Origin of the sequence: Affinirhizobium helianthi (assembly GCF_042680945.1) — a bacterium.
Taxonomy (GTDB): Bacteria; Pseudomonadota; Alphaproteobacteria; order Rhizobiales; family Rhizobiaceae; genus Neorhizobium; species Neorhizobium helianthi.
In genome coordinates, this window is record NZ_JBHUEQ010000039.1 from 1 (window position 1) to 115,343 (window position 115,343).

94 protein-coding genes, 1 tRNA gene, 1 pseudogene and 1 other annotated feature (1 of these 97 running past the window's edge) are annotated in these 115,343 nt (G+C 57.6%); of the genes and pseudogenes, 45 read left to right on the forward strand and 51 right to left on the reverse strand.

Going from position 1 to position 115,343, the window contains the following annotated elements; translation table 11 throughout:
- Positions 1-29: 29 nt before the first annotated feature.
- The 3 genes from ACFSE1_RS18195 to ACFSE1_RS18205 form a co-directional block, all read right to left on the reverse strand.
- Positions 30-500, reverse strand: coding sequence for a recombinase family protein (locus ACFSE1_RS18195; RefSeq protein ID WP_377404648.1), 471 nt, complete (start codon positions 498-500; stop codon positions 30-32).
- A 79-nt stretch (positions 501-579) separates the two neighbouring features.
- On the reverse strand, positions 580-795 hold the full coding sequence (locus ACFSE1_RS18200; RefSeq protein WP_377404651.1) for a recombinase family protein: 216 nt from the start codon (positions 793-795) through the stop codon (positions 580-582).
- 253 nt (positions 796-1,048) lie between these two features.
- Positions 1,049-1,243 carry a hypothetical protein gene (locus ACFSE1_RS18205; RefSeq protein WP_377404654.1) on the reverse strand — a complete coding sequence of 65 codons (195 nt, stop codon included), beginning with the start codon at positions 1,241-1,243 and terminating at the stop codon, positions 1,049-1,051.
- 368 nt (positions 1,244-1,611) lie between these two features.
- Between ACFSE1_RS18205 and ACFSE1_RS18210 the strand changes: the two genes are divergently transcribed.
- Positions 1,612-1,830: a hypothetical protein gene (locus ACFSE1_RS18210; RefSeq protein WP_377404657.1), complete on the forward strand. Its 219-nt coding sequence runs from the start codon at positions 1,612-1,614 to the stop codon at positions 1,828-1,830.
- Between the two features lie 608 nt (positions 1,831-2,438).
- Here ACFSE1_RS18210 and ACFSE1_RS18215 read toward each other — a convergent pair.
- Genes ACFSE1_RS18215 through ACFSE1_RS18230 form a run of 4 tightly spaced genes read right to left on the reverse strand, consistent with a single transcriptional unit; the run spans position 2,439 to position 6,584 of the window.
- Complete coding sequence (locus tag ACFSE1_RS18215) at positions 2,439-3,944, reverse strand: tripartite tricarboxylate transporter permease (RefSeq protein WP_377404660.1); 1,506 nt, start codon at positions 3,942-3,944, stop codon at positions 2,439-2,441.
- Between the two features lies 1 nt (position 3,945).
- On the reverse strand, positions 3,946-4,467 hold the full coding sequence (locus ACFSE1_RS18220; RefSeq protein WP_377404663.1) for a tripartite tricarboxylate transporter TctB family protein: 522 nt from the start codon (positions 4,465-4,467) through the stop codon (positions 3,946-3,948).
- A 1-nt stretch (position 4,468) separates the two neighbouring features.
- Positions 4,469-5,449 carry a Bug family tripartite tricarboxylate transporter substrate binding protein gene (locus ACFSE1_RS18225; RefSeq protein ID WP_377404666.1) on the reverse strand — a complete coding sequence of 327 codons (981 nt, stop codon included), beginning with the start codon at positions 5,447-5,449 and terminating at the stop codon, positions 4,469-4,471.
- A 31-nt stretch (positions 5,450-5,480) separates the two neighbouring features.
- Positions 5,481-6,584 carry a 4-oxalomesaconate tautomerase gene (locus ACFSE1_RS18230; RefSeq protein WP_377404669.1) on the reverse strand — a complete coding sequence of 368 codons (1,104 nt, stop codon included), beginning with the start codon at positions 6,582-6,584 and terminating at the stop codon, positions 5,481-5,483.
- 100 nt (positions 6,585-6,684) lie between these two features.
- Between ACFSE1_RS18230 and ACFSE1_RS18235 the strand changes: the two genes are divergently transcribed.
- Complete coding sequence (locus ACFSE1_RS18235) at positions 6,685-7,584, forward strand: LysR family transcriptional regulator (RefSeq protein WP_377404672.1); 900 nt, start codon at positions 6,685-6,687, stop codon at positions 7,582-7,584.
- A gap of 821 nt (positions 7,585-8,405) precedes the next feature.
- On the opposite strand, the gene ACFSE1_RS18240 is transcribed toward ACFSE1_RS18235, so the two are convergent.
- Both ACFSE1_RS18240 and ACFSE1_RS18245 read right to left on the reverse strand, forming a co-directional pair.
- Positions 8,406-9,368, reverse strand: coding sequence for a dihydrodipicolinate synthase family protein (locus ACFSE1_RS18240; RefSeq protein ID WP_377404675.1), 963 nt, complete (start codon positions 9,366-9,368; stop codon positions 8,406-8,408).
- A 93-nt stretch (positions 9,369-9,461) separates the two neighbouring features.
- Positions 9,462-10,166 (reverse strand): GntR family transcriptional regulator, encoded by a 705-nt coding sequence (locus ACFSE1_RS18245; protein ID WP_377404678.1) that lies wholly within the window; start codon positions 10,164-10,166, stop codon positions 9,462-9,464.
- A gap of 541 nt (positions 10,167-10,707) precedes the next feature.
- On the opposite strand from ACFSE1_RS18245, the gene ACFSE1_RS18250 reads away from it, so the two are divergent.
- The 4 genes from ACFSE1_RS18250 to ACFSE1_RS18265 are packed head-to-tail and all read left to right on the forward strand — an operon-like array spanning position 10,708 to position 16,267.
- The gene (locus ACFSE1_RS18250; protein ID WP_377404681.1) at positions 10,708-12,147 is read left to right on the forward strand and encodes a TolC family outer membrane protein; all 1,440 of its coding nucleotides are present in this window, start codon (positions 10,708-10,710) and stop codon (positions 12,145-12,147) included.
- A 19-nt stretch (positions 12,148-12,166) separates the two neighbouring features.
- Positions 12,167-14,323, forward strand: a complete 2,157-nt coding sequence (locus ACFSE1_RS18255) for a type I secretion system permease/ATPase (RefSeq protein ID WP_377404684.1) — start codon at positions 12,167-12,169, stop codon at positions 14,321-14,323.
- Positions 14,320-15,612 carry an HlyD family type I secretion periplasmic adaptor subunit gene (locus ACFSE1_RS18260; RefSeq protein WP_377404687.1) on the forward strand — a complete coding sequence of 431 codons (1,293 nt, stop codon included), beginning with the start codon at positions 14,320-14,322 and terminating at the stop codon, positions 15,610-15,612. Before ACFSE1_RS18255 ends, ACFSE1_RS18260 begins: the two co-directional genes overlap by 4 nt.
- A 1-nt stretch (position 15,613) precedes the next feature.
- A complete protein-coding gene (locus ACFSE1_RS18265) occupies positions 15,614-16,267 on the forward strand; it encodes a ribbon-helix-helix domain-containing protein (RefSeq protein WP_377404690.1) in 654 nt (217 codons plus the stop codon).
- A 29-nt stretch (positions 16,268-16,296) separates the two neighbouring features.
- On the opposite strand, the gene ACFSE1_RS18270 is transcribed toward ACFSE1_RS18265, so the two are convergent.
- Positions 16,297-17,238 carry a transglutaminase-like cysteine peptidase gene (locus tag ACFSE1_RS18270; protein WP_377404693.1) on the reverse strand — a complete coding sequence of 314 codons (942 nt, stop codon included), beginning with the start codon at positions 17,236-17,238 and terminating at the stop codon, positions 16,297-16,299.
- Between the two features lie 250 nt (positions 17,239-17,488).
- Here ACFSE1_RS18270 and ACFSE1_RS18275 point away from each other — a divergent pair, with 250 nt between their 5' ends.
- From ACFSE1_RS18275 to ACFSE1_RS18285, 3 genes are all read left to right on the forward strand, one after another.
- Entirely contained in the window at positions 17,489-20,443 is a 2,955-nt protein-coding gene (locus ACFSE1_RS18275; protein WP_377404697.1) for a PAS domain-containing protein, read from the forward strand.
- A 172-nt stretch (positions 20,444-20,615) separates the two neighbouring features.
- Complete coding sequence (locus ACFSE1_RS18280) at positions 20,616-23,147, forward strand: sensor histidine kinase (protein WP_377404700.1); 2,532 nt, start codon at positions 20,616-20,618, stop codon at positions 23,145-23,147.
- Positions 23,144-23,833, forward strand: a complete 690-nt coding sequence (locus ACFSE1_RS18285; RefSeq protein WP_377404702.1) for a response regulator transcription factor — start codon at positions 23,144-23,146, stop codon at positions 23,831-23,833. The genes ACFSE1_RS18280 and ACFSE1_RS18285 overlap by 4 nt, the downstream gene beginning before the upstream one ends.
- On the opposite strand, the gene ACFSE1_RS18290 is transcribed toward ACFSE1_RS18285, so the two are convergent.
- The gene (locus tag ACFSE1_RS18290; protein ID WP_377405088.1) at positions 23,794-24,093 is read right to left on the reverse strand and encodes a helix-turn-helix transcriptional regulator; all 300 of its coding nucleotides are present in this window, start codon (positions 24,091-24,093) and stop codon (positions 23,794-23,796) included. The two genes, ACFSE1_RS18285 and ACFSE1_RS18290, sit on opposite strands and share 40 nt — an antisense overlap.
- Before the next feature lie 145 nt (positions 24,094-24,238).
- Here ACFSE1_RS18290 and ACFSE1_RS18295 point away from each other — a divergent pair, with 145 nt between their 5' ends.
- The 8 genes from ACFSE1_RS18295 (at position 24,239) to ACFSE1_RS18330 (ending at position 32,507) form a co-directional block, all read left to right on the forward strand.
- Positions 24,239-27,142, forward strand: a complete 2,904-nt coding sequence (locus tag ACFSE1_RS18295) for a monovalent cation/H+ antiporter subunit A (RefSeq protein WP_377405091.1) — start codon at positions 24,239-24,241, stop codon at positions 27,140-27,142.
- Complete coding sequence (locus ACFSE1_RS18300) at positions 27,142-27,480, forward strand: Na+/H+ antiporter subunit C (protein WP_377404705.1); 339 nt, start codon at positions 27,142-27,144, stop codon at positions 27,478-27,480. The genes ACFSE1_RS18295 and ACFSE1_RS18300 overlap by 1 nt, the downstream gene beginning before the upstream one ends.
- A complete protein-coding gene (locus ACFSE1_RS18305) occupies positions 27,477-29,102 on the forward strand; it encodes a monovalent cation/H+ antiporter subunit D (protein WP_377404708.1) in 1,626 nt (541 codons plus the stop codon). The genes ACFSE1_RS18300 and ACFSE1_RS18305 overlap by 4 nt, the downstream gene beginning before the upstream one ends.
- Positions 29,102-29,578, forward strand: a complete 477-nt coding sequence (locus ACFSE1_RS18310; protein ID WP_377404710.1) for a Na+/H+ antiporter subunit E — start codon at positions 29,102-29,104, stop codon at positions 29,576-29,578. Before ACFSE1_RS18305 ends, ACFSE1_RS18310 begins: the two co-directional genes overlap by 1 nt.
- Positions 29,575-29,856, forward strand: a complete 282-nt coding sequence (locus tag ACFSE1_RS18315; RefSeq protein WP_377404713.1) for a K+/H+ antiporter subunit F — start codon at positions 29,575-29,577, stop codon at positions 29,854-29,856. Before ACFSE1_RS18310 ends, ACFSE1_RS18315 begins: the two co-directional genes overlap by 4 nt.
- Complete coding sequence (mnhG, locus tag ACFSE1_RS18320) at positions 29,853-30,242, forward strand: monovalent cation/H(+) antiporter subunit G (RefSeq protein WP_377404715.1); 390 nt, start codon at positions 29,853-29,855, stop codon at positions 30,240-30,242. The genes ACFSE1_RS18315 and mnhG overlap by 4 nt, the downstream gene beginning before the upstream one ends.
- Before the next feature lie 201 nt (positions 30,243-30,443).
- Positions 30,444-30,533, forward strand: a tRNA-Ser gene (locus tag ACFSE1_RS18325).
- Between the two features lie 384 nt (positions 30,534-30,917).
- Entirely contained in the window at positions 30,918-32,507 is a 1,590-nt protein-coding gene (locus tag ACFSE1_RS18330; RefSeq protein WP_377404718.1) for a hypothetical protein, read from the forward strand.
- A gap of 209 nt (positions 32,508-32,716) precedes the next feature.
- Here the strand turns inward: ACFSE1_RS18330 and ACFSE1_RS18335 are convergent, their stop codons facing one another.
- The 7 genes from ACFSE1_RS18335 to ACFSE1_RS18365 all read right to left on the reverse strand — a co-directional run bounded on the left by ACFSE1_RS18335 (position 32,717) and on the right by ACFSE1_RS18365 (position 40,079).
- The gene (locus ACFSE1_RS18335; protein WP_112754908.1) at positions 32,717-33,028 is read right to left on the reverse strand and encodes a hypothetical protein; all 312 of its coding nucleotides are present in this window, start codon (positions 33,026-33,028) and stop codon (positions 32,717-32,719) included.
- A gap of 400 nt (positions 33,029-33,428) precedes the next feature.
- Complete coding sequence (locus ACFSE1_RS18340) at positions 33,429-34,355, reverse strand: DUF429 domain-containing protein (protein WP_377404721.1); 927 nt, start codon at positions 34,353-34,355, stop codon at positions 33,429-33,431.
- Between the two features lie 26 nt (positions 34,356-34,381).
- Positions 34,382-35,197 carry an ATP-dependent metallopeptidase FtsH/Yme1/Tma family protein gene (locus tag ACFSE1_RS18345; RefSeq protein ID WP_377404723.1) on the reverse strand — a complete coding sequence of 272 codons (816 nt, stop codon included), beginning with the start codon at positions 35,195-35,197 and terminating at the stop codon, positions 34,382-34,384.
- Positions 35,194-37,062, reverse strand: coding sequence for an AAA family ATPase (locus ACFSE1_RS18350; RefSeq protein WP_377404725.1), 1,869 nt, complete (start codon positions 37,060-37,062; stop codon positions 35,194-35,196). The genes ACFSE1_RS18345 and ACFSE1_RS18350 overlap by 4 nt, the downstream gene beginning before the upstream one ends.
- Positions 37,062-37,418 (reverse strand): hypothetical protein, encoded by a 357-nt coding sequence (locus ACFSE1_RS18355; RefSeq protein WP_377404727.1) that lies wholly within the window; start codon positions 37,416-37,418, stop codon positions 37,062-37,064. Before ACFSE1_RS18355 ends, ACFSE1_RS18350 begins: the two co-directional genes overlap by 1 nt.
- 123 nt (positions 37,419-37,541) lie before the next feature.
- Positions 37,542-38,699: a hypothetical protein gene (locus ACFSE1_RS18360; protein WP_377404730.1), complete on the reverse strand. Its 1,158-nt coding sequence runs from the start codon at positions 38,697-38,699 to the stop codon at positions 37,542-37,544.
- 246 nt (positions 38,700-38,945) lie between these two features.
- Positions 38,946-40,079, reverse strand: coding sequence for a hypothetical protein (locus tag ACFSE1_RS18365; protein ID WP_377404733.1), 1,134 nt, complete (start codon positions 40,077-40,079; stop codon positions 38,946-38,948).
- 388 nt (positions 40,080-40,467) lie between these two features.
- On the opposite strand from ACFSE1_RS18365, the gene ACFSE1_RS18370 reads away from it, so the two are divergent.
- Positions 40,468-40,674, forward strand: coding sequence for an HNH endonuclease (locus ACFSE1_RS18370; protein WP_377404736.1), 207 nt, complete (start codon positions 40,468-40,470; stop codon positions 40,672-40,674).
- 36 nt (positions 40,675-40,710) lie between these two features.
- Here the strand turns inward: ACFSE1_RS18370 and ACFSE1_RS18375 are convergent, their stop codons facing one another.
- The 8 genes from ACFSE1_RS18375 to ACFSE1_RS18410 form a co-directional block, all read right to left on the reverse strand.
- Positions 40,711-41,637, reverse strand: coding sequence for a restriction endonuclease (locus tag ACFSE1_RS18375; RefSeq protein ID WP_377404739.1), 927 nt, complete (start codon positions 41,635-41,637; stop codon positions 40,711-40,713).
- Positions 41,634-42,122, reverse strand: coding sequence for a hypothetical protein (locus ACFSE1_RS18380; RefSeq protein WP_377404742.1), 489 nt, complete (start codon positions 42,120-42,122; stop codon positions 41,634-41,636). The genes ACFSE1_RS18375 and ACFSE1_RS18380 overlap by 4 nt, the downstream gene beginning before the upstream one ends.
- On the reverse strand, positions 42,119-42,478 hold the full coding sequence (locus ACFSE1_RS18385) for a hypothetical protein (RefSeq protein ID WP_377404745.1): 360 nt from the start codon (positions 42,476-42,478) through the stop codon (positions 42,119-42,121). The genes ACFSE1_RS18380 and ACFSE1_RS18385 overlap by 4 nt, the downstream gene beginning before the upstream one ends.
- Complete coding sequence (locus ACFSE1_RS18390; RefSeq protein ID WP_377404748.1) at positions 42,475-43,881, reverse strand: restriction endonuclease subunit S; 1,407 nt, start codon at positions 43,879-43,881, stop codon at positions 42,475-42,477. The genes ACFSE1_RS18385 and ACFSE1_RS18390 overlap by 4 nt, the downstream gene beginning before the upstream one ends.
- Positions 43,878-45,413 carry a class I SAM-dependent DNA methyltransferase gene (locus ACFSE1_RS18395; RefSeq protein ID WP_377404751.1) on the reverse strand — a complete coding sequence of 512 codons (1,536 nt, stop codon included), beginning with the start codon at positions 45,411-45,413 and terminating at the stop codon, positions 43,878-43,880. Before ACFSE1_RS18395 ends, ACFSE1_RS18390 begins: the two co-directional genes overlap by 4 nt.
- A gap of 77 nt (positions 45,414-45,490) precedes the next feature.
- Positions 45,491-48,898, reverse strand: coding sequence for a type I restriction-modification system endonuclease (hsdR, locus tag ACFSE1_RS18400; RefSeq protein WP_377404754.1), 3,408 nt, complete (start codon positions 48,896-48,898; stop codon positions 45,491-45,493).
- Between the two features lie 467 nt (positions 48,899-49,365).
- Positions 49,366-50,712: a hypothetical protein gene (locus ACFSE1_RS18405; protein ID WP_377404757.1), complete on the reverse strand. Its 1,347-nt coding sequence runs from the start codon at positions 50,710-50,712 to the stop codon at positions 49,366-49,368.
- On the reverse strand, positions 50,709-52,238 hold the full coding sequence (locus ACFSE1_RS18410; protein WP_377404760.1) for a DEAD/DEAH box helicase: 1,530 nt from the start codon (positions 52,236-52,238) through the stop codon (positions 50,709-50,711). Before ACFSE1_RS18410 ends, ACFSE1_RS18405 begins: the two co-directional genes overlap by 4 nt.
- A 161-nt stretch (positions 52,239-52,399) precedes the next feature.
- Between ACFSE1_RS18410 and ACFSE1_RS18415 the strand changes: the two genes are divergently transcribed.
- Complete coding sequence (locus ACFSE1_RS18415; RefSeq protein WP_377404763.1) at positions 52,400-53,038, forward strand: hypothetical protein; 639 nt, start codon at positions 52,400-52,402, stop codon at positions 53,036-53,038.
- A 398-nt stretch (positions 53,039-53,436) separates the two neighbouring features.
- Here ACFSE1_RS18415 and ACFSE1_RS18420 read toward each other — a convergent pair whose 3' ends face one another.
- The 3 genes from ACFSE1_RS18420 to ACFSE1_RS18430 all read right to left on the reverse strand — a co-directional run bounded on the left by ACFSE1_RS18420 (position 53,437) and on the right by ACFSE1_RS18430 (position 55,603).
- Entirely contained in the window at positions 53,437-54,675 is a 1,239-nt protein-coding gene (locus ACFSE1_RS18420; RefSeq protein WP_377404766.1) for a type II toxin-antitoxin system HipA family toxin, read from the reverse strand.
- Positions 54,672-54,944, reverse strand: coding sequence for a helix-turn-helix transcriptional regulator (locus ACFSE1_RS18425; RefSeq protein WP_377404769.1), 273 nt, complete (start codon positions 54,942-54,944; stop codon positions 54,672-54,674). Before ACFSE1_RS18425 ends, ACFSE1_RS18420 begins: the two co-directional genes overlap by 4 nt.
- 470 nt (positions 54,945-55,414) lie before the next feature.
- Positions 55,415-55,603, reverse strand: coding sequence for a hypothetical protein (locus ACFSE1_RS18430; protein WP_377404772.1), 189 nt, complete (start codon positions 55,601-55,603; stop codon positions 55,415-55,417).
- Here ACFSE1_RS18430 and ACFSE1_RS19445 point away from each other — a divergent pair.
- A pseudogene (locus tag ACFSE1_RS19445) lies at positions 55,563-56,247 on the forward strand (transposase). The gene ACFSE1_RS18430 and the pseudogene ACFSE1_RS19445 sit on opposite strands and share 41 nt — an antisense overlap.
- On the opposite strand, the gene ACFSE1_RS18440 reads toward ACFSE1_RS19445, so the two are convergent.
- From ACFSE1_RS18440 to ACFSE1_RS18455, 4 genes are read right to left on the reverse strand one after another with little or no spacing between them, the layout of a single operon-like run.
- A complete protein-coding gene (locus tag ACFSE1_RS18440; RefSeq protein WP_377404777.1) occupies positions 56,242-57,036 on the reverse strand; it encodes an inositol monophosphatase family protein in 795 nt (264 codons plus the stop codon). The pseudogene ACFSE1_RS19445 and the gene ACFSE1_RS18440 overlap by 6 nt on opposite strands.
- Positions 57,037-57,039: 3 nt before the next feature.
- Positions 57,040-58,101, reverse strand: a complete 1,062-nt coding sequence (locus tag ACFSE1_RS18445) for an ABC transporter ATP-binding protein (RefSeq protein ID WP_377404780.1) — start codon at positions 58,099-58,101, stop codon at positions 57,040-57,042.
- Positions 58,094-60,100, reverse strand: coding sequence for an ABC transporter permease (locus tag ACFSE1_RS18450; RefSeq protein WP_377404784.1), 2,007 nt, complete (start codon positions 60,098-60,100; stop codon positions 58,094-58,096). Before ACFSE1_RS18450 ends, ACFSE1_RS18445 begins: the two co-directional genes overlap by 8 nt.
- Positions 60,097-61,056, reverse strand: coding sequence for an extracellular solute-binding protein (locus tag ACFSE1_RS18455; protein ID WP_377404787.1), 960 nt, complete (start codon positions 61,054-61,056; stop codon positions 60,097-60,099). Before ACFSE1_RS18455 ends, ACFSE1_RS18450 begins: the two co-directional genes overlap by 4 nt.
- Positions 61,057-61,273: 217 nt before the next feature.
- Here ACFSE1_RS18455 and ACFSE1_RS18460 point away from each other — a divergent pair, with 217 nt between their 5' ends.
- From ACFSE1_RS18460 to hisN, 4 genes are all read left to right on the forward strand, one after another.
- Positions 61,274-62,524 carry an ROK family protein gene (locus ACFSE1_RS18460; protein ID WP_377404790.1) on the forward strand — a complete coding sequence of 417 codons (1,251 nt, stop codon included), beginning with the start codon at positions 61,274-61,276 and terminating at the stop codon, positions 62,522-62,524.
- Between the two features lie 31 nt (positions 62,525-62,555).
- Positions 62,556-63,716 (forward strand): Gfo/Idh/MocA family protein, encoded by a 1,161-nt coding sequence (locus tag ACFSE1_RS18465; protein WP_377404793.1) that lies wholly within the window; start codon positions 62,556-62,558, stop codon positions 63,714-63,716.
- Positions 63,717-63,726: 10 nt separating this feature from the next.
- Complete coding sequence (locus ACFSE1_RS18470; protein ID WP_377404795.1) at positions 63,727-64,350, forward strand: GNAT family N-acetyltransferase; 624 nt, start codon at positions 63,727-63,729, stop codon at positions 64,348-64,350.
- 312 nt (positions 64,351-64,662) lie between these two features.
- Complete coding sequence (gene hisN, locus ACFSE1_RS18475; protein WP_377404798.1) at positions 64,663-65,439, forward strand: histidinol-phosphatase; 777 nt, start codon at positions 64,663-64,665, stop codon at positions 65,437-65,439.
- A gap of 194 nt (positions 65,440-65,633) precedes the next feature.
- Here hisN and ACFSE1_RS18480 read toward each other — a convergent pair whose 3' ends face one another.
- Positions 65,634-66,644, reverse strand: a complete 1,011-nt coding sequence (locus ACFSE1_RS18480; RefSeq protein WP_377405094.1) for an alpha/beta fold hydrolase — start codon at positions 66,642-66,644, stop codon at positions 65,634-65,636.
- Between the two features lie 382 nt (positions 66,645-67,026).
- Here ACFSE1_RS18480 and ACFSE1_RS18485 point away from each other — a divergent pair, with 382 nt between their 5' ends.
- Positions 67,027-67,509, forward strand: coding sequence for an Hsp20 family protein (locus ACFSE1_RS18485; protein WP_377404801.1), 483 nt, complete (start codon positions 67,027-67,029; stop codon positions 67,507-67,509).
- Between the two features lie 73 nt (positions 67,510-67,582).
- On the opposite strand, the gene ACFSE1_RS18490 is transcribed toward ACFSE1_RS18485, so the two are convergent.
- Positions 67,583-68,578 carry a bile acid:sodium symporter family protein gene (locus ACFSE1_RS18490; RefSeq protein ID WP_377404803.1) on the reverse strand — a complete coding sequence of 332 codons (996 nt, stop codon included), beginning with the start codon at positions 68,576-68,578 and terminating at the stop codon, positions 67,583-67,585.
- A 96-nt stretch (positions 68,579-68,674) separates the two neighbouring features.
- Between ACFSE1_RS18490 and ACFSE1_RS18495 the strand changes: the two genes are divergently transcribed.
- Positions 68,675-69,535, forward strand: coding sequence for a LysR family transcriptional regulator (locus tag ACFSE1_RS18495; protein WP_377405097.1), 861 nt, complete (start codon positions 68,675-68,677; stop codon positions 69,533-69,535).
- A gap of 108 nt (positions 69,536-69,643) precedes the next feature.
- Here the strand turns inward: ACFSE1_RS18495 and ACFSE1_RS18500 are convergent, their stop codons facing one another.
- The 6 genes from ACFSE1_RS18500 to kdpF are packed head-to-tail and all read right to left on the reverse strand — an operon-like array spanning position 69,644 to position 77,526.
- A complete protein-coding gene (locus ACFSE1_RS18500) occupies positions 69,644-70,333 on the reverse strand; it encodes a response regulator (protein ID WP_377404806.1) in 690 nt (229 codons plus the stop codon).
- Positions 70,330-73,023 (reverse strand): ATP-binding protein, encoded by a 2,694-nt coding sequence (locus ACFSE1_RS18505; protein WP_377404809.1) that lies wholly within the window; start codon positions 73,021-73,023, stop codon positions 70,330-70,332. The genes ACFSE1_RS18500 and ACFSE1_RS18505 overlap by 4 nt, the downstream gene beginning before the upstream one ends.
- An 8-nt stretch (positions 73,024-73,031) precedes the next feature.
- On the reverse strand, positions 73,032-73,601 hold the full coding sequence (kdpC, locus tag ACFSE1_RS18510) for a potassium-transporting ATPase subunit KdpC (RefSeq protein ID WP_377404812.1): 570 nt from the start codon (positions 73,599-73,601) through the stop codon (positions 73,032-73,034).
- A 3-nt stretch (positions 73,602-73,604) separates the two neighbouring features.
- On the reverse strand, positions 73,605-75,638 hold the full coding sequence (kdpB, locus tag ACFSE1_RS18515; protein WP_377404815.1) for a potassium-transporting ATPase subunit KdpB: 2,034 nt from the start codon (positions 75,636-75,638) through the stop codon (positions 73,605-73,607).
- A 10-nt stretch (positions 75,639-75,648) separates the two neighbouring features.
- Complete coding sequence (kdpA, locus tag ACFSE1_RS18520; RefSeq protein WP_377404818.1) at positions 75,649-77,358, reverse strand: potassium-transporting ATPase subunit KdpA; 1,710 nt, start codon at positions 77,356-77,358, stop codon at positions 75,649-75,651.
- A 15-nt stretch (positions 77,359-77,373) separates the two neighbouring features.
- Positions 77,374-77,526: a K(+)-transporting ATPase subunit F gene (gene kdpF, locus ACFSE1_RS18525; protein ID WP_377404821.1), complete on the reverse strand. Its 153-nt coding sequence runs from the start codon at positions 77,524-77,526 to the stop codon at positions 77,374-77,376.
- Positions 77,527-77,802: 276 nt separating this feature from the next.
- On the opposite strand from kdpF, the gene ACFSE1_RS18530 reads away from it, so the two are divergent.
- On the forward strand, positions 77,803-79,425 hold the full coding sequence (locus ACFSE1_RS18530) for an FAD-dependent oxidoreductase (RefSeq protein ID WP_377404825.1): 1,623 nt from the start codon (positions 77,803-77,805) through the stop codon (positions 79,423-79,425).
- On the opposite strand, the gene ACFSE1_RS18535 is transcribed toward ACFSE1_RS18530, so the two are convergent.
- Positions 79,404-80,288 (reverse strand): DMT family transporter, encoded by an 885-nt coding sequence (locus ACFSE1_RS18535; RefSeq protein ID WP_377404828.1) that lies wholly within the window; start codon positions 80,286-80,288, stop codon positions 79,404-79,406. The two genes, ACFSE1_RS18530 and ACFSE1_RS18535, sit on opposite strands and share 22 nt — an antisense overlap.
- A gap of 427 nt (positions 80,289-80,715) precedes the next feature.
- Between ACFSE1_RS18535 and ACFSE1_RS18540 the strand changes: the two genes are divergently transcribed.
- The 8 genes from ACFSE1_RS18540 to ACFSE1_RS18575 all read left to right on the forward strand — a co-directional run bounded on the left by ACFSE1_RS18540 (position 80,716) and on the right by ACFSE1_RS18575 (position 93,300).
- Entirely contained in the window at positions 80,716-81,792 is a 1,077-nt protein-coding gene (locus ACFSE1_RS18540; protein WP_377404831.1) for an HD-GYP domain-containing protein, read from the forward strand.
- Positions 81,793-82,122: 330 nt separating this feature from the next.
- On the forward strand, positions 82,123-82,881 hold the full coding sequence (locus tag ACFSE1_RS18545; RefSeq protein ID WP_377404835.1) for a lipopolysaccharide kinase InaA family protein: 759 nt from the start codon (positions 82,123-82,125) through the stop codon (positions 82,879-82,881).
- 191 nt (positions 82,882-83,072) lie between these two features.
- Positions 83,073-84,230, forward strand: coding sequence for an HPP family protein (locus ACFSE1_RS18550; RefSeq protein WP_465269785.1), 1,158 nt, complete (start codon positions 83,073-83,075; stop codon positions 84,228-84,230).
- Between the two features lie 212 nt (positions 84,231-84,442).
- Positions 84,443-85,459 (forward strand): cellulose biosynthesis protein BcsN, encoded by a 1,017-nt coding sequence (bcsN, locus tag ACFSE1_RS18555; protein WP_377404840.1) that lies wholly within the window; start codon positions 84,443-84,445, stop codon positions 85,457-85,459.
- A 29-nt stretch (positions 85,460-85,488) separates the two neighbouring features.
- Positions 85,489-87,651: a UDP-forming cellulose synthase catalytic subunit gene (gene bcsA, locus ACFSE1_RS18560; RefSeq protein ID WP_377404843.1), complete on the forward strand. Its 2,163-nt coding sequence runs from the start codon at positions 85,489-85,491 to the stop codon at positions 87,649-87,651.
- Positions 87,648-90,020 carry a cellulose biosynthesis cyclic di-GMP-binding regulatory protein BcsB gene (locus ACFSE1_RS18565; RefSeq protein ID WP_377404846.1) on the forward strand — a complete coding sequence of 791 codons (2,373 nt, stop codon included), beginning with the start codon at positions 87,648-87,650 and terminating at the stop codon, positions 90,018-90,020. Before bcsA ends, ACFSE1_RS18565 begins: the two co-directional genes overlap by 4 nt.
- Positions 90,020-91,060 (forward strand): family 8 glycosyl hydrolase, encoded by a 1,041-nt coding sequence (locus ACFSE1_RS18570; protein ID WP_377405099.1) that lies wholly within the window; start codon positions 90,020-90,022, stop codon positions 91,058-91,060. The genes ACFSE1_RS18565 and ACFSE1_RS18570 overlap by 1 nt, the downstream gene beginning before the upstream one ends.
- Positions 91,051-93,300 (forward strand): tetratricopeptide repeat protein, encoded by a 2,250-nt coding sequence (locus ACFSE1_RS18575; RefSeq protein ID WP_377404849.1) that lies wholly within the window; start codon positions 91,051-91,053, stop codon positions 93,298-93,300. Before ACFSE1_RS18570 ends, ACFSE1_RS18575 begins: the two co-directional genes overlap by 10 nt.
- A gap of 57 nt (positions 93,301-93,357) precedes the next feature.
- Here the strand turns inward: ACFSE1_RS18575 and ACFSE1_RS18580 are convergent, their stop codons facing one another.
- Positions 93,358-94,329, reverse strand: coding sequence for an AraC family transcriptional regulator (locus ACFSE1_RS18580; RefSeq protein WP_377404852.1), 972 nt, complete (start codon positions 94,327-94,329; stop codon positions 93,358-93,360).
- A 127-nt stretch (positions 94,330-94,456) separates the two neighbouring features.
- On the opposite strand from ACFSE1_RS18580, the gene ACFSE1_RS18585 reads away from it, so the two are divergent.
- From ACFSE1_RS18585 to ACFSE1_RS18595, 3 genes are read left to right on the forward strand one after another with little or no spacing between them, the layout of a single operon-like run.
- Entirely contained in the window at positions 94,457-96,139 is a 1,683-nt protein-coding gene (locus tag ACFSE1_RS18585) for an AMP-binding protein (RefSeq protein ID WP_377404855.1), read from the forward strand.
- Positions 96,136-96,903 (forward strand): 3-hydroxyacyl-CoA dehydrogenase, encoded by a 768-nt coding sequence (locus tag ACFSE1_RS18590; protein WP_377404858.1) that lies wholly within the window; start codon positions 96,136-96,138, stop codon positions 96,901-96,903. Before ACFSE1_RS18585 ends, ACFSE1_RS18590 begins: the two co-directional genes overlap by 4 nt.
- Before the next feature lie 21 nt (positions 96,904-96,924).
- Positions 96,925-98,115 carry an acetyl-CoA C-acyltransferase gene (locus ACFSE1_RS18595; protein WP_377404861.1) on the forward strand — a complete coding sequence of 397 codons (1,191 nt, stop codon included), beginning with the start codon at positions 96,925-96,927 and terminating at the stop codon, positions 98,113-98,115.
- Between the two features lie 2 nt (positions 98,116-98,117).
- Here the strand turns inward: ACFSE1_RS18595 and ACFSE1_RS18600 are convergent, their stop codons facing one another.
- Entirely contained in the window at positions 98,118-98,684 is a 567-nt protein-coding gene (locus ACFSE1_RS18600; protein ID WP_377404864.1) for a helix-turn-helix domain-containing protein, read from the reverse strand.
- 153 nt (positions 98,685-98,837) lie between these two features.
- Here ACFSE1_RS18600 and ACFSE1_RS18605 point away from each other — a divergent pair, with 153 nt between their 5' ends.
- Both ACFSE1_RS18605 and tdh read left to right on the forward strand, forming a co-directional pair.
- A complete protein-coding gene (locus ACFSE1_RS18605; RefSeq protein ID WP_377404867.1) occupies positions 98,838-100,040 on the forward strand; it encodes a glycine C-acetyltransferase in 1,203 nt (400 codons plus the stop codon).
- Between the two features lie 22 nt (positions 100,041-100,062).
- Positions 100,063-101,091: an L-threonine 3-dehydrogenase gene (tdh, locus tag ACFSE1_RS18610; protein WP_377404870.1), complete on the forward strand. Its 1,029-nt coding sequence runs from the start codon at positions 100,063-100,065 to the stop codon at positions 101,089-101,091.
- 79 nt (positions 101,092-101,170) lie between these two features.
- On the opposite strand, the gene ACFSE1_RS18615 is transcribed toward tdh, so the two are convergent.
- A complete protein-coding gene (locus ACFSE1_RS18615) occupies positions 101,171-102,661 on the reverse strand; it encodes a SulP family inorganic anion transporter (RefSeq protein ID WP_377404873.1) in 1,491 nt (496 codons plus the stop codon).
- A gap of 216 nt (positions 102,662-102,877) precedes the next feature.
- Positions 102,878-102,930 (reverse strand) — a sequence feature (sul1 is cis-regulatory element that is thought to sense ions involved in sulfur or methionine metabolism; They are found in Alphaproteobacteria).
- A gap of 717 nt (positions 102,931-103,647) precedes the next feature.
- On the opposite strand from ACFSE1_RS18615, the gene secD reads away from it, so the two are divergent.
- Together secD and ACFSE1_RS18625 are read left to right on the forward strand one after the other, a co-directional pair.
- Complete coding sequence (gene secD / locus ACFSE1_RS18620; protein ID WP_377404876.1) at positions 103,648-106,158, forward strand: protein translocase subunit SecD; 2,511 nt, start codon at positions 103,648-103,650, stop codon at positions 106,156-106,158.
- Positions 106,159-106,410: 252 nt separating this feature from the next.
- On the forward strand, positions 106,411-106,944 hold the full coding sequence (locus ACFSE1_RS18625; RefSeq protein ID WP_377404879.1) for a BA14K family protein: 534 nt from the start codon (positions 106,411-106,413) through the stop codon (positions 106,942-106,944).
- A 7-nt stretch (positions 106,945-106,951) separates the two neighbouring features.
- Here the strand turns inward: ACFSE1_RS18625 and ACFSE1_RS18630 are convergent, their stop codons facing one another.
- The 6 genes from ACFSE1_RS18630 to ACFSE1_RS18655 all read right to left on the reverse strand — a co-directional run bounded on the left by ACFSE1_RS18630 (position 106,952) and on the right by ACFSE1_RS18655 (position 111,661).
- A complete protein-coding gene (locus ACFSE1_RS18630; protein WP_377404882.1) occupies positions 106,952-107,188 on the reverse strand; it encodes a hypothetical protein in 237 nt (78 codons plus the stop codon).
- Between the two features lie 92 nt (positions 107,189-107,280).
- Complete coding sequence (locus ACFSE1_RS18635) at positions 107,281-108,006, reverse strand: TfuA-like protein (RefSeq protein ID WP_377404885.1); 726 nt, start codon at positions 108,004-108,006, stop codon at positions 107,281-107,283.
- Positions 108,003-109,172: a YcaO-like family protein gene (locus ACFSE1_RS18640; RefSeq protein WP_377404888.1), complete on the reverse strand. Its 1,170-nt coding sequence runs from the start codon at positions 109,170-109,172 to the stop codon at positions 108,003-108,005. The genes ACFSE1_RS18635 and ACFSE1_RS18640 overlap by 4 nt, the downstream gene beginning before the upstream one ends.
- A gap of 10 nt (positions 109,173-109,182) precedes the next feature.
- A complete protein-coding gene (locus ACFSE1_RS18645; protein ID WP_377404891.1) occupies positions 109,183-109,401 on the reverse strand; it encodes a hypothetical protein in 219 nt (72 codons plus the stop codon).
- A gap of 13 nt (positions 109,402-109,414) precedes the next feature.
- A complete protein-coding gene (locus tag ACFSE1_RS18650; protein WP_377404894.1) occupies positions 109,415-111,229 on the reverse strand; it encodes a hypothetical protein in 1,815 nt (604 codons plus the stop codon).
- Between the two features lie 9 nt (positions 111,230-111,238).
- Positions 111,239-111,661 carry a helix-turn-helix domain-containing protein gene (locus ACFSE1_RS18655; protein WP_377405102.1) on the reverse strand — a complete coding sequence of 141 codons (423 nt, stop codon included), beginning with the start codon at positions 111,659-111,661 and terminating at the stop codon, positions 111,239-111,241.
- A 547-nt stretch (positions 111,662-112,208) separates the two neighbouring features.
- On the opposite strand from ACFSE1_RS18655, the gene ACFSE1_RS18660 reads away from it, so the two are divergent.
- From ACFSE1_RS18660 to ACFSE1_RS18670, 3 genes are all read left to right on the forward strand, one after another.
- Complete coding sequence (locus ACFSE1_RS18660; protein WP_377404897.1) at positions 112,209-112,940, forward strand: LuxR C-terminal-related transcriptional regulator; 732 nt, start codon at positions 112,209-112,211, stop codon at positions 112,938-112,940.
- Between the two features lie 160 nt (positions 112,941-113,100).
- Positions 113,101-115,299 (forward strand): ATP-binding protein, encoded by a 2,199-nt coding sequence (locus ACFSE1_RS18665; RefSeq protein ID WP_377404900.1) that lies wholly within the window; start codon positions 113,101-113,103, stop codon positions 115,297-115,299.
- Positions 115,292-115,343, forward strand: partial view of a response regulator gene (locus ACFSE1_RS18670; protein ID WP_377404903.1) — the 5' portion only. 407 nt of this gene lie beyond the right edge of the window; the window shows 52 of its 459 coding nt (coding positions 1-52); the start codon lies at positions 115,292-115,294; its stop codon lies beyond the right edge, outside the window. Before ACFSE1_RS18665 ends, ACFSE1_RS18670 begins: the two co-directional genes overlap by 8 nt.

The window sequence follows — 115,343 nt, forward strand, 5'->3', positions numbered from 1 at the left end:
AAACTTCGCGGCAACCTGCTACATCGCAGCTATCGTGACATGGTGGAGCAATTGAGTCTGGAGCCTAAGGCGGGAGATCCTGCGTTCCGTGTCCGGATTTTTGTAATACTCGCGGCGGTTCCAGACAGCCCGCCCAGGTAAAGCTTGTTATTGAGGATGCCAGTGCCGCGGTCGACATGACCACGGATTGCGGTGTCACGCCACGCAGCCGAGCGCGGGCCCCGGATGCCTTTACGGTTCAGTTCGACTGCGATGGCGCTAGGCGACATTCCGTCGGCATACGTCCGGAAATTCTCTTGCACGATCTCGGCTTGTAGACGGTCGACTTCGCGGAGGCCCGGGATAAGCTCTCCATCCGCATCGTATTCGAGCTTGATCCGGTACCCACAGGCAAGACATGTCGTGGCCTTGCCTCGGCGGAGGGCGGTCTTCATCCCCTTGCGCGTCCGGTAGCGGAGTTGCTCGACGAGCACCTGACTGAGTGTCACGCGAAGGCTCATCTTGATATCGGTTACCGATGTGCCGCGGTGCACCGTCCATAGTTCCGTAAAGTTGTAGCGGAGGCGCTTGAGGAAGCCATTACCGTGCTCCAGCGTCGCGTGAAACTCGGTCGACTGTCACGCACAGAACGACATCCACTTTGCTGGTCATGATGCGGTTCAGAACGCGCTGAGTGCCTGGTCTGGTCAGATAGTTGGAGCCGCTTATCGCTCTGTCAGAATAGGTATCGAGCAGCTGCCAGCCACGGTCTGTGATGAAGTTTTGACACAGTTCGACTTGGGTCTCGATGGACACATCTGTCTGTCGATCCGCAGAGTAGCGTGCGTAGATAATGGCGGTTTTGGCGTTTTTTTGCGGTCATGGCGGCCCCTGATGATCCTCGGCAGTTAGTGGATGGTACCTACTGCCACAAAGGGGTCCGCGTCGCACGATTCTTCGCGAACGGCATTTTAAGAAGTAATGAGGGGAAAGGAGCCAAAAAACCTGAGACGGCGTTCGCGATGCGCCAGCTGCCTGCCGCATCGCCTGTGACCGCCAAGCGCACCGATTATCTGTCCGTTTCGATCTTGGTCCTGAGATGTACCTTGCGCCTGAAATCCCATTTGCCGTCGACGTATATGTCGATGAGATCGCCAAGCGCTGCATCCGAGGCAGCTCTGTCAAAGCCCTGCACGACCAAGGCTTCGAGTAGGTCCCCTTCGACCTTATTCGTGCGGGCCGGATTGCCTTCTCGCTGGGCCAAAAAGGCATCATCGAGCGCAATGACAAATGGGAAGCGGTCTTCAAACCGATATTCGGCCGGAAAGAAGACATTTGGGAATCCCTTCAGCGACTGTTCCCGGTCCGCATTGCCACTATGAGCGCGAGATTCATCACGCTGGAGGATGACTTATATCTCAGGGCGGAGACGACCCGTATTCTCATGCGTCAGCGCCGTCACATGAGCTGAGCTATGCACAAGCCCAGTTTTCTCTATCCTCTGGGTTCCCGATTGCCCGGGCTGGAACAGAATATCCTGAAGCTGCGCTCGGCCCAGATGATGCTGGTGTTATTCTATGCCGAGCAACTCTAGACGAGGGTGCTGTCGCTGATACGGGTACCGATGGCTTCATGACGCACACAGGCCGTGCAGAACACGTGCCGCAGGGGACGAAGAATCCGGCTGTCAAATGCCTCGATGCACTTGAAGCCGACGGCGCGTTGTCGGCCGATGAAAAGGCGGTAATCCGTCGTCTCATCGACTACCGCAATAGCGCCGGGCGCGAAATCCATGAGCTTGTCGCCGACATCACTTCAGAACGTTCCGTAGCGCCGAACGGGTCTTTCTAAACGAGATCAAGCTACTGCGCCGGAAGATCGCGAAGCAGTGGAAGGCGAGACAGCAGCAGATCGATGACCTAAACAAGCAGATGCAGTCTGCGATTATCGGGAGTGAGGAGACGACTCGCGTCATCCTTGGAACCAATATGATGATGGCCGGCTGACCCGGGGCGAAGAGATTTGCTGCCGCCTGTTCGACCAGGGGCTTTCTCCCACGACGGTCGCCCATCTCATGGGACTGCAATTGACTTCGGTGCGGAACTGGCAACGAAGTTGGGTGAAGTTGGGCGGCAAACAGCGCCCGGCTGTGGATTTTGAAACGCTGCTCGAGCGGAAATATTACCGGCGCTACGACAACTAGCTAAGTGACTGTTTGTAAACGCTTTGACTTCTGCATGAACTACAAGCCAAAGGTTCGAATCCTTTCAAGAGCGAAGACTCCCAAATGGTATTTTCTTGAGCCATATGCGGCTCGTGCGTCACGACCGCTTCGCGCCTTCATTTCGGTCGTCTGCACTGCAAGCATCATCGACCAACAGCGGCCTTCCAAGGCGTACACACAATCAGCATCTCCGCGATGACCGCAGCGGACCATCTGGCACGCTGCGGTCGTTTGCTTATGCGTCTTTGAATACGTCCTCTCTGCCCCGCCGCATCGAGGGCGAGATGGCGACGATGAGGGCCATCATGCCGACTGCTAGGAGGGTGGCAGAAAGCGGCGACTGGACGAAGGTCAGCGGATTTCCGTCCGAGATGATCAGCGACTGACGCAGCTTCTCCTCCAATAACCGACCGAGCACGAAGCCAAGGGCGAGGGGCGCTGGTTCGAAGTCCAGCTTGTAAAGCGCATAGCCGATGAAGCCAAAGAAGGCGGCCATCATGACCTGGGCGGCATCGTTGGCGATCGAATAGAGGCCGATGCAGCAAAAGCAGACGATGGCGGGAAATAGCAGGCGATAGGGAACGCGCAGCAGCTTCACCCAGAGCCCGATCAGCGGCAGATTGATGATGACCAGCATCAGGTTGCCGATCCACATCGAGGCGACCAGTCCCCAGAAGAGTTCCGGATTGCGCTCGATGACCTGAGGGCCTGGCACGATCCCCTGGATCATCATCGCACCGACCATCAGCGCCATGACGGCATTCGGCGGTAACCCAAGGGTCAGGAGCGGAATGAACGAGGTCTGCGCGCCTGCATTATTGGCACTTTCCGGACCAGCGACGGCCGCAGGTGCCCCCTGGCCGAAGTCTTGAGGTCGCTTGGAAAGGCGCTTCTCGACGGCATAGCTTGCAAAGGGTCCAAGGATGGCGCCATTGCCTGGCAATACCCCAAGGATCGAGCCAAGGAACGTACCACGCAGGATCGGCGAGAGGTTCTCGCGAAGTTCGCGCAGCGTCGGCCAGAGGCGACCGATCTGGTTGCGCACGACATCGCGTGTCTCGGGATCGGCGAGGTTCTTGAAGATCTCACCGAAACCGAAAATGCCCATTGCAAGCACCACGAACTCGATGCCGTCATGCAGCATTTCCAGATCAAAGGTCATGCGCTCGCGGCCGGTTTCCATGTCGGCGCCCACACATGACAGAAGGATGCCGACAAGGATCATTGCGATTGCCTTGATCAGTGAGCCACGGGCAAGCACGACTGCGAACACCAGGCCCATGATCATCAGCGAGAAGTATTCGGCCGGGCCGAAAAGCAGACCCATGCGGGTCATCGGCACGCCGAGCGCTGCAATGACGATGGTGGCGACCGTACCGGCAATGAACGAGCCGATCGCGGCAAGACCGAGAGCGAGACCGGCCTGGCCCTTTTGCGCCATCTTGTGGCCGTCGATCGCGGTGACCACTGCGGTTGCCTCGCCGGGAATGTTGACGAGGATCGCGGTGGTTGATCCGCCATATTGAGCGCCGTAATAGATGCCGGCGAGCATAATCAGCGATCCGGTCGGATCGAGTGACAGCGTCACCGGCAAGAGGATCGCGATCGTTGCGACGGGGCCGACCCCGGGCAAGACGCCGACCAAGGTGCCGATTAGGCAGCCGATAAAGCAAAGCGCCACATTGTTGAGTGTAAGTGCCACAGACAGGCCGAGGCCCAGATTGGTGAAGACTTCAAACATCTCAGTATCCTAGCAGCCAGGGCGCAACGGGCACCGAAAGGCCGAGCGCGTAGCGGAATAACCCGATACAGAAGGTCGTCAGTACAACCGCAAAGACGAGCAGTTCCGGAAGGCGGGAATCGCGCGCGGCGAGGCCGGATGCGATAATCGCCAGCGGGCAGGCCACCGCCATCCCGAGGCTCGGAACGGCGATCGGCCCCAAGGGGTAACCGCGGATCGTAACGGCGAACAGGATGACACCGAGAACCACCGGGATCGTCTCGCGGATCGCCCAGTGACCCGTCGAAGGACCTGGATCCTTGAGGCTGAGCACAATCTGGAGACCACCGAGGCCCAGGATCATCAGGGAGAGGATACGGGGCATCAGCCCCGAACCCACGCCATCGCTCGTCATGAAGGGGAGGTCTGCACCGCCCCAGAGGCCCAGTCCGCCAAGGGCTAACAGGACGAGGCCGGCAATCCTCTCCCGCCCCTGCCAGCCGTTTGCGACTGGTGGTTCGTTGTTCGTCGTCAAGTCCTGCATGTTATTCGACCTTGATGTTGGCGGCCTTGACCACCTCACCCCAACGGGCGCGCTCCCTTGTCATGAAGTCGGCAAAGGCCTGAGCACCCATACTGGACGCAACAGCGCCATCGTTCTTCAGCTTGTCGAGAACTTCAGTATCCCCGAGCGTCTCCGCGGTTGCCGTTTCGAGCTTCGCCTTGACCTCTGCCGGCATGCCCTTGGGGCCGACAAGACCATACCAGGCGGATGCTGTGTAGCCGGCCAAACCGGCTTCGATGGCCGTCGGAACGTCGGGGAGTGTTTCGAAGCGCTTGTCGCCGGTAACGGCAAGGGCCTTCAGTGTGCCGCTTTCGATCAGGCCGATGACGGACGGAATGGTGGTCACCATGAAATCGATGTGACCGCCGACGAGGTCGTTAACCGCCGGGCCAGCACCCTTGTAGGGAACATGCTTGACCTTGATCCCGGCCGTCTGACCAAGAAGCAGGGCGCCGAGATGGCTTGCCGAAGCATTTCCCGCCGACCCGTAGACAAGTTCTTTGGACTTTGAAGCCTCTATCAGTTTGCCGAGCGAGTTGACCGGAAGACGCGGACCAACCACCACGACCAGCGAGGCATCGGCGATCATTGCGATCGGATCGAGCGCTTCGGCCGGGTCGGATTTCAGTTTGAAGATGTGCGGATTGACCACCATAGGACCCTGGTTGCCGATCAGCAGCGTGTAGCCATCGGGATCTGCGGAGGCCGCTACCTCCGTCCCAATATTGGCAGCCGCGCCCGGGCGGTTTTCGACGATCACCCGGCCATCAAGCGCCTTTTCGAGGCGTGCGGCAAAGACACGAGCAATTGCGTCGGTACCGCCACCGGCGGCGTAGGATACGATCAAGGTAATCGGCTTGGATGGATAGGCGTCCTGCGCAAGGCCAGAGCCTGCGATGGAAAAGGCAATTGCCGTGCTGCACAGCGACAGCACAAGGCGGCGGGTCATTGTCATGGGCATTTCTGATCTCCTCCCCAGTCAAGTATGGCATTCACTTCGAGGCGACGCGATAGTCAGCAACCATCGGATCGCGTTTGCGGACAAGTGCCGCGCCTTCAAACAGCCGTCGGCTGGTTCTCATCACTGAGACCGTCGGGCTGTTATCTCCCTGAGCCTTCTCGATGCGTACGCGTAGAAGGCCGGTCGGATGTTCCCAAGCCAGCGAAACCGGCAAGGTCATGTTTGGAAAGTGCTCCCCCACGAGGCTCGTTGGGATCGTGGCGGCAAGCCCGAGGCTGACGGCGCCGGTGGTGGCAAGCGCCGTGTGGCAGCTCGCGGGCGTGAAGTACCGGACGGCCAGATCGCCGTGACCCTGGGATGCACCGATCAACAGCGGTTTCGGCAAGACGGACTGGCTGACGTCGCCCAGCCCCATCATGCGACCTGCCTCGCGTCTCACGCTTTCAAGCCGTGTCATGAAAGCGCTGTCGCTATCCAATGAAGCGGCCGGTTCAGACCCGGTAAAGCCGAAGTCGGAAGCGCGAAGGACCACCAGTGGCGTTGCCCCGTCAACAAGCGTTGCATCGACGTCGAGCACCCGGTCGACTGCGTTCCCAGTCGGCAGCAACTTACCCGTCTTGGCGCCGATGGCATTTCGGAAGGCCAAATAGACAGGCGCTGCGGTCCCGGGAACGCCGTCGATCTGCGCTTCGCCCTGATAGACCAACTGGCCCTCGGGAGTGCGCACCCGTGCCTCGATAATCTTGCCGGTATTGACGTTGTGGACCCGGATGAGCGTTTCGCCGACTTCAGCCGCAATCAGCCCGGCCTCGATGGCAAAGGGGCCGACGGCTGAAAGCATGTTGCCGCAATTGGGGGCAGTATCGACGGACTTCTCCAGAACTTTCACCTGAGCGAAGAGATAGTCGACGTCTGCTTCCGGGTGAGACGACGGTCCGACGATCGCCACCTTGCTGCTCAGCGGATTGCCACCGCCGATACCATCGATCTGCAACGGGTGACCCGATCCCATGATCTCCAAGAGCAGGTGATCGCGCTCTACCGGATCCACCGGAAGGTCGCGGGACAGGAAAAACGGTCCTTTCGACGTTCCACCGCGCATCATGACGCAGGGTATCCTGATCAGGTCATCCATTCGGCATTATCCTCCAAGCTGGTCGCTGCCGGCTGCGAGAGGAGAATTCTCACGTCAGAAATCAGTTGTGAAATGCAAAGAATTGCGCGATTGTTGCGAAATGCGGAATAATTTTGAATTTCTCGACCTGAAGGCATTTCTTGCCGTTCTCGATCTGGGCTCGTTCAATGAGGCGGCCAAGCAACTAAATCTGTCACAACCTGCGCTTTCAAGGCGCATCAAAGGATTGGAAGAGGCGGTCGGCACGCAGCTCATCGAAAGAACCACACGACATGTCGCACCAACCCAGGTAGGACGTGAGCTTTTGCCGCTCGTTCGGCGCCTTGTGGATGAATTCGAAGATTCGATCCTGTCGATCAGCGATCTCGGCGGACGACATCGGGCGCAGGTGACGATCGCTTCGGTTCCGACGGCTGCCTTCTATTTTCTTCCCAGGGTTGTGCGTTCCTTTAACGAGAAATTTCCGGGCATTCGATTTAGGATTCTCGATTTGTCGGCAAACGAAGGTCTGGACGCTGTGGCGAACGGTGAGGTGGAGTTCGGCATCAACATCACCGGTGCTGCGCGCGCGGATTTGAATTTTACCCCCTTGATCGAGGATCCCTTCGTGCTTGCTTGCCGCCGTGACCATCCGCTCGCCACGGCCGCTTCGCTCACTTGGGCAGATCTCGCCGGGCATCCGCTGATTGGAGTGAGCAAGACAAGCGGTAACCGCGCCGTGCTCGACCGTGCACTGACAACCGCCCAGGTGCAGCTCAACTGGTTCTACGAGGTCAACCATTTGTCGACCTCACTCGGATTGGTGGAAGCGGGGCTAGGGATTTCCGTGATGCCTAAACTTGCGACGCCCCAGTTGGAGCATCCCGTGATTGCCACGGTGCCGCTGACCGGGCCTCTGGTGAGCCGAACGATCGGCCTCGTCGAGCGGCGCGGCGGGCGATTGTCTCCTGCGGCGATCCGCTTCCGGGAGATGCTAATCCAGGAATGGACGGACTGCTGAATCGCGGTTAAGTGGACAGCGATTAACTGACTTAAGGGCAGTTTCCATCGGATCCTAGGACTCAGTTCGTCAGACCAAAGACCATCGCCTTGAAAGCGAGCTCGTCGACATCGTCTTGTCTATGGCGACGCCATTCTTCCAGATTGGCGTTTTTGACAGTTCACTTTGATCCACAGTGGTTTTGACGGTCTGCTAAAAAAGTTAAGCGGTAGAAGCGTAGGGCCGCTCTTCGATACTCGATTGAGTTCAATTTGACACGTCAAGTTTGAGGCACTGTATCGATTTACTGCATGCATTGAATGGCGCGGACTTGCCAAATTTACCGCCAGACAGGGTATCGTGTGGCGGGCCATCGACTGCCGTTCAGGTCACAGTTCAGGAAGCGGTAGAGCACTGCGCCATTTGCCTTGGTGTCAGTCCAAGAATGGGTGCATTTTGAAAATCCGATAGCTTCTCTAACAATCGCAATGGACGCTAGTTTTGGGGGGTGCCGCGTAATAAATATGCGAAGATTAGACTGTGATAAACCAACGGAGTTTACAACTGCAACCGATGGGGTGCCTTCAGGGACGAGGGCCGATCTATGGGAAAGTGGGTTGAAGTGAGAATACCATGGTGATTCCTAAGACTGCAATTGCCCGCAATATGTCTGCATTGGTGGCAATAGGACTGGCCACGACGGGGTAACCGCAAGCATATTAAACATTCCGCCTGCCGAAGCCGAAGAACGATATTACGGCATGCTGGGCGCGCCAGCCATGACCGGATGACTAAACCAAACTGTCTGCCGCAAACAAGGAGGGGTTCAATGTGCTGTTTACTCAGACTTTGCAAGCCTGAACCACGCCAGGCATTTGGCTCCATTGGGCGTACCAGGCAGTAAAGAGGTTGAATTGGGCTGTTACATAGCCACGCTGGCTCTCGGTCAGCTCGTCGGTTTTGTTAAAATGGAGTGCATATTCCTGCTCTCCCTTCAGCAACATCATGAATTTGAAGTAAAGAACCAGATCAGGGCCTTCGTCGAAAGAAGACAGTACCGAGAGGGCGCTCTCGAGTTCCTGGGCTCTTTGGCGCGCCTCTACATTTCCAGTGGCTGCTTCTTTCGCAAGACGGCACAGATGAAGAACTTCCTTTGGAAGCACATTACCAATGCCAGTGATTGCGCCCGTCGCGCCGCAGTTGACATAGCCATGAACAACGGCGGTATCGACACCGACCATAAGGGTTACATCGTCATCGCGGCTGGTGATGTTCTCTGCCGCATAACGAAGATCGTCGGGACCGCCAAATTCCTTGAAGCCGACGAGGTTTGGGTGCTCGTTGCGCAAAGCAAAGAAAAGGTCCGCTCTCGTTGCGAAACCGTAGTAGGGGCTATTGTATATAACCGCTGGCAGTTCAGGTGCGGCAGACAATATAGCTTTGAAATGTGCCCTCTGGGCCGAAAGGACCGAGCCGCGTGAAAGGACGCGGGGAATGACCATCAGTCCTTGTGCGCCAACGTCCTGTGCGTGTTTTGCGTGTGTGACCGCGCTTGCAGTATTCACCGCGCCGGTGCCAACAATAACAGGTACACCTGCGCCAGTGAGTCTCGCTACCCCTTCCATACGCTGCGCATCGGTGAGAAGAGGCCAATCGCCCATGGAGCCGCAATAGACCACGGCAGACATTCCGGCAGCAATCAGCTCCTTGGCCTTGCGGACGAGCGCATCGTAGTCGGGCTGGCGATCAGCGGCACATGGCGTCATCAAAGCTGGAACGACGCCGGAAAAAATCTCAGCTTTCATGGTCTTGTATCCCTCGGGTCTGGCGGTTGCTGCGGCGCTGCTGCGACCTAGAATACAGCAAGGATCCGTGTTGTCGACAAAAAAAATACAAGCTTACAACGTGATTCGATCGCGGTCGTAATTGCTCAGCCACCGGCCAATCTGCGTGACAATCTGTTCGGCATGCGCCTGTCCGAGGCGATCGCACTCTTCGGTGTCTTTTCGTTCAAGCGCGCAGATGATCTCCTCGTGTTCATCCACGAAACGCTGCGGCAACTGATCCCGAAAGGATTGATAATAAAGGCGAAGCAGACGGCGCCCTTCGTTGAGCAGGCGCTGGAAGAAGGTCAGGTAATAGGCATTGCCCGCGGCCGATGCGATGGACGCATGAAAGTCTGCATTGGTTTCAATCATCGCCAACGCATCTTGCCTTGCCACTGCATCGGCAAAAGCGGCCTGATGGACCCGAATGGTCGCCATGTCCTCAGGACCTGCATTCCTGGCTGCCAGCCGCAAGGTTACGCGATACATGAGTACCAGTGCTTCGAAATAGGCATGCATGTTGAGGAAGTCGATATTGGAGACGATTGTCGATCGGTTGGGCAGCGTCTCTATGAGGCCTTCCCCTTCCAGCCGAACAAGTGCTTCCCGAATTGGGGTGCGGGACATGTTGAACCTGCTCGCCAGCTGCACTTCGTCTATGGGGCTGCCCGGCGTGAGCTTCAGATCAAGAATTTCATTGCGCAGCGCCTCATAGACAATCCGGACTCCTGATCCACGTTTTCGTTCGGCAAGGATAGGGATTTCATCTTCAGACATAGAACAACTCCAAGGCGCACCGCCCTCGATCTGTGGCAGAAGAGAGACTATTGCTTCCAAACCCGCGGCAACTCATCCAAAAGCATGCGCTGTTCAGCGTCAATTGCGTTCGAGGAATATTCGGTGAACTCCGCCAAGTCAGATAATCGAAGCCTATGGATGTGTGTGCTGAGCGGCTAAGCCACTACTCAATATTAGTGTGTGAAAGTGACGTTGGAGAAAATTCTGGCGTGAATTCTCAATCTCGGTTGATTGGTGGCCAAACCACTTTCAGCTATTCGTAGGCCGTCAGTTGCAGAACACGGTTTGGTATCGCGAGTCGATAAGGTCGTCTAACTTCTATTTTTGATGTCGCTAAAATAGGTAAGTGACTGAGAACGAAATTTGTGCTGACAGAAAAATGACGGTTGTTGCTAAATATAAGTACCTATCCGATTTTGCTCTATTCTTGGGCTGAACTTCAATCAGTTCAAAATCTGCTTGTGCGATTGGGAAGTGTGCGTATATTCAGCGCAACCTATTGGGGTTGAGAGGGGTAGAAATGTTCTTTAGGCGCAGCGGGCTCGTGGCTCTTCTGGCGGCATCGGTTGCAATGAACGCAATGATCCAAACGTCAGCATCCGCCATGTCTTTGCAGGAGGCGGTCGCTAAGACGCTTCAAACCAATCCGCAGATTCTTGAGGCTTCCAAGAACCGGGAGGCCGTTGAGTTTGAATTGCGGCAAGCGCGCGGGCTTTATCTCCCCTCCGTTGATCTTGAGGCTGGTTATGGTAAGCGGCGCTTGTCTAATGCTTCCACGGGCACGCTGACGACCAATCATGAAAACTACGTTCCGGCCGACGTCGGTCTCACCATTACCCAGAGGCTCTACGATGGTGGTGCGATCCGTTCGCAGGTGGAGCAGCAGTCCGCCCGTGTGGACAGCGCATCCTTCCGTGTGCTGGAGCGATCTGAAACGCTCGCACTTCAGGCAACGCAGGATTACCTTGAATATATCCTGCAGGCCAAGATTGTTGGCATTGCCAAGCAAAACGTTGATTTCCACAATCGCATCATCGGAGATATCAACGAGGGCATCAAGGGCGGCGCACTCACCGATGTAGACCGTGTGCAGGGCCGGGAGCGACTTGAGGCAGCAAAGGCGCGACTGCGCGAAGCGCAGCAGGAACTGGAAGCCACCAAGATCCGATTCCTCAAGACTGTGGGTGAGCCAATCCGGGATGCAAGTCTCCCGCCGTCCCTGGCAAAGCATGTTCCGCGCACGCTGGACGAGACGATCTCGATTGCCAAGGTTAGCAATCCGGGAATGCACGCCGCTCTTGCGGATATCGATGCTGCCGATGCCGCTGCTCGCGGCGCGCGCGCCAGCTATGCGCCCAAGGTTGACTTAGAGGGCAATGCACGGGTTGGCAGAGACATTAGCGGTAGCCAAGGCAACACCAACGATGTGCAGGTGCGTGTCGTGGCCCGTTGGAACCTCTATAGAGGCGGTATCGATCAGGCGCGTGAGCAGGAGCAGATTCGCCGGGCGAGCGAGCAGCGTTACTCATCGCATCAGACCATGCGGGAGATAGAAGAATCGGTGCGCAGCGCCTGGAACGAACGCTCCAGCCGTAGCGAAATCGCCAAGATCATTGCGGCTCAGTCTGCCCAGAATGCCACGCTTGTGTCTTCCTATGGCGAACAGTTCAAGGTTGGGCAGCGTTCATTGCTGGATGTGCTGGACGCGCAAAACACACGCTTTAACACCAGTATTCTGGCGGAAACTGCGAAGTTCGCGGCACTTTTTGCAGAATACAAAATTCTTGCTGCTTCAGGTTCACTCCTCAAGTCGATGAATCTAAAGCCGGTGCGACAGGTGGAGGCCTACGCCCGCAACGAGTTTTCCGTCAAATCCACAAGCGGCGATCCAGGCTATCGCGAACGGAATTCTCGCCAGAGCGCTGGTCTTCCCATGGATCTCACAGCACCGCTGGAATAGCGGGTAAGCGCAAGGAAAAATGCTTAACATAAAAGTGGAATCGGCAGACCTAGCGGTTTGCCGGACCTTTAAGGCTGCCTTCTCGTCAGTGGCTGCTTTCTATGGTCGCACAACGGCAGAGACGGTTCTGTTCTCCGGGCTCCCCGATGAAATCGTGGAGTCGCTGGAGATCGACGACGTGGAGATGATCTGCGAGCGGATCGGTCTTCAGACGCTTCAGCTGGACGATCGGGCCTGCCGCGAGGGCGATTTCGATTGCCCGGCAATCTTGCGCCTGCCAGATGATAGCTATTTGGTTCTGTTGGAAAGCGATGATGCGGGAATGTTTACCGTCGGTCTCTATCCGACCAACAGTCAAACCTACCAGTTGACTCGCGCCGACCTGTTCCGACTACGTCCCGTTCTCGGTTACGCATTCACCCAGCATTACATCAATGCTTCCGAGGAAGCACTGGTGGGCCATGCAGCTGAAATTGAGCGCCGCCATTGGCTGACGCGTGCTCTTGCGCCTTACTGGCGCAGCTATGTACGTGTGGTCATAGCGGCGTTGTTCATCAATCTGATCGCGCTCGCCTCGCCACTCTTTACCATGAATGTGTATGATCGCGTTCTTCCGAACAAGGCAGTCGAGACCTTGTGGGTGCTGGCTCTGGGTATTACCCTGGCATACCTATTCGATTATCTTCTTAAGGCAGCCCGCTCAGCCCTGATCGATCATGCTGGCCGCAAGGCGGATCTGCGCCTTTCGCAGATGATATTCGACAAAGTCTTGAATGCAACGTTGTCTTCGCGGCCCCTATCCACCGGCGAATATGCCAATCGCGTCATGCAGTATGAGTTCGTTCGAGAGTTTTTCACCTCGAATACGATTGGTTTGATGATCGACACGCTCTTTGTGTTCGTGTTTCTGGTTGTCATCTACCTTTTGGCTGGCTGGTTGGTGGTGATCCCCGCAGTCGCTTTTCTTCTTTCTATCGCAATCGGTTTCTACGCACAGGCCCGCATTGGCCAGCGCATGGCCGCCGCGGCCAATGAAGCATCCCTGCGGCAATCCTTGTTGATCGAGACCATATCCACCATCGAAACCGTCAAGAGCCTTCGCGCCGAAGCGCCCATGCTGCGCCGTTGGCAGGAATTGATGAAGGGTTCCAGCCGCACGAGTGAGGAGATCAAACATATTTCCTCCAATGCGATCTATATGACTGGCTTCGTCCAGCAGATGGTAAGCGTGCTCATCGTGATTGCCGGTACCTATGAATTTGCTGAGGGAAGGCTGGCGATGGGCGCCATCGTTGCTACTGTCATGCTTGCAGGGCGTGCAGGGGCCCCTCTGGGGCAATTGGCCATGACGCTGGCGAGATTCCGCCAAGCCACCATGTCCTTGCGCATATTGAATGCGGTCATGGAACAACCGGAAGACAGGCCGAACACTGTCGGTTTTGTGAATCGGCAGATACGGCAGGGACGTTTTTCGTTTCAGAATGTTTCTTTCGCCTATCCCGGCGCAGATGTCCCGGTCATCAAGGAATTCAATCTCACCGTTGCGCCAGGTGAAAGAGTTGGCATCATCGGACGCATCGGCTCCGGCAAAACCACAGTGGGGCGTCTGCTGGACGGGCTGTTTATGCCCACGTCCGGACGCATTCTGATCGACGGCGTCGATATGCGTCAATACCACATGGCCGAGGTCCGCTCGGCTGTTGCGGTGGCCGGACAGTCGTCAGATCTTTTTTCCGGCACGGTGAAGGAGAATCTGCTTTTCGGCAGGCCGGATGCAACGGATGAAGAGCTTTTGGCCGTCGCACGCATGGCAGGCGTTGAGGATTTCGTTTCCAGCCATCCACGTGGCTTCGATATGCCGGTTGGCGAACGCGGCAATAATCTTTCGAGTGGACAGAAGCAGGCACTCACCATTGCGCGTCTTCTTCTCACCAGGCCCAAGATCGTGTTTCTTGACGAGCCGTCTGGAGCGATGGATCTTGCGAGTGAGAGGCATCTCATCCAACGCCTTTCCTCCGCATTCGACGGGAACACGACCCTTCTGATCGCGACACACCGCTTCAGCATGCTGGATCTGGTTGATCGGATCGTGGTGATCGATAAGGGCAAGGTTGTCGCCGACGGCCCGAAGGCGGCTGTAATGGATGCGATGCAACGCAAGGGGCAGCAGCCATGAAGAGCCGGTCCCACGATGCGCCTCCCTTCATGGCGCGAATGATTGTCGCAGTGCTTGGCGCTTGCATCGTCGCTTTTGTCGCCTGGGCAGCCATTGCCGAGATCGATGAGATTGCGCGCGGGGAAGGAAAGGTTATTCCCGTCTCCAAAACTCAGATTGTTCAGTCTTCCGAAGCCGGCGTCGTTCAGCAGATTGCCGTGCAGGTGGGGCAGATTGTTCGCAAGGGCGATCTGATCGTCCAGCTGAATAACACCACAACCGAATCCTCGCTGGGAGAAGCTGTTGCCAAGGCGCGTGCTCTTGGAGCCAAGGTTGCGAGGTTGGAACTGGAGGAGAATGGCCGATACGACGCGGCCTTTATCTGCCCGGAGAACGTCGCGAAGGTTGCAGAATCGGTTTGCGAGAACGAGGAGCGGCTGTTTGCAGCCAACCGGGCAAGCTACCAGAACAAGCTGGATGTGTTGCAGGAGCGTTTGCGCCAGCGCCAGAACGAAATGGCAGAGGCGGAAGCCAATATCAAGCGACTGGAGCAGAACATTACCGGTGCAACACGCCAGTTCGATCTGCTCAGCCCCTTGGCAAAGAAGGGTCTCGTTGCGCAAACGGACGTCATCAAGACGGAGCGCGAACTGACGGATCAAAAGGGACAGCTTGCGGTTTATCAGGAAAGTCTTGGTCGTTTGCGTGGGGCGATAGAAGAATCCAAGCTGCAAATGAATTCTCTGGCGCTTGAACTCAGACAGCAGGCGCTGACTGAAAAGGCGCAGACACTGGCCGAGCTTTCCGTCATGGAAGAAACCATTCGCGGGGCATCGGACCGGGTGAAGCGGACGGATATTCGCTCGCCTGTCGATGGCATCGTGAACACGCTGGAAGTCAACACACTTGGTGCCTATGTGGATCCAGGAAAGGTTGTGGCTGGTATTGTTCCAACTGCTGATACCTTGCTGATCGAAGCCAAAATTTCTCCGCGGGATGTGGCTTTTGTCCGTCGGGGACAGCCGGCAGTCGTCAAGATCACCGCCTATGATTTCTCGATTTTCGGCGGCTTGATGGGCGAAGTGACCAATGTTTCCGCCGACAGTATTGTTGAGAAGGAAAAGGGCGAAACCTTCTACCTGGTGCAGTTGAAAACGGACAAATCGGCTCTGGAGCGCGATGGTCGTTCCTACCCGATCATCCCTGGCATGATCGCTTCGGCGGAAATCATGACGGGCCGCAAATCGGTTCTCAGTTATCTGATGAAGCCGATCAACAAGGCCCGGTCGGTCGCGTTGACGGAGCGCTGACATGGTAGTGGTGGTGCGGCAGGGCGATCAGCAGACGGATGGTGCGGCGGAAGCCTTTCCCGCCGTTGCATCTATTGATGCGGAGCCGCGTTTCCGCGCAGTTACCTCGAAAAGCGGAGAGAGGCGGGGGATCCGACTGGAGGGCATCTATTGGGATGCGCTTGCGCGTGTCTCGGCCGAAACCGGGCTTTCACTCGCCGAGTTGATCGATCACGCCGTCAACCAGCTGCCGGACAACGGTAATCTTGCCTCGTGGCTGCGCGTCCTTGCGGTGAAATGGTCCATTTCCCGTCTTGCGCATGCGGAGAATGTGGCATCCTCCGATAGGCTCAACGCGCTTGTGCAGGCTTCGCCCATACCCACCGTTGCTCTCACGCGCGACAAGCGGCTGCGTTTCTTCAACGAGGCTTTCCTGACCATGCTGCGTCAGCGCCTGTCCTTGCCGAATGTTACGCAGCTAACCCGAGGTTTGCGTTTTTCTGTCGAAACGCAGATTGCCGATGCAATTGCCGTTCTGGAGGCAAATCCCGGAAGACCTCTGGCCACGGGTTTCAGCGTCAGTTGCGGCGGCGCGACGCTACGTGGACAGATCAATATTGCTCTGGCGCCAGATTGCGAGCAACAAATGGTACTCGGTTACGTTTCTCGTTATTGAGAGCAGTGCATGCTGTCCGGCTGGTCGCCTCAAAGATCAGCACCTTCACCGGGGGCAACGCCATCAAAGCCTTTTATCGAGGCCAAAGCCTGATTCTTGATCTTCGACCCATGAAGATAGCCGCGACCTTCCGAGATGGAGAAAAGGGGCTGGTAATCGGGTAGATCCTTATCCATCAGCACCTGTTCGCGCCTGTTGTCGAGGATGAAATGGCGGTCCTGCACCGTCACGGATAGGACCGCGTGGTAAAAGTGCCGCTTCGTGTCGTAGAGGACAACGATCGACATGTCTTTCAGGGGAACTCCATCAGCAGCCAAAGCTGCCATTTTCAGAAGGGCGTAATCTTCGCAGTCGCCTTTCCTCCGGGCGAGAGTCTCCGATGGCGAAGACCATACATCCTGCTTGCCGTACTGGTCGCTATCGGTGGTGTAACGAATTGCGCCATTAACGGCAAAATTGACAGCGTTCAGCTTGTCTCGGATGGAAGCCGTTTTCACCTTGGCTAGCGTGTTGGTCAATGCCGTTGTTTCCGATTTGCATTCCAACTCACCGCACTGAAGAGCGCTTCCCTCGGCAATGGCATCGAAGGTTGGCTTGGCCTTGGCCAGAGCACTTAGCTTCTTGAACGGAATTGCGACGGAACCAAAAACATCTTCTCGGCCAGTCGGAGCTCCCGCAGGGGCAATGGAGGCGGTTGTCAGCTGTTGATCCGTGGCGGGTACAGAAGATCCTGACATGCGATGTGTGAGTTGCGTGGATAGGAGTGTCCAGCCGGTTTGCAGCTGCAGTGGCAGAGGTTCAGCAACGAAACGGGGTAGGCTCGCAACCCATTCTCCACAGGTTTGGGCACATCTCGCTTGTGTCAGATTGGCAAGATCGACAGTGCGTACGTTCTGCGCGTGAACTGGCACGCTGATCAGCGTCGTGGCAAGTGTAAGACCTGCTAAGGTCAGGAGCGAGCGGTTCTGCACAGGCGATCCTCTTTCTTTCAAGAAAAAGATCGCAAAAACCTTTGAATATGCAGTTCAAAATACTGGATAATCTTAAGTATAAATCAGTATAGATATTTGAATAAAATTTTATCGACTTTGCCGCCATATCCTGTGAGTATCGCCTATGGTGCGGGCTTGCGTATTTTGCGGTTGGGGGGTGTAGAAACCCTTGGACAAATGCAAGTGCGCTCCATATTACGCCGCAAGCTTTTCTTATTTGGTGATGCTAATGAATCTGCAGGTCGTGTCAGCGCACTGGCCCGTTGGCGGTGGCGAAACGGGTGATCTGATCCGTCAGTTTGACTGGTCGCTGACCTCCCTCGGCCCTGTTTCCCAGTGGCCGCATCACTTGCGCATCAAAGTCAATTCCATCGTCAATTCGCCTATTCCGCAGGTGCTCATGTGGGGCCCTGACCACGTCATGCTCTATAATGACGGCTATATGGAGATTGCCGGAAGTTATCATCCCCGTGCTCTTGGCGCACGTGTTCCCGATATCTGGCCGGAGATCTGGGATTGGAACCGAAAGATCCTCGAGGCGGGCTTTCGTGGGGAGGTCCAATCCTTCCGCGACAAGGTGCTGACCCTTTACCGGCATGGCATGGCAGAAGATGTCGTCTTCGATCTGTTCTATACGCCGATTTACAGCGAGGAGGGGCGTGTAGACGGGGTCTTATGTACCGTTCTTGAAAACACGGAGAAGGTCCTGGCCGTCCGTGCGCTCGCTGACAGCCGTGAGGAATTGCGGCAGCTGACTGACGCGATGCCGATTCTCGTCGGCTATCTCGGTCATGATCATGTCTATCGCTTTGCCAATCAGGGCTATGTGGATTGGTTTGGACTTGCCCCTGGTGATGTGATCGGTCGCCATGCGCGCTCCGTTATCGGAGAGGACTATTACGAGAGGCGAAGGGCGATGCTTGATCGCGCTCTCGCCGGTGAACTGATCATCACGGACAGCATTATCGAGCGTCCGGATGGTGAGAGACGCACGGCTGAAGTGCGTTATATCCCGCGCAAAACTGCCGACGGCGCCGTGGATGGCATCTACATCCTGATCATTGACATCAATGATCGCAAACTCGGCGAACTTGCTCTTAGACGCAGTAACGACCGGTTCAGAGCGGCCATGAATGCCGTACATGGCGTGTTATGGACCAATAGTCCCGATGGACGGATGATTGGAGAGCAGCCGGGTTGGGCCTCGTTGACGGGCCAGGCGCAGGAAGAATATCGGGATTATGGCTGGGCGGATGCTGTCCACCCGGAGGATCGTGTCGCCTCTATCGCCAGCTGGCGCGAGGCGGTGGCCACGAAGTCCACCTATATCTGGGAGCACCGGGTGCGCCGACATGATGGCCGCTATCGCACCTGCATGATACGCGCGATCCCCGTTCTGAATGCTAATGGCGAGATTGATGAATGGGTTGGCGTTCATACCGATATCACCGAGCAGCGGCAGGCGGAGGCAAGCCTTCAGGAACACGCGGCAAGCCTTGAGCGGCAGGTGCGCCATCGGCAGCGTGCCGAGGAACAGCTGCGTCAATTGAATGAAACGCTCGAAGCGCGTGTCGAGACCGAGATGGCTGAACGCCGTCAGGCCGAGCGCGCGCTCCAGCAGGCGCAGAAAATGGAAGCGATCGGCCAGCTAACAGGCGGGGTCGCGCACGACTTCAACAATTTGCTGCAGGTTATCCAGGGCAATCTGCAGCTTCTGGTGAAGGATGTGGCAGGAAATGCGCGGGCGGAACGGCGTGTCACCAATGCGCTGGCGGGTGTGAGCCGAGGCGCAAAACTGGCCAGTCAACTTCTGGCATTCGGTCGCCGCCAGGCATTGGAGCCACGCGTCATCAATATCGCCCGCTTCATCCATGGCATGGACGATCTTTTGAGACGCTCTCTTGGAGAGGCGATCGAAATTGAAGTCATCAGCAGCGGCGGTTTGTGGAATACCTATGCGGATCCGACACAGGTTGAGAACGCACTGCTCAATCTTGCCATCAATGCCCGCGATGCGATGGAAGGTTCCGGTAAGCTCACTGTCGAAGTCGGCAATGCAAGCCTCGATCAGGATTATGCCCGCTCTCATCCGGAAGTGAGTACAGGGCAATATGTCATGCTGGCTGTCACGGATACGGGTTCGGGCATGCCCCCGGAGGTTCTGGAAAGGGTTTTCGAGCCTTTCTTCTCAACCAAGCCGGAGGGCAAGGGCACAGGCCTTGGCCTGTCGATGGTTTATGGCTTCGTCAAACAGTCCGGTGGACATGTGAAGATTTACAGCGAAGTCGGGCAGGGGACGACTGTCAAAATCTATCTGCCGAGATCGGTGGCTGACGAGGATCGTGAGGTTGTCGTTCAGAATGGCCCGGTTGTTGGTGGCTCGGAAACGATCCTTGTTGTTGAGGATGACGAGGAGGTCCGCAATACCGTGGTGGAAACTCTGGCAGACCTCGGCTACCGCGTGCTGACGGCGAGGGATGCGCAGGCTGGTTTGAACGTGGTCGAGAGCGGCCTGCCAATCGATGTCATCTTCACGGATGTGGTGATGCCGGGGCCGATGAAGAGCCGCGAAATGGCGCGCCGGGCGAAGGAGCGCCTCCCCAATCTCGCGATCCTTTTTACCTCCGGCTACACGGAGAACTCCATTGTGCATGGCGGCATTCTGGATGCAGGTGTCGAGCTTTTGTCTAAACCTTATACAAGAGAGGCCTTGGCGCGCCGCCTGCGCCACGTCATCGCCAACCAGAAGCAGATCGGGATCGCAGGGTCGTTTGAAGCCCCGCAAGTTGCGGAAAGCCAGGAGCAGGCCGGGGACAAGATCATCCTCCTGGTGGAAGACGATGGGTTGATCCGTTCGAACACTGCCGAAATGCTGGAGGCGCTTGGCTATCAGGTCATTGAGGCCGCCAATGGCAGGGAAGCGCTTACGGCGCTTTCGCGTGAACCTGTTGATGTCCTTCTCACGGACATAGGCTTGCCTGATCTCGATGGAGGTGCGCTTGCAAAGCGGGCGGTGGCGCATAACCCCGCGCTCGCCGTCGTCTTCGCAACAGGCGAGCATCACCTGCCTGCGGGGGTGAGCGAAGAGGCTGCTCTTCTTCAGAAGCCCTATGATCAATCGGCATTGAAGGATGTTTTGAGAAGGGTATTCCAGCGGCAGAAAGGCGTAAGCATTCTCGGTTAAACCGGAAGCACGTGAAACCCCCTTTTTCCTTGGCATGCCAGCAGCCCGGACGTGAAGCCGCCAACGCACTTGTGCTGGACCTGCGCTCGCCCTGAACCGTGTGTTGCCTATGGCGAAAATTGGTGATCGCGCTTAAGGAGATGCGGACATCTTTGTAGAAAAGCGCGGTACCATGGTGCTAAACTCGCAGGCAGGTTCACCTTCCCGTCTCGCCATATCATTCGGTGGCGAGTTTCGCGATTCTGCACTTGAGGCGGCCTATTGCGATGCCTCAATCGAAAAAAGCCGCGCGAGTGCAAAGCTTTCCGTAACCGCGATCACGGTTGCCAGCCTTTCGTTCTTGCCGATGGACCTGCTGCTGCTTCCCGCACCGGCTCTTTATCTCTTCGTTGGTGTGCGGCTGGCTATCGGCATCATTGGCATAGTGACCTTGATGCGCCTGAAGCATGCGTCCACTGCGCAGCAGATCGTGTGGATCAGTTATGCGCAGGCCATCATCTTCTTTTTCCTGAATGCGCTTATCTTCAATCATCCATCACTGGTTCGTCATGGCGGCGTCTTGATACCCATGATTGCGATTGCGCTGCCGATGTATTTGCCAGGCAAAAGCCTGCATGCGGCGCTCATCAGTGCTTACGGCGCTTTGATCAGTCTTCTTTTCTGGGGTGTCTTGCGACCTGACCCCGAGCCGCCGATGGATCTGGCCATCATTCTGATGATGGCCACAATCGCATTCACGGTCGGTAACGCGTTTCGCATCCAGCTAAGCCGTATTCGGCGCGAGGAATTCCTCCAGATTGAGCGGATAAACCAGATCAACCGGGAGCTGACGGCCGCGAAGGAGCAGGCCGAAGCTGGAGAACGGATCAAAGGCGAATTCCTGGCGGTCATGAGCCATGAGATACGCACGCCGATGAATGGCATTCTCGGTATGATCCATCTGCTTTTGCGCGAACATATGCGTCCGTCACTGCGTGAACGCCTTGAGGTGGTTCGCCGGTCTGCGGAGGCCTTGCGCACCATTCTCGACGATGTGCTGGACCTGTCGAGCCTCGACAAGGAATCCCGTTCGCTGAACCTCGGGCCTGTCGATATGCCGAAGCTGGTGGCGGATGTTGTGGATCTGATGGCCCCCCGAGCCAGGGAGAAGCATCTCGATCTGACATTCGTTCATGAAGGGCACCGTGTCGGTTGGGTCTTGGGCGATGCCGCGCGCATTCGTCAGATCCTGCTCAACCTTATCGGAAATGCCGTCAAGTTCACGGACAAGGGTAGTATTTCGGTTGTCATGGCTGGCATCGTGCAGTCCGGCGTGGCCGGGCAGGAGCGGGATGCTGTCCTGTTGACCATTTCAGATACCGGAATTGGCATTAGCCCGGAAGAAATAGGAACCGTCTTCGAGCCGTTCGCACAGGCCGATGCTTCTATTCGCAGACGATTCGGTGGTCTGGGTCTGGGGCTGGCCATTGCCAAGCGCCTCACACAGGTGATGGGCGGGGACATCTCCGTGTCCAGCGAGCCTGGCAAGGGCAGCACGTTCACCATTATCCTGCCGCTTCCAGCACACGAAGCTCCGATCGATCTGTCGGCCCCGCAAATCTCATCGGGGGCCAAGCTCGCCCCCTCCCACAAGCTGCGCCTACTGGTCGTCGAGGACAATCCGATCAATCAAAAAGTAGCTCGAGGACTGCTGGAGATTGAAGGGCATGCATGCGAGATTGCGGAGAACGGTAGAGAGGCAATCGATGCTGTCCAGAGAAGCGAGTTCGACGCTGTTCTAATGGACCTGCAAATGCCGGAAATGGATGGTTTTGAAGCGACCCGGCGTATTCGCAAGCTCGGGGGGCGCTTTGTGACACTGCCCATTGTCGCACTGACTGCCAATGCCATGAGGGAAGATGTGGAACGCTCACGTGAAGCGGGTATGAATGCCCATCTTGCCAAGCCCATCAGCATTCCCCAGCTTCTGCAGGTTCTGGCCAGTATAGCGCCTGGATCCGAGCCGCACCTTTCCTTTGTGGCCCCCTTTCTCTCGCCTGGCTCCGATGTCCTTTTGGTGGGGGCGGTGCCGCCATCTACGCAGGCTGCGCTTCGGCGGCTGGATCTACGTCTTTTCCCCGTGTCGGATATGTCTGCCGCGCGAACCATGATGCTGTCGAAAACCTTTCCTGCCGTTTTTCTGGTCTCGCCAACCCCGGTGCAGGTCGATACCTTCAGAAGGCAGATGGGGGCATCGCTGCGAATCGTGGTGCTTGCGGATCTCGAGAGTGTTGCGGCGGATGAAATCCGCGATGCTGGGGCAGATCTGGCCCTGCCGCTGAATTCGTCGATTGAAGCGCTTTCACAAGCGCTTTTCCCGGCCGAGGAGGGGATCAACCCGGTCGAGCTTCTGGAGCCGGAAGCACGGGAAAAGGTAACGCAACTATTTCTTGAGCATTTGCGTCAACAGCGATTGAAAATTGACAAAGGTGTGATGTCATATGACGCGCTTCAGGCTATTGCACATCGTGTCAGAGGCAGTGCTTCGAACATGGGTTTTGAAGATCTCGCCAATGTTGCGCAGGATGCGTTGACAGCTGATGAAGGCAATATGATGCAAATTGCCAATAATTTAAGAGATGCGATCCAGTATACGATCAACTCCATTGAGGCCGGTCGCCGATACGAGATTGGTCGGGGGGAAGAGGATCGGGGCGAAGCATGACTGACACTGTTCTCGTCGTAGAAGATGCACCTGATAATTTGGAAATGATTTGCAGCTTCCTTGAGCAGAATGGCTACCACACCATTCAGGCTCGCTCGGCGTCAGAGATGCGCCTTCGGCTGCAAGCCAAACAACCGGATATTGTACTGCTTGATGTGAACCTGCCGGATGGCGATGGCATCGAGATTGCTGCCCAGATGCGCCTGGGCGAGCGTTTTGGCCTCATCTTCGTGACGGGGCGCTCCTCCGATGACGATGTTCTGGCGGGCCTGGAGGCAGGCGGCGATGACTATGTGACAAAGCCGGTTAATCTGAGAACGCTATTGGCCCGTATCCGCAGTGTTCTTAGACGCTCCCGTGAGCCAGTGATCACTTTTAACGGTTGGGTGCTGGATGTCGTGCGCCGGGAATTGTTCAAGCCAAACGGGCAGCTTCTGGAATTGACGGCCGGCGAGATGAACATTCTCGTGGCACTCGCCTCTCGCCCGTCTCAGGCGCTTTCTCGTGATTTCTTGCTCGATGTCATCGCCAATCGCGATCCGAGATCCATTAGTGGCCACACAGTTGATAACCTGATCGCGCGCCTTCGACGAAAGATGCAGCATGAAGGTGTCGAGGCGCCCATCGTCACCGTGCGCGGCGTTGGCTACGCGTTGTCGCCCGGAGACAGATCCGTCGACGCTTGACGGTCATCTGTTGCAGATGATGCGATCCCGATGGGACAGCCCTCGGAATTTATGAACCGAACACCGCCGTTTTCGAAAGCCTGCCGCAGCTGCGCCTCGGTAGAGCGGTGAACGTCATGGCGGCTGCCTTCGTAATCACGGATGGTGCTACGTGAGACGCCGGATCGGTCAGCCAATTCGCATTGCGTCCAATCCAGCAGTCCTCTTGCTGCCCGACACAAAGCAGGTGTCAGAATTTTAGCTGTTTCCGCTTGACCCATGTGTGAAAGCTGCCCATATTGGTCGATATTGATCATATAGACTGATTTTTTGGGGTGCGCCAGCAGGAACTTCGCGTTTGGCCAGGTCGAACCTCTGTGCTTAAGTAAAAGGAAACCGAGCATTGGGATAATCTCCGGCCCTCTCATACTTGTTGCTTTGATTGTTCTGCCGTTTCTGGGCAGTATCGTGTCGGCCTTTATCCTGAATACCACTTCGCGTGATCTGCCTGTTTCGGTTGCGGGCGTTGTGACGGGGCTGTGTTTCCTCCTATCTGCCCTTGCCTACCCGTTTGTAACGGATGGAAATGTCATTCGTCATGAGATTGAATGGCTTCCGCAGTTCGGCCTCAACCTGACCTTGCGAATGGATGGGTTTGCCTGGATTTTCGCGACACTGATTGGAGCGATCGGCTTTCTGGTCGTTCTTTATGCTCGGTATTACATGTCCGAAGAGGATCCGATACCGCGTTTCTTTTCCTTTCTGCTTGCATTCATGGGTGCCATGCTGGGGATTGTCATCTCCGGCAACATCATCCTGATCTCGGTATTCTGGGAACTCACCAGCATCTTTTCCTTCCTGCTGATCAGCTATTGGCATCATAATGCTGCCGCCCGGGATGGCGCACGTATGGCGCTGACCATTACCGGGATAGGTGGTTTCTGCCTTCTCATCGGCATGCTGTTGCTTGGCAATATCACCGGTACCTACGATCTGGATAAGATATTGGCGTCCGGCGATGCCATCCGTGCCCACCCGCTTTATCTACCAACGCTGATCTTCATTCTGCTGGGCGCGCTCACGAAAAGCGCTCAGTTTCCTTTTCACTTCTGGCTGCCAAATGCCATGGCAGCGCCAACACCCGTCTCGGCATTTCTCCATTCTGCGACCATGGTGAAGGCCGGGGTCTTCCTGCTTGTGCGTCTTTGGCCGGCGCTGTCCGGCACCTATGAGTGGTTTTTCCTTCTCGGAATAGCAGGGATCCTGACACTCCTGCTCGGTGCGTATTTCGCCATGTTCCAGCAGGATCTGAAGGGGCTGCTGGCCTATTCGACCATCAGTCATCTGGGTCTCATCACCACGCTTCTCAGCCTCGGCAGTCCTCTTGCGACTGTGGCAGCCATCTTTCACATGCTCAATCATGCGACGTTCAAGGCGTCGTTGTTCATGGCGGCCGGGATTATCGATCATGAGACCGGCACGCGAGACATGCGAAGGCTCACCGGGCTTTTTCGGTTTTTGCCCATTACGGCGACGCTTGCCATGGTCGCCAGTGCAGCAATGGCTGGTGTCCCTCTGCTGAACGGTTTCCTGTCCAAGGAAATGTTTTTTGCGGAAGCGGTGGAGACCCATGCGGACTCCTGGCTAGACCGAATTCTGCCTTATGTGGCGACTTTGGCGTCAGCCTTTAGTGTTGCCTACTCGCTGCGCTTCATCCACACGGTGTTTTTCGGCCCGAAGCCTAAGGACCTTCCGAAGCCCCATCCGCATGAGCCGCCGCATTGGATGCGTTTCCCCATCGAGTTTCTTGTGGTGATCTGCCTGATCGTCGGGGTTGCTCCGGCCTTCTCCATTGCTCCCTTTCTCTCGACTGCTGTGGAAAGCGTGCTTGGGGCAGAGACCCCGCAGTATAGTCTTGCGATCTGGCACGGTTTCAGCCTGCCCCTGCTGATGAGCGCGATCGCACTTGTGGGCGGCACGCTGATTTACCTCGCCTTGCGGCGCTATCTGCTGACCTGTGAGGATGGTCCGCCCCTGTTTCGCCGTCTGCGCGGTCAACGCATCTTTGAGCGGGTTCTGGTCACGGTATCGTGGCGTTGGGCACGATGGGCGGAGTCCCGTCTGGGTACTCGAAACCTCCAGCCGCAATTGCGCTGGATTGTGGCGGTGGGCTTTCTGTATGGCCTTTTGCCTCTCTGGGCGTCCGGCTTCGAGGCAAGGCCCTTCACGTTCACCGGTGTTGATCCCGCCTTCGCGATACTCTGGCTTCTGGGTGGCGCCTTGTCTTTCGGCGCAGCCTATCTTGCCAAGTATCATCGTCTTGCGGCTCTCGTCATGCTGGGCGGTGTGGGGCTTGTCGTCTGTACCACCTTTGTGTGGTTATCTGCACCCGATCTGGCCATCACGCAATTGCTGGTGGAGATTGTCACGACGGTTCTCATCCTGCTGGGATTGCGCTGGCTTCCCAAACGTAACGCCGAAATTCCGGATCAGATGACCATTCGCGCCCGCGCCAGACGATTCCGTGACCTGATTCTCGCGATTTGCTGCGGTGTGGGCATGTCATTCATCGCCTTCGCGGTTATGACAATGCCTGTGCCGGATGCCATTGCGACATACTTCCTTGAGAACGCCTACAGTCAGGGCGGCGGACGCAACGTCGTGAATGTGATCCTGGTCGATTTTCGCGGCTTTGACACCATGGGGGAAATCGCGGTTCTGGGCGTTGTGGCGCTCACGGTTTATGCACTTCTGCGGCGCTTCCGTCCAGCGCCGGACAGTATTGCCCTGCCGGAACAGCAGGAGATGCAGAACCGATTTGACCGGGAACGCCCTGAGCGGTCGCCGGGCGATACGGTTCGCGATTATCTGCTCATTCCGTCCATCATCATGCAGTGGCTTTTCCCGGTGGTCATTACTTTCGCGGTTTACCTGTTCATGCGTGGTCATGACCTGCCCGGCGGCGGGTTTTCTGCCGGACTGACCATGTCCATCGCTTTCCTGCTGCAATATCTGGCAGGCGGAACGCGATGGGCGGAGGATCGAATTCGCATTTTGCCGCTTCGCTGGATGGGGATGGGTCTGTTGACAGCCATGGCGACAGGCATGGGAGCGTGGCTGCTTGGTTATCCATTTCTGACATCGCACTTTCAGTATGTCGAATTGCCGCTTGTGGGCAAAGTTCCGGCCGCGACCGCGTTGCTTTTCGATCTTGGAGTCTTCCTGCTGGTGGTGGGATCTACGGTCCTGATCCTGGTTGCTCTGGCGCACCAGTCAATTCGGATCAATCGCCTGCGCGCGCAGGATGCCGTAAGAGGGGAGGAAGCCTGATGGAGCTCATCCTTTCCCTCGCAATCGGTCTTATGACAGGCTGCGGCGTGTGGCTTATCCTGCGCCCGCGCACCTATCAGGTCATCGTTGGGCTTTCCCTGCTATCTTATGCCGTGAACCTGTTCATTTTCGGTGTGGGAGGCGTGAAGAGCAATCTGCCCCCCATTCTCTTCGAAGACGTGGTTGCCGCTCATCTTTCTGACCCCGTGCCGCAGGCATTGGTGCTGACTGCTATCGTCATCGGATTTGCAACGACTGCTCTCTTTCTCGTCGTGCTGCTGGCTTCCAGAGGTTTGACGGGTAACGACCACGTGGACGGGAGAGAGGATACGAAATGAACGGTTGGGCCCACCACCTCATCATCGCGCCCATTCTCGTGCCCATACTGGCATGCGCGATTTTGCTGTTCATCGATGAGCGCAGTCGCGTCACCAAGGCCATGATCAGCCTGGTCGCCACGTTGCTCCTCTGCATCATTGCCTTCGTACTTCTAAGGATTGAAAGCGGTCCGAATGATTTCGAGGGCGTTTACCTGCTCGGTAACTGGGCAGCGCCCTTTGGTATCGTTCTCGTGCTCGATGGCCTATCGGCCCTCATGCTGATGCTGAGCGCGCTTCTCGCACTTGCGGCGCTGATTTTTTCGCTTGCCCGCTGGCACGGCATGGGCGCGCATTACCACAGTATGTTCCAACTGTTGCTGGCAGGGCTAAACGGCGCATTTCTCACAGGTGACCTGTTCAACCTTTTTGTCTTCTTTGAAGTCATGCTGGCCGCTTCTTACGGGCTGATGCTGCATGGTTCCGGCCCGCTCCGCGTCAAGGCGGGCATGCACTATATCGCGGTCAATCTGGTCGCCGCGCTTTTCTTTCTGATTGGTGTGAGCCTGATCTACGGTACTGCCGGTACGCTGAACGTGGCCGATCTGGCGGCACGGTTGCCGCAGATCGAACCGGATCGCCTCATGCTGCTGCAGGCAGGTGCAGGTGTGCTGGGTGTGGCATTTCTCATCAAGGCTGGCATGTGGCCGCTATGCTTCTGGCTGCCCACGGCTTATAGCGCCGCTGCAGCGCCTGTTGCGGGTATCTTCGCGATCCTCAGCAAGCTCGGAATTTATGTGATCCTGCGCCTGACAATGCTTTTGTTCGGGGAGGGGCCTTTGGCGGGCTTTGGCGCAACCGCTCTTTTGCTGGGCGGGCTTGCCACGCTTGTATTCGGTATCGTCGGCGTGCTCGCATCCCAGGCCCTTGGCCGTCTTGCCGGTTACTCCGTTCTCGTCTCTTCGGGAACGCTGCTGATGGTTCTCGGCATTAATGACGGCGTAGTGTCCTCAGGCGCGCTGCTTTATCTGGTCAGTTCAACCTTCACCATCGCGGCCTTCTTTATGCTGATCGAGCTTGTCGAGCGGGGGCAGGATGCCGGTGCCAATGTGCTGGCCGTAACGATGGAAGCCTACGGTGAGGGGGAGGACGAGCGCTTCGATGAGGAGCAGGGCGTTGCGATGCCAGGTACCATGGCGATCCTTGGTACCTGTTTTGCCATGTGCGCCATTCTGCTGGCGGGGCTTCCGCCGCTTTCCGGGTTCATTGCCAAGTTCGCCATGCTTTCTGCCATGATGGGCGCAAGTGCAATTGGCGTTCCTCCCACCGCCGCCGTCTGGACATTGATTGTCCTCGTCATTTTGTCCGGCGTCGCCTCGCTCATTGCCATGACGCGTGTTGGCATCAGAACATTCTGGAGTTCATTGGAGGGCACAGTGCCGCGTGTTCTCGTCATCGAACTCGTGCCGGTCATGTTCCTGCTGTCATTGACCTTGTTGCTGTCGATACAGGCAGGTCCAGCCATGCGCTATATGGATACGACAATCCGGGTGCTGGCCACGCCGTCGAATTACATCAATGCTGTGCGCGATGCCTATCAGGTGCCTTCACCAGGGCAAAACCGCGGGGAGGGCCAACACTGATGTTGCCTTTTCCGCTACTGACACTTTGCCTGACTTTCATGTGGATGCTGCTCAACAGCTTCACCCTGGGTCACCTTATCCTTGGGTCGATCGTGGCAGTGGTCGCTGGCTGGTCATTGGCGTCGCTGCGCCCGGAAAAACCCAGACTGAAGAAGTGGTATTTGCTGCCCAGGCTTTTCGCCATCGTGTTCGCGGATATCATCCGGTCGAATATTGCCGTGGCGCGACTGGTCTTAGCAGGGAAACGCAGGAAGGCGACGTCCGGCTTCCTGCTTCTTCCGCTTGAACTTCAAAACCCGTTCGCGCTGGCAATTCTTGCTGTCATTGTCACATCGACACCCGGTTCGGCCTGGCTGGAATATGATTCACGCGCTCGCACCGTTCTCATTCACGTTCTGGATCTGATCGATCAGGAGGAATGGATCGCCATGATCAAGCAACGCTATGAAGCCCTGCTGATGGAGATATTCGCATGAGCGCCGTCATTGTGCTGACTGCCGTTTCCTTGGCGCAGGTGATCTTTGGTCTCGCAATGGTGATAGCCGCGATCAGAATGTTCCATGGACCGCGCGCCCAGGATCGTATCATCGCCTTGGATACGCTTTACATCAACGCCATGCTTCTCCTTGTGACATTCGGCATCGGAACCGGAAGAAACGTCTATTTCGAAGCAGCTCTGGTTATTGGCATGCTGGGCTTCGTGGCCACTGTCGCACTGGCCAAGTTCCTGATGCGCGGGGAGGTCATCGAATGATGCAATCCGTTGCTGATCTCCCGCTCTGGGCTGCGCTTCTGGTAGCATTCTTCCTGCTTCTGGGCGCTGTGCTGACCTTGATCGGCAGTATCGGGCTTTTGCGTCTACCGACCTTTTACGAGCGTTTGCACGCGCCCACGCTTGGCACCAGTTGGGGGGTGGGCGGAACCATGCTCGCCTCCGCAATCTATTTCTCCATTGCCTCGACACGCCCGGTTCTCCACGAGATCCTGATTGGCGTCTTCGTTACTGTGACCACCCCCATTACCTTCATGCTGCTGGCACGTGCAGCGCTTCATCGAGATCGTGTTGAGCAGAACGAAGCAGTCCCGGAGAAAGCCCATTCCCCACGTGCCGACGACTTAGCCGAGAACAGGGACGATTGATCGAGGTGCTACTTGATGAGAAGTGGGCAATTGCTTTCGTATAGGAGAGCTGACGCGAAAGAAGAGCGGGCTCGCCAGGCTGCCTATCTTTGTCTCACGATATCCTCGCTTGAAATCGGAAAACTTTCAAAGGGCACTTGCCACCCACGGCATTCATGGTTATGAACCGCTCCGCACCGTCTGGTGCCGACCCAATTACCCGGAGAGGTGGCTGAGTGGTCGAAAGCACCGCACTCGAAATGCGGCATACGGGCAACCGTATCGTGGGTTCGAATCCCACCCTCTCCGCCAAGTTGTATTCACTCTCCGCCAGTTACCTGCAAAACCTTGGATTTCCTCGCAAAACCTCTGTTCGCCAGCGGCCCTTGAGGAGTGAAAATCATGCAGGTATCGCGCCCGGTACACCTTCCGGTACACGTCGGGGTATCGCCAGAGCCGTCGAATCAGACGCCGTCTGCAAAGCCCAAAGGCAGGGGACCCGGTCCCTACCTCGTCAAATCAGGGTCCGTTTACATCTTCCAGATTAAGATGCCGAAGACGAGCGGCGGCACGCGTGCCATCCCTCCCTTGCGGCTCAGCCTCGGTGCCTGTTCCCACAGGCGCGCCAGGCTGTTAGCCGACCTTCTGGCGGCGAAGGCCAGATTGATGTTCGATGAGATGAGGCACGGCAGAGGCATGCAGGACGACGACGACAGCGAGATGCGGGCACTTGAAACCGTCATCGAGATGAAGGGCGAGCTGAAGGCCTATCTTCGGATGATCGATCGCTCGGATGCACCGATCCCCGTCGCGGAGATGAGAGAAGCCGTGGGCATTCGCGACCTCGTCAGCGTGAACCGCGAGTTGGAAAAGCAAGCTGGAGGCGAGCCGTTCAACGAACTTGTCGTCGGCCACGCGGAGGTACTGAAGCAGTCGGCGATCGCAAAGCTCTCGGCGTCGTCTGCGCTCTCGGAGCCTGCCCAGCAACCGATACGAAGCGCAAGCTCCATGTCGATGTCACCTCAAACCGCAGCAAACGTCGGGCCAAGTATCCCGCCCGAAAGCAATCCAGCGAGACCACCAGAAGATCCTCGCGACGCCAACGGAAAACTGATCCCGGCCTTCGAGCTAGACCGACGGACGGTCAAGCGGCCAGCGTCATCCCAGCTTCGACTGAGCGACGTCATCCCGACCTATCTATCCGCCCGTAGACTTTCTGGTGGAGCCAACATCGCGCGAGATCTTTCCACGGCAGAGAGCCGGCTTGCTCTCTTCATCGAACTGATCGGCGACCACCCCGTCGATACCTATGTGCCGGCGGATCTGCAAGCTTTTGTCAATTACATGCAGTACTGGCCGGGAGACAACAACCAGCGCGATCCGGATATGTCGCCTTGGCAGGTCATTGAGAACAACAAGGATCTGCATCTCAAGCCACTGGCAGAGAAGACGCTCCAGGAAGGCTATCTTGCCGTCATCAAGGCAGCCATCCGCTCGGAGATCACCGCTGGCGGCTTCACCGACCCCTTCGCCGGAGCAAAGATCAGAATTCCGAAGACGGCGGCCAGCCCGCGCAAGGCAACACCCATCGGGACGTCGAAGATGAATACCCTGTTCCGAACGGGTGTTGAGTCCGGGCTGATGGAGGACATCATGCTGCCTCTCCTCGGGCATCTCACCTCTCGACGTCTGGGGCTGCTGATCCATCTTCGCGGAAACGATATCCGCGAACAGTTCCCGGAGGTATGGGTAGGGCAAGTGACGCGTCTTTCGCAGATCAATGGCGTTTGGACCACCGTCCCTGTCAAAACACAGGACAGCGAACGCTACTTTGTTTTGCACGACTTCTTGAAAGAAATCGGCTTCATCGACTGGGCGGGACGCCAGGGTTCGAACTTTCTGTTTCCCAACATCATGAAGCTTGTGGACCCAAGCAAGAGCGGCTCCTCTTATATGCAGCGGCTATTCAAGAAAGCGGGGATCAAGCCCAAGTCTGGGGAGGAAACCGTAGGCCGTCGCGAGGTCTTCCACTCCCTTCGAGGCGGCAACATCCAGGACATGCGCGACTCGGGCGTCGATCCGCGCGAGCGCCGCGTGCAGGCGGGCCACAGCGCCGGGAACGACGAGCACGACCTCTATGGCTTCGACGTCGCGACGGAAAAGGAAGCGCGCAAGCTGAAAGTCCTGCCGCTCGATCCGGAGATCGACTACTCGATCTTCCGCGGTCTGGACTTCGATGAGATTGCCAGGCGCAAGCGCGTGGCGGGACCGCCGAAGCGGAAATGATTTCCTGCGGTCCGAAGTTGTAAACATGGGTGCCGGAGCGCGACGTCGCGCCCTCACCAAGGTGAGCTGCACCGCTGTGCGTCCAAATGCTCCAGAAAAGCGATTCAGTTGCAAACGGCGTTTCACGAAGTCACGGGGGGACGAAGTCCCGAATGATAACGCCGTTTGCAAAAAGTTGGGGATTAGGCAGAGCAGATGGCGTGAAATCTTCAGCCCCGCAGGTGAGGCTTGCTTCGGAAGGGACGGTCATCGCGGGCATAGCGATCAACGAGATCATCGAAGACCTCGTAGGCTGCCCGCTCGTCAAAGCCTTGGTCGACCAGCAGGGCAGTCACGGCGTCGGCTAGCTGATCGATCCGATCGGGCCGGTCTTCCTTCAGATAGCCGGTGATCGCCCAGAACAGCATCGTGCGCGCGACGTCATCTCGATCCGGGCGCCGCTCAGCCCGATGCCGGTCCCTCAGCCGCTGCTGCCGTTCCCGCTGCTTGGCGTTCCGCTGCTCCAACGTCTGTCGTGCCATGCCTTCCTCCTCTTGTTGTTACCGCTGGCACGTTCATGGTCAGAGGACCGGCGGCATGGCGCAAGGCGTTTGTCGCCGAAACGGAATCATTGTGTTTTGAATCGGAATTTTCGAGTTTGGAATCGAATGAGCGCAATTTGTTTCGAGTTGCGGGCAGGTCGAGACCGGTTGCCGGCAATCTCGCGGCTATGTTGACGGCGCCGTGCGCACAGGGTGCGACCGTTCCGTTTTCGGGTGAATCGAAAATCTGGACGATCGAAACGTTTGCCCAGAGCTTGGAAACGTTGCCCTAGACGTTCGAATCCTCCGCTTGGAGGTTCGAATCGAATGAGCGCAATTTGTTTCGAGTTGCCAGCAACCTGCATCAAATCGTATCGCTGTGGATCAACGTGTGGGAGACTTAAGCCTGCTGACCGAGGATCCAGCCTTCCCACGTTTTGACATCATCTGCTTCCGGTACGACTTCGCTCCGGCGGCCATCGACGACGTCGATCATGCCGAGAAGGCCGACCGCGGCGTCGAACCGGTCCTCACCGTCCTTGCTGTTTCCGAAACCATCGCTGATCAGACATTGGAGTGCGCTCCCGTCAACGTGTGGCCTGTTCGCCAGCCACCGCATCAGATGACTTGCCACGGACCGGCGCCCGTCTTGCTGTCGCTTACTCCAAACAGAGCGTCGGGGAATTCCAAGCTGGCCATAGACGTCGCCGGGATAGGTCTCGGCGACGACAGTGGCGCCCGGCACTATCAGTTCATGGAGCGGCCCGTCGAACGGCCAAAGCAATAGCTCCTCCAAGTTCGGCAGTATAATCTCACGCCAGCCGGCCAAGGCGGCCTTACCTACCTGATTGCCGCCGAGCGTCCAGAACAGCATGCAAGCGTCGCGGCGATCCGGCGTCGCCCGCTCGCAGCGGCGCAGAAGATCCTTGGCCGTCAGCCCCAAAGCGTCGAAAAGGTGCTGCCGCTGCGTGCCCCCCGGCCGCATCGGATAGAATGGTCGGTCGATGGTAATTTGGTCGCGATGTTCCGCGACGTCGAACCATCGCGCAAAGCGTGCGTCCCCAAACGACCGCAAAAAGGAACGGAAGTCAGGTGTCCCTAGAGCTCTGCCGTAGGCGGCAGGAAGACCGATCGGGAAGTCGAAACCCATCAGCATTGCGGCGTCTGCTCCTATCCGCCGCCGCAGCCGATGTGTAAGGGTTTGCGTGTCGCCGACGGGCTCCGGCGCCGACAGGGCCCATGTCTCGCTCTGCTGAACCGCCACGCACATCCATCGCTTCTTAGCTTCGATACTCCAGTCGCAATGTGCGATGATCGTTACAGACATCTTGTCCTCCATCCCTCCCTCAGGATTTACGAGCCGCCGGCCAGGATGTCGACAACCGCCTGGCCATCGAGCGCCTGGGCGTCGAAGAGTGCGCGGACCAGCCGGTCGAAGGACTGCCGGTTCTCGAGGATGACCTCCGTCGCCCGTGCCTGAGCGAACTCGAGCCGCCGATGCACACGCTCTGCCAGATCGGCGTCGCGGCTGAGGATTGCGGTCGGATCTTTGTGCCCGAGGTAGAGGAGCGGATGGCGGCCACCGAAGCCCAGCGCCTGTTCCATGTCCAGAGCAACACGAGTTGCACGCGCGAGATCGCTCTCTTCGGCGCCGCCGGACCCTGCCGATACGGTCTTGAGCACGATCAGTTCTGCCGCGCGGCCAGCCATCAGCATACTCAGCAGTCGCTCGTACCAGTCTTCAGTATCCGGAATACTGGTCGCAAAGGTTACCGTGTTGTGCCCGCCCTCCTTGGTGTCGACCGTCAGACCCGTGATCGCCCCAAGACGCAGAGCGTGGTGAACCACGGCATGACCAGATTCGTGAATCGCCAGACGCCAGCGGACGTCATACGGTACCGGCGGGCGATGACCGCGAATACCAGCTTCGAGATCATCATAAGTCAGACGGCGCTTCTCGCGGCGTGCTCTGAGCCTTGCCTCGCGAACGATCCGTTCGATATCGGCACCAGTCAAGCCCATGGCGCGCGCTGCAAGGCGCCGGAGGGTATCAGCCACCTGGCTGTCACCAGTGATCGCCTCTCGCCGCTCGACATCACGTTCGTTGCCATCGTCCAGGATGATCTCGAGCTCGTCCGAGACGCTATCAATCTTCATATTTCCGGTCATGGCTGACCTCCAACCTGAGCGTCCGACGCGGTAACGGCATCGAGGTCGCTGCCTAGATGATGGGCGAGAATGCTGGCGAGGGTCGGAATGTCGGGCCGTGGGATCTCGATGTGCGTTTCCAACCGTCCTGAGCGGCGGATCGCCTCATCGATCTGGTCCGGCCGGTTGGTAGCGCCGACCACGATGACGCCATCAGTCTTCACGGCACCGTCGAGAAGCTCCAGCACCTTGTTGACGCACGCATTCCAATAGTCCGCGTATGGCCGCGACGCCGAGGCACGCTGGCCGATGCCGTCGATCTCGTCAATGAACAGGATGCACGGCGCCTGCGTTCTCGCCTCAGCAAAAGTGTTTGCCATGCGGTCCAGCACATCATGCAGATACTCGCCTTGAAGCCACGTGGAGACGGATGTGACGACCAGTGGCACCTGTAGCGTGTTACAAAGCGCCCGTGCAAAAGTTGTCTTGCCGGTCCCCGGCGGTCCAGAGAGGAGCAGCTTCGTGCTCATGTCCGACCACGGCAGCTCACCCCCGAGATAATCCGCAAGATCGGCTTTCAGGCCGAGCGCCCAGTCTTTCGCGGCACCATAGCCCGTCAGGGACTCGACCCGCAGGCCAGGGTGCGCGGTCGACGCAGATGAATCGTCATCGGGTTCCGGCTGGATCACCACGGCCCCGGTCGGCTTGTGTCGTGAGCTGTCCTTGCGCTTGCCCTTGGACGACGTAGACGTCGATGAAGTGCGATCGCCTCTATTGCCGCCATCCTGCGACGTCTGGCCTCTGCGCTCGCTTGGGCTCTGTGTGATCAGCCGCCGCGAGGCGCCCGCGTTTTTGTCAGCGTTTCCGTCTTCCTTGTCCTCGCGGTTCAGCGCCGCCAGTCCGGCGAGCGCATCGAGGCTCGACAGGATCGGACGGCCGGGCCTGATTGCGATAGCCAGATCGTCGAGCGTGAGCGCCCCGGCGTCGATCCTCACAATGCTGCTGTCATGACGCATAACGGCTTCGCTGCCATAGACAGCCTCCAGCAGGTCAGCGATGAGCAGGCGGTCGATTCCAGCGCCCGTCAGCCTGACGTCGCAGGTCAGATCAACCTGATCGGGAACGCCATTGTGTGTCTCCGACACGGCAAGCACCGGCGTTCCATCCGCAAGCGCCCGCAGCAATTGCCCGCGCAGGGCCGCCCGGCTCGGGCGGTTAGTCTGTCCAGCCGGCACCTGCAGGACGACGCGTCTGGTCTCGCTGTCTACCCAACGCCAGAGATCATCGTTGAAAGCAAAGTCAGCCGCCACGCCGGTGTAAGGTCCGTACGGCACGATGCCGGTGTTTTCGATGAGCTGCGGCAGGGCCCGCTCGAAGCCGTCGGCGAGGACTGCCACCGAGAAGACGGGTGCCGGCTGGCGCAGTACCGCGCCCAGATCGCGCAGCGAGACACCTGACTGTTCCATGGCCGCAGCAAGCAGCAGCAGGGTAGCCATGGGTTTGACGCTCGGCTTGTAACCGGCCTCGGCAACGACACGGACCGCGTGAGCAACTCTGGCTTGGTCAGTGTTTTTCTCGTTCGCCGAACGCCGCGCGAGATGCACCGGCCATGCCGGCACGGACGTGACGAGAACAGGTCGGCCGTGATCGTCCTGCCGCGCCTCGATCAGGAATGCCGCAAGATGATCCCGCACCCACTGTCGATCCCGCTCGGCATCCCCCGTGAGATGGGAGGGATCGAAGGCTGGCCTAAAGCGGCCGACGACATGACCATCGACGATGCTGGTGCTCATCGTCAGCAGGCCGTTGCGGACCGCGAGACGCCGAACGGCACGGCGCTCGACATGGGCCAAGTGCCGGAGCAGGAAAGAAGACAGGCGATCCATCAACGATCCTCCTTCATGGCTGGGTGAATGGAAACAATTTCCGTCGGCAGGTTCTGATCAGCAGCAGCACGATGACCGGCGCCGGCTCTCCGATTGAAGCAGTCGAGAACCAGACGGCAGGTTGGCTCGCCGGAGCGCGCCAAGTGGCTGAGCCGGTCGAGCAGCAGGGGAGGAATTGCGCACATGCCCGACGGGCCCTGCCGGGAATACGTGAGCGCGAGGCCGATGATCAGAGCCGGGTCGTCCTGCGGAGGCGGAGCCACCGGTTGCTGGCTGGTCTTGGAGGCTCTCGCGCTGGTCCGTTTGGGAAGGGGTAACGTCGATGGTGCTTGGGTGGACATGATGTCTGCGGACATGCAGGATCTCCTCGCCGGTCCAGCGTTGATGGACGGCGTTTCAGAGGATGTTGGGAACGGGAGAGGCTGCCGCGGCGTCGCGCGCCGCGGCTATGGCCTCATCTCAGCAAAGGTGGGGTCGGCTCAGGCGTCGAGCAGGCGCCGGGCAAAGCCAATGCGGATGTGCTCCGGCGGCCAGGAGACCACGTCATCCGTCAGCGCTTCCGGATCATCGCGGCCATCGTCGTCATCATCAAAGGTCGGGTCGCCGCAACAGCCGAAGGTGCATTCAGCGCCGTGTTCGTCGCAGCCCGTCGTCTCCTCGCAGACCATCACGCGTGAGATCGCTCGCAACGTACCGAAGCGGCGTTGGTGGAGCGACGTCGTGGAGGCAGCAGCGGCGAGCAATGGGGCCGCTGTCACCGTCGGCGTCTCCGGGAGACCGAGCGCCCGGCGCGCCTCAACCTCGAGAAGCTGTTGTACACGGCGTCCGAAGCGAACACGCAGTTCCGCCATGCAGGCCGCCGCTCCATCGATCTCGAGAAGGTCATCGATTTCGGAGAGCGCCCAGACGCCAGCCGCATGATCGCTCGGACGGCTGGCGCCATCGATGATCGCAACACCGACCGTCTCGACCATCAGCCGCTTCTGGGTCTTGTACAGCCAGTCCGGCAGCACCATGGCCGATGCCAGCATTTTGAGCTTCAGCTCTTCAAGCCGGCTAGTGTCGCCATAGGAGGCGAGCGACCGCTTGAGATCCAGCACGAAGGCGACGTGCTTGGCGCGGTTCACGACGATGAGGTCCGGCGTGTAGCTACCTTTGGCCGGCGCCTCGCAGTCAAGCCGCACGCCCTGAAGCTGGCGCCAGTCATTGCCGGCCACTGCTTCGATGGCTGCCTTGACCAGCGGCAGTTTGATCGACTGCATCAACACAACGAGATCGGGATTGGACTTGGCCAGCCGCTCGACGGCCTGCTCCAGAAGCTTGCCTTCGCGGAAAGACACTGCCCTGACCAGTGAGGCGACGTTGACATAGTGGCCGAGGATCTCGTCCTCGACCGGCTCGCCGTCAGCGATCGCGGCGATGGCCCTGTCGATCAGCATGTCGAAGTCTGCCTCAACATGCGCGTAGCGCACCAGATGCGCTTGGCGGCGCAGCACCGGCGGTTCAGCCTGAACAGCAAAGCGCTCACCGACGTGGCGGCGCGACGTCGAGCCGGCGAGCGAAGAGATGGTGGAGGATGCCGCAGTGGCAGCGCGGAGAACTTCCCCGGCAGGGGATGAAGTGTGTAGATTGGTCAAAGCCCGATTCCTTTTCGTAGAAGGCTTGAGGGTCAGGCCCTTGTCGGTGTTACCAGCACCGGCTTGGGCCGCTTGCTCCAACGCGTGGAGCCACTGATACCTGACAGGACCCGGACCGGATCTCAAGGATCCCGAAGGCTAAAAAGAGAACGGATCCAGAACAAGGTTAACGGCGGGCTCACGGGGCCGAATCCAGAAGCTGGAATCGGAAAAGGGGCTCGAAAGCCCCTTCTCATCTTGTATCGATCAGTCCCTGACCAGTTCCAGTTTGTGCCGGCCCGATCCTCTTCGTGGGCCGCGGTTCGCGGAAAGCAGGGCAGCAACCGGGTTGCTAACGTCTGCTTCCGTTTCGGCCTCGGACATCTCGGCCTCCTCAGCTTCCTCATTGAGGTCGTCATCATCGTCATATTCGATCTCAGATTCGCCGGAGGATGATGCTGCGACCGTGACCCGCGGCGTTGACGGCTCTTCCGGCAGTGGCCAAGCCGGCGACTTCTCCTTCGACGTTGCCCAGGTGAGCATGGGGACCACGACTGTCTCCAGCCATGTTTCCAGGCTATCGACCTTCGCCCAGTTCGTACTATCCCGAAGTCGCCACAGCAGCGCCTCGACTTTCTTCCAGCGAGACGCCGATGGCAGGCCGACCTTCATTGTCGATTTGCCGTCACCCTGCGGACCAACACCGGTGCCAAGGCTGCTGAGCAGCTCATAGGCATAGTAGGCATGAACCTCAGCTTTCGGGGCAACCCGGCTTTTCTTGATCCTCTTGCCGGTCCTCTCCGCTTCCGTCAAAGCACCCGAGAGGATGTTCAGAAGGCCCAGGAGATTGCGCAGGAGAGCCGTTCGGCTGTCTCGCGTCCGTGCCTCGACCATGGCTTTCAAACCATGGACACCACCGAGGTCGATGACATCGACTTCGGTCTCGCCCTCGCCTGGCACGTCGTCGCCGGCCAGGATTGCTTTCACATCGGCGACCTGGATCCGACCGTGATCTTCAGCGAACGCGAACGCCGCTTCGATCTTGTCTGCCGGCGCCGAGATCAACTGGATCAGCACCGTCGGCCCAATTGCCAGCGCCACGGCCCGGTCCCGGTAGTCCCCGAGATTGCGGTGGACGCCGCGCCAGTTGCGTGCCGTCCGCGCGGTGATGTTGCAACGGGCCTCAACCCATGCCCCGAACGTCCGGTCCGGGATACGGGTGCTCACCTCTTCGAGTAGAGCGCCGAGCTGGAAAACGTGATCCGTCTCCTTGCGCCCGAGATCGGTCAACGACTTCGCTTTCGCCTCGAGTTCCGCCGAGATCTCCGGAGAGATTTCGTATGCGGCATAGTCGAAGGCTACGCACGCTGACGACGCCAGCGCGTTTTTCCTATTCTTCATGTCAAACATCCCTGTTTTCACAGTACTCAACACAGCCACACCATGCGACTGATGATCACATTATAGCATACACTGGCTAATATCTCAATTATTACAATAGGTTGCGCCGTTTCAGACATGCTATATTGTCTGTTTTTACTTCAATAAATACATGCACTACTGCGGAATCCATCATATTTCGTCGAGAAACGACGGCAAAAGCAATTTTTTACTTCAATAGCAACCGTTGGTGGTATTCTCAGCGCTGCGGCCCAGCAAAGAAATCTGACACCATCATCAAGACAGCCGTGGCTCGCAAGGGCGCAGACGATATGCTGACCGAGGTACAGGCGGCACATATCCGCCCTGTGGCCGATCCGGGCCGAACAGCGTTCGGAACGGCCGCGCGTTGACCGGCACCGCACATTGGATGTTCGATCACGGTCTGCTTCCGGTCGATGAGGATCACAGCCTGCTAATCGCGGGTGGCGGCGTACCAGATACCATCACGCGGCTCATGAATCCCGAGCGGGGCCTGCTGGTGCCGTCACGCCCGGACGAGCGGCCACATTCGCAGTTTCTGCGATATCACCAAGAGACGGTGTTCAAGGGGTGACGAGGCGGAAATTATTTCCGCCCGAGAAGCCGGCCCTCATTCCTCACCGAAGAAGTCCTCGTCCAGCCGCTTGAACTGGACCTTTCTATAGCTGCGGACGCCGACGCCGTGCTCGATCATCAAGTCGGCCAGTTCCTGCCCATCGATGAGGATGACTCGCTGGGACAGATGCTTGACGTAGTCGCGGGCAGGCTGGCTGAAGGTGGAGGTGGTGACGAAAACGCCCTTGGTGGCGCCGAGGCCGACGAGGCTTCCGACGAAGCCGTTGACATCGGGACGACCCACGGGATTGCCGGGCGCATAGCGCTTGGCCTGGATATAGATGCGGTCGAGGCCGAGGCGGTCTTCGTTGACGATGCCGTCGACACCGCCGTCACCGGAGCGGCCGAGCTGTGCTGCGGCATCCTTGTGGCTGCCGCCATAGCCCATGGCAACCAGCAGATCGACGATAAGCTGTTCGAAGAAGGCGGGGCCGTTGGAGAGGATGCGCTGGAGCAATTCATCGCGCAGGGCCGCCTGCATGGACGCATAAGCCGCATCGATCTGTTCTTCCGGCGTTGTCCGAGCAGAGGTGTCTTGGACGGGTTTGGCAGGAATGCCATTCTCTTCTGCTGCTGCGCCTTCGTTTTTGTAGAATTCGCGGAACTCAGGCTCCTGCATCAGGAGAGCCACGTCGATGCGTTCCGGAGACGTCGCCAGCAGCGCCTTGCCCTTGTCGGTCGCCACAAAGCGACCGCGTGCGGGCGAGGCGATCAGCCCGGCCTTGCTCATATAGAACTTGGCCCAGTGGATGCGATTGTGCAGCAGGCGCTGGCGACCGCTTGGAAGAAGTTCGTCCCGCTCAGCCTGGGTCAGCCCGAGGTCATCCGCGATGCGTTCAGAGACGTCAGCAACGCGCGTTTCTCTTTCGGCGGCGAGGCGAAGAACCGGGAGCATAAGGGTCTGATAGTCTGGGATAGTCATTGCGCGCCCTCCTGTTTTCCCGCCCACTCGAACACCCGCTGCTGCTGGTCTTTCAGAAAGACTTTCTCATCGGCGACAGCGTATCCCAGGGAGCGCGCCGCCTCGCAGAAGCCCCTAAGGGTAGACGGCTCCATGTGGCCGTCGGCCAGGTTCTGCTGGTTGACGATGATGGCGCTCAGTAGCGGCCATCCCTTGCGATGTGCATATTCGATCAGGTCGCCCAGATGTTGGTTGGCGGCGTAGCGTACCCTTGACCATTCAACCTCGCTCTCGTCCGCCAACTGCTTGTAGCAAAGGAACCGCCGCTCTTTTGCGGCCTTCAGAACAGCGCTGAATGTCTTCTCGAAATCCAGCCCGGCGCCTTTGCGGCGGGCCATTTCGGACAAAGCTTCGAGGTAATAGGGGTCGTCAACCCGCTGAAGCCTTTGATAGTTGGCGATCAGGTTGGCGAGTTGTTTGTCATCCCATTCACCGACTGGTTTCATGCCGTTATCACCTTTCCCGCCACCGTCTTCAGCGACAAGCGGAAATGGTAAGGCGTGACCTCCTCAAAGAGAACTATGTCGCCGGGCTTTGCCCCCGTGCGGGCGAAGAAATCGCGGACGAAGTTCCGGTCCTGGAAGAAGGTGCGCGGCCGACCCTTCTTGTCCGTGGGAACGAAAGTGTCCGTGCGCAAGGCGCCGAATTCCAGACGAATGCGGCGCGGTGCCGGGGTGTGAACGCTTGTGCCACCAAAGACATCGGGCGGGAGTTTTCGGTAGAAAGGCGTGATGTAGATGTGCGGCCACTTTCCTTTCAGGGTAAAGTTGCCGGGGGTCAGTGTGCTCTCGTAAACCGTCATGCCTTCGTTCCCCGTCCGCGTTTGCCCTTCGGCGCCGCCTCGCGCTCGGCGCGGATGCGGGCGAGGAGGTGTTCGGCGGGTTCGTCGTTTTCGTCCTGGGGGACCAGTTCGCCGCGGAAGGCTTTGGCGAGGATCGCCTCGTCTAGCCGGCCCACCAGTTCCAGCGCGCGCTTTGCCTCTTTCGCCAGCCGGTCGATCTTGGCGAAGGCGGATTCGATGCGGCGAACGATTTCGTGTTGTTCTTCCAAATTGCAAAGCGGGAGCGGAAGCCCGCCAACCTTTGAAAGACTGAGAGTGTGCAGACCTGAGCTTGATGCCGCCACTGCTTCGATTGCACGCCGACCCAACGGCGAAAGGAGCCAGTAGAGTGCGAACTTGGATTCCAAGCCTTCACCGGGCCTAACTTTAATGAGGTGGTTCTGATGGACGCATTGATCCAACTCCCCACTCCAAAGAGCCACGCGACCGATCTGGTCCAAGCTCCCATTGCCTTCAACGAGCAACAGGTCGCCAGCCATCAATGTTGTTCGGGCAACTTCATTCTCTGTGCAGCCTATGAAAGATACGTCGTCTAGCCTGAGCTCATTCGCATAAACATTCGCGACGCGCAGATACGGCACCTGCAGCGGAAGGCTGTCCCGCTTGCTGTTTTTGGTAAGGCCGCCGGACACTTCAGCAACTGAGGAAAGAGCAACCCAACTCCATGTCGCTGGAAGCGCGGGTAGTTCAGGCGTACGTCCGTCAATCTGTGTGGCAAGTTTCGGATTGAATTGAATCGTCGCTTTTCCGCCGTGCCTAGGCGTTAACTCCCCGCTGAACGCCTTGCTGAGCACGGCCTGTTTGTAGCGGGAGACGAGGGATTCTATGCGGGCGAGTTCGATGCGGGCGCGGGCAGATTTCGCGTTCAGAGCGTCGAGCTTGGCCACGATGCGCTTTTGCTCGGCCAGGGGTGGGAGGGGGATAGCCACCTGACCAAGAATAACGGCGTTTGCGCCCGGCTGCGCGGTGCCCTTCGACACTACTTGAATTTGTTGCCAGTAATCCGGCCCCTGCATGAATTTCCATACATAATCGGATTGAAGCTCGTGACTTACCGCGATGCGTATTAAGTACGAAGCGAAGGCCGTTGGAACGGGGACATTCTTGATAAGGTAGCTCTTACCAGTTGTCGCCCCTGTTCGCGCTACGACAATGTCACCACCTTTGACCAGAAAGGCTGGATCAGGCTGATCATCACAGAATGGGAGTGAGTCCCAGTCTACTTTGTAATCCTGAATGTCAGTTATCCGGAGCAAGCGGACGCCATCGCTAACAGCGTTGGATTTTGTCGTAAAGCCGTAAGTTATTCCTCCTGATATCTCAGAAAGGCTGGTTGCAACCCACCCCCTCGGCAGCACGCTCATTCCGCCGCCTCCGGCAAAATCTCGTCGCCCAGTTCCGCCATCAGGGCCTCGATCTCCAACGTCGCGGCCTGCATATGGCCGAGGATGGCGGCGGCGATGTCGTCGGGTTCGATGAGGCCTTCTTCGGCCTCTTCTTCTGCCTCGCGCAGCCAGGCGATATCGAGATTGTCGCCACGGGCGGCGATGGCCTCGCGCTTAAACTCCCGCCAGCGGCCGGTTTCGCCTTCATCCGGGCCACGCTCCTTGCCGTAAGGGCTTATTCCAAAGGCTTTTTCAAACCCTTCGAAGTGGGCTTCCGTCAGCGGCGTCGTCTTGCCGAATTTCGGCATCTGGGCGCGCAGGTCATAGATCCAGACGGATTTGGTGTTGCCGCTCTCGGTCTTGCCCCGCGTCAGGAAGATGACATTGGTCTTGACGCCTTGCGCATAAAAAATGCCGGTCGGCAGGCGCAGGATGGTGTGCAGGTCGCACCAGTCCATCATCATCCGGCGCAATTCCTTGCCGCGCCCGTCTTCGAACAGCACATTATCGGGCACGACGATCGCGGCTCGGCCACCGGGCTGCAGCGCGCGGATGCAGTGTTCGACAAAGGGAAGCTGATAGGAGGAGACACTTGCGGTGACGGAGAGGTCTTTCCGTGTCGGTGCGCCACCCGCTGGACCGAAGGGCGGGTTGGTGAGGATGAGATTGGCCCGCCCGAGCTTCTCGCCCTTGTCGGAGAGCGTGTCGCCGAGATCGACATGGTCGCCATCGATATCGTGCAGATAAAGGTTCATCAAAAGCAGGCGCAGCGTGCCCGGCACATTTTCCATGCCGTGGATGGCATTGCGTTTTTGCCAGGTGGCCTTCTCGCCGAGATCAAAATAATTGTCGGTTCGGGCGCGCATATAGCGATCGGCGGCAATCAAGAAGCCGCCAGTGCCGGCGGCCGGGTCCTGAATGACTTCGCCGGGCTGTGGCTGCATGAGGCGGACCAGAAGCTCGATCAGCACGCGGGGGGTAAAATACTGACCCGCGCCGCGCTTGGTTTCTTCCGCGTTCTTCTGCAGCAGGCCTTCATAGAGATCGCCGAACTGGTCGCGCTCTTCGGAGAACCAGTCGAGCTCGTCGATGGCAGTGACCAGCGTCGTCAGGTTCTGCGGCTCGCGCAGGAAGGTGGAGGCGTTGTCGAAGATCTTTTGCACCATGTCCGGCAAGGGTCGGGCATCGGCATAACGCTTGCGCTCTTCCGGGCTAGCGCCTTCGCCGGGCGGCAGCACGAGGGCATCGTCCTGGCCGAGCCGGGTACTAGCGGCGCCGAGAGTGACGAGGACCTTGCGGTAATGCTCAAGCTTCGCCAGACCGTTTGCTGCGACCAGATCCGTCCAGCGCATGCCCTTGGGCAGGCTGCCCGTCTCGCGGTTGCGCTCGGCCATCATCTTCAGAAACAGCAAATAGGTCAGCTCGGTGACATATTGCTGATAGGTGATACCGTCCTTGCGCAGGACCGTGCAGAGGCGCCAGAGTTTCTGGACTATGGCATTGGCATTCATGGCATGATTCTCATCTGATCCGGGATCGTGATTGCGGTTGTAGCGATCAGCCGTCGATGGTCAACGGCTGCCTGAGGTCACGCGGCGGGTGGCGCCCAGATCGCCTCGTTGAAGGCATGGAGCACCTCGTCGAGCTCGCCGTCAAACTCCTGCGCGATGCGCTTGAAGCCGCCCTTGTCGGCAAAGGCGCCCTGGTCGAGCAAAGTCGGATCGGCCACCGGCTTGTCCTTCAGGGCGCGACCGATGCGGCGCAGCCATTCCTTCTGCTTTTGCGTCCACGAGCGCGAGGCCTCAATCTTCAGGATCGCGTTATCGACACGGGTGGCATAGGGGATCAGCGGATCGCCCAAAGCTGCCTGACGTACGAAGCCGATGATATGGGCGGCGATATCGGCATTGCGGGCGCGGCCATAGGCTGCGCGCAGCATGGCTTCGGAATAGTTCTTCTCGTCCAGAAGGCCGGCGAGTTCAGACAATTCCTTCCGGGTCAGATCACGCGGGCGCTGGGTGACGGCAATCAGTGCCGGGACCTGGTTCATGTTTTCGCGCACGAAGCGTTCGAAACCGGTGATGTAGTCCTCCGGCGTGGTGTTCTTGCCGAAGATTTCCTCGATGCGCAGCAGCTCGTCTTCGTGGGTGGAGATGACCACGCCGTCATTCTTGCCCGTGTAGAGCGGGCGGCGTTCGAGCAGCTCGACGGCGCGGGGATGGGCGGCCAGCCACTCCTGCAACTCGGCACCGGGCCGGGTGGAGAGACGCTGTAGCGCCATGTCGGGGCTCTCGCCCGTGTGGCGTTCGAAACTCTCGCGGGTTTCAGCATCCATCCGCTTGACGAGGCTGCGCATGCGCACGATGACCTGCGCTGCCACCCAGCTTTTGTCCTCTTCCATTTCCGCATTCTGCAGATCCGTGACGAGCTGGCCGAGCGCGATATCCGGTTTCACCACAACCGGGCGCATATCGCTCATCTCCTGCAGCTCGGCATAGAGATCGACGGCGTCGAAGATACGGAAATGCTCCTTGCCGATATCAGGACAAAGGCGCGTGGCGCGGCCAATCATCTGGTCATAAAGGATGCGGCTCTTGACCCTACGGACGAAGACGAGATTGCAGATGGAGGGCACGTCGACGCCTGTCGTGAGCAGATCGACGGTGACGACATATTTCGGATAGGGGTCGTTCTTGAATTTGAGGATCAGATCATCAGCCTTGTCGACCGTGCCGGTGATCTTTGTCACCATGCCATGCGGCACGGCGTCTGCGCCGTATTCTTCCTGCAGCTCCTCGACCAGCAGGCGCACGATATCGTCCGCATGGGCATCGCGGGCGGCGAATATCAGCGTTTTGCCGGGTTTCGACGGTGGGATTTCGGTGGCGATTGCGCGGCAGACGATGCGGTTGAAGGCCTCGGAATAGACGCGCCTGTTGAAGTCGGCGAGGTCGTAATCGAGCGAGACTTCATCCGGCAGTTCGAAGAGATCGATCTGGCCTGTCTTGCGGTCGATGATCTCGACCTCCTCACCCCCCTCGAAATGGATGCCGGCCTCTGACAGGGCCGTGGTGATGCGCTTCGGCGGCAGGTGATCGTTGAGATAGCCTTCAACGACGGCCTGTCGATAGCCATAATGAAAGACCGGGTGGCCAAAGATCTCGCGGGTGTGGAGGGCGGGTGTTGCCGTCAGCGCAATCTTCACTGCGTCGAAGTAATCGAGGATCTGGCGGTAGGCCGACTGATAGTCATCGATATTGCGGAAACCGATATCGCTTTCGCGCAGCTCGGCATCGAGCGTGTAGCCGCGATGCGCCTCATCCACGATGATGCAGTCGAACGTGCCGGGCGTTGGGCGCTTCGCCGGGTCGGGCTCATTGAGGATGCGGGCGATCAGCGACTGGACGGTCGCGACCTGCACCTGGTCCTCTTCCTCCGGCAGCTTCTGCTCCAGCCCGGCGACCTTGTAGATCTGGGCGAAGTTCAGCATGCCCTCGATCTCGGTGGTTTCGAGCGCGTCACTCGTCTGCCGGCCGAGCGCCTTGCGGTCAACGAGGAAGAGAATGCGGCGGAAGCGCTTGTGTTTGAGCAGGCGATATATCAGCGCGATTGCCGTGCGCGTCTTGCCCGTGCCGGTCGCCATGGACACGAGGATGTCGCGCTGGCCCGCGACCACGGCAGTCTCGATCGCCGCGATTGCCTCTTCCTGATACGGGCGCATCCGGCCCTTGCCGAAGCTTTCTTCGGCCAGCCCCTGAGCTGCGGTATCGACATCGGTGGAAAGCTTGTCGAGGAGATCCTTCGGCGAAAACCAGCTCGTCATCGGAACGGCGTGGTTCGTCTCGCGCCTGACATCCCGATACCAGATACCGGATTTTGTCACCCACTGGCGCACAAAGGGACGGCCATTGGTGGCGAAGATAAAAGGCACACGGAAGGGCTCATCCAGGCCGTGTTTCCAGGGGCCGTGCGGATGTGCTTCTTCCGGGGCGAGCACGATGGTGCGGGCGTAGCGCTCGGCCTGCTGCAGGGTGGACGGCACATCGATACTCCCGCGCTTGGCCTCGATGACACCGACGCAAGTGAGGCCAACAAAAAGGGCATAGTCCGCCCGGCCACCGTCCGAGGGCCATTCGGCGATGGCCAGGTTGCGACCTTCCTCCGGCCGGGTGCCCTTCTGATAGGTGAGGGCATCGCTGTCGGCCTCCCATCCGGCATCGACAAGCTGGACATCGATCAGACGGCGGGTCTGGCGCTCATCCAGTTCCAGGCGGCTGGCAGCCTCAAGGCCAGCCTGCTTGAACTCCATCCGGATCTGTTCGGGCTGGGCTTCTGCTGCCTTCTGCAGTTCGACGAGCTTGCGGGAAAGGGCCGCCTGATTGGCCTCCATCTCGACGGCTGTCTGTTCCCAAACAGCACTGTCGGCAGAAGCCTGGCGGGCCAGTTCTTCGGCGGCACTGCGGGCTTTCTCAAGCTCCTCGGCAGAAGCATGGGCGGCGGCCAGCCTCTCTTCGGCGTCGCGGACTTGGGCACGCAGGGCGGCCAGTTCCGCCTGGGTCGCCTGATCGGTATCCGCAGAGGCTTTGGGTGGTACAAAGGGACCCGGCTTGAAGCTCGGGTCGCGCCCATAGGTACGGCGATACCAGACCCCGAGTGCGCGGCAGAACTTCAGGGCAGCCAGCGCTTCGGCGGGTGAGCTGGCGAGGCTGTGAGCGGCATTATTACCGCGTGTACGAATCGCATGGAAAATATCGGCCACTTCCCGCGGAAGAACCTGCTGCGCCGAAAGTTTGCGAAGCAGATCATGGGTCGTGTCTCGCGCAGAGGGATCGTAGGCACCGGAAAGCGCCGCAATCTCTTTGACCATGTATTCGCCGAACTGGCGGCTCTTGATCAGCGAGGTATTGGCATCCTCGGTGAAGAAGCGTTCTGCAAGCACGCCAAGACGATGGAGCTCAGGACTGAGTTCCTTCAGATGATCGAAATTCGCAGACAATGCCCCACCCAGACGCTTTGCAATGCTCTTTGGCGGAACATGCCACACGTTAAGGGAGCAGGCAAACTAGAGTTGTGGCACGAATAGAGAATGAAATGTGCAATTTCGGAAATTATTTCCCTTGGCTTAGGGGCCGCGAGCCGCACTGCCCGCTCTCAGGATCGCACCAACGACCACCTACACTAGGCTCAAGGCTCTGCTCGTGGTAATGGCCGATATGGCGCCGGAAGCGGATTGGCGGGTTTTGGCGGCGAAGATGGTGGATGAGGTCGTTATTCCGACTGAAGAGCGAGACGTGTTGCCTTGATAGGCACGGAGGGAGAGCCTACCATCGCTCAAAAGCCTTAGAAGCCGGGCTCAGGGATGGCTGGGGGACACGATGTCCCCCTCGTGTGTCTCTGCATTGCACAGGATTGGGACGCATGCAACAGGCGTGAGTGGCGAAGTCCCCTCCTATAGCACATCGACTACGCCCCGGTTGCCGCCTTCTGAAAGACTTGTTGCGGGAGCATCTCACGAAGTGCTTGTCCGGGTCTCTGTAACCAACCGGAAAACTCGTCCATCGTGATTTTACCGAGCTTCAATCGGACCATCGCTTCCGCCAAATCTTCAGCATTGACCACACACAAATCGGTACATAGGTCGAGCTTTCTAGGAACATCAGGGCTGATATAAGGTTGGCATACAGTCACCTTAAAAGCAGAACCAAGCCCGTTTACCCCCGCCTTCCGAAGTACATCCGTCGCGTCATTGAATGTGACAGCATCTCCAACTGTCTTAGATTTGCACTCTATCGCAGTTTTGTTTGGGTTCAGCACCTCGGTGACAAGATCGGGAAACGAGCTTCTTGTTCCGTCGTCTTTAGCAATTATTGAAATGCCTAGGCATTCCAGTGCGGCCTCCAAAACACGTTCAAAATCAGTTCCCACTGTCCTGTAGTATTCTTTGAGAACCGGTTTGCACTCGGCTGGTAGCCGCTTCAACTGATTATCTAGCAGTCGTTCTCGTTCCGAAAGACGCCAAGATCGAACGGCTTTTTGTAAGCGTTGAGCTAGGGGTACGGTGAATGCCGGTTTAGTCCCTAACGCATCCCGCAACTGATTAAATCGGCCTGTGTCAAGGATATGGTCAGGAGATACGAACAGTGCCCCGCGCAATTGCATCATTTCGCGCCTGTTTAAAACCGCACCATCATCGTCTTTTACGCTGCTCATCCAAGCGACGTCTTCAGGCAATCCCACGTCAAGTCTATGAGCTAGCCGCCGGAGCGGGCCAACAAGCTGAAGCATTTGCGGTAGCGTTGCGGCAACAATACTCGTTGGCAGATTGGAGGCAGGCTGCGGGGTGGTGGCCGCATAGATCGCATCAGCTAGAGATCGAAGAATGCCGGCGGCATCCGCAAACATTCCAGTAAGCACGCCGCTACGAATATCGAGTACGCTCTCCAAGTCCCTCATGATGTTGCCGCTGATCCAGCGCGCAGCCAACGTCGCGCCGTTAAGAGCAGAGTTGTCGGTGGTCGCCGCAAGATTAGATACGCGGCTATACGGGCCATCTAGTATGTACGTCGCAAGTTGATATGTGAGAAAGCGGCGTGGAGTGGAGCCGTTGTAGTCTGCCGATCCGTACGCGGCTAAGATCATCAAAAATGAGAAATCTTCCGCACTATCGTCTGTGGCTTCAGCGCATTTGCCGACCAAATCGACAAGCGCCACTGCGTTTTTTGATACATACTCAAGCAGTTGATTAGCAGTTTCAGGAAGTAGGCCGGAGCGTGCGACAGCTTTTCCTGTCGTAGTTATGGTAAGTTTCATGCTACAAAATTCCACTGCTTCAGATACGACAATGAATTTGTGAGAGCCTGACGCCAAACGTCCGGCTGAGCTGAATTTATCTCAAGCTCACGTTGAGCACTGAAGGTACCTTGAAGGAAATCGAATAGCTCTTCTTCGCTCTCGACTACTCCGGATGCAAGAAGTTGAAGAGATAGTTGAGGGAATGTCGAGGGGTGGATACGAGCTTTGAAGTTCTCAAGTTGCCACCAACTTAGATAATGTGTAGCCAAGCGCACTTGGGTAGCTGTGCTTGCGAAGAAAATAACACGGCCCGGTCGATCAACATGCGATAGACGGCCCGCACGGCCTGCCATGTTATGAAATTCACCTGGCAGGATGGGTTCTCTTGCGCGCTTCCTACTATTCCAACGTTCCCAGTTGTGGATTATGACAGTCCTGAACGCGTAGTTTAGCCCTGCGGCGAGGGTTGTTGTTGCGAACACGACACGGAGTTCATTGCCGTCAAGTCGCGCCTCCACTGCAACGCGCTCGTCTTCATTCAAGTCTGCCGTGTGGTAGGCAAATCGGTGGGGAAGGTAACGGTTAAGCTCATCAGCGGATGTCGTCGGCTCCCGAAACAGAGGAAGGTCATCTTCTACCCTTGCACCCATTCTGGATGCTTCAGACGCCCATTGCTCGGCAAGCTCAAAGACTTCTTTTTTGCTCATGCAGAAGACAGCTATAGGTTCGTGTTCACCCGGCCGCTTCAATAGCTCCTTTAGCGTGGATAGAGTGTCCATTTCACTAGCAGGACCGGTTGCTGGATTGCTTTCGCGATCAGTAGTTGTCGTCAATGTCTGTGTTGGCGTTCGAAGCTCGTAGATTAGAGGCACTTCCCTTCGGGTAGTACGAATTAGGCGGGCTTTGAGCCAATTGGCCAGAAGCTGAGCATCCTTTTCTTCCATGACCGCAGAAAGCGCGACTATCTGACCTGTGTCTTGCCGTAGAAGTGTCATGAGGATTTCTACCTGTTGGCCGCGTGTACTGTCTGAGATAAGCTGCAGCTCGTCCGCAATGCAGCAAATCTTGTCCGTACCACCACGAAATCCCGATCCGGCGAGCATGTTTAGATATTTCTCGTATGTTGCGATGACTACCGGTACGGAGAAGGCGTCCGGCACTGGGTCGCCGTTGGCGTCGATAACATCATCGCCGGTAGCAAGAACCATTTCTGACTTTGCTAGTGAGAACAACGGACCTAGTCGGTCTTGAAACTCGTAGAACTTCTGCCTTGCAAGGGCTCTATGGGAGGTGAGATAGACGATTTTTCGCCCTTCATTAATGCCAGTGTCTAGCCAAGACGCCGCCGCTATCAGGCCGATGTCGGTCTTTCCACTGGATGTCGGGGCAATCGCCAGCACACTCTGCCCCATGGCTACGCCCGAATTGAATGCTTCAAATTGAATGTCGGTTAGTTCGATTTCGCCAGCCGCATTTCTTCGCAGAAGCGGGCCGGATATAAGATTACTCGATAAGCCGTGATTTTCAGGCAAGCCAACTTTCATAAGACAACCATGTTGTAACGCGATTAATATAAAGCGTTGCTATCTATAGGTGTTTTTCGAATGGCTGGCGACAGTTTTTTAGTAAAAATCCGTCATGATATGGCTAGTACCGGACCTGCTCGCTTTGTCGCATGCGGCGTACATGAAGGAAGATCAAACTAATGCAGACCGGACTTGCTGTGATGGAAGCGCGCTGGTGGGATGATGGCAACCACAGCGTCAGAGGATTGTTTGAGAGTGTATGCGGCCTTGCTACAGGCAACCCGTTCTCCTTTCGCTACGATATGTTCTGTGATCGAAGTTCGTTGGCAACATCACTTGGGCATGTTGGTGCTGATCAGACATTCAATTCTGTGTACTTGGCTGCCCATGGAGATGAAGCGGGATTACAGGGCAGCCCGAACCATGACATTTCCCGCGCTCAACTTCGAAACCTATTTAGAGAAGCCAATCAAAATTTTTGGATCTCCGGTCTTTATTTTGGAAGTTGCTTGATTTGTAAAGAAGCAAATGCACGTTTTTTCTTCGATCAAGCAAACGGAATTCGCGTTAACTGGATTGCCGGATATTCTAAATCCGTAGACTGGGTAGTATCTTCCTGTGTTGATATGATATTTTGGTCTTACCTGATTCAGGAAAAAAGAACCAACAAATCCAGAAGAAAAGGCAAGAAAAGCGATCTTCAAGTGGCCCTCCATGCGGCGTCAGAAATGAAGAAGGTAATGCCGACCATATTCAATGAACTGGGATTTAACATGTACCACCTTGATGGCGGGCAAAACTTGACGAAAATTTGGTAGCGTCAAAAGCGCCAAAACTATAAATTTTTGCGAGGGGGTATTTAAGCCTCTTCGCGCAGCCGTTTCCCTCATGGATACTATGGGTCTGACGGCTTCCAGCTCTCACACGGAAATGCGCATGGTCTTTCCATGCCAGCTTTCGTCACAACATAAGGATGTAAGGCAGGGGTATGGGGTCTTCTCCGCAGGGATATACCGTTGCGGACATCGTTTGTTGCGGCAATTTCCACGCCGCAGGGTCCGCATTTCACCACCGGACAGCCGAGTTATCGGACAGGACCTTCCGAACGGACGAACAATCTGGATCTGCGTCCGCTCTTGAGACACCACTGTCGCAATTCCTACGTCAGAAATGAAGGCGCAAAGCGGAAATAATTTCCGCCCTCGTTCGATTCTCCTCACCCGCGAGACTGCACCTGAATTCTTCGGCACCGCTTCCGGATGGAGTGGACAATATTCTCCAAGATACTCGCCCGATCGCCCGCGAAAGCCTCGACTTGAGGCGCCACATCATCGCACGCGACGCTGATACGCTCCGTAAGCTCTTCCACGCGTCGTACAGTCGATGCGCCGCTCAATCCGAGTTCGTCGGCCAGCGCCTGCCATTCCGCTCGCCGCAGATCCGGAGCACTGAACCGGCCGGCTATCCCCTGCGGTAAACTCTGATCAACCTGGCGGTACACCGCCGCACACATCAGGTCATAGAGCGGCGCCATCTTCGCCGATCCGCCGGAACCGATCAGAACGGAATAATTCTTGGCATGCGAATCTGAATTGCAGATCAGCACATTGAATAGCACCGCGTCGAGAAGCTTCAGGCGCTCGGAAGGCGAGACCAAATTGCTGATGGCATCAAACATCATTTTCGCGGTCACGCCGCGTCCTGTCGAGGAGTGCTCGTACTTCCGGGATGGGAAGTGGCCTGTTAGCTGGCAAAGATCTTCCTGATGCAGCCTACGGATCTCGCCTTGTGGATCGGTGAAACGGTCATAGCGCTTCACCAGCAAATAGCGCCGCCTGCCCGTGACGCCGATTGTCGCTTCAGCGGCGTCCAGCCCGCAGGCGCGGGCGAGGGCAAGGCAGAAGGCTTCGTTCTCGACACTGCCCGCAAGCCGTTTTGAATCCGGCTTCAGAATATGGGTCGAGGGTGTCCCATCGACAGGAATGGAGATGGCACCCCCCTGATCCACGAAGACCGGCAGCTTCTCTTGAACGCCCGCGAGAGACATCGAGACGCCGCGTTCGCCGACCAGGAAAGGTTTTGCCGGAAGCTCGTCCAGGATGCGTTCCAATGCCCCTGGATCCGGCAGGGGCTGGAGATGAATACCCGGCTTACGGGGAGCACCAATCGACAATGCGCCGGCCGTCTCCCTCCCGATGTGACCGAGCAGGCCGACGATGTCCTGGGGGGAAACCTTCAGCCGCTGGCCGATTTCGGCGAGGTGCGTTTCCGGGAGCAGATTGGCAAGCCAGGGCAGCAGCCTGTCGGCAGCAACCGGGCCTGAACGCAGCGGCATGGTGAGCGATACCGGGAAGGCTGAGCGGCGCGCCTCCCAGCTCTGATCATAGTCCAGCCGCCACTCGCCGTCGAAGGTCAGGTGGGCAACGGGGAAAGTTTCGTAGAAGATCGTCGTCATCGACCTTCACCGAAGGTCGGTAAGAAGTCCAGGTCATCGTCAGGCGAGGTCGTCGCTGCTTGGACCGTCCTCAGATCGCCGATCTCGATGCCGACAGTGCGCGCTACGATCAGGGACTTTTCAAGCTGGCAGCTCGGCTTGCCGGATTCGAGCTCAACGATGAAGCGCTCGCCCGTACCGGACCGGGCGGCAAGCTCGGTCTGCGTCCAGCCAAGCGCTTTGCGTTTTTTCCTGATAGCAGCGCCGAAATCGTGTGCGGACCTGAACATCGCGCATCTCCTGAGTTGGCTTACCGTACAGGAAGATTTCTCTCATATCAATGCGATCCTTACCGATCGGGAAGCAGGTGCAAACACGCTCCTAAATCACCCCGATCGGGAAGTCTGGAACTTCATCACGGCGTTGAAAAAGGAGGTCCTTGAGATCCGGGTATCGCGTGTGGTACACCTGCGGGTATCGTAATTTGCCGAACGGGGACAGAGGTTTACGAGAAACCCTTGTTTCTCAGGTATCGCGGGCTTAATTGGCGGAGAGTCCCACCCTCTCCGCCAGTGATAACTACTAATTTAGATAGAGATTATCAGTTTTCGGGATGTTCCTACCCACGGAAATACCCGACGAAACATGTATGTCATCCCAATGCATTGTTGAAGAAAGGCCTCCGCCGTGCGCTCCAAAGTTCACGTGCACGCGCGATCTCCGGGCGCTGTTGCTCTCTGGCCATCAGGCTTTTTATGGCTCAGCGCCAGCAGATGGAGAAGCCATCGGACACTGGAGCGATGACCATCACGCCGCGCCCGGAAAGTTCCACGCAAAGCTCGTCCAGCGTCAGTTTGCCATTCTGAGCCAGACACTTGTCTACCCAGCCGTGATGCGCCAAGGCGGTTCTGGCTCGCGGCGACCTGACGGATATGGAATGGCGGATCATCGAGGGGCTTTTGCCTAGGAACGTGGCAGGAAGTCTCGGCCCTCACATGATAATCGGCGCTACCTGAACGTCATGCTGTATGTCTTCGGGTTGGATGCCCCTGGCGCGACATGCATGGAGGCTACGGAAAGCGGAATTCCGGTTACGTTCGTTTTCGCCGTTGGGCCGAGCAAGGAGTCTGGGCTGCCCTCCTTGAGGCCCGGGTCGATCACGCGGCGGCTTTACGACGAAAATACCCACCTGCGCAGACGGTCAAGACGCCCTCTCTCTTGGCTTCTTCCTGACGGGCGGCCAAACTTCGGATTACAACGCCGTTCCTGACTTGCTGGCGATACCGGCAAACCGAGACTGTTTCTTGCCGACAAAGGCTATGGCGGTGATTTCCTGCGCGGGGAACTCCTGATTCATGGGATCAGACCAGTCATTCCGCCGAAAGCAAACCGGAAGAACCCACTGCCTGCGACTTTCGAGCTTACAAGGAAAGGAACCGCATCGAGCGGATGTTCAACAGCCTCAAGCAGTTCCGTCGCGTCGCAACCCGATAAGCGACGATCCGAAAATACTTCTCAGCATTCCTCGCTAGGACCACAGCCAAGATACTGCTGCCATACTTTGCCAACTGGGCTCATGCCTGCACCTTATAGAAACTTGCATTTGAGCCACTGATGTATGGATGAGGTTCCAGCCAGCAATGACCCGCCATCGATCGGAACGCCACCCGTGAATGACGTAACAAGAGCTCCAGCTTCCTGAGCGATGAGTTTTCCTGCCGCATAATCGTAGTGGCTGAGGCCATCTTCGAAATAGCCGTCCAGTCGTCCCGCACCAATATAAGCGAGATCGAGTGCGGCCGAACCCAGTCTGCGGACGCCCGCTGTCTCGTTGGTGATGGCATCCAGGCTTTGAAAGAAGGTGCTGCGTTCGATTGCCTTCAACTGTCCTTGGATCGGCATGGAAAGGGAGATGATCGCCTCGTCCGGACGTTTGTCACTGACCCGAGCGAGTCTCTTTCCGTTCAGCCATACGCCACAGCCTCGAATGGCGGTGAAGATTTCGTCACGCAAAGGGTCAAGGACGACACCCAACACTTCGCCCTGATCGTCGCAGAGAGCGATGCTGACGGCAAAATAGGGGATACCCCAAATAAAATTGCTGGTACCGTCCAGTGGGTCCACCACCCATCGGTGTTTCGCATCCGTATTGCGAGCGCCTGTCTCTTCACCGACGAAGCCGTAATGCTCCCCTGCCTCTGCTAGAATAGCGGCAATGGCCTTTTCGGCGGCGAGGTCGGCCTTTGAAGCGTAGTCCCCCAAAGCTTTTCGTTGAACACCGTCACGCGAAACATCGCCGAAATGCGTTTTTAATTCCGCGCCTCCTGCAAGAGCTGCAGACGACGCAAGCTGCATCAGTTCTTCAAGAGGCAGGTCCGCCATCGCTTATGCTTCCATAGGTAAAAAGGTGATCGTCTCGAAGTCCACGCCGACGCGCGAACCCACATCCAGTGCGTTTCGGGTTTCCACGGAGATGATCGTACCGTTCTTGAGCCGAAGGCTTTGGGTCCAAGCTTTGCCCATGAAGCGCCGATCTTCCACTGTCGCATCGATCAGTGCGTTGCCGCACTCGCGTATCATCACCTGTTCAGGACGCACCACAAGCGTGCCCTTGCCGCTGTGGCCTCTTTCCAAAAGAGACAGCTTCGATCCGTCCGCCATCTGGAATCCGGTCGATTCAAAAGCACCTTCCAGAAAATTCGCGCTGCCGACGAATTCGGCCACGAAGCGGTTCGCCGGGCGCGAGTATATGGTTTCAGGATCTGCAAGCTGTTGCACAATGCCATTCTGCATGACCGCGATCCGGTCCGACATTTCCAGAGCTTCCTCCTGATCATGCGTCACATAGATGGCTGTCAGGCCGAGCCTTTTCTGCAGGCTGCGCAGTTCGTGGCGGAGTGACACTCGAAGACGCGCGTCGAGATTTGACATCGGCTCATCCATAAGCAGTAGCGGCGGATTGATGACAAGCGCACGCGCCAGCGCGATGCGCTGCTGCATGCCGCCACTCATTTCTGCGGGAAAGCGCTTTTCGACGTCGTGAAGTTCGACTTGCGCCAACGCGGCCTGAACCCTTTCGGCGACTTCGCCCTTCGGGACTTTACGCAGCTTCAGCCCGTAGGCGACATTGTCGAAAACGGTCTGGTTCGGCCACAATGCATAGTTCTGGAAAACGAAGCCGATATTCCTGTCCCAGGCGGCAAGCGAAGTCACGTTCTGCCCATTGAACAAGATCCTCCCACCATCAATGGGATGGAAGCCAGCGATGGCCCGCAAAAGCGTCGTCTTGCCGCAACCGGATGGCCCTAGCAGCGTGAAGAATTCACCGGGTTTTATCGTGAGGCTAACGTCTTTCAGAACCGCGTGATTACCAAAGGTCTTGGACACAGCGTCTATGACGACCTCGCAGCCTTGGGTGGGAGCTTTGGACGATAAGGTTTCAACCACCGAATTTTCCTCGAATTTGGCCGTATCGGACGATGAAATAGAGAGGGATGTAGATAATCAGCATCAGGAGAATGGTCTGTGCAGCAGAAACACCGAAATCGGCATCCACCAAGGTGTTCTCGAAGATCACGGCCGTCATCGGTTTCCACGGCGGACGATAGAGAACGATGGTGGACGACAGCTCTGTCACGATGTGGAGGAAGGTGAGCGTTGCCCCGGTCACGGCACCCGCAAGCACCAGAGGCGCGGTTATGGTGACGAACACTCTGAGCGGACGCGCTCCGAGACTGATCGCGGCCTCCTCGAGCGCCGGATGAACGCGTCTCAGGGCCGCTTCTGACGCCTTGACCGTAAAGGGAAGGTTACGAATGAGATAGGCAAGAACAAGGATGAACCATGTGCCCGTCAGTTGGACCGGCGCCTTGTTGAACATCATGATGAGGCCGATGCCCAGCACTGTGCCGGGAATGACATAGGGCATCATAACCGTGAGGCTGAGAACCGGCGCGATTATACGATAACGCTTGCGTATGATCACATAGGCAATCCCCAGTCCGATCGCTGTGGCGGCCACCGTTCCGGCAATACCAAGCGACAAGGTCACCCAGGCAGGTCCCATCCCGGTGCGCCACATGGTGGTGTAGTTTGCCAGCGTCAGGTTCGCTGTCGGCAGACCGACCCGCCATTCCATAAAGCTGGATATAAGCACCGTGAGGTGAGGCGTGAATGCCATGAGAAGGGCAATGCAGATGGCTCCGAGGACCACAGCATGGGCGAGCGGCGAAAGCGACTTCCGGTTTAAAGCGCGCGACGAAACCACGGCGAAACCGCGTCGCGCCAGATAGATTTGCTGCGCCATAAGGAAAAGGCTCGAGATGATGATGAGCACCATCGATCCTGTCGCCGCAAGGGCCGGATTGCGTCCCGCCTCACTAAGGAAGGACGTATAAATCAGAACCGGCAGGGCGTTAACGTCGAGACCAATGATTCGCGGCGTTCCAAAGTCCGACAGGGCTGCCATCGTTGCCAGGTAGAGACCGGTGATGATGCCGGGAAGCGCGAGCGGAATTTCGACCGTCATGCGAACGCGAGGCGGCTTGGCTCCGAGGCTTTCCGCCGCCTCTATATGCCCTGCGTCCAGACTCTGAAACGAGCTGTGGCTAAGCAGAAAGATGATCGGGAAAACCAGCCAGGTGATAACCCATATGACGCCATGCAAGCCAACAATCGAGACATCAAGACCTAGATAATTGGTCAGAACACCATTTCGCCCCAGGAGCAAGCGCCACGCATATGCTCCCAAAAATGGTGGCGAGACGGACGCCATGGTGACGAGAAAGACGATCGCCGTGCTGCCCGCGACCCGGTAGCGCGCGATAAGATAGGCAAGCGAAACCCCGATCACAGCAGCAAGGCCGGTGGATGTCAGCGCGATCAACAGACTGTTCACTGTGGCGGAAACGGTTTCCGAACGAGTGAAGAAATCGATGTAATGGACCGGAGAGAGCGACAATGCCTTGTTTTCAAAGGTGACGTAGGCGTTTACGGCATGCGACAGCAAGACCGTGTTGGTGCCTTGAGCCTGAATGTTCAAGGGTGCGGGGGCTGTCGTGGCAAAAAGCCCGCGGGGCGCCTGTTGTGAGAGCGCGAAACGAGCGGTGCCCACATCGAGTTCAATGAGCCCGGCGCTGTCCCTGCCCAGAGAAATCGGCTCTTGCGATGAGAGGCGCAGCGTTCGGTCGTCCTCGACACTAACCTTCAGGTGGTCAGTCGAAGCCAGCGATATGGCCAGCCCGTCGGAGCTTTTCTCCACTCCGTAACGGGCGGTCATTTCCGGCACGGATTGCAAGCCGTCCTTGTTATGCAGAAGAGTAAAACGGCCGCCCTCCTCCAGCAGGGAGGCGGCCATGAGGCGAACTTGCGGGACGATTATCGTCAGGCCGCAAAGCACGAGCGCGACGATTGAAAAGATCAGCCAATTGTCGCGCAGCACCTTCATTTTCCGCGAAGCTCCTGGAAGCGAGCCACGACAACCGGGCGCGGATCGACAGCCGACACGATCGTGAGCGTGGACATATCAGGCAGGGCGGCCGGGGGCGTTACATCCTTGCGTGCTGAACGTCGAACGGTGGCATCGCGAACGATCTCATGCACCATCTTGCTGCCCAGGAAATCGATGAAGCTCTTGGCATCGTCGAGGTGCTGCGCGCCCTTGACGATAGCCTGAGCATCGATCTGTCCGGTGACGGCATCGCTTGGATAGACGATATCGATTGGAAGCCCCTGCGCCTTCCACTTGGCACCGAGATCTTCGTTGATCCAGCCGACTGCCGCTTCACCGTCCCGGACTGCGTTGAATGCGTCATCAGAACCGGGCGCAATACGCGCACCCTTGGCCATCTGGCCAACGAATTCCCAACCGAAATTGCCCGCAAGAGCAGAGAGAATGACATAGCCCGTACCAGATTTCGCTGGGTCTGGAATAATCAGACCGCCATTCTTTGCAAAATCATGTGAAACGAGATCTTTTTGCGTCTTGGGCATGGAGCCGGTTTCGACCCGCTTGGTGCTGACGATCAGAGGCTGCAATAGCACCGTGAACGGATGCCAGATGTGATTGGGATCGTTCGTCACCATCTCGGCGTCCGACTTGCTCTCGTATGCTTGGAAGAGCGCCGAATTTTCTTCGAAAGTCTGTGTCGGTCCGCCCCACATCACGTCTGCCGAGGAGTGACCGCCTTCGGCACGCAGGCGCTCGATGAGTTCGCCCGTCCCGCCGCGCACGACGGTCACCTTTATGTCCGGATTCGTTTTGGCAAAAGCTTCAAGAATGGGAGCAGACGTTGCCTCCCCATGAGCGGTATAGACGACAAGCTCTCCAGCATTCGCAACACCCAGGATTGACGCCGAGGCCAAAGCGCCCGCCATGATCCGCCGCAAGGTCCATTTCAGCATGACTGTGTTCCCTTTTTAAAGTCACTGCACTGAGAAGAAGGCGACCTATTAATTCCATTGGATGGATTAAAAATCAAGCTGCCTTTTTCGCGGGTTTACGGGGTTTTTATTGCACTTATATGACAAACTCCAAGAGGGCATCGCATTGAGCCGACTTGACGACAATGAGAGGCGCTGATAAATTCCATTTAAAAGAATAAATAGGATTTTGGCACCCATGAGCCTGATGGGCAGCAATCACACATATTCGGGCCGCTACAATCGTCGCCTGGTTTTCGACCTTATCCGCGCCGCCGGCGGCATCAGCCGGCGCGACCTTGTTCAGGTGACGGGCCTGAAGGCGCAGACAATGTCCAATATATGCAGGGATTTGATCGACCGGTCTTTAGTGGTGGAATCCATTCAGCAGGAAGGCGCGCGCGGCGCCCCGCAAAAAAGGTTGCAAGTGCGTGCGGACGCAGGGTGTTGCCTCGGCATCCATGTGGATCGCGACGGGCTTCTGGGCATCGTTTGCGACTTGGCGGGGCAGGAACTGGGACGCGAAACGGCATCGGCATCGCTCGAAGATCCGTCCGATACGATACGCGCCATAGCCGACATCACGCAGCGTCTGCGCTCTGTTGCCGCCGATTGCCCTGCCTGGGGTATCGGTATCGCCATGCCAACGCTGCAGGAAGCAGAGTTCGAGCATCCTGTCGGCCCGCCGGGCTGGGATGCCTGGAGCCGCATCCCCGTGGCGGAGGCCATCGAAGATTCTTGCGGCCTTCCAACGATTATCGAGAATGACGCCACAGCCGCCGCAGTTGCCGAATTAAGAGCAGGCAGAGCCTCAGGACTGACCCACTACGTTCATATTTTCGTCGGGCACGGGCTCGGCGCCGGTATCATAAACGACAGCATGCCGCTTCAGGGATTTTGGAACAATGCTGGAGAGATCGGCCTCCTGACATGGCCTGCCGAATTCACCAATCCGGACGCTGATGGACAGACTCCGTTCTCTATCGACGAACTGGCAGCAATGCTCTCTTGCGAAAGCAAGGAGATTGCGAGGCCTGGCGTGTTGGAGCAACTCTATGCTCAACGCAACAGTGTTTTGATGCGGTGGCTCGATCTCAATTCAAGGCGCCTCCGATTGCTGGTTTCGCTGCTTGAGAACATCATGGACCCGCAGACGATCATCGTCGGAGGGCATTTTCCGCCAGCGCTCAACAACTCCCTGATTGACCGGGCCTATCCCCTTTTGCCATCCGTCAGCGCCCGAAGCGAACGGGATATTCCCCGGCTGTGCGCTGGCGCACTCGGCCCGGGAGCCGCCGCGATCGGTGCGGCCATGCTGCCCGTGATTGCCCATGGTAGCCCGGACTTCAGGCGTCTCTCATCCATGCGCGGGCGCAGCCAGACCATGGATTTCGAAAGGCGCTTCGATCGCGTCGCCGGCGCGCCCACGGATGATGACCCATCCTCCTGATTTACCCCATTCTCGCCAATAGGACTAGAAAATGAAAATTGCAGTCGCCGGGCTTGGCTTTCGGCTTGCCAATGTCATAGCCTCCTTCGCCAAGGCCTGCCCAGATCTTGAAATCGTCGGCCTAATGGACCCTGAGCCTGCTGGACTGCCGGCTGTTCTTTCTTCCGGCCTACCGGCACCGCGACGCTTCGATACAGTGGAACTGATGTTGGCGCAGACGCGGCCTGATCTACTCATGGTCGGCTCACCCAATGTTTTTCACCTGGACCATATCACCGCGGGGCTGCGCACGGGCGTGCGCGTGTTCACCGAGAAGCCGGTCGTGATCGATGAAGATCAGTCAATGAAAATGGCGCGCCTGCTTGCCGAATACGGCAAGGAGAGCGTTATGGTGGGGCTTGTTCTGCGGTATTCCGACCTCTATCGGGACTTGCGCGCGGCGCAGGCTCAAGGCCACATCGGCACCATCACTTCGATCGAGGCATCCGAGCATATCGCGCCTTACCACGGCGCGTTCTTCATGCGGGATTGGCGGCGGCACACGCGCTATGCTGGTCCTTTCATCCTGGAAAAATGCTGTCACGACATCGATCTTTACGGCAGCGTCGTGGGGCAGCGCGCCATGGCCGTTGCCAGCTTCGGGGGGCGTAAGTCATTCGCTGCGGAAAACCGGCCCGATCAGCTCTCCGCGTTTCAACAGCAGGAATTCTACAAGAAACCAAGCGGTTGGCTGAAGAGCGATGCCGTCTTCGAGAGCGACGGCGATATTATCGACTATCAGACCGCGATCGTCGAATATCAGGGCGGAGCGACGATGGCGTTTCATACCAACCTCAACGTTCCGGATCAGTTTCGCCGCTTCTGCGTCATTGGCAACAAGGGAATGGCAGAGGGCGATTTCATCCGTAATCGCTTCGAGGTCCACTCCGCCATTACGGGCGAAAAGCTTTTCGAGCGGCGTTACGAGGGACACGAAAGTGATCACTATGGTGCAGATGATCAGATGGCTTTCGATATTTACAAGCATCTGACCCAGGCGGCACCACTACCCGTCAATATCGTTGCGGCTCTGGAAGCGGGGCTCGTAGCAATCAAAATCGAAGAGGCACGTCGTGCCCGGCGCACCGTCGAGCTTGCTGAGACCTGGCAGCGTTTCGATGACGCGCTTTGCAGCCCTGTAGCTGCAGCCTGAGGCCAAGTTCATGAACATTCCCTCCCCATCATCACCCGTTGTCATCCGCAACGCCCAGCCTTCCGATGAGGCTGCGATCCTGGATATCTGCCTGCGCACATCAGACAGCGGACGAGACGGATCGCGACACTACACTGACGCGAGACTTCCGGGCTTTGTCTGGGCCTTGCCCTACGTTCGCTTCTGCCCAGAAAATGCCTTTGTACTGACCCAGCGCGGCGTCGTGATGGGTTACTGTGTCGCAGCACCCGACACGAGCGTCTATGAAGATTGGCTTGAGGCCGCATGGTGGCCCTTCTTGCAAGAAGAGCTCCGCGATTTCTCTGCGGAAACGGCAGAGGATGAGACCGTTCTTTCCTATATTCGGGGCACTGCGAGAACATCAGCTGATGTGACGGACCGCTATCCAGCCCATTTGCATATCAACCTGCTTCCGGAGGCTCAAAATAGTGGTAATGGATCGGCGCTGCTGCGACATCAACTGGACGCATTGAGGAAATTGGGCGTGACAGGGGTCCATCTGGGCGTGAATGAGCATAATGAGAAGGTCGTCGGATTTTACGCCAAATTCGGGTTTGTGGAAATCGACCGGACACCTTCGATCCTGATGGCAATGCGGCTGGTGAATTGCTGACGATGGTCAGGCCGCTGTGCTACCGGCGGGGCGAAACGTAAATTGGCCTGCGGCAAAGCCAGGCGGGTCCGCTCAGGACCAAAAAAGAACCGCGCTCAGGGCGCGGTTTGGAGTCTAGGGAGGAAACACCCAAGGAGGGTATTTACAGTCAAAAGACTGTAAGGGTTACGATAGAGAGGAATTGCCCAATTGTCAAGCAATCGCAAAGAATGATTATCTTTCGGGCACTTCATTGCTGCTAGCGGCATCTTGTTCCGCGCCTGCTTTGCGATAGAAAGATCGGCACATTCATTTTTGCCGGAGACATTTCAGATGGTGCCAGATCGTGCCTTTTTCGACAGCCTCGCCGAAGCTGCCCGTCAGGAAACGTTGCCGCGTTTTCGCACCGGCACCGCCGTTTCCAACAAACTTCAATCGGGCTTTGATCCGGTCACAGAGGCCGATCAGGCGGCAGAGCTCGCGATCCGTAAACTCATTATCGATCGCTTCCCGGACCATGGCATTTTGGGCGAGGAACATGCGTCCATAGGACTGGATCGAGAGCGGGTCTGGGTCATCGATCCGATTGACGGAACCCGTGCCTTCATCTCTGGCTTGCCAGTGTGGGGAACCTTGATCGGCCTTTATCACGGCGGCAGAGCAGTGATGGGCATGATGGATCAGCCGTTCACCGGTGAGCGGTATTTCGCTGATGGCAGCGCAAGTTGGTATAAAGGGCCGGAAGGCGAGCGGAAGCTGAAGACCCGCAACTGTCAGCAGCTTTCGGATGCCGTTCTCTTCACCACATCGCCGCACATTTTCACGGACGGCGAACTTGAGCAATATCGCCGTGTGGAGAATGACGTCCGGCTGTTTCGCTACGGCATTGATTGCTATGCCTATGCGCTTCTGGCAGCTGGACATGTGGATCTGGTGATTGAAACTGGTCTGAAGCCCTACGATGTCGGTGCACTCATTCCTCTGATCGAGCAGGCGGGTGGTGTCATGACGACCTGGGATGGCGGGCGCCCTGAAGGCGGCGGCAAAATTATAGCGGCTGGCAATGCGGACCTGCACCGTCAGGCGCTGGAGCGACTTGCGGGAGAATGAGCTGAAGCGTTCGGCGATCTTGCAGATCTGGTCCTGAGACAAGAGCATTTCCGGTGAGGTTGACATCACCTGAAATGCGCTCTGTCTCTTGTTTTGATAAAGTCTGGACGCGCAACCGCTGCTGCACTTTTGCTGGATATTCCCTAGCGGAATGAACTTGATATCTGATACCCATTTGCGGCGATCATCGATGATCAAATGTCACAATCAAACCTCTGGGCTGCTGTTTCCTGGAAATTCACCAAGGGATCTGTTCCCGGGATGAAGGCGGCGATAGCCGCCAGCGCCTGCGCGCGGTAGATGTCCCGCTCCTGGAAGAGTTCGTGCCGCGCTCCGGTGATCGTGATCAATTGCCCGGCGCGAAAATTGCGGGCTAGTTGCTCCTGTGCGAGATAGGGCACGATGCCATCCAGCATGGGCGCGAGAAGAAGTGTCGGGATGGTGATCCGCGTCAGATGTGCTTGCTGGCTTACAACCGCGGCAACTGACAGGCATTCATGCAGCCAGCGCGCGGTGGGCGGGCCGATGGTGAGGTCCGGTCGCGCATCAATCAGGGCTGCATTGCGCGCAAAGCGGTTCTTGTCGGATGTCAGCGGATTGTTGTGAAAGGGGCGGGCGCTCTGATCCTTCCCCATGGAAACTCCGCCGAGCCCAAGGCTCGAAAGGCCACCAGCCAGCTTGCGGATCGAGCTTTCCGAGAGCGTCTGACCGCTTAATCCCACAAAAGGGGCCGCCAGGGCCATACGGTCGATCCGGTTGTTCAGGCGAGGTGCGGAAGCAAGCGCAACGAGGGCTCCGGTGGAATGGGCGAGAACGAAAAAGGGCAGGCGCGTATCTGGCAGAACAATATCGCGCAGGAAGATTTCCAGATCCTGCTGATAGTCAGAAAAGCGGCGCACATGGCCCTTGCGCTGGTTCTTGAGCAATCGATGGGATCCGCCCTGGCCGCGCAGATCAAATGTCGCAACCCAAAGCCCCATGGCGTTCAGGTCACGAATGGTCTCGAAATATTTCTCGATGAATTCGTTGCGGCCTTGCAAAAGAACCACAGTGCCCAGTGCGGGAGAGATATCAGAGCGGAAGATGCCGTAACGCAGCTTCGTCCCGCCAAAACCCTCGAAAAAGCCAGCAGTGCAGTTCTCCGGCACCGGATTACCCGGACTGGAATAGAGAATTTCGCTGTTGGAAATTGCCGCTTCGCTCATGGTCAAGGGATAGCGCATCCCAGGCGGGGAGGAAACCGGCATTGCAAATTTTTGAAAAAAGGGCCGGAACCACCTTGGCGGTTCCGGCGAAGTGCAGACTGAAGAGAAGGGACGTGGCTTCAGTCTCCGGGGCGAATGCCACCGGTTGATTGGATGTCTAACCATTCACATCTGAACCCGGGCAGAATTGGTCGTTCATCGGCCATTCAGGGCTGTAAAGAGGGTGCATTTTTTCGCAGATACAGGTCTTGAACGGGGAAATGTGACCTCCCATCTGAAGACCACGGACGCCGAAAGGGTCTGTAACACAAGGTCAGCATCGCCTTTTCGGGGTGCTGACTCGCTACCAGAATTCGCAAACGTCGCTTCCAAGGAGGACAACATGCGTCACGTTGATTTTTCCCCGCTCTACCGCTCCACCGTGGGCTTCGACCGCCTTTTTTCCATGCTTGATGGCATTGGTCAGCCCGAGCAGGCGCAGAGTTACCCGCCCTACAACATTGAACGCACCGGTGAGAACACCTATCGGATCACCATGGCAGTTGCCGGATTCGATGAAAAGGAACTCAGCATCGAAGCACATGCACATGTGCTGACGGTCAAGGGCGAGAAGTCTGAAGAAGAGGCTTCCGAGAAGACCGAATATCTTTATCGCGGCATCGCCAAGCGCGCCTTCGAGCGCCGCTTCCAGCTGGCTGATCACGTAGACGTGCAGGCCGCTTCGCTGAAGAACGGACTTCTGCACATCGATCTGCTTCGTAACATACCCGAGACGCTGAAGCCGCGTCGCATTGCCATTGCTGCTGATGTGGTCGATGCATCAAAGACGATCGAGGCACAGCCTGCTCCCCAGCAGGTCAACTGATTGCCGCTAATTCATTGACTGCATGAAAAGGCCCCGTCCTGAAGCCAGGACGGGGCCTTTGTGTGTCTGGACTTCAAGCCGTTTTGACTTCCAAAGCCTTTGCTTCTGCGGCCAGGCGTTTTGCCGCGTATTTCTGGGCAATGACAGCGCAAATCATCAACTGGATCTGGTGGAAGAGCATGAGTGGCAACACGATTGCTCCAATGCTTTGGCCCGCAAAGATCGCGCCGGCCATCGGCACGCCAGAGGCCAGGCTCTTTTTCGAGCCGCAGAAGGTAATCGTGATTTCATCTTCCTTGTTGAAGCCGAGAAGGCGACTGCCGAAGGTCGTGACGCACAGGACCAATGCCAGCAGTGCAATATCTATCACGATGACGATTGCGATGTCGCGTATGGAAAAGGTCTGCCACAGGCCTTCATTTACGGATTCGCTGAAGGCAAGATAGACCACCATGAGAATGGAGCCGCGATCGACCGGCGTCAGAAGCTTCTTCTTCGATCGAATCCACTTGCCAATCCACGGTTCAAGGATTTGGCCGAGAATGAACGGCGCCAGCAATTGAAGCACAATGGTTTCCAGCGCATCCAGATTGAAACCCGAGCTGCCGCTCGTGGTCATCAGAAGGCCCACCAGAAGCGGCGTCAGAAACATTCCGAAAAGATTGGATGCTGAAGCCGAGCAGATGGCCGCGGGAACATTGCCGCCAGCAATCGAGGTGAAGGCAATTGAGGACTGGACGGTGGAAGGAAGGACGCAAAGAAAGAGCAGTCCCATATAAAGCTCGGGCTTCAGGATCGTTTCCGGAATGAAGCCAAGGCCCAGGCCCAGCAATGGGAAAATGCCGAAGGTGACGAGAAGAATGGTCAGGTGCAGGCGCCAGTGGAGCACGCCCGTAATCACCACATCGCGCGAGAGACGTGCACCATGCAGGAAGAACAGCAGTGCGATGGCGCAATCCGTTGCATATCCGAAGATTTCCGCGAATTCGCCCTGTGCCGGGAGGAAGGAAGCAATGATCACGGTGGTGACCAAAAGCAGCGTGAACGTATCTGGCAGGAAGCGCCGCATGAATTCTCCTTGAAGAAGTCCAGTCTCTGAGACTTTACGCCTGCCTTATCATGAAGCAAGATGCAAACACTAACAGTTATCATGGACCGTGATGTGATGTTGAATCTGACGCATCTCGCAAGCTTTATCCAGCTTTATGAGACTGGAAGTTTTACGCTGGCTGCTGATCAGCTGGGGGTGGGGCAATCCACAGTCACCCAGCATATTCAGCGGCTGGAGAAGCATCTGGGTCGTCAGTTGATCGACCGTACAACGCACCGCGTGAAGCTGACGACGGAAGGCGAGGCATTGCTCAGCTATGCCAGGGGCATTCTCGAAATGAACGGCAAGGTGTTGTCGCTTTTCGGGCAAAGCCGCTTGCGCGGGCGTTTGCGGCTCGGTGTTTCGGAAGATGTCGTGGCCAGTCGACTAACGGCTGTGCTGGAGGATTTCATCCGCTTGCATCCTCTGGTGGATCTTGAGCTGACGGTGGCGCTCAGCGCGCCGCTTTATCAGATGCAGGACATGGGGGAACTGGATCTCGTTCTTGCCAAGCGCCACATTGGCGATACGCGTGGACGCCTGCTGTATCGTGAACCTTTGGTGTGGCTGGCGAGAGACCCGGATCTTCTGCGCCTGCGGGGCGATCAGCCCGTGCCTCTGATTGCCTTTCCGCCGCCCAGCATTACCCGAAAGGTTGCACAAGAGGCTCTGGACCGCGAGAAAATCCTCTGGCGCATCGTGTGCACCTGCGCGAGCCTGAGTGGATTGACGGCCGCAGCGCGAGCAGGAATGGGGGTGCTGGTGCAGCCGCGCAGCATGGCGCCGGAGGGACTTCGCGAAGTCAGCGGCGAGCAATTGCCGTTGCTTGAAGATGTGGAGTTCGTTCTTGTGCCACGCAAGGGGGCGGATGCCGCGCTGATTGAGGCGCTCTCCTTGCTCATTGAGGCGCGTATCACGCCGCAAGCGGCGACGTGACGGGTCGATTCGTGTGTTTTCCAGAAAACGGGCTGAAACCAGCCTCACGCTTGAAATGGCACAGGCTGCGCGCGCTATAAGCTTCTGACTGCTGCGCCGCATTTGTTTTTATTCATCCGCGATGAAGCGGTAGCCGACGCCGGCTTCCGTCTTCACGATCCTTGGCTGCGTTGCATCCCGTTCTATCTTCTGGCGCAACTGCCCAATAAAGACGCGTAGATAATGGAGGTCGTCGCCATGGGCCGGCCCCCAGACCGAGGTCAGAAGGCTGCGATGGGTAACGACGCGGCCCGCATGGCGTGCCAGCAGAAGCAAAAGGTCATATTCCTTCGGGGTCAGATGGACAGTCTCCGTGCCGCGCAGGACAAGTCGCCGCACGGGATCAATCAGCAGCCCATCGGCCTCAATGGCGGATGGAATCGCTTCCGTTTTGTTCCGGTGGCGCAGCGCGTTGCGGATGCGTGCGGTCAATTCGCCAATTCCGAACGGTTTCTCCACATAGTCATCGGCGCCGAGATCCAGGGCTGCAATCTTCTCGCTCTCCCGGTCGCGGGCGGAGAGGATAATGATCGGTATGTCGCTCCAGCCGCGCAATTGGCTGACCACATCCTTGCCGTCCATATCGGGAAGACCGAGATCCAGAATGATAAGATCAGGGGCCTGTGTCGCTACCGCCTTCATGGCCTCGGCGCCATTTGCCGCTTCAAGCACATCGTAGCCAGCAGCGGCCAGCGCAGGTTTCAGGAAACGCTGAATTTGCGGCTCATCGTCCACGATGAGAATACGGGACAGATTCATCTCGTCGCGCCTGCTTCTCTTTCGGCAGCCGGGAAGCGCATCACGATACGTGTCCCCTTCTTGCGGATTGCGGGGCTCTCCGCATGAATTGTGCCTCCCATTGCCTCCACGAAGCCCCTTGCAATCGAAAGGCCAAGGCCTGTTCCCGGTGCGCGGCCATCTGGTTTTCCCCGCCGATAGAATTTCTCGAACACCCGCTCAAGATCCTCGCGTGGAATGCCCTTGCCCATATCGGTGACTGAAATGAGCACTTCGCCTTCAACTTTGCGCACGAAGACGCTGATGGAATCGTTTCCGCCATATTTTACGGCGTTGTCCAGCAAATTGAAGAGCACCTGGCCCAGCAGAACGCCATCCGCCTCTATCAAGGGCACATCGGCTGCAATGCTGGTTTCTATCTGACGGTCGGGAACATAGCGCCGTGTTCTCTCCACCGCAGACTGAACGACATCGGTTACGTCCACCCAGTCCCTTTTCGGCGAAAGGGTGCCAGCCTCAATGCGGGTCATGTCGAGCAGGTTCGCCACGAAGCGGCTCATTCGCCCGCTTTCTTCTTCTATTGATTGCAGAAGGTCGTCCCGGCTCTCCTGGCTCATGTGCTCGCCAAGCTGGCGAAGGCTGGTGACGGCGCCGGTAATGGTGGAAAGCGGTGTTCGAAGATCGTGCGAGATGGAAGAAAGAAGGGCTTCCCTATAGCGTTCGCCCTCCAGGCGCGCTGCCTGAATTACCGTTTCGTCCGCAAGCCTTGCGCGATCGAGCGCAATAGCTGTCTGGTCCAGCGCAGCGGCGACCGCGCGCTCCTGATTGGGATCGAGAGCCGTCTCGCCGCGGGCTATGCCACACACGCCCACGAGACCGTGCGGTCCCATCAGCGGGCGAAACTGGAAGCGGCTATTGGGAAGCGTGCCGGTGCCGTGGCCTGCTTCTTCGCACTTTTCCTGTGCCCAGCGCGCAGCGGCAAGATCCGTCACATCAAGCTCTATATCCGGTGGCCAGACACCGGCCACCTGCAATTCTTTGCCCTGTTCGGTCAGCATCACGATCTGACGCTTCAATCCCATCTGAAGCTGCGATACGGCGAGCCAGATTGCATCTTCCGCCTTCTCCGCGCCTGCGAGCTTGCGGGAGAATTCGTAAAGCGATTGCAGTGCTTTTGCGCGCGATTGGGCAATATCGGCCTGCTCTCGAATGCGCGAGGCAAAGCCGCCTGCCACCATGGCAACGATCAGGAACATGAAGAGCGCGAAGACTTCATGGGGGGCGGCGATGGTGAAGGTGTGAACCGGCGCGATGAAGAAGAAATTATAGGTCAGGGTGGAGAGTATGGCGGCGATAAAGGCGGCCGTGTAGCCTCCTGTCATGGCTGAGCCAAGCACTGCCAGAAGATAGACGATCGAGATGTTCGGCAGATTGATGAAGTTTTCGATGGCCCTCCCGATCATGGTCATGACGGTGACGAAACCTGCTGCGATCAGGGGAGACATGCCAAGTGGGGGCAGCTTGAAGGTTGGAATGAGCGGGTTTCGCGCCTGCGGATCCTTCTCATCAGCCGTCACGATATGAAGGCAGATGCCGGACGATCTTGCTTCCAGCGCGCCCGCCAGTGTTTTGGTGAAGAGGTGAAAGGGGCTGCGGCGCGAGGCAGTGCCGACGACGATCTGCGTCACATGCTCGCGCCGTGCGAGTTTCAGAATTTCTTCAACGAAATCCTTGCCGATCAGGCGGCGGCTCTCCGCCCCCAGCTCTTCCGCCAGGCGGAAGATGCGGTCGATCTTCTGCAGCCGGTCGCTTGTTTCCGTCTCCCGATCCGCCCGTTCGGCGGAAACCACGATCCAGGGTGCGTTGAGACCAGAGGCTAGCCGTCCGGCAACCCGGACCACCTTTTCCGAAAGCGGATCGGAGCCCACGCAGACAAGCAGCCGTTCTCCGGTCGCCCAGGGTCCGTCAATGGCGTTCTGCTTCAGGTAATCGACCATCTGGTCATCTACCCGGTCTGCCGTTCGCCGAAGTGCAAGCTCGCGCAGCGCGGTCAGATTCCCCAGGCGGAAGAACCGCTCCACGGCGCGTGCTGCGCTATCGGGAAGGTAAACCTTGCCCGCCTTCAGCCGCTCGATAAGCTCCGTAGGTGGCAGATCCACCAGCAGGACCTCATCGGCACGTTTCAGAACGATATCGGGAACGCGTTCGCGAACCGTGATACCGGCAATCTGTGCAACAAGGTCAGCAAGGCTTTCCAGATGCTGGATATTCAGTGCCGTCCAGACATCGATGCCAGCAGAAATCAGTTCTTCAATGTCCTGATATCGTTTCGGATGGCGGGCATTTTCCGGGTTGGAGTGGGCCAGTTCATCTACCAGGATAATGCGTGGGCGCCGTTGCAGTGCCGCATCCAGATCGAATTCTTCCAGCAAGCCGCCACGATGGGAAACGGACTGACGCGGGAGAATCTCCAGTCCTTCGAGAAGAGCTGCCGTCTCACCCCGCCCGTGGGTTTCCACAAGGCCGATCACGATATCCGCACCTTCCGCCTTCAGGCGTCGCGCACGGGCCAGCATGGCATAGGTTTTTCCAACGCCAGGTGCGGCACCCAGAAAAACAGTCAACTTGCCCCGGCGGTCTTTGTCCGCCAGGGCAAGCAGCGCATCCGGATCCGGCCTGCGTTCAAATCTGCGGTCGTCCTTGTCCGCCATTCAGGCTCTCATAATGCCATGGCGTCCAACGCCAGATTCAGTTCCAGTACATTGATACGAGGTTCGCCGATAATGCCATAGGCGGGAGCCTCGATATGCTGTTCAACAAGGGCCGACACCTTGCCTTGTTCCAGCCCCCTGGCCTTGGCAACGCGTTCAACCTGTGCCCGCGCAAAGGCCGGGGAGATGTGTGGGTCAAGCCCCGAGCCTGAGGCAGTGACGGCATCGGCTGGAACCGGTCTGGAAATGCCGGTGGACGCCAGACGCTCGACTTCGCCGTTGATCCGGTCACGAAGCTTGGCTGATGTTGCGCCGAGATTCGATCCTGATGACGAGGCAGCATTATAGGCATAGGGGCTTGTGGCTGATGGACGCGGCCAGAAATAGCGATCCGAAACGAAGTTTTGCCCGATCAGCCGGGAGCCGATGACAGTTCCTTTCTGTTCGATCAGCGAGCCATTGGCCGTGAAGGGCATGGCCGCCTGCGAAATGCGGGTGATGGCCAGCGGGAAAGCGAGACCGGTCAAGCCGGTCATGAGAAACACGAGCACAAATGCTGGGCGAAGATGATTGAGCATGGGTTACACCAGATGGAGCGCGCTGACGGCAATGTCGATGATTTTGATGCCTGCAAAAGGCAGAACCAGCCCGCCCAGACCGTAGATCAGCAGATTGCGGCGCAGAAGAACGGCAGCGCTTGCAGGACGATAGGCAACACCGCGTAGCGCGAGCGGAATGAGTGCGACGATGATCAGAGCATTGAAGATCACGGCCGACAGGATGGCGGATTGCGGTGAGGCAAGGCCCATGATGTTCAGTGCCGAGAGCGTTGGATAGGTTGCGATGAAGAGTGCCGGAATGATGGCAAAATATTTCGCGACGTCATTGGCGATGGAGAAGGTCGTCAGGGATCCGCGCGTCATCAACAACTGCTTGCCGATCTCGACAATCTCGATGAGCTTGGTCGGGCTGGAATCCAGATCGACCATGTTGGCCGCTTCGCGGGCAGCTTGGGTGCCGGTCTGCATGGCCACCCCCACATCGGCCTGAGCCAGTGCCGGAGCATCGTTGGTTCCGTCGCCGCACATCGCAATCAGGCGTCCGCCCTGTTGCTCGCGGCGAATATAGGCCAGCTTGTCCTCAGGTGTGGCCTGGGCCAGATAATCATCGACGCCAGCTTCCGATGCAATCGCAGCTGCCGTGACCGGGTTGTCGCCAGTGACCATGACGGTACGAATGCCCATGGCGCGCAGAGCGGCGAAACGCTCCTTGATGCCCGGCTTTACGACGTCCTTCAAATGGATGACGCCGAGAAGATTTCTGCCATCGGCCACACCAAGGGGTGTGCCGCCGCTTCGGGCAATGAGGTCGACGGATTTCATGAATTCAACTGGCGCGTTTTGCTGTGTCAGTCCCGCGAATTTCAGAACCGCGTCCACAGCTCCTTTGCGCAGCGAGCGAGCCCCGACATCCACGCCGGAAAGGCGAGTTTCGGCGGTAAATGCAATGACGGCATCGGGAACCACGTTCTCCGCCGCAACACCGAAATCGCCTGTCGCAAGCGCAACGATGGAGCGGCCCTCCGGCGTTTCATCGGCAAGGCTGGCAAGAAGGGCTGCCTGCGCCAATTCCTCCCGTGTGACGCCCGGTGCCGGCAGGAAATCGCTCGCCATGCGGTTGCCGTAGGTAATCGTGCCGGTCTTGTCGAGAAGCAGGGTATCCACGTCGCCTGCCGCTTCTACCGCCCGGCCAGAGGTTGCAATCACGTTGAAGCGTACGAGGCGGTCCATGCCTGCAATGCCGATTGCAGAGAGGAGTCCACCAATGGTGGTAGGGATAAGCGTGACGAGCAGGGCTGCCAGCACGGTAACGGAAACCAGGGGCCCATTGTAACCCGCCAGACCCCAGATCGTCACGCAGACAAAGAGAAAGACGAGTGTGAGACCGGACAGCAGGATCGACAGCGCAATTTCATTCGGTGTTTTCTGACGCTGCGCCCCTTCAATGAGCGCGATCATGCGATCCACAAAGGATGAGCCAGGTGCTACCGTAATGCGGATGCGGATCTCATCGGAGAGAACCTGTGTTCCGCCCGTCACTGCCGACCTGTCGCCACCGGATTCGCGGATAACAGGGGCGGATTCGCCGGTAATGGCGCTTTCGTTGACCGAGGCAACGCCTTCGATCACTTCACCATCGCCGGGGATCAATTCGCCTGCGGCAACGAGCACGACATCGCCGATCTTCAGGTCCGGAGCCGGTATGGTTTCGGTGCTGCCATCTGCCTTCAGGCGTCTGGCAACCAGTTCCGATTTTGTCCTCTTCAGGCTGTCCGCCTGCGCACGGCCACGGCCTTCTGCAACGGCCTCGGCAAAGGTTGCGAAGAGAACCGTGAACCACAGCCAGGCGGCAATCTGGCCGGAAAAGGAAGCAGTTCCGCCGATGGCGAGATCACGCAGGAACAGAAGCGTGACGAGCGCAGCTACTGCCTCTGTGACGAAGATCACCGGATTTCGCAGCAAGAGGCGTGGGTCCAGTTTCCGGAAGGCATCGCCAGTGGCGGGAAGCAGAATAGAAGCATCGAAAAGACCGGGAGCTTTATGGTCTTTGGACATGAGATTTCCCTCAGAAGGTTTGGCCAGCCAGCATTGCGAGATGATCTGCAATGGGCCCCAGCGCGAGAGCCGGGAAGAATTGGAGGCCGCCAAGAATTAGGATAATGCCGATCAGAAGGCCGACGAAAAGCGGGCCATCGGTGGGGAAGGTTCCGGAGGAGGCGGGCGTCTTCACTTTTTTCGCCAGTGAACCGGCAATGGCCATGACAGGCACCACATAGGCGAAGCGGCCAAGCATCATGGAAATACCAAGCGTGGTATTATACCAGACCGTATTGCCGGACAGGCCACCGAAGGCGGAACCGTTGTTGCCGGCAGCGGATGTGAAGGCGTAGAGAATCTCCGACAATCCGTGAGGGCCGCCTGTTCCGATGCTTGAAAGTGCCGATGGCAGCATGGCGGAAACGGAAGAAAAACCGAGAATTGCCAAGGGCAGTACGAGCACGGCCAGCATGGCGAAGGTCATTTCGCGCCCCTCGATTTTCTTGCCCAGAAACTCCGGCGTGCGACCCACCATGAGACCGGCGACGAAGACGGACAGCAGGGCGAAGACCAGAATGCCATAGAGGCCGGAGCCGACGCCGCCCGGAAGAACTTCGCCCAGCTGGATCAGGAACATGGGCACAAGGCCACCGAGACCCGTCAAGGAGCCGAGCATTCCATTGACCCCGCCGTTCGAAATGCCTGTGGTGACGCCAGCATAGAGTGCTGTCATGGTTTGGCCAAAGCGAACTTCCTTGCCTTCCATGTTACCGAGAGAGGGATCGACACCAAGTGCGCTGTGGATGGGGTTCCCTTGCGTTTCTGCCCAATAGATGACGCCGATCCCGGCGACCAGCAACAGTGCCATTGCGCAAAGTAGCGCCCAGCCCTGACGGCGATTTCCGACCATTTCGCCGAAAGTGTAGACCATGGCAGAGGAAATCCACAGCATGGAGAAGATGTTCAGATAGTTGGACCAGGCTGACGGATTCTCGAAGGGGTGTGCGGCATTTGCGTTGAAAAAGCCACCGCCATTGGTGCCAAGCTGTTTGATGGCCTCTTGCGATGCGACTGGACCGAGCGAAATGATCTGCTTTGCTCCTTCCAGTGTCGTTGCTTCAACTGAGGCCTGCAGGGTTTGCGGAAGACCCATGGCCACGAAGGCAAGCGCGACGACGACGGATATTGGCAGCAGGATGTAGAGGGTGGCGCGCGTGCTATCGACCCAGAAATTACCCAGTGTCGATGCCCTGGAGCGTGCTAGGGCACGAGTGAGAGCAACCGCCAATGCCATGCCAGTGGCAGCGGAAAGGAAATTCTGCACCGTGAGGCCAGCCATCTGGCTGAAGGGACTGAGCGTGCTTTCACCGGCATAGTTCTGCCAGTTCGTATTGGTCACGAAGGAAGCGGCTGTGTTGAAGGCAAGGTCTGGTGCCATGGCCGAAAAACCCTGCGGGTTCAGGGGCAAATAGGCCTGCAGCCGCAGAATGGCATACAGCACCAGAAAGCCAGCAATGGAAAAAGCAAGCATGGAAAGAGTATAGGCCAGCCAGCCTTGCTCCTTATCTGCGCGGATGCCAGCGAGCCGGTAAAATCCGTCTTCCAGCCGTCCCAGCAGAGGTGAAAGAAAGGTGTTTTCGCCGTTGAACACGCGCGCCATGTAAAGCCCCAAAGGCTTGATGGCGATGAGGACCACAGCGAAAAGGAGGCTGATCTGCAGCCACCCGAGAATGGACATGATGTTCTCCTGCTTTCAGAAGCGTTCGGGCCGCAGAAGCGTGACCACGAGATAGATGCCGAGAGCGATGGCGACGAAAAGGCCGAGCAGTGGTTCAAGCATCGGGTGAGCCTCTAGAACCTGTCGAGCGCGCGGGCATAGAGAGCGAGCAGCAAAAGCGTGCCGCATCCCAACGCGATGAAAATGAAATCGGACATGTGTGTACTCCTGTAACCACAGGAGATTGACTACGCCTTCCTCGCGTCAGGTTTCGATTGGGAAGCGGACGGGGCGGTATAAAGAAAAGATAAAGAGGCAGGACGACGATCCCGCGGCTTGCTTGCCGCGGTGCCATGTGTGGAGTTTTGTACGTTCGCTACCATGCTGCGGCGCAAAAATGGGCGTGACAATCAAAAACATGATCGATAGTCATGTCTTTGTTGAAGTGCTGGTCAAGGTCTTGCGATGATTGCAAATGAGTGGGAGGGGGAACTTCCCGTGGCGGATGTCTGCATTGTCGGTGCTGGACCCGTCGGGCTTTCTCTGGCTATCCGGTGTCAGGCGCGCGGACTGTCAGTGCTGGTCCTGGAAGCAGGTGGCGCCGATCCCGCGCAGGTGAGGCGAGGCGAAACCAGATTCACCTCGCCTCATCATGCCCCTTTGGAGGCTGTCATTGCGAGCGGCCTGGGCGGTACATCCGCCTTGTGGGGCGGGCGCTGTGTTCCCTTCGACGATATCGACTTTGCGCAGCGCGATCATGTGAACTTCTCGAACTGGCCTATCACCCATGCTGAGCTATCTGCCTATTACGAGGAAGCCCTGCGGTTTCTCCACTGCGATCCTGCAGTTGCGGGTTCGCCGATGCTGGCTGATGATATTGCCGGGGACACCAGCCAGGAGTTCTGGTCGGCCCAACCTCATGTCGGGCTTGCGCGCCGCCATCAACTGGAGCGGTTGGATGGTTTGCTGATCTTGCTTGGCGCACAGGTCATAGGCCTTGAGGCGGATCCGCAGGAGCGGCGCGTCACTGGTGTTCGTCTATCATTTGCAGGACGCGAGCGGCTGGTGCGTGGCAGGTGTTTTGTTTTCGCCGCGGGGGGATTGGAGAACGCGCGGCTTCTCTTTGCCTTGGCCCAGCAGCAGCCCCGTGTATGTGAAGCTTTCCTGCCCGCTCTTGGCCGCTATTATCAAGGCCATCTCACCGGCTATCTTGCACTGATAGAGTTCCGCAGCGCGCGCCTGGCGGATTTCTTTGCGTTTCAGCGCACTGCATCTTCCGGCATCTGGCGGCGGCGGCTGCAGATCGCTCCCGACATGCAGAACGAGTTGCGCCTTCTGAATGCTGCATTCTGGCTGGACGCAATCTCGATTGCCGATCCAGCCCATGGGTCCGGCATCCTGTCTCTGGCCTATCTGATTGCCAGAAGTACGGGCTTCTATCGTCGTGTCTCAACCGGATTTGCGGCGAGCACTGCGAGTGCTCGCAAACGCAATCTGAAGGGGCACCTCGTCAACCTGTTGCGTCCGGGCCTTCCCTTTCAAGGGATAGGCCGTCTGGGCAACTATTGTCTCTCCGTCCTGCAAAGCCGGAAAGGAGAAGGGCCTGACCGGCAGACCTTACCCAATCCACGCCACCGCTTTTTGCTTCGCTACCATGCCGAACAGGTTCCCAATCCGCACAGCCGGGTCACGGCGGATGCCAAGGCTAAGCTTGGCCATCTTCCATCCCTTTCGGTCAACTATCAGGTAACGGATCAGGATCTCGACTCCGTTCTGCGCAGCCACGACCTTCTGGACAGATGGCTTCGGGGCAGGGGACTAGGACGGCTGATCTACCTGCATCCTGCGGCGGCGCGGCGCGGCGCCGTTCTGGCGCAGGCATTTGATGGCTATCATCAGATCGGATTAACCCGCATGGCGCATGCAGCGGATGAAGGCGTTGCGGACGCAAACTGCCGCGTGTTCGGTCTCTTCAATCTCTACCTCGCGGGCAGCGGGTTATTTGCAACATCCGGCCAGGCTAACCCCACCCTGCCGGCCGTGGCACTGGCCTTGCGTCTTGCAGATCATCTGGCTTCCGAAGCGTGACGCGGAGAGGCACGTCGTTTCAGATTGAACAGGTTGCCAGTTACAATCAGCGCTGCACCAACGGCGGTAAATCCATCGACCTGCTCCTGATAGAGAAGGTAGCCAAGAAGCGCGGATGCCGGCACCCGCAGGTAATCCATCGGCATCACGACGGTTGCATCTGCATAGGCTAAAGCGCGTGCCATGCAGAAATGTGCAAATGTGCCACTGAAGGCGATCAGGAAGATCCAGGGCCAGATTTCCAGGGAAGGCCAGACCCACACCCTGAGTGCCGGGATTAACCCGAATACGGATTGGATGATAAGCATCCAGAAGATGATTTTGGTGGCACTATCGGTGCCGGTCAGGAATTTCGTCATGATGAAGGATACGGCGAAGACGAAGGCCGCCCCGAGCACGATCAAATGGCCTGGATTAAGCGGCGTGGCACTAGGATGCACGATCAGTACCACGCCGGTCAGGCCAAAGACGATGGCGATTGCCTTTCCGGGTGTGATCCGCTCCGAAAGGAAAAGTGCTGCCATGATGGCCGCCCAGATTGGGGCCGTGAACTCAATTGCGATCACCTGCGCCATGGGGATCATCGTCAGACCCATGAGCCAGGCGAATTGTCCGATGTAATGGGCAGCGTTGCGCGCGATGTGGCTTGGCAGAACCCTGGTTCTCATGGCCCGCAAGCCACCTTCCTTTAGCACCAGGGGCATCAGCATGAAGAAGGCGAGCACAGAGCGCATTTCCATCACCTGGAATACATCAAGCTCACGCGTGATCGCACGTCCGGAAACCGCCATCAGCAAGAGCAGCGCGATCGAGACAAGCATCCAGCACGCTGCCTTGATTGTATTTGAGGGTGCGGCCCGCATCGTAAGGATCCTTCTTCCGTGCGACCGTGCCGGATCTATGTCGATCCGGGATCGGCCGATGTCACTCTTAAGTCTGAAGCACCCTGATTGAGAAGGGTATAAATTGCTTGCGCTACATCCTGTGCGCGTGCAGGAGCGTCCTGGATGAACGAGCGCGCAAGCCAATCTGTGGGGTAGATTGCTCTGGCAGGGTCAAAAGCAACATTATGCCGGAGTAGAGTGGAAGCTTTAGGTCGCAACGTTCGGCGACGCTCGATCACAGGCGCAGCATTTTTGTCCAATTTTTCGGCAAGCGCGCGATTTGCATTGTCTGCTTAAGACAAAATTATTGTCTGGGCTGTTTGTATAGACATATCTTCATAAAAAGAGACCTTGAATACAGAAACCCCTGAAGAATACACCGTGTTCAAGGGTATAGGCGGGTGTGATGCATATCTTTCTCATCGATGACAGTCGTTCCATGCTGAGTGCGATGCAGGATGCGCTGTCCACTGTCGAGGATTGTCAGATCCTTGCTTTCCTCGACCCGTTTGATGCACTGACAAGCTTGCAGAATGTGACGCCCGACCTTGTACTAGTCGATTATGACATGCCCGGCATGAGCGGCATTGAGGTCATCTCGGCCATCCGCCAGAACGAAAGCACTGCTGCGGTTCCGGTCATCATGATTACGTCCAACACCGAGCCCGCCATTAAAATGGAAGCGATGGCCATAGGCGCGACAGAGTTTCTGACCAAGTCCGTTGACAGGGCCGAACTCAGCCTGCGGGTGCGCAATCTTCTAAGCATTCGGGCAGAGCAGATTGCACTGGCCCGGAGAGCACAAGAATTGCAGGCCAAGTTTGAGGATGCGCTCGCGTGCGTGGAACGCCGTGAGGAAGAGATCATCTGGCGGCTATCACGCGCAATTGGCTGCCGCGACGGCGAAACCGGTAATCACCTCGATCGTGTGGCGCTGATGTCCCGCATCATTGCCGAAGAGCTCGGTTTCGACAAGCGGCAGGCGCGCGTCATCTTTCTTGCAACGCCATTGCATGATGTCGGAAAGCTGGCTGTGCGCGACGCTATTCTGCTTAAGCCCGGCAGGCTCTCTTCCGAAGAGTTCCTCGATATGCAGAAGCACACGGAATTCGGGGCGGAAATCCTAAAGGATAGCTCGAGCGAGCTTATCCAGACCGCTCAACGCATTGCCGCCAGCCACCACGAACGCTGGGATGGTACCGGCTATCCTCATCGCCTGAAGGAAACGCAAATCCCCATTGAGGCGCGCATCGTTGCCGTCGCCGATGTGTTTGATGCTCTCTGCTCAGAGCGTCCGTATAAACCTGCCTGGCCGGTGGAGAAGGCGTTTGAGGAAATTCTGCGCGGAAGCGGCACACATTTCGATCCTTCCTGCGTGGCTGCCTTTCGGCGGCGCTGGCAGGAGATAAAAACTCTCTTCGCTGCATCCGTACAGGAAGTGGCAAGCGATCTCCAGCCAGCTCTCAAGGCCATTTCGAGCTGACGTCTTCGCTCGTCAGCGAATCGACATCTGTTCAAAACCCCAAATTAAAGCGTGATGCCCGCGCATTTCCGACGGGAGCGATGACCGCTCCATAGCTGGACAAGTGCTGCGTCATGGCGAAAAGCTTCCATCCAGTTGCCAGACAAGCGCGGCGAAGGTCGTCGATTCTGTCATGAAATCGTCATATACTGCTGGACCTCAAGGCAAATCATGAGTAACCAAGAGTATGGGCAGGCACGAATGGAATTTCGTCCTGGAGAAGGCGGGTTGTGGCAGAGCAACGCGATTTATCGCCGAAGAAAAGGCGTGTCAGGCTTCAAGAGGGTTGTAATGCGGTCGCTGGACAGCGCAGTTGTGCAGGAATTACGGCAGCGGGTATCCCTTCAGAAAGATCCGGCCCGGATCGAAAGAGTGGATATCCAAGGCAAAACCTACTGGATCAAGAGGCCGGAGCATCACTCCTTCCTCTGGAGACTGCGCAAAGGTGATCCTCTCAAGGCTTTGCGTCGGGAAATTCTCGGTTATCGTCAATTGAACGCGCTTGGGCTTGCTGCTGCCCCCTTGGTGGATTCGGGAGCGGATTACTTTATAACGGCGAATGGTGGGGCTTCGATCGCGACGCTGTATCACGATCAGTTGGATGCTCCTGAGGAGCGAGGCCGCGCACTTCGCGCTGCTGCGAAAGCTCTTCACGATATTCACGCGGCAGGCATGGCGCACGGTCGCCCCAATCTGAAAGATATGCTGTGGGACGGTGAGAAGGTCCACTTCATCGACTTCGAAATGTTTGGGGTGATCAAGAACCAGCGGCGAGCACAGATCCTGGATTTGTTGATCTTTGGCCTGAGCTGTTTTGCAATTGCCAATAGTTCCGCAACGCAGACGCGCGAAGCCATCCTGACGTACCGTGCACTCGATCAGCGTGGTATCTGGCAGGGTGCAATTCGCTGGCTTCGCCGCCTGCAACCTGCGCGCCGCGCGATGCAGCCACTGTTGAAGAGCGGAAAGCGGCTGCGCGATCTTCGTGCCTTTTGCGCGATGATCGACCTGTTGACTGCGCTCGATGCCGAGGTTGCTGGGGCTGCTTGAAAAGAGAGCAGTAGCGCACAGGTGCATGCAAAATAAAGCGCCTGGCCTTGCCGGTTGCGGATCCTGAGCAGATGTGGCTGTGTCCCCCCGATCCCATGTCGTTGAAAACCTCGCTGACACGTGGGGTATCCGGCTTCAACCATTGGCAAGACGGGCCAGGCCCGTAAGCTTGAGCATTTCCAGGATATTCGATGTCATTCCTTCATCGCTTGAACCCAGCGCTTGTGCCAGTCAGCGGACGAGAAAGGCTGCGAGCTTCCTTGGGGGCACTGGCAGGAATCTTTCTCACGGGTCTTGTCAGTTCCATTGCAATCGGTTCGGAGGCTGCCATGCCACTGCTCGTCGCACCGATGGGCGCATCGGCGGTGCTTCTGTTTGCTGCACCTGCCAGCCCTCTCGCACAGCCGTGGTCGATCATAGGCGGGAACACCGTGGCGGCTCTCATTGGTGTCAGCTGCGTATTGTTCATTCCGCATCCACTTATTGCCGCATGTGTCGCAGTGGCGGCGGCCATCGCCGCCATGTTGATGTTGAACTGCCTGCATCCACCAAGCGGCGCGGTTGCATTGACGGCGGTTCTCGGTGGTCCGGCTATCCATCAGGCCGGCTACTGGTTTGTCCTTTCACCTATTGCAGTCAACTCGCTGATCCTGCTGTCGGTGGCGCTCTTCTTCAACAATTTGACGGGGCGACGCTATCCGCATGCGTCGGTCAAGCCTGTCGGTGCGCCCGTAACTGCTGATCCGCTGCCAAGCCATCGGCTGGGCGCGACGCAGGCCGACATCGAGGCGGTCATTCGCGATCTTGATGAAGTCGTGGATGTCAGCGCAGAGGAACTGGATGAACTCTTTCATAGGGCACAGTTAAGAGCATTCGAACGGCAAACGCGTGCCATTACCTGTGCCGATATCATGTCGCGCGATGTCGTCGCCGTTGAATCCGGCAGCGATCTTAAATCCGCCTGGCGACTTCTCATGACACGCCATGTCAGGGTCCTCCCCGTGGTGGACGGGGACGGAACCCTGTGCGGCATCATTGGACTTGCCGATTTCTTGCGCAATTCGATCCTGTCTGAAGCGGGGACGCTGAAACTGGGTTTCGGTACGCGTCTGGCAGCATCTTTATCGGGCAGGGCACTTCCCAGAACCGTCAACGACATCATGGAGAATGAGGTGCGGTCGGCCCTGCCGGAGACACGGATCAGCCGACTGGTTTCTCCCTTGGTCGATCAGGGGATCGATCAGATACCGGTTGTGGACCATGACAATCGGTTGGTCGGAATTGTCAGCCAATCCGATTTGCTTGCGGCTGTCTTTCAAGAAAGGCTGGATCAATCAGCTGCGTTTTGACCGTTTGCTGACATTTTGGCGGATATGCTCGACGGAGATGCGCGTCTGTTACGGCACATGCCTCCGCCTCTATCTCCATCAAAGAACATTAGAATTTACGCGATGTTAACCATAAACGTGAGTAAGTGGCGGGCTATCTCGAATCGTCTTGAGCATTGGAAAAGGCGAACCATCTTCGACGTATCCAGGGAAACGCTGTGGTTGAGGCCCGATTGACTTTGCTGGCATTATTACTTGCCCTGGCTGGCTGCGGGACGACCGGCGGCGTGAGGCCGCCAAGCGGGCCTGAACTGGTTGCTGCGGAAAAGGCGCTTCTGATCCCGCCACCGGGTGGACCCGCTATTGTGGGCGTTGTTCAGAGCAGCCATGCAAATGGGGTTGAACAGACCATCTCATTGGCAACGACGTCGCGCGTCCCTGGCCAGAACTATTTCAAGGTCACATTCAATGGCGGGCGGCAAGCCGGTGAGCCGACAGATCTTGCTTATCGTTCGGTCAGCGAGACAGCCATTCGACGTGAAATGGCAGCGGCGGTGCCCGGTGTGCGCCTGAACCGTTCATCGCTGTATCTCCAGAACGCCTATGGTCCTTTCGGTTACGCTTCCGGTCTCTCGCTCGCTGGTGATGCCTGCCTGTATGGTTGGCAGCAGATCCGTTCCCGTTCCACCGGTAGCGGCATCGGTCGTGATTTCGGCATGATTCAGGTTCGCCTGAGGCTTTGCGACAGCAGGTCAACCGAGAACGAACTCCTGAGTGTCCTTTACGGCTATACCATTGTGGGGACCTTCCAGGGCGAGATCTGGAACCCCTATGGCAGTCCGGGGCCAGTCGATCCGCGCCTGGGGCTGACGGGGCAACCGATTTACCCGACACCCAATGTGACGGCACGTAATCTGGCTTTCGGCTATTCAACCGCCGACCTGATGGCAACCTCGTCCATCCGGCCCGGTCCGGCTGCGCCGGGTCCTGCGACACCCGTTCCGGCTGCTGCTGCCGCACAAAGCCGGATGGACCTTGATAAGGTGACGGCCAATCAGGCCACGCTGTCTGCGCCGAACACGACAATCGGTGCTGCGGTAAGGGTGCCTGCTCCGCCGAGCTTTGGGTCTGAAACCGCTCCTGGCGGAAACACGACCGCGATCACCGTCCCGTCGCCAGAGTGCCTGGGCAGCGCGGCTGGAAAATCCAGCGCTTGCAACAACAAAGGCAGCGGCATTCCCGCCCCTTGATGGGGTGGATCGCTGTCGAGGGAATGAAGATGCGTAATGCACCAAGCGTTGTCCTTTGGGTGGCTATGGCCATCTGTGTGATCGGCCTGATCACTCTGCCCGTGAATCTGCAGACGCAGCTCATTCTCAGCGTCACCGTCGTGACGATCATGGCCCTTTTGAAGATCCTGGGCATTGGCGGTCGCTGGCGGCTGGTGGCACTGGCCTTCGGCATGGCGATCGTCTGGCGCTATGTCTACTGGCGGACAACCGAGACCCTGCCGCCCATCAACCAGCCGGCAAACTTCATTCCCGGGCTGCTGCTTTATCTTGCCGAAATCTACAGTGTGATGATGCTGGCCCTCAGCCTCTTCATCGTTGCTATGCCTTTGCCGTCAAGACCATCGAGGGCGGCGGCGCAGAAGACTTTTCCAACCGTCGATGTCTTCATCCCGACCTATAACGAGGATGCGGTTCTTCTTTCCAATACTCTGGCTGCTGCCAAGGCCATGGATTATCCAGCCGATCGTTTGACGGTGTGGTTGCTGGATGATGGGGGGACCGTTCAGAAGCGAAATGCCACGGATGTGCGTGAATCTGCAGCGGCAGTGGCACGGCATAAGCAGTTGACGGAGCTTTGCCAGGCGCTCGGTGTGAACTACCTGACGCGCGAAAGAAATGAACACGCCAAGGCGGGCAACCTCAATAATGGCCTTCGCCACTCCACTGGCGAACTTGTTGCCGTTTTCGATGCCGATCATGCCCCGGCGCGTGACTTCCTGTTGGAAACGGTCGGCTATTTCGAGGAGGATCCGAAGCTCTTTCTCGTTCAAACACCGCATTTCTTCCTCAATCCCGATCCGTTGGAGCGCAATCTGAGAACCTTCGAGCGGATGCCGAGCGAGAACGAAATGTTCTACGGCATCATTCAGCGTGGCCTAGATAAGTGGAACGCCGCCTTCTTCTGCGGTTCTGCAGCGGTTCTCAGCCGAAAGGCGCTGGAAACGACGAAGGGCTTCAGTGGCCTCAGCATCACCGAGGATTGCGAGACAGCCCTTGAATTGCACAGCGCTGGCTGGAACAGCATCTATGTTGACAAGCCGCTGATTGCTGGTCTCCAGCCCGCCACCTTCGCCAGCTTTATCGGCCAGCGCAGTCGATGGGCGCAGGGAATGATGCAGATCCTGCGATACCGCATGCCTCTCTTCAAGCGCGGTCTCTCAATGCCGCAGCGCTTCTGTTACATGTCTTCAACGCTGTTCTGGCTGTTTCCCTTTCCGCGCACGATCTTTCTCATCGCGCCTTTGTTCTACTTGTTTTTCGATCTGGAGATCTTCACGGCCTCAGGCGGTGAGTTTCTGGCCTACACGCTGGCCTATATGCTCGTTAACCTGATGATGCAGAACTATCTCTACGGTTCTTTCCGCTGGCCGTGGATCTCAGAGCTTTACGAGTTTGTTCAGACGATCCACCTGCTGCCTGCCGTCATCTCCGTCATGCTCAATCCGAAGAAGCCAACTTTCAAGGTGACAGCAAAGGATGAATCCGTTTTTGTCAGCCGATTGTCGGAAATCAGCCGGCCCTTTTTCATTATCTTCGCAATCCAGATCATTGCGCTGATCGTCACCGTCTACCGCATCTATACCGAACCCTATAAGGCGGATGTAACGCTCGTGGTCGGCGCGTGGAACCTCATCAATCTGATCCTGGCCGGCTGTGCGCTGGGCGTCGTCTCGGAACGCGGCGAGAAGTCTTCGTCCAGGCGTGTGCGTGTTCAGCGGCGCTGTGAATTCGGTACGGGCGATCAATGGTACGCTGCCTCGATCGAGGATGTGTCCGTTGGCGGTGCAGGCTTGCAGGTATTTGGTCGTGATCTGGCCAGCCTTGCGCCCGGCACGGATGCGGCAATTCGCTTTCGGCCGCATGGAAGCACGGATGAAACCGTAACGCTTCCACTCGTGGTTCGCGGCATCACAAATGCGGGCGATGTCTCGCTGCTCGGATGCCAGTACAGGCCGCGAAGCCCGCAGGATCATCGCTGGATCGCCGATCTTATCTTTGCCAATTCCGCCCAATGGGCGGAGTTTCAAAAGGGACGCCGCTACAATCCCGGCATTTTGCGGGGCACGATCTGGTTCCTCGGTCTTTCGCTCTATCAGACGAGCCGGGGATTGCTGTACCTCTTCCGTGGCATGGGGAGGAGCGCTCGATGAAACGTGCCCGCGCATTCCCCGCAATCGTAGCTCTTGCCTGGCTCCTGACCGCGCTGAGCGGGCTTTCGGATCCTTTGCTGGCCGCTCCCTTCGACATGACGCCGGAAACCCCTGACACCGCTCCGGCTATACCGAACCTCGGGTCACCGGCTCTCCCGCCACAGCAACAGCTGCGCCCGCTGTCCGCCCCATCCCAGGCGCAAGTGCCTGCCGGACGCGGTGACACGGGCCGCCGTTATCTAGTTCCCTCCAATGAGCTGATGCTTGCGGGCGAGTTTGCGCGTAGTGTGTGGACGGTTTACCTGACTGAACAGGAAGTGAACCAACCAGCCAAGCTGAGTTTTGCCTATCGCAATGCGGTTGTCATCGCGCCCGAAGCCTCGCGCCTGTTCATTTTTCTGAACGGCCGCAAGCTTGCAGAAGAGCCCGTCGGCGCCGCCGATGCTGCGCGTCAGGTCACGACAGACGTGCCGCGTGGTATGTTGCAGGCAGGGGCGAACCGCATTGAAATCAGGGTCGATCAGCGCCATCGCACAGATTGCGATATTCGCTCCACCTATGATCTCTGGACTGTCATAGAGCCTGCCGAAACATACCTCAGCTTTGAGGGCAAACCGGCTGCAAATCCGTCAGTCGCGGAAGCGGTTCGCGCCATTGGCGTGGATGCCGATGGAAATACGCGGTTTCACGTTGTCGTACCATCGCTTGGCCAGCCTGCCGCCGTTGCACCCTTGATGCGCCTGACGCAAGGGCTTTCCCTGCTGGCGGGAATGCCGAACCAGACGATTACCTATAGCGCGGCTGGTATCGGGGAGCCGTCTGCCGGGAAGTTGGCGATCCTCGTTGGCACAGCAAGTGAACTACAGCCGATCTTCCCTTCGCTTCCCCCTCTCGCACAGCGCTCGGGCGTTGCTGTGCTGGTTCCCGATCCCGGGTTGGGGCAAGACATCCTCCTTGTCTCCGGCCCGGCCTGGAGTGACATCAGCGCTGCCATCGAAGGTTTGATTGCGCCGCTGGATCGTGCGGCAGATGTTCGACGCGATGTCATCAACATGCAAAGATGGGCGGCGCCGGATGCGCCGCTTCTTTTCGGTGGCGAGAGATTGCCCCTGTCGCAGCTCGGTGTGGACACGATCGAATTTCCGGGAAGACGTGTCAGGACTGCCTTTAACATTGCAGTTCCGGCCGATTTCTATGCGAACGCCTATGGCGAAGCGCAGCTTTTGCTGGATGCCGCTTTTGCGAACACCGTCCTGCCCGGCAGTCATGTGGATGTCTATGTCAACGGCAATATTGCGTCGACCGTGCCGATCAATTCCACAAAGGGCGGCATCTTCCGGCATCTGCCGATTAAGGTAGCGCTGCGTCACATCCGGCCGGGCGTGAACACGGTGGAACTGGAAGCCGTTATTTTCACCAAGGAAGACGCCGTTTGCGCACCGGGCGCGACGGCGTCCTCGGAGCCACGTCTGGCAATCTTCAACACGACGGAGTGGTTGATGCCGAAATTTGCGCGCATCAGCCAAATTCCCAATCTTTTGGCCCTTTCGGGAACCGCCTTGCCCTATGCAAGGGCGGACGAGCCGCTGATGCTGTCGCTGGAACGCTTCGATGCAGAGACCTTGGGTGCTGCTTCCACGTTCATGGGCAAGCTGGCGCTGATGGCCGGACAACCCATCGCCACAGACCTTCTGGCTTCCGCATCTGCGATTGGGGAACGAAACACCATCTTCTTTGGTTCGATCTCGCAAATGCCGCCAAAACTTCTCACGCAGATCAACCTGTCGCCGGATATTGCCACTCAATGGCGTCCGAGCAGTGACGCACCTGCGCAGACTGCCGAAACTTCGCAGGCATTCGAAAAATGGCGCTCGCGCGTGAGCGGCGGCATCTGGAGCGGCCAGGTCAGCGCCTTGCAGGAGTGGCTGCGCCGTAATTTCGATATCTCCCTGTCATCGCTGCGCTTTATTCCGGTTACGGATACGCCTTTCTCGCCAACGCCCAACCAGAGCCTTCTGGTGGCTCAGGGCGCAAGCCCGCAGGGCAGGGCAAGCTGGACAGTTGTGACGGCGCCGACATCGACCGAACTTGAGGAGGGACTGACCTTCCTTTCGCAGCAGCACCGCTGGCAGCAGATTGGTGGCCGCGCAACCGCCTTTGCGGTGAAGACGGATGAAGCTCAGGTCGTGCCCGCAGTCCATTCAGAGTTCGTACAGACCGGGCCAAGGTCTCTTGGAAACTATCGGCTTGTTCTGGCCAATTGGCTGTCGACCAACGTCCTCTTCTATGCGATTCTTCTGGTTGTACTCACCGTCCTTTTTGGGCTTCTGACGGCTTCCGTCCTGCGCCGGTTGGGGAGGGACGAATGATTTTCCGGTTCATGGCGATACTCATGGCCCTTTCATTCGCCAGTGTGGCCCATGCTGCCGAGACGGATGCGCCTGTTACGGCTGCGGAGTGGGCAAGCTACAAGGGCAAGTTCCTCGATCCGACCGGGCGCATCGTCGATAACGGTAATGGCGGGATTAGCCATAGTGAGGGCCAAGGCTATGGGCTGCTGCTTGCCTATCTGGCAAACAGCCCTTCTGATTTTGAACAGATATGGTCCTTTACGCGCACTGAACTTTTGCTGCGCAATGACGGTCTTGCGGTCTGGAAGTGGGATCCATCCGCCAAACCGCATGTGAAGGATATCAATAATGCGACCGATGGCGATCTTTTGATTGCCTATGCGCTGGCATTGGGCGGAGCCCAGTGGCGCCGGATGGATTATGTCGAGGCGGCGGCTCGCATTGCACGCGCCGTGCTGAGTGAAACGGTAATTTCAACGGGTGGCCGAACCGTTCTGCTGCCGGGTGTTGCAGGCTTTCGCGCCGGAGATCGGGAAGACGGGCCGGTGGTCAATCCGTCCTATTGGCTGTTCGAGGCAATGCCGGTCATGAAACTGCTTGCGCCTTCCGATCAATGGGACAAGCTGAGGGACGATGGCGTTGCCATCCTCCGCAGCCTGGACATTGGTCCGGCCAAACTTCCCCCGGAATGGGCCAGCCTTCGCCAGAAACCCAAGGCGTCAGCGGGGTTCGAACCGCAGTTCTCCTACAATGCCATCCGCGTTCCGCTTTATCTGGTCCGTGGCGATATCAGGGACAAGGATCTGTTGAGACGGATCAAGAACGGTATGGTGGACAGAAACGGCATCGTTTCCATTATAGATCTGCCGACTGGCAAGCCGGTCGAACAATTGCCGGATCGTGGCTATCAGATCGTACATGATCTGGTGGAATGCGTGCTCGACGGAAAACCTCTGCCAGAGACCGTGAAGCAGTTTCAGCCGGAATTCTATTACCCGGCCACGCTGCAATTGCTCAGCCTGGCCTATGCAAGGGAGAACCGTCCCTCGTGTATTTGAAGCTTCCGATCACCCTTCTTGCGGTTGCCGCCGTTGGCGGCGGAGTAGCGACATCGCTCAGGCAGAATCAACCCGATTCCTTGCCTGCACAGGAGTGGCAGTCCACATCGTCCGAGCGGCAGGCCCGGATCCGGATGGCGCCTCCTCTGGAGGATCCTGCAGCCGTTGCGGAACAGATCCGCACCGCGCAGGCGAAGCCGGTCACTGAAACCCCGGTCACTGCACCGGCAAGCGGGCAAGGAAACGATCTGAGCCAGGCGCAGCCATCCGAGGCGGTGGCGCAACAGCCACAGGCGGCCCCCCCCGGTGCTGCCGCGCAAACATCGGCTGTTCAGTCAGATGCAGCACAGCCGGATCTTTCCGCTCTTCGCTATTTTGCGGCACGTGGAGATACCGCTCGCCTTCAGGCGGAAATCGCCCGCTTGCGTTCACTTTATCCCAACTGGACACCGCCAGATGATCCCCTGGCTGTGCCCGTTGGGCGCGATGAGCGGCTTGAAGCCATGTGGAAGCTTTACGCAGATGGCAAATATGCAGAAGTGCGCAAGGCGATTGCCGATCGTCAGGCCCAAGAAGCTGGCTGGCAGCCGCCGCAGGATCTGCTTGAACGCTTGAATGTGGCGGAAACACGTGTTCGTCTTGTGAATGCATCCGATCTCAAACAGTACGAAACAGTCATTGATCTGGCCGCACGCACACCCAGCCTGAGGACCTGCAGCGATGTGGATGTGCTCTGGCGTCTTGGTGAAGCTTTCACCAGCACTGATCGGCAGGATCGAGCATTGGCCGTCTATCGCTATATTCTCGAAAACTGCGATGACAAGGATCAGCGCATCGCAACAGCGCAGAAGGCATCTACTCTCTTGAGTGCTGACGCATTTGCTCCCTTGTTGGCGTTGGAGCGCAATGACGAATTTGCCTCGGTTCGCGACGATCTTGCGCGCAACCGTGTTGCCCAAGCTAATGAAAAGCCGGGCTCCAATGTCCCTACAGAGGATTTGCAGCGGCTTCGCACTTTGGCGGAGCGTGATGGGCAGGTCACGGATGCCCTGCTTCTTGGCTGGTACTCTCTGCGTCACAATGACATTGCTGCAGCGGAAAAATGGTTTCGCAGCGCGCGCGCTGCGGAAGACAGTGCCTCTGCTTCGCAAGGGTTGGCGCTAGCCCTGATCCAGCTGAAACGTGCCGCAGAGGCCGAGGAGGTGATGTACAAATGGCGCAACAATTCCGAAGAGGCGACGGCAACCTATCTTGCCACCACGGCCAATCTTCTGGCTGGTGAGCCGCCGCCGCGGGTTTCCGAGGCGGTTCTTGCCCGTGTTGCGGAAATGGTCTTTGAAAAGAAATATGTGCCGACAGCGCAGCAATTGGGCTGGTATGCGCGCGCATTCAATCAGCCGCAGACAGCGGCGCAATGGTTTGAAACAGCATTGAGCTGGAAGGCAGACGATGAACCCTCCGCCTATGGCCTTGCCATCACGCGCCAGCAATTGAACGATCGTGCGGGCGTGGCAGAGATCCAGCGCGTCTGGGCTACACGGTCGCAGCGAATTGCCACTTTGGGCATGCTGACGAACGCGCCCCCGCCGAATGTGGCCGCAGCCGTTCCACAAGAGCCAATAGTCGCTCAACAGCCGCGAACCGTTGCGGTTGCCGCACGTGGAGCGCCAACACAGCCGCGGGTGGCCCGCAGAAGTGCCCCGGCTGCGGCTTCTACGCGTTCTTCCTGCACGGGCAATTTCAACCAGGTTGATCTTTCGCCGCCTGCGGCACTTGGTCAAGGTTGGTGTCTGATGGACCTCAATAGGCCGCTGGAAGCAGCAAATGCGTTTGAAACCGCCTTGTCGTCGAGTGACAACAAGGTCAGACAGGATGCAGCCTATGGTCAAAGTCTCGCCTATCTGCGCCTCGGCCTGACCAGCAAGGCTGCCGTGGCCGCTGCCAAAGCACCACAGCAGCCAGGCCGCTCGGCTGAGTTGCAGGTTGCCATTCTGGCCGATCGTGCCAATGCAGCCTTCAACTCGGGCCGCTTCCGCGAAGCCATCGTCTATCTTGACCAGCGTGCCATGTTCCAGCCGGAACCGACGGACTTGATGGTGTTGCGTGCCTATGCCCTGATGAAGCTGGGGCGAGCAAGCGATGCGCTGCGCATTTTCGAGGCCGTGGCCGAAACGGGCAATCGTGACGCTGCACGCGGCAAGGGCGAGGCCCGGATTGCTCTCGGTTTGCGTGAAAACTGAGGGCTTGCGGGGAGATGGCCAGTTCGGCAAAGCCGCTGCACTGTTTTCACGCAGGCTTCAATTCATCGACCGGGGCGTTGCGCCGGTCATCTTGCGGTAGGCGCGATAGAAAGCACTGGGTTCGCTGTAGCCAAGCTGATTGGCAATGTCTGCAACGTTCAGCGTTTCTTCCCTCAAAAGGCGTTCCGCAATGACAATCCGGATCTCGTCCTTTATCGCGCCATAGCTCTGTCCCTCCGCCTTCAGCCGCCGCCGAAGTGTTGCCGGGGCCAGCTTGAGTTCCTCGGCAATGGACTCGAACTTTGGCCAGTCCGCAGGGGGTGCTTGTGCCAGAATTTGCCGAATTTTGCCTGTCAGTCCCTGATCATGGCGGTAGCGGATGAGAATATTGGCCGGGGCATCGCGCAGGAAATGCTTCAAAGCCTGCTCGTCACGAACGACGGGCAGATCCAGCAATGTTACATCCAGCACCAATCGCGTCTGTTCGCAATCGAAAGAGACCGGCGCGCCGAAGAACTGCCGATAATCATCTCGTCGTTCGGGCGCGGCACAGGCAAATTCCAGCCTGCGGAGCGGCAGGCGCCGACCGACGAGCCAGCTGGAAACGCCCATCAGGATAAGCCAATAGGTGCGGAACGCAAAGGCGCTGCGCGGCTCGCTGGAGACAAGCTGTATCTGCGCTTCGGAGCCGGTGCGATGAAGGGTCCCGCCCGGTTCATCCAGCACTACGCCGAGGAAGATAAGCGCCCGCTGGATGGCTTCATCCAGGTTTTTGCAAGTGAGGAGGCAATGGCACAGCAATGAAAAGCTGCCAGGGCGCATGGGGCGTGCGGCGAGATTGAAGAATTCGTCCTGCACTTCGGCCGCGATGCGCCACCAGAGATTGCCATAGGCGACATTGGATACAGGTTGCGCCAAAGCATCGGGAATGCCGCACTCTTCAAGAATGTTGGCGGGATCAATGCCCCTTCTGCGCAGGCATTCCAGCGCGTCATCGACGAAGCCGGGCGAGATCATTCTCCGCTCCAAACACCACCTCTTGCAAAAACGATCACCAAAGATGTTGCATCCTGCCATTGTTTGCAATGTTGAGCAAACTAGACTCTGACCGTTGATCGGTTCTGGAGGGAGCCGGAAACATGGGAGGAATTTGAGGATGCACGGACTGAAAGCCCGGGATGAACGGCCTTCTTATCAGCAAGCGGTGAGCGGCTTTTCCCTGAATGCGCTAACGCGCCAGCTATCCGGTGATCTTGAGCAAGGCATCAATGCCTGCGTGGAGTGCTGCGACCGCCATTGCGGAGAGCAACGCACTGCCTTGCGCTGGATAGCGGCGGACGGCCATCTTGCGACCTTCACCTTTGAAGACCTGAAAGACATGGCTTCGCGCATCGCCAATGTGCTTCAGGCGCAGGGTATCCGGCCCGGCGATACGGTTGCCGGAATGCTCCCGCGCACACCGATCCTGATTGCTTCCATTCTGGCAACGTGGCGTTTGGGGGCTGTCTATCAGCCGCTTTTCACCGCTTTCGGACCGCTCGCTATCGGCCAGCGCTTGAAGACCGGGGCAACCAGAGTGCTGATTACCAACGGTGCGAACCGCGCGAAGGTCTCTGACGTCGATGTGCCGGTACAGGTCCTGTTCGTCACCAATGGCGACGATGGTGCACCCGAAGGCGATATCGATCTACGTCAGGCCATGGCCTCGGCCCCGGCTGAATTCGATCCGGTGTTTCGTCGCGGCGATGATCTGATGATGCTGATGTCGACCTCCGGCACGACAGGCACGCCAAAGGGTGTGCCTGTTCCGATAAGGGCTCTGCCGTCCTTTGAGGCCTATATGCGTCATGCCGTCGATCTTCGCGAGCAGGACGTGTTCTGGAATGTAGCGGATCCCGGCTGGGCCTATGGGCTCTACTATTCGGTAACTGGCCCTCTTTTGCTCGGATGCGCCACGACGTTCACGGAAGCTGCGTTCAATGCCAAGCAGTTCAGCGAGGTGGCGCAACAGATCGGCGTGACCAATGTAGCGGGATCTCCAACCGCCTTTCGCCTATTGATGGCGGCGGGCCATGAGAGCTTCGAGCCATTGAAAGGTCAGTTGCGGGTGGTGAGCAGCGCGGGAGAGCCGCTGAACCCGGAGGTTATCCGCTGGTTCGATACGCATCTGTCCGCCCCCATTCACGATCATTACGGCCAGACGGAGCTGGGGATGGTGGTCAACAACCACCATGGCCTGGCGCATTCGGTTCGCCCTGGATCGGCGGGATACGCCATGCCAGGCTACCGGGTGGCCATCCTCGATGATGACGGGCGCGAGCTTGGCCCCAATCAGCCAGGTATTCTTGCCATAGACATGAAAAACTCCCCGCTTCTCTGGTTCCACGGCTATTACCGTCAGGATACGCCCTCCATTGCCAATGGCTTCTATCGCACTGGAGACACCGTCGAGTTCGAGGCAGACGGCTCTGTCAGCTTCATCGGTCGTGCTGATGATGTCATTACCTCGTCTGGCTATCGTATCGGCCCTTTTGAGGTGGAAAGTGCGCTGATTGAACACCCGGCAGTGGTTGAGGCTGCGGTGATTGGTGTGCCTGACCCCGAACGCACCGAGATTGTCAAAGCCTTCGTCGTCCTTGGGCGCGGCTTCAAGGCCGGAGTGGAACTTGCGGAAGAGTTGCGCCAGCATGTGCGCAAAGCGCTTTCCGCCCATGCTTATCCAAGGCTCATCGATTTTGTCGATGAATTGCCCAAGACACCCAGCGGCAAAGTGCAGCGCTTCATGCTGCGCAAGGCCGAAATCGATAAGCTCGGCAAAAAAGAAGGATCAGCAGCATGAACATGGAAGATCGCGTCTTCCTTATCACGGGCGCAGGCTCCGGTCTGGGTGCTGCCACCGCTCGCCTTCTGGCTGGTCAGGGAGCAAGGGTTGTTGTGCTCGATATCAACGAGGACGCAGGTGCCCGCATGGAAGCGGAGCTGGGGGCAAGGGCACGCTTCAAGCGGACGGATGTGACAAGCGGCGAAGACGCCATTGCAGCAATCGATTTTGCTCGCGCAAATTTTGGCCGCATAGACGGTCTGGTCAATTGCGCAGGCATTGCGCCCGGAGAACGCATTGTGGGCCGCAACGGCGCGCACGGACTGGATAGCTTTGCGCGTGCTGTCTCTATCAATCTCATCGGCACGTTCAATATGCTCAGATTGGCTGCCGAAGCGATTGCAGCACAGCAACCGGACGAGACAGGCGAGAGAGGTGTCATCATCAACACAGCCTCGATTGCAGCCTTTGATGGACAGATCGGGCAGGTGGCCTATGCCGCCTCCAAGGGGGGCGTCGCCTCCATGACCTTGCCAGCGGCGCGAGAGCTGGCTCGGCACGGCATTCGCGTCATCACGATTGCGCCCGGCATCTTCGAAACGCCGATGATGGCTGGCATGCCGCAGGAGGTTCAGGATGCGCTGGGCGCGGCGGTTCCTTTCCCGCCGCGGCTTGGCAAGCCTGAGGAATATGCCGCGCTTGTTCGTCATATCATCGAGAACCAGATGTTGAATGGCGAAGTTATCCGTCTGGACGGCGCGCTACGCATGGCGCCAAAGTGAACAGGATCAGGAGACAAGAACATGAACAGGCAAGATCCCGTCGTCATCGTCGGTATGGCCCGTACACCCATGGGCGCGTTTCAGGGAGAGCTCTCCTCGCTGACTGCGAGTGAACTGGGTGCTGCAAGCATCGCTGCGGCTCTTGAGCGGTCGAAGGTTCCGTCGCAGACGGTGGACGAAGTGCTGATGGGGTGCGTTCTGGCGGCAGGTCAGGGGCAGGCCCCCGCGCGTCAGGCTGCCATCAAAGCTGGCATTCCCTTGTCTGCTGGCGCCACGACCGTCAACAAGATGTGTGGCTCGGGCATGAAAACCGCGATGCTGGCGCATGATCTGCTGCTTGCGGGGAGCGCTGATGTGGTCGTGGCTGGCGGCATGGAGAGCATGTCGAATGCGCCTTATCTGCTGCCGAAGGCGAGATCCGGCTATCGCATGGGGCACGGTCAGGTAATTGACCACATGTTTCTGGATGGTTTGGAGGATGCCTATGATCATGGACGATTGATGGGCAGCTTCGCCGAAGATTGTGCCCAGGCTTATCAGTTCACCCGTGAGGCGCAGGATCGGTATGCGCTGGCTTCGCTGGAAAAGGCTCAGAAGGCCATAGCGGGCGGTCAGTTCACCCACGAGATTACGCCGGTCGCGGCGCGGGCCGGCAAGACGGATATTGCGGTGGGAGCGGATGAACAACCCGGCAAGGCACGTCCGGACAAAATCCCGACGCTGAAGCCAGCCTTTCGCGACGGCGGCACCGTCACAGCCGCCAATTCCTCGTCCATCTCCGATGGTGCAGCCGCCCTTGTGCTGATGCGCGCGTCTGAAGCGGAGAAGCGCGGCTTGACCCCGCTTGCCCGCATCCTTGGCCACGCCACCCATGCAGATAAACCCAATCTCTTCCCCACGGCACCGATTGGCGCAATTCAGAAACTGATGGGAAGGACAGGGCTGTCGCGAGATGCGATCGATCTCTTCGAGATCAATGAGGCCTTTGCGGTTGTTGCTATGGCAGCTATTCGGGATCTGTCACTGCCGGAAGAGCGCGTGAATGTGCATGGCGGCGCCTGCGCGCTTGGCCATCCCATTGGAGCCTCAGGCGCGCGCGTCCTCGTCACGCTCCTGTCTGCGCTTCAGACCCACGATTTGAAGCGCGGCGTCGCCTCGCTGTGCATCGGCGGCGGGGAGGCGACCGCTATGGCCATAGAGCGGATGAACTGAACCTATTTGTAGAGGACGACCAGGAAGCCCTGAACCACTGCGCCGCTGATATTAGCGATGGAATGGTTCACATCCGCCGGATAGCGCGCCGTCTCTCCGGCCTTCAAGCGCACGGAGCTTCCAGCGCTTGTCACCTCTACGCCGTCCGCCATCGCGGTGAAATGTTCGAACGTGCCCAGCGTGTGCGGTTCGCTTTCCAGTCTGCCGCCCGGTTCAATCTCGACCTGATACCACTCCGACTGTCCGGCGAGGCGAGGGGAGCTTAGAATCTTGAGCCGGCAAGAGCCATCGGCACTGCGAATTTCGGGCGTATGAGATGCTGATGTAACCTCGATCTGATCATGGGCTGTCGTCGAAGCGCTGGCACCGATCAGATCGGAGAATTCGATCTCGAGTGCTTGTGTGAGGCTCCAGACCACAGCGAAGGTGGGATTGGCCTCCCCACGCTCTATCTGGCTCAGCATGGATTTGGATACGCCGGATTGGAGCGAGAGCTGCTCTAGCGTGAGTTTGCGCTGTTTGCGTTGCTTCTGAATGGCGGGCCCAATGCGCGGGGTCTTCTTCGACATGTTGTTTCCCTGATATTTCGACATCGCACTACCATACTTCCGTCATAACGGAAATCTGCATCTCTCCAAACTGTTTGCACCCAGTACAAATGCGGATTGACAGAAAATCCGATATAGCGGATTTGTACAGTAAAACGGAAATCGGGAGGTTTCATGAACAGGGATTTCAACGCACGCATCGCAGCCGTATTGCAGCAGATAGAAACAGACGGGCTTTACAAGCGCGAACGGCAGATCACGAGCCAGCAAAGCGGCGTGATCCGTATTTCCAGTGCCGCTGGAGAGCGGAACATCGTGAACCTCTGCGCCAACAATTATCTTGGTCTGGCAAACCACCCGGATGTTATGGAGGCTGCCAGACAGGGGCTGGAACAGTTCGGTTTCGGCATGGCGTCAGTTCGCTTTATTTGTGGCACGCAGACACTGCATCGTCAGCTTGAAAAGCGTATTGCAGACTATCTCGGCAAGGATGACGCCATTCTGTTTGCCGCCTGCTTCGATGCCAATGGCGGCGTTTTCGAGCCTTTGCTCGAGGCGGAGGATGCAATTATCTCCGATTCGCTGAACCATGCCTCGATCATCGATGGTGTTCGTCTCTGCAAGGCCAAGCGGTATCGTTTCGCCAACGGTGACATGAACGAGTTGGAAGATCGGTTGAAACAGGCCGACAGGGAGGGTGCGCGCTTCAAGCTGATTGCCACCGATGGCGTGTTTTCCATGGATGGCTATGTGGCGAACCTGAAGGCGATTTGCGATCTTGCGGATCGCTACGATGCGCTGGTGATGGTTGACGATTGCCATGCGACAGGCCATCTCGGCGCGCAGGGCCGCGGCACGCCCTCCCTCACAGGGGTCAATGATCGCGTCGATATCGTCACAGGCACACTCGGCAAGAGCCTTGGCGGCGCCATGGGCGGTTTCGTTGCCGCATCACAGCCGGTGATTGATCTGCTTCGCCAGCGGGCGCGGCCCTATCTGTTCTCCAACAGTCTTGCACCCGCCGTGGCAGCCGGTTCGCTGAAGGCAATCGATATTGCGGAAAAGGCAGATGACCGGCGGGCGACATTGGCGAGCCATGCCGCCCGGTTCCGGTCCGGTCTTGAACGGGCAGGCTTTGAATTGCTGAAAGGCGATACGCCGATCATTCCGGTCATGCTGCATGAAGCGCAGCTTGCGCAGGCCATGGCTTTGGCTCTCGATGAGCGCGGCGTCTATGTCGCGGGCTTCTTCTTTCCGGTCGTGCCGAAAGGCAAGGCCCGCATTCGCACGCAAATGTCTGCCGCCCTGACCGAAAAGGATGTCGATTTCGCCATCGATGCCTTTGTCGATGCAGGCAAGGCGCTGAAGATCATCTGAGTCAGAGAGAAAGACAGCGAAAATGAAGGCACTTGTGAAAGCAAAGGCTGAACCGGGCCTCTGGCTCGATGATCGTCCGGTTCCTGAAATCGGTCCGGATGACGTTCTGATCAAGATCAACAAGACAGGCATTTGCGGCACGGACATCCACATCTATGCCTGGGACGAGTGGGCGCAGCGCACGGTGCCGGTGCCTATGATCGTTGGCCACGAATATGCAGGCGTCATTGCTGAAGTCGGCGCGAATGTTCGCAATCTGAAAATCGGGCAGCGCGTATCCGGCGAAGGCCATGTGATTGGCATGAACAGCCGGGCGGCACGCGGTGGACGCTTTCATCTGGACCCTGAGACGAAGGGGGTTGGGGTCAATATCCCTGGCGCTTTCGCGGAATATCTGCGACTTCCGGCCTTTAACGTGGTGCCTTTGCCTGATGCTGTCGATGACGAGCTGGGTGCCATTCTTGATCCGCTGGGAAACGCTGTTCACACGGCTCTTTCTTTTGATCTCGTCGGCGAAGACGTTCTCATCACGGGTGCCGGGCCCATCGGCATCATGAGTGCAGCGGTTGCGCGCCATGTCGGTGCGCGTCATGTGGTCATTACCGACATCAATCCAACGCGTCTGGAACTGGCTGGAACGGTTGCGGATGTCACTCCAGTCAATGTGGCGAAGGAGGATCTGCCATCCGTCATGGCGCGTCTCGGCATGAAGGAAGGTTTCGATATCGGGTTGGAAATGAGCGGTGCGCCTTCCGCCTTCGACCAGATGGTGGATAACCTCGTCATGGGCGGCAAGATTGCAATGCTTGGCATTCCTTCCCGGCCCGCGACGGTGGACTGGACCAAGGTTGTGTTCAAGATGCTCACGCTCAAGGGCATTTATGGCCGCGAGATGTTCGAGACCTGGCACAAAATGCTGGCCATGCTGGAAAGCGGGCTCGATATCCGCAAAGTCATCACGCACCGACTGTCGATCTCGGATTTCAAGGCCGGTTTCGATGTCATGCAGAGCGGCAATAGTGGCAAGATCGTCCTGGATTGGACTCGATAGAGCATTTCTGGTGGAGTTTTGCTCGACTCTCCCGGATCGACATAGGCAGCCCCCGTTCAGACACAGGGGCTGCCTTTTGTTAATGCCCCATCAGGCGCTCCATCGCGCCCGGCTTGTCATGGATGGCAAGCTTGCCCACGATGGACTTGCTGGCCTCGTTCATGCCGACCAGCTCCACCTCGACACCCCGCTGACGGAACTTCAGAACGATCGTATCGAGCGCGGCAACGCTGGAAATATCCCAGATATGCGCGTCTGAAACATCGATGCTCACCTTTTCAAGCGCCTCTTTGAGGTTAAAGGACTTGTTGAAGTCATCGGCAGAGGCAAAGAAGATCTGTCCCTCGATCCGGTAGGTTCGGTGCGTTCCGTCTGCAGAGACGGTCGAGCTGACGCTGAACAGACGCGCAATCTTCCAGACAAAGAACAGCGTGGACAACAGAACGCCGATCAGGACCCCGATTGCCAGATTGTGGGTGTAGATGACGCCCGCAACTGTAGCCAGCATCACCACCGATGATGAGCGGGGATGGTGCTTCAGGTTCTTCAGAGAGCTCCACGAGAAGGTGCCGATGGACACCATGATCATGATTGCCACCAGTGCGGCCATCGGGATCTGCTGCACAAGGTCTCCGAGCACCAGGATCATGAAAAGAAGAAGAACGCCTGCCGCGAAGGTGGAAAGCCTTCCGCGCCCGCCAGATTTCACATTGATCATAGACTGGCCGATCATGGCGCAACCTGCCATGCCGCCGATGAAGCCGGTGCAGAAGTTGGCAATGCCTTGACCCACGCATTCCCGGTTCTTGTCGCTCGGCGTATCGGTCAGATCATCAACGATCTGTGCCGTCATCAGTGACTCCAGAAGCCCGACTGTCGCGACCGCGATGGAGTAGGGCAGGATGATCATGAGCGTTTCCAGGTTCAAGGGAACCTGTGGAATCAGAAAGTTCGGCAGCGCCGAGGGCAGTTCGCCCATATCGCCAACCGTGCGGATGTCGAGACCGAAAAAGATGGAGACGGACGTTAATACGATGATGCAGACAAGCGGAGCCGGAACCGCTCGGCTTACATAGGGGAAGAGGTAGATGATCCCCAGACCGGCAGCCAGCATCCAGTAGGTCAGCATTGGCACATTGATGAGCTCCGGCAACTGGGCGAGAAAGATCAGGATGGCCAGAGCGTTGACAAAGCCGGTCATGACAGAACGCGAAACGAAGCGCATCAGGCTGCCGAGTTTGGCCATGCCCGCGAGAACCTGAAGAATGCCAGCCAGCACAGTGGCAGCAAGCAGGTATTGCAGGCCGTGCTCTCTGACGAGCGAACCCATCAAGACTGCTGTGGCAGCTGTTGCGGCGGAAATCATTCCGGGGCGCCCGCCTGTGAAGGCAATGAGCACCGCAATGGAAAAGGATGCATAGAGGCCGACCTTTGGATCGACACCTGCGATGATGGAGAAGGCAATGGCCTCGGGGATGAGAGCAAGAGCGACGACCAGTCCAGACAGGAGATCGTTGCGGACATTGCCAAACCAGTCCTGCCGGACATTCGATAAGATGGAGTTTTGCAAATAAATACCCTCGCACCTTCTCTGCCCGCAGGCTGCAGAAGGCGGATTGAAATGTGGGAGGTGCCGTTGAAGCTTAAGTTCAATCAAGCTTGCGGCAGCGGAGGCATCACGCGTCAATCGCGCGATCGAATGATCGTGTCACGGGCTTACGTTCATTGGGGAGGTCCAAGCGGAATGCTCTCGTGATCGTTGCGGGGGAGCAATGGTGAGAGCTATTGGTTGCCGGGGGATAGGCGCCCGGAGAAGCCACCCGCGAATGCGGGTCCGGTTAGTACTTCTTAGAATGAACGGAAATGCGCGCCGTTTCAAGTGGAAAATCCGTTTGTTTGCAGTGCGCGGCACGGGCACCTGACGCGAAGTTGACCGGGCAACTCCCCGTCTCCGGCTCACTTTTGCCGGTGGATGTCGTTTTTCCCTGGATTTGCATCCGCTTGCTCTCTATGTCCCGATCAAAGGTTGAATAAGCGTGTTTGCTCATACTCAAAAGAAGGACGTCACCTCATAGAGACTGCGGAACGCTCTGATTTTAAAAGGATGCTTGCCCGCTATCTGGCAGTCATGTGCCAGTTGGCGTTGGTTATGCTTGGCCTCGGCCTCTTTGTCAGGCCTGATCTGCCTGCCGATCATCCTCATCATCAGCAGACTGTCTCTGATCGCGTTCTTGCAATTCATCCCGGTGATCGGCGCGATGAGTTGAGGGTGGTCCTCACCGCTGAAAAGCGGAGTTTGAAGAAATGGCGTCTGGAGCCTCAGCACGATCTTCTGGCGTCAAACTCTATCGATTTGCGACTGCAGCCTCGCTTTTCAATGGCGAACTCACTGCAAAGGGAACGCGTACATCAGACGCCGTGTTCGTCTGCCTTTCAGCCTCGTGCGCCGCCCATTCTGCTGGTCTGATCCCCCGAAGCCTCGAGGGCTGATGCCTTCGACACGTTAGACTGCCAGCGTGGCCCTGTGTCCGCATGGCTGATCAGGACATCGATTTCATGAAAAACTCCATCTGGAAGGTGGCGGTCTATATGACCATCATCATCGCGGGGCTGCTTGTCACGCTCCCCAACGTTTTGCCGGAAAGGATGCTGGCCCGATGGCCCGCCTTTCTGCCCCATCAACAGGTTGCACTCGGTCTCGATCTTCGCGGCGGCTCGCACCTTGTGTTGGAGGTAGACCGAGCTTCGCTCGAAAACGATTGGTTGCAGAGCCTGCAACAGGACATACGCTCCACGCTGGAGCGGGAGAGTGTGAAGACCGCCTCTCTCCGCCGTCTGGACAAGACCATTGAAGTTCAGCTTGCCGATGCCTCGCAAGCGGCTGCGGCCGAAACCGCACTTAAATCCCTTTCCAACGAGGTTCAATCTGGCGCACTGACCGCCCCTGACCTGACAGTCGAGCGTGTCAGCGGCGACAGGCTGCGAATAGCCCCTTCGGAAGCGGGGCTGACGCATCGCATGTCGCAGGCCGTTGGGCAGAGTCTCGAAATCATCCGCCAGCGTGTCGATCAGGTCGGTGTTGCCGAACCCACGATCCAGCGTGTCGGCGGAGACCGTGTTCTCGTGCAATTGCCCGGTGAGCAGGATCCATCGAACCTGCGGGCACTTCTCGGTTCCACCGCCAAAATGAGCTTTCATTTGCTCGGACGGGAGGGAGAGCCTGGTATCTCAATGCTGCAGGACGAGGAGGGGCGGCCATACCCGATCCAGAACCGGGTTCTGATTTCCGGCGACCGCCTGACGGATGCGCGCGTTGCTTTCGATCCTAACACCAGCGAGCCGGTTGTTTCCTTCCGTTTCGACCAAGCAGGCGCAACACGGTTCTCCGAAGTCACGAGGCAGAATGTCGGGCAGCCTTTTGCCATTGTTCTGGACGGAAAGGTTCTGAGTGCTCCGGTGATCCGTGAGCCGATCACAGGCGGCGCGGGGCAGATTTCGGGTACCTTCTCCGTATCCGAGGCCAATACTTTGGCCGCCTTGCTGCGCGCAGGCGCGCTTCCGGCAAAGCTGAACGTGATTGAAGAGCGCACGGTCGGTGCCGATCTTGGCAGTGATGCCATTGCGATGGGCATCGAAGCGGGTCTTGGCGGTTTCGTGCTGGTTATGCTGTTCATTCTGGCGCTTTATGGAAGCTGGGGGCTTCTGGCGATTGCCGCGCTGGCTCTGAACGTCATCCTCACATTTGCCGGTTTGACCCTTCTTGGAGCGACCCTCACACTCCCCGGCATTGCGGGCATTGTGCTGGGGATTGGACTTGCGGTCGACGCGAATGTTCTGATTAACGAGCGCATTCGCGAGGAGAGCCGCAAGGGAAGAAGCGCTTTTGCCGCTATCGATCTCGGCTTCAACAAGGCCTATTCGACCATCATTGACAGCAATGTCACAGCATTGATCGCGACTGCGCTGCTGTTCTGGTTCGGCTCCGGCCCGGTGCGCGGCTTCGCCGTCACCATGGGACTGGGAATTGCCATTTCAATGTTCACTGCCGTCTCAGTCGTCCGCGTTCTGATGGTGGAAATCGCTGCTCGAAAGCGTTTGAAACGGATCGACATAAAGCCGCTTTTGCCAATCCGTCTCATTCGCGATGGAACCACCATCGATTTCATGAAGGCGAGAATGGCGGGCCTGGCTCTCTCTGCATTTCTCTCGATTGGCTCGATCGCGCTGCTGTTCACTCATGGCCTGAACTTCGGCGTTGACTTCAAGGGGGGCATTCAGGTGGAGGTGCAGACCTCGGCACCGGCAGATCTGTCTGCTTTCCGAAGTGGCCTGAGCAGCCTTGGACTGGGGGAGGTGGCACTACAGGAATTTGGCAGCAATGATCGGCTGCTGATCCGTCTTGAGCGACAGGCGGGACCGGAAAGTCGACAGACGGAAGCTGTCGAGACGGTACAGGCGGAAATTCGCAAGATCGATCCCGGCGCCAGCATCGAGCGTACGGAAGTGGTCGGTCCAAAGGTAAGCGATGAGCTTGCAACGGCAGGCATTCTTTCGGTGGTCCTGGCCAGTATCGCAATGCTGATCTACATCTGGGTAAGGTTCGAATGGCCCTTTGCCGTCGGTGCAATTGCAACCCTGGTTCTGGATGTCACCAAAACCGTTGGCTTCTTTTCGCTGACCGGGCTCGACTTCAATCTCACGGCCATTGCTGCCTTGCTGACCTTGGTCGGCTACTCCGTCAATGACAAGGTGGTGGTGTATGACCGCATGCGTGAGAACATGCGGATTTATAAATCGATGCCGTTTCGCGACCTTATCAATCTTTCCATCAATGAAACCCTGGCGCGCAGCCTTTACACGTCCGCGACCGCATTTCTGGCCATGATACCGATGGCGATCTGGGGTGGCAGTGCAGTGGAAAGCTTCGCCATCCCGATGGTATTTGGCATCTTCATTGCGGCTTCGTCCTCCGTATTCATTGCGGCACCCATCCTCCTGTTCCTCGGCGACTGGCGCACACGGCGCCGCAAAAGCCAGCAACTCTCTGTTCCGGTGGCGGGCGAGTAGGACTTTCAACACAAGGGGCGTGGGCCGCGCCGGCATCGCGCCCCTTCTGGAAGATACTGGATATATTCGAGGTTGCTGACGGAACCCTGCGCAATCTCCTGCATTTCATTCCCAGTCCATGCAGGAGCCTGAGCCTTGAAATCCCTCGCTAATTTGTTTCTGAGTTTGACGCTTGCCATCATACCCTTGCTCATAGGCCTGGCGATTGCGGATCAAGCTTTGAAGCCCGTTCCGCAGCGGGAGATGGTTGATATGGATGCGCCCAGTCTCTGGACCACCGAGCCGATTCTGGTAACCAACCAGCAAGCCTATGAACGCGTTCCGGGCGTCACCGTGCCGGAGGAGCCGCGCGCCTTCGCAAAACGGGATAATGAGCAGGGCAAGCAGGCCTTTCGCCAGGTGGCGGACGCTGTCTCAATTCCCTTCAAGTCCGATATTCTCGCCGAAACAGATCGGCGTGATATCATCGATACGGCTGGCATAGAAGCCTGTAGCGCCAGGTATCGGTCATATCGGGCGGAAGATAACACCTACCAGCCTTATGGAGGCGGAGGACGCCGCCTATGCGAACTGCGCAATGACGTGCCGACAATGGAAAGTGCACAGGCTGGATCAGCACCGAAGCCCATGTCTGCTTCGACAATGAGCGACGAAACGGCCGGTACAGACGCCCTCTTTGCTCATGAACGCTGGTGTCAGGCACGCTACGCATCTTACGATCCGGCTACGGATACCTATCAACCGTTCACGGGTTCGCGCACGGCCTGCATATCACCCTACAACTAGAGATGAATCAGCAGTGTCCAGCGCGTGCGGTGGCGATCTGGGAAATACCTTCCTTTGTCAGCACTCCGGACAATTCATCCTGCAGATTGGTAACGAGCGATTGCCGTGCGGCTTCCATGTGCATTGCAGCAGATTTTGCACCGAGAGACTCCGCGATGGACAAGGCGTAGCCAATCATATTGATCAGCGCAAAATATTCTTCTCGACGCTCACTAGACTCAAAATTCATGTCCATCATGTTCATCGCGCACTCCTTGTTATCGCTTATAGCAAGAGGATTGCACAGGCGGGCGTTGCATGCGCGTTGCAAAAGCGTTGCACACGTGAAGCGCGATTTTAGTGGCTTCTGATAAAGCGAGGATTGTTCATGTTTTCCTCAAGTTCTCGCCAGGCTTGTGTTTCGTTAAAAATCCAGTCTGGACACGTGTTGCGGACAGCGGCTAGGCCGTTGATTTGCCTGATAAGCTCAATGGCATCCAGGCGTTTCTGGTCGATGGCAGATCGCTTGATAAGCGGCTGTAAATCATCCCAGGAAAGCTCCGCCTGCTGTACGATGCGTCGCCATGTGCGCTGCTTGAAGAAGATAGAGCGTGCAACGCTGGCCAGATGATTTGCATCGGCGCTGGAAAGCAGGCCAAGGTTCTGCGCATTGGCCAGCGTCGCGTCGACATTCACGAGCGGAACGGTGAGGGCGGCGTAGCCAATGTCTTTCGGGCCATGCTGCAAAGCAACATCGCCGTCATCAACGCGGATACCGTCCCTGTACTCTTCAAAGATCCGCCCTATGCCCATCATGCCATAGGGCGCGCATTCGACGGCTCTCAGCGCCCCCATGCTGCTGGCGCCCAGCACGGAACAACCGCGGGTGAGGGCATACAGGATTTCCTTGTGCCAGACGGGTGCGACGTGTTCAAAAAGCCCATCCACAATCCCAATGACGGCGGCACCTTTTGAAACGGCTCGATAGACGTCACCTTGTTCTGCGGGCGGCAGTATCCGCGTTCCAGTGGTGGCGAACTGCGTTGCATCCGGCAGGCTGGGGCCGATGAAGACGATCTTCACAGCAGTGTCCTCATCAGGGCCCGTAGGCCAAACCTCTGTCTACGGCGTCCCTCCGGGTTTTCGAGTTCTGGCGCTACGACCTTGACCACCTTCACGGGAAGCCAGCTGGGAGAGAGGTCCACTGCATAGAGCCGCTGCAAACCGCGTGTCGAAAGCGCAGCAAGCACCTGATCCAAGGCCTCGCTGGCAGTTGATGCTCTGATCACTGGCAACTGATCGGCTTCTCGACCCGGCGAGAGCCGCAAAGCCTCCAGATGAATCAGATTTGCTGCCTGGTGATAGATATCAGGCGATATGTCATCTCTTGCGCCTGCAATGAAGGTCATGCGGGATTGGGCCGCTTCGGTGATCGCTCGCAGAGCGGCTCGCCTTGGAGTGATCGCTGCGCCTGCGCCGACAGTGAGTTCCACATAGCGGATTTCACCGGAAAGGGAGCGCGGAGCGAGTAGGCAAAGGATGCAGGGCACGCGAATATCAGAGGATATATCGAACAACGCAATCTGAAGCTCTGCCGCCTCAATCTGGGCCAGAAGGGAGTGAACGGTTGGATCGCGGAAACCTTCAGGGTTGATCCGCGTCGCGTTGCGACGCTCGGGCTTCATCAGCTCCCACAGCGTCATCGCATCCCGTTCCACACGCTCCAGCAATGCGTGAAGAAGGGCTTCTTCCAAAGTGTTCCCGGAGGCAAGCCCATCGGATGTCTGCCAATAAAGGCCCTGCTTGCGGCTGCGGTCCATCGTGACGGCCTCAACGGGAAGAGCAACTGGCTCTCCTGTCAAGAGATGCCACCCATTCACCCATGGCAGAAGATCATCGCGCTTCGGTATGCGGCTGTTGAGAGCGAGAAACTCCGGTAGCCAGTCGTGCCGCGTTCCGTCAGCAGTTAATTCTGTGCAGGAGGCAAAGGTCACCCGGTTGAATGGCTGGCTGGCAATGGATCGCTCCATGGCTTCCATGACGGCCGAGGTGCGGGCTGCATCGTCACTCAACCCCTTGCCATTCGCAATCACAATGCCACGCGAATTCGGATTGAAGGCACACCAGACAGGAATGCCAATCTTGTCTAGGCCGGTTTGGCGGGCGATCCGGGTAATGCCGAATTGAGAAACAAAAGGGGAGACTCTGCTGAAGGTCTCCCCTGGCGAGCAAGCTCGCAAATCCGTCATGGCAGCTTCATTAGCTTTCGTGGAAGCTGCCGGCCGCGGCCAGAGGTGCAGAGAGTGAGACGGCGAAATCGACACCCTTCGTAACGACCGTGCCTGTCTTCCGCAGCGCTGCCAGAGAAGCGGCTTCTTCCGGCAGGCCACCCACCAGCGGTGTTACGGTTCCGGCGTCCAGATCAACCATATAAAGTTCCGAACTTCCCTGCACGCCCAGCACAATCACATTCGCCATTCATACATCCTTTTTAGAAGCCAGCTTTCAAAAGACCTTCGCGGTACATTTCCGTCTGCCACTTCTCCTTATGCGGAAGAACGGCAACCCATCTTTCAACGTCGAATGTTGGGTTGTCCTTCAATACGCGCAGTCGGCAGGCTCTTGCTTTGGTTGCATCCCCCAGCATAGCCCAACTTGCAGCAGCTAAACGATCCGCTGGCCGACTGTCTCTCATTCGATCGATGTAATCAAGGGCTTGCCTATACTCGCCAAGGAAGTAAGATGCACCGGCTGCCGCCCAGAAGTAGGGGTCAGGCGGTAAGGGGTTGAGTTCAATAGAGTTTTTTACCTTGGCAAGGGCATCCGCGGGGCGGCTGGCATGAACCAGGCTGTCTGCATGGCTGAACAGCACATCAGCATAATGTGGACTAAGTTGCTCTGCAGTTGCCAAGGCTTCGAGGCTCTCATCGATTCGGCCCATGAACAACTGGCTTACCCCAAGCTCCTTGAATGCTCCGGCTGATCCGGCATTTTGTGAGACCGCAGAATCGGCCAGCCGCGTTGCTTCCTGCAGAAGTTCCTGATCGCCGCGGGCCGTGAGAATCCATTCCATGCTGTAGGTTCGAGAAAGGCCAGCCAGAGCCGAGGCGAAGCCTCGATCCAGCTCCAGCGCCTCCTTGAAGTGCCGTCGCGCACGACGCATGGAGGGCAGCGACATGGTGGACAGATCCTGCAGGCCGCGCAGGAAAGAGACATAGGCTTCTGGCCGCTTGCTGTAGTCCAGCGCCATCTGCCTGCTGGATGCGAGCCGATCGATGAGGGACGACTGAACTGCTTCCGTAATGATGGTGCGTTGCTGGACGATCTGCGTCGGGTCGAGGCGGAAGCGGCTTGCCCAGACGACTTCGTCCGTCGGCAGGAAAATCAGCTGGACGAACAGGGAATCGTCGGTCCGCTGGCTATCGAGCACATAGGCGATCTTGTGGCGTTCGAGGATCGCAGCCTTATCCCGGGATCCACGTATTCTCTCGGAGGTATAGGGTGCTACGACGGAGACCGCACGTTCTGCGCAGAGGCCAATCGTCAGATCTTCAATAAGGGCGTTCGCAATGGACCCCGTTTTCTGTGCGGCCAGCGATGTCTCGGGAGGAAGCAGGGCGATGCGGGGCGCTGTCCAGAGATCGCTTCCGGCTGGGGGAGAGGCTTTGTGCTCGGCGACTGATAGAGCGCTCGCGCCGGTAAGCGAGACAGGTGCGTTGGCTGCAACCTCTGCCGCCCCGGAAATTCTTCGGCGGATGTCTTCGTCGGCAGGATCGTGTTCCAGCAGCAGGACCGCCGCCCGCCGCAGCGCCGAGCGCGACGATGCACCGCCACCAGTCGTGTCGGCTTCGATAAAGCGCTGGCGGAGAAGGGTGAGGTGATGCTGCCGGACATTGCGCACCCAAAGGTCCAATGCCGTATTGCCGGAGCCGGCGGAAGGGAGAAAAGGATGGGCAACAGCGTCGCTAAAGCGTTCAAGGCTTTCCTCACCAGCGCCAGCGGATTCAAACTCCAGATCGCATGAAAGGGACGTGTAGTCGAGGCTGAGGGTTGCGCCCTTCGAGATGACGCAAGATTGGCGAGGGGCCTCTGCCTTTGACAATCGCAGCAGCGTTGATCTCAGATTGGTGGCGGCAGCATCTTTGTTGCCAGGCCATAGCAACTGCGCCAAGTCACGCCGCGCAACCGGCGCTTCTGCACGGTACAGATAGGCGAGCAGGAGTAAAGACAAATAAGGCGCGGCAATAACTTGCCCCGCCTCATCTTCCAGCCGGCATCCGCCAAGCGTGGTCAGCCGCAAAGCCATATGCAAGGCTCAATGGGCTGCGTATGCGATATCGTTGGCATCCGACACTGCGGATGAATCACGAGACAGGCTACGAACCAGACCTAGAATGGATTGGCGCACACGCTTGTCTTCAATAGCTGAAAAGGCCGCAGCCAGCGCAACACATTCCTTCGAGTTCATGAAGTCTGCAGAAGAATTGGCACCTTCCTCGTCCACCGATCCGGGGCTGCCTTCGAAGAAGAACGGGATCGGCACGTTCAAAATTTCAGCAATGTGCTGCAAGCGGCTGGCGCCTACGCGGTTCGCGCCCTTTTCATACTTCTGCACCTGCTGAAAGGTGATGCCGAGACTGTCACCCAACTTTTCTTGGCTCATGCCCAGCATCGTCCGGCGAAGCCGAATGCGCGATCCAACATGAACATCTATGGGATTTGGAGATTTCTTTGTCATTTCAGTTCCAAGGGAAGATAAACTAGGGATCATATTGCTCTATTCAGAGGAATAAAGCAACTATTTTTCGTTGACGCATGCGTCGCTCCACTCTCTCCTGTTGCAGCCCAGCTTGTTGAAAACAGACATCAACTCACAATAAAAACAAGTCAACATAAGGTTTTAACCAAGCAACCCCAGCAACAATGTATTTGTGGCAAAAGTAGTATTTATGGACGAAATTTAATGTGCAGCTGGTCGAGAGTGGAGGAAGGAAGGTGAATGGGATAACCCCTCATTTTTCAGTGCGATTTTTTCGCTTGCAGCGTGGGATAGCTTTGACTGATCGCCTCGGAGATGTGTAAATTGGCTTTGCCTCGTTCGTGAGAATGGGCGGCGCCAATTTCATGCAAGGCTGATCGGTCGGAGCAAAGATCACTTTTAGCGTTTATGTATCGCAATTGACGGCCCAGGGTTGCAATTGTCCTAATTAAGTTGCTTGTCAACTTGCGTTTACGAAACCTTAATTTTTCGCCCCGACAAAATGTGTCACTAATTCAGGTGTCTCATGCTGCATAAGCCTCTCTTCCGTCGCGCGGATGATCTCGATGAATTCGTTGATCTCGCATCCGTTCCGCGACATCGTTACATCCACAATCATCCCTTTGTGCTTCGGCTGCGCCGGGCCGTGGAGTTCGATTACGTATCCATTAGCGGACTGGACATTGATCGCTTCCGCTTTGGTACAGGGCAATCGGTCGATACGGATTTTCCGCCAGCATTCATCGAGGCCTATTATGAAGCGCGGTTTCATCTGACCGATCCCTATGTCATGGCATCAAAAAATGCGCGAGATGTCGTGGTGGAAGCGGATGTGCCCAAGCCTGAGGTGCCCAATGAGCGCCTCAACTACTTGCTTGAGACCTTCAACATCAAGAATCGTACGCTTTTTCCCATTCGCCGGGGCGATGTTGTTTATGGTGGAGTGGGTTTTACGCGCAGCTATCCGTTCGATGCAGAGGAAATTGCCTTTCTGAAAGAAGTTGCTCCGGCAGCGCATAATGCGATCACGGGACGGCTCATGCGCCGTTTTGCAGCTTCCGAGCTGCGTTTGTCCACCGGCGAAGTCCTGTGTTTGCGGCTGGCCTCGAGAGGGCTGACGAGTGAACAAATCGCGCTTGAGAGCGGCTATCAGGTCGATACCGTCAATACATATATCAAGAATGCAACAAAGAAGGTTGGTGCAAGCAACCGGACGCAGGCAATTGCGGAAGCAATCCGTCGCGGGCTGATCGATTGACATCACGCCCACCAATTTAAGTGATCAATAAATCATCGATATGCCGTTTACATTGGCGGTATCGACATTATCTTGCGTTTGATCATGACGCTCGCTCACTCTGCGGGTTCTCATCAGGGCGCGTTTGCTACGCCCTCAAGCTTTGCTCTTGGAGAAGCGGTTGAACGCAACGAATGACGATCTTGAGGTTTGCGCCCGCGAGCCCATACACATTCCCGGTGCCATACAGCCACACGGTGCTTTGTTCGTTTTGCGCCCAGGTGATTGGACCGTGGTGCAGGCAAGCCAAAATATTGCTGATTTCGTCAATGATGATGTTCGGTGCGGTGAGAAACCCCGAGCACTACTGGCGCAGGTTACGGCAAATATACAGACGTGGTATCAGACACCAGAACCAGCGTTTGTCTTCACCTGCCCGGAATTGAAGCTGACAGGCCTTGCCCATCGTTCCGACGGTCGCGTCATTGTCGAGGTTGAGAAAAGCGAAGGCCTTCCACTGGATGAAGCATTCACGGCATTGCGCGCCTTTACGCAGCGTCTGGGGGCGGAAGCAGGGATTGATCGCTCCCTGCACACCACTGCTGAGTTCATCCAGATCCTCACCGGCTTTGATCGCGTTTTGATTTACCGGTTCGACGACGAGTGGAACGGCCATGTTGTTGCGCAAGCTGGCAATGGCAATTTGCCCTCCTACCTTGGGTTACGCTTTCCTGCATCAGATATTCCGGCGCAAGCGCGTGCTCTTTATGCATCAAACACCTTGAGGATCATTCCCGACGTAAATTACCGCCCCGTACCGGTCGAGCCTACCTGTGATCCCGACACCGGCAAACCACTCGATCTCAGCCATTCTCAGTTGCGAAGTGTCTCGCCGCTTCATCTCGAATACATGAAGAACATGGGCACGGGCGCGTCCATGTCGGTTTCGATCATGGTGGAAGGCGGTCTCTGGGGCCTGATATCCTGTCATAGTGCCGCTGCACATGGTGTGTCGCAGCCGATCCGCGAAACGTGTGATTTCGTTGCTCAGTCCCTTGCCATGCGGATAGGCGCGCTCGACCGGGCTGAGAAGGCGGCTCGCAGTTTGGAACTCGGCGCGGTGACCAGTCGCCTGCTTGCCATCATGGCCGCTGCGCCGGATTGGAAGCAGGCTCTGGCGGCAGAGCCTGAAGCACTGATGTCCCAGGTGGGATCATCCGGCGCTGCGATTATTGACGAGGATGAGCTTATTGCCGTGGGTGAAGCGCCGCCCGAGACGGATATTCGCGCCTTGGCGGCTTGGCTGAGCGAGCAGGCGGCCGATGAATACATAGCCACCAGCTGCCTGCCCAGCGCACTTGAGACGGCTGAGCGGTTTGCAGCTGTGGCCAGCGGTGTGCTGGCCATTCGCATTTCCGCATTTCGTTCTCAGTGGTTGATCTGGTTCCGGCCAGAGCTGGTGAAGACGGTGAAGTGGGGCGGAGATCCGCATAAACATGTTCAGGAAAGCGGTCGAATTCACCCGCGAAAATCCTTCGATGCCTGGCGGGAACTGGTGCGAATGCAATCGACGCCCTGGGAGGAAGCGGAAATAGCCGCAGCCCTCAATCTTCGTCGCGCGATTGTCGGTATTGTCTTGCGCAAGGCGGAGGAGCTCGCCCAGATTACCAGCGAGTTGCAGCGGTCCAACAAGGAACTAGAAGCCTTCTCCTATTCGGTGTCGCATGATTTGCGCGCTCCATTCCGCCATATTGTGGGTTTTGCTCAGTTGTTGCGTGAACGGGAGAAGAGCCTCGACGAAAAATCGCAGCACTATCTCCAAACCATTTCAGACGCGGCAGTTTCAGCCGGGCGTCTCGTTGATGATCTCTTGAGCTTTTCCCAGTTGGGGCGGGCTGCGATTTCTTCAAAACCCGTCGATATGAACAAACTGGTCGCCGAGGTGATCAAGTCTTTGAAGATGGAAGTAGCGCAGCGGCAGATTGAGTGGCAGGTCTTCCCATTACCGGATGCCTGGGGGGATGCCAGTCTGTTACGTCAGGTCTGGTACAACCTCCTGGACAATGCCGTTAAGTACACACGCGCGCGGAAAGCCGCGAAAATTGTCATCAATGGTCACCTTGATGGCGAAATTGCGAGCTATCGGGTTGAAGATAATGGCGTTGGTTTCGACATGGCCTACGTCGGAAAGCTCTTCGGCGTCTTTCAGCGGCTGCAACGAGCCGAGGATTTTGAAGGAACCGGTATCGGGCTCGCGCTCGTTCGCCGCATCATCGAGCGGCACAATGGATCTATCCGGGCCGAAGGCAAGCTGGATGAAGGTGCTGTGTTCACCTTTGCGCTTCCGGTTGAATTGAGAAAGGTGCGAGCAATTGCCTGATATACGTCCCATCCTGCTCGTGGAGGATAGTCCTCTCGATCTGG

Coding starts and splice junctions, on each gene's coding strand:
- ACFSE1_RS18195 (WP_377404648.1), bottom strand. CDS start 500: ATGAGCCTTCGCGTGACACTCAGTCAGGTGCTCGTCGAGCAACTCCGC.
- ACFSE1_RS18210 (WP_377404657.1), top strand. CDS start 1,612: ATGACGCACACAGGCCGTGCAGAACACGTGCCGCAGGGGACGAAGAAT.
- ACFSE1_RS18215 (WP_377404660.1), bottom strand. CDS start 3,944: ATGTTTGAAGTCTTCACCAATCTGGGCCTCGGCCTGTCTGTGGCACTT.
- ACFSE1_RS18220 (WP_377404663.1), bottom strand. CDS start 4,467: ATGCAGGACTTGACGACGAACAACGAACCACCAGTCGCAAACGGCTGG.
- ACFSE1_RS18225 (WP_377404666.1), bottom strand. CDS start 5,449: ATGCCCATGACAATGACCCGCCGCCTTGTGCTGTCGCTGTGCAGCACG.
- ACFSE1_RS18230 (WP_377404669.1), bottom strand. CDS start 6,584: ATGGATGACCTGATCAGGATACCCTGCGTCATGATGCGCGGTGGAACG.
- ACFSE1_RS18235 (WP_377404672.1), top strand. CDS start 6,685: ATGCGGAATAATTTTGAATTTCTCGACCTGAAGGCATTTCTTGCCGTT.
- ACFSE1_RS18240 (WP_377404675.1), bottom strand. CDS start 9,368: ATGAAAGCTGAGATTTTTTCCGGCGTCGTTCCAGCTTTGATGACGCCA.
- ACFSE1_RS18245 (WP_377404678.1), bottom strand. CDS start 10,166: ATGTCTGAAGATGAAATCCCTATCCTTGCCGAACGAAAACGTGGATCA.
- ACFSE1_RS18250 (WP_377404681.1), top strand. CDS start 10,708: ATGTTCTTTAGGCGCAGCGGGCTCGTGGCTCTTCTGGCGGCATCGGTT.
- ACFSE1_RS18255 (WP_377404684.1), top strand. CDS start 12,167: ATGCTTAACATAAAAGTGGAATCGGCAGACCTAGCGGTTTGCCGGACC.
- ACFSE1_RS18260 (WP_377404687.1), top strand. CDS start 14,320: ATGAAGAGCCGGTCCCACGATGCGCCTCCCTTCATGGCGCGAATGATT.
- ACFSE1_RS18265 (WP_377404690.1), top strand. CDS start 15,614: ATGGTAGTGGTGGTGCGGCAGGGCGATCAGCAGACGGATGGTGCGGCG.
- ACFSE1_RS18275 (WP_377404697.1), top strand. CDS start 17,489: ATGAATCTGCAGGTCGTGTCAGCGCACTGGCCCGTTGGCGGTGGCGAA.
- ACFSE1_RS18280 (WP_377404700.1), top strand. CDS start 20,616: ATGGTGCTAAACTCGCAGGCAGGTTCACCTTCCCGTCTCGCCATATCA.
- ACFSE1_RS18285 (WP_377404702.1), top strand. CDS start 23,144: ATGACTGACACTGTTCTCGTCGTAGAAGATGCACCTGATAATTTGGAA.
- ACFSE1_RS18290 (WP_377405088.1), bottom strand. CDS start 24,093: ATGGGTCAAGCGGAAACAGCTAAAATTCTGACACCTGCTTTGTGTCGG.
- ACFSE1_RS18300 (WP_377404705.1), top strand. CDS start 27,142: ATGGAGCTCATCCTTTCCCTCGCAATCGGTCTTATGACAGGCTGCGGC.
- ACFSE1_RS18305 (WP_377404708.1), top strand. CDS start 27,477: ATGAACGGTTGGGCCCACCACCTCATCATCGCGCCCATTCTCGTGCCC.
- ACFSE1_RS18310 (WP_377404710.1), top strand. CDS start 29,102: ATGTTGCCTTTTCCGCTACTGACACTTTGCCTGACTTTCATGTGGATG.
- ACFSE1_RS18315 (WP_377404713.1), top strand. CDS start 29,575: ATGAGCGCCGTCATTGTGCTGACTGCCGTTTCCTTGGCGCAGGTGATC.
- mnhG (WP_377404715.1), top strand. CDS start 29,853: ATGATGCAATCCGTTGCTGATCTCCCGCTCTGGGCTGCGCTTCTGGTA.
- ACFSE1_RS18330 (WP_377404718.1), top strand. CDS start 30,918: ATGCAGGACGACGACGACAGCGAGATGCGGGCACTTGAAACCGTCATC.
- ACFSE1_RS18335 (WP_112754908.1), bottom strand. CDS start 33,028: ATGGCACGACAGACGTTGGAGCAGCGGAACGCCAAGCAGCGGGAACGG.
- ACFSE1_RS18340 (WP_377404721.1), bottom strand. CDS start 34,355: ATGTCTGTAACGATCATCGCACATTGCGACTGGAGTATCGAAGCTAAG.
- ACFSE1_RS18345 (WP_377404723.1), bottom strand. CDS start 35,197: ATGACCGGAAATATGAAGATTGATAGCGTCTCGGACGAGCTCGAGATC.
- ACFSE1_RS18350 (WP_377404725.1), bottom strand. CDS start 37,062: ATGGATCGCCTGTCTTCTTTCCTGCTCCGGCACTTGGCCCATGTCGAG.
- ACFSE1_RS18355 (WP_377404727.1), bottom strand. CDS start 37,418: ATGTCCGCAGACATCATGTCCACCCAAGCACCATCGACGTTACCCCTT.
- ACFSE1_RS18365 (WP_377404733.1), bottom strand. CDS start 40,079: ATGAAGAATAGGAAAAACGCGCTGGCGTCGTCAGCGTGCGTAGCCTTC.
- ACFSE1_RS18375 (WP_377404739.1), bottom strand. CDS start 41,637: ATGACTATCCCAGACTATCAGACCCTTATGCTCCCGGTTCTTCGCCTC.
- ACFSE1_RS18380 (WP_377404742.1), bottom strand. CDS start 42,122: ATGAAACCAGTCGGTGAATGGGATGACAAACAACTCGCCAACCTGATC.
- ACFSE1_RS18385 (WP_377404745.1), bottom strand. CDS start 42,478: ATGACGGTTTACGAGAGCACACTGACCCCCGGCAACTTTACCCTGAAA.
- ACFSE1_RS18390 (WP_377404748.1), bottom strand. CDS start 43,881: ATGAGCGTGCTGCCGAGGGGGTGGGTTGCAACCAGCCTTTCTGAGATA.
- ACFSE1_RS18395 (WP_377404751.1), bottom strand. CDS start 45,413: ATGAATGCCAATGCCATAGTCCAGAAACTCTGGCGCCTCTGCACGGTC.
- ACFSE1_RS18405 (WP_377404757.1), bottom strand. CDS start 50,712: ATGAAACTTACCATAACTACGACAGGAAAAGCTGTCGCACGCTCCGGC.
- ACFSE1_RS18410 (WP_377404760.1), bottom strand. CDS start 52,238: ATGAAAGTTGGCTTGCCTGAAAATCACGGCTTATCGAGTAATCTTATA.
- ACFSE1_RS18415 (WP_377404763.1), top strand. CDS start 52,400: ATGCAGACCGGACTTGCTGTGATGGAAGCGCGCTGGTGGGATGATGGC.
- ACFSE1_RS18420 (WP_377404766.1), bottom strand. CDS start 54,675: ATGACGACGATCTTCTACGAAACTTTCCCCGTTGCCCACCTGACCTTC.
- ACFSE1_RS18425 (WP_377404769.1), bottom strand. CDS start 54,944: ATGTTCAGGTCCGCACACGATTTCGGCGCTGCTATCAGGAAAAAACGC.
- ACFSE1_RS18430 (WP_377404772.1), bottom strand. CDS start 55,603: ATGATCCGCCATTCCATATCCGTCAGGTCGCCGCGAGCCAGAACCGCC.
- ACFSE1_RS18440 (WP_377404777.1), bottom strand. CDS start 57,036: ATGGCGGACCTGCCTCTTGAAGAACTGATGCAGCTTGCGTCGTCTGCA.
- ACFSE1_RS18450 (WP_377404784.1), bottom strand. CDS start 60,100: ATGAAGGTGCTGCGCGACAATTGGCTGATCTTTTCAATCGTCGCGCTC.
- ACFSE1_RS18455 (WP_377404787.1), bottom strand. CDS start 61,056: ATGCTGAAATGGACCTTGCGGCGGATCATGGCGGGCGCTTTGGCCTCG.
- ACFSE1_RS18460 (WP_377404790.1), top strand. CDS start 61,274: ATGAGCCTGATGGGCAGCAATCACACATATTCGGGCCGCTACAATCGT.
- ACFSE1_RS18465 (WP_377404793.1), top strand. CDS start 62,556: ATGAAAATTGCAGTCGCCGGGCTTGGCTTTCGGCTTGCCAATGTCATA.
- ACFSE1_RS18470 (WP_377404795.1), top strand. CDS start 63,727: ATGAACATTCCCTCCCCATCATCACCCGTTGTCATCCGCAACGCCCAG.
- hisN (WP_377404798.1), top strand. CDS start 64,663: ATGGTGCCAGATCGTGCCTTTTTCGACAGCCTCGCCGAAGCTGCCCGT.
- ACFSE1_RS18480 (WP_377405094.1), bottom strand. CDS start 66,644: ATGAGCGAAGCGGCAATTTCCAACAGCGAAATTCTCTATTCCAGTCCG.
- ACFSE1_RS18485 (WP_377404801.1), top strand. CDS start 67,027: ATGCGTCACGTTGATTTTTCCCCGCTCTACCGCTCCACCGTGGGCTTC.
- ACFSE1_RS18490 (WP_377404803.1), bottom strand. CDS start 68,578: ATGCGGCGCTTCCTGCCAGATACGTTCACGCTGCTTTTGGTCACCACC.
- ACFSE1_RS18495 (WP_377405097.1), top strand. CDS start 68,675: ATGTTGAATCTGACGCATCTCGCAAGCTTTATCCAGCTTTATGAGACT.
- ACFSE1_RS18500 (WP_377404806.1), bottom strand. CDS start 70,333: ATGAATCTGTCCCGTATTCTCATCGTGGACGATGAGCCGCAAATTCAG.
- ACFSE1_RS18505 (WP_377404809.1), bottom strand. CDS start 73,023: ATGGCGGACAAGGACGACCGCAGATTTGAACGCAGGCCGGATCCGGAT.
- kdpC (WP_377404812.1), bottom strand. CDS start 73,601: ATGCTCAATCATCTTCGCCCAGCATTTGTGCTCGTGTTTCTCATGACC.
- kdpB (WP_377404815.1), bottom strand. CDS start 75,638: ATGTCCAAAGACCATAAAGCTCCCGGTCTTTTCGATGCTTCTATTCTG.
- kdpA (WP_377404818.1), bottom strand. CDS start 77,358: ATGTCCATTCTCGGGTGGCTGCAGATCAGCCTCCTTTTCGCTGTGGTC.
- kdpF (WP_377404821.1), bottom strand. CDS start 77,526: ATGCGGCACGCTTTTGCTGCTCGCTCTCTATGCCCGCGCGCTCGACAG.
- ACFSE1_RS18530 (WP_377404825.1), top strand. CDS start 77,803: ATGATTGCAAATGAGTGGGAGGGGGAACTTCCCGTGGCGGATGTCTGC.
- ACFSE1_RS18535 (WP_377404828.1), bottom strand. CDS start 80,288: ATGCGGGCCGCACCCTCAAATACAATCAAGGCAGCGTGCTGGATGCTT.
- ACFSE1_RS18540 (WP_377404831.1), top strand. CDS start 80,716: ATGCATATCTTTCTCATCGATGACAGTCGTTCCATGCTGAGTGCGATG.
- ACFSE1_RS18545 (WP_377404835.1), top strand. CDS start 82,123: ATGCGGTCGCTGGACAGCGCAGTTGTGCAGGAATTACGGCAGCGGGTA.
- ACFSE1_RS18550 (WP_465269785.1), top strand. CDS start 83,073: ATGTCATTCCTTCATCGCTTGAACCCAGCGCTTGTGCCAGTCAGCGGA.
- bcsA (WP_377404843.1), top strand. CDS start 85,489: ATGCGTAATGCACCAAGCGTTGTCCTTTGGGTGGCTATGGCCATCTGT.
- ACFSE1_RS18565 (WP_377404846.1), top strand. CDS start 87,648: ATGAAACGTGCCCGCGCATTCCCCGCAATCGTAGCTCTTGCCTGGCTC.
- ACFSE1_RS18585 (WP_377404855.1), top strand. CDS start 94,457: ATGCACGGACTGAAAGCCCGGGATGAACGGCCTTCTTATCAGCAAGCG.
- ACFSE1_RS18590 (WP_377404858.1), top strand. CDS start 96,136: ATGAACATGGAAGATCGCGTCTTCCTTATCACGGGCGCAGGCTCCGGT.
- ACFSE1_RS18595 (WP_377404861.1), top strand. CDS start 96,925: ATGAACAGGCAAGATCCCGTCGTCATCGTCGGTATGGCCCGTACACCC.
- ACFSE1_RS18600 (WP_377404864.1), bottom strand. CDS start 98,684: ATGTCGAAGAAGACCCCGCGCATTGGGCCCGCCATTCAGAAGCAACGC.
- ACFSE1_RS18605 (WP_377404867.1), top strand. CDS start 98,838: ATGAACAGGGATTTCAACGCACGCATCGCAGCCGTATTGCAGCAGATA.
- tdh (WP_377404870.1), top strand. CDS start 100,063: ATGAAGGCACTTGTGAAAGCAAAGGCTGAACCGGGCCTCTGGCTCGAT.
- secD (WP_377404876.1), top strand. CDS start 103,648: ATGAAAAACTCCATCTGGAAGGTGGCGGTCTATATGACCATCATCATC.
- ACFSE1_RS18625 (WP_377404879.1), top strand. CDS start 106,411: ATGGATGCGCCCAGTCTCTGGACCACCGAGCCGATTCTGGTAACCAAC.
- ACFSE1_RS18630 (WP_377404882.1), bottom strand. CDS start 107,188: ATGAACATGATGGACATGAATTTTGAGTCTAGTGAGCGTCGAGAAGAA.
- ACFSE1_RS18640 (WP_377404888.1), bottom strand. CDS start 109,172: ATGACGGATTTGCGAGCTTGCTCGCCAGGGGAGACCTTCAGCAGAGTC.
- ACFSE1_RS18645 (WP_377404891.1), bottom strand. CDS start 109,401: ATGGCGAATGTGATTGTGCTGGGCGTGCAGGGAAGTTCGGAACTTTAT.
- ACFSE1_RS18650 (WP_377404894.1), bottom strand. CDS start 111,229: ATGGCTTTGCGGCTGACCACGCTTGGCGGATGCCGGCTGGAAGATGAG.
- ACFSE1_RS18655 (WP_377405102.1), bottom strand. CDS start 111,661: ATGACAAAGAAATCTCCAAATCCCATAGATGTTCATGTTGGATCGCGC.
- ACFSE1_RS18660 (WP_377404897.1), top strand. CDS start 112,209: ATGCTGCATAAGCCTCTCTTCCGTCGCGCGGATGATCTCGATGAATTC.